This is a genomic window from Nodosilinea sp. LEGE 07088, assembly GCF_015207395.1.
In the GTDB taxonomy this organism is placed as follows: domain Bacteria; phylum Cyanobacteriota; class Cyanobacteriia; order Phormidesmidales; family Phormidesmidaceae; genus Nodosilinea.
The window spans coordinates 1-94,627 of the sequence record NZ_JADEWX010000004.1; the positions used below are offsets into that span (position 1 = coordinate 1).

The 94,627-nt window shown below is 57.7% G+C and carries 88 protein-coding genes, 1 tRNA gene and 7 pseudogenes; 45 read left to right on the forward strand and 51 right to left on the reverse strand.

Annotation, left to right across the window (positions count from 1 at the left end; all coding sequences use genetic code 11):
* The first annotated feature begins 68 nt into the window (after positions 1-68).
* Both IQ254_RS02025 and IQ254_RS02030 read left to right on the forward strand, forming a co-directional pair.
* Positions 69-1,133 carry a hypothetical protein gene (locus IQ254_RS02025; protein WP_193963843.1) on the forward strand — a complete coding sequence of 355 codons (1,065 nt, stop codon included), beginning with the start codon at positions 69-71 and terminating at the stop codon, positions 1,131-1,133.
* Positions 1,134-1,225: 92 nt separating this feature from the next.
* Positions 1,226-2,296, forward strand: a complete 1,071-nt coding sequence (locus IQ254_RS02030; protein ID WP_193963845.1) for a DUF389 domain-containing protein — start codon at positions 1,226-1,228, stop codon at positions 2,294-2,296.
* 89 nt (positions 2,297-2,385) lie between these two features.
* On the opposite strand, the gene IQ254_RS02035 is transcribed toward IQ254_RS02030, so the two are convergent.
* Positions 2,386-2,467: transfer RNA gene (locus IQ254_RS02035), tRNA-Leu, on the reverse strand.
* A 256-nt stretch (positions 2,468-2,723) separates the two neighbouring features.
* Here IQ254_RS02035 and accC point away from each other — a divergent pair.
* On the forward strand, positions 2,724-4,073 hold the full coding sequence (gene accC / locus IQ254_RS02040; protein WP_193963847.1) for an acetyl-CoA carboxylase biotin carboxylase subunit: 1,350 nt from the start codon (positions 2,724-2,726) through the stop codon (positions 4,071-4,073).
* 93 nt (positions 4,074-4,166) lie between these two features.
* Here accC and IQ254_RS02045 read toward each other — a convergent pair whose 3' ends face one another.
* Positions 4,167-4,451, reverse strand: coding sequence for a YggT family protein (locus tag IQ254_RS02045; protein ID WP_313887338.1), 285 nt, complete (start codon positions 4,449-4,451; stop codon positions 4,167-4,169).
* A 210-nt stretch (positions 4,452-4,661) separates the two neighbouring features.
* On the opposite strand from IQ254_RS02045, the gene IQ254_RS02050 reads away from it, so the two are divergent.
* Entirely contained in the window at positions 4,662-6,215 is a 1,554-nt protein-coding gene (locus IQ254_RS02050) for a metallophosphoesterase (RefSeq protein ID WP_193963848.1), read from the forward strand.
* A gap of 35 nt (positions 6,216-6,250) precedes the next feature.
* Here IQ254_RS02050 and cobU read toward each other — a convergent pair whose 3' ends face one another.
* Both cobU and IQ254_RS02060 read right to left on the reverse strand, forming a co-directional pair.
* Entirely contained in the window at positions 6,251-6,799 is a 549-nt protein-coding gene (gene cobU / locus IQ254_RS02055; protein WP_193963849.1) for a bifunctional adenosylcobinamide kinase/adenosylcobinamide-phosphate guanylyltransferase, read from the reverse strand.
* Between the two features lie 31 nt (positions 6,800-6,830).
* Positions 6,831-7,049, reverse strand: coding sequence for a hypothetical protein (locus IQ254_RS02060; protein ID WP_228039966.1), 219 nt, complete (start codon positions 7,047-7,049; stop codon positions 6,831-6,833).
* Between the two features lie 292 nt (positions 7,050-7,341).
* Here IQ254_RS02060 and IQ254_RS02065 point away from each other — a divergent pair, with 292 nt between their 5' ends.
* Positions 7,342-7,776 carry a bacterioferritin gene (locus IQ254_RS02065; protein WP_193963851.1) on the forward strand — a complete coding sequence of 145 codons (435 nt, stop codon included), beginning with the start codon at positions 7,342-7,344 and terminating at the stop codon, positions 7,774-7,776.
* 124 nt (positions 7,777-7,900) lie between these two features.
* Here IQ254_RS02065 and IQ254_RS02070 read toward each other — a convergent pair whose 3' ends face one another.
* Positions 7,901-9,565 carry a serine/threonine-protein kinase gene (locus tag IQ254_RS02070; RefSeq protein ID WP_193963856.1) on the reverse strand — a complete coding sequence of 555 codons (1,665 nt, stop codon included), beginning with the start codon at positions 9,563-9,565 and terminating at the stop codon, positions 7,901-7,903.
* Positions 9,566-9,670: 105 nt separating this feature from the next.
* Here IQ254_RS02070 and IQ254_RS31270 point away from each other — a divergent pair.
* The 3 genes and pseudogenes from IQ254_RS31270 to IQ254_RS02080 form a co-directional block, all read left to right on the forward strand.
* Positions 9,671-9,992, forward strand: a pseudogene (locus IQ254_RS31270) (IS630 family transposase); the annotation flags it as partial.
* 89 nt (positions 9,993-10,081) lie between these two features.
* Positions 10,082-10,912 (forward strand): alpha/beta fold hydrolase, encoded by an 831-nt coding sequence (locus tag IQ254_RS02075; protein ID WP_193963859.1) that lies wholly within the window; start codon positions 10,082-10,084, stop codon positions 10,910-10,912.
* A 347-nt stretch (positions 10,913-11,259) separates the two neighbouring features.
* Positions 11,260-12,186 carry a metallophosphoesterase gene (locus tag IQ254_RS02080; protein ID WP_228039968.1) on the forward strand — a complete coding sequence of 309 codons (927 nt, stop codon included), beginning with the start codon at positions 11,260-11,262 and terminating at the stop codon, positions 12,184-12,186.
* Between the two features lie 51 nt (positions 12,187-12,237).
* On the opposite strand, the gene IQ254_RS33395 is transcribed toward IQ254_RS02080, so the two are convergent.
* The 6 genes from IQ254_RS33395 to IQ254_RS02100 form a co-directional block, all read right to left on the reverse strand.
* The gene (locus IQ254_RS33395) at positions 12,238-12,480 is read right to left on the reverse strand and encodes an AI-2E family transporter (RefSeq protein ID WP_255526942.1); all 243 of its coding nucleotides are present in this window, start codon (positions 12,478-12,480) and stop codon (positions 12,238-12,240) included.
* Positions 12,456-13,118, reverse strand: a complete 663-nt coding sequence (locus IQ254_RS02085) for an AI-2E family transporter (protein ID WP_255526935.1) — start codon at positions 13,116-13,118, stop codon at positions 12,456-12,458. Before IQ254_RS02085 ends, IQ254_RS33395 begins: the two co-directional genes overlap by 25 nt.
* Before the next feature lie 14 nt (positions 13,119-13,132).
* Entirely contained in the window at positions 13,133-13,255 is a 123-nt protein-coding gene (locus IQ254_RS31965) for a hypothetical protein (protein ID WP_255526936.1), read from the reverse strand.
* Positions 13,256-13,354: 99 nt separating this feature from the next.
* Positions 13,355-14,443 (reverse strand): cell wall metabolism sensor histidine kinase WalK, encoded by a 1,089-nt coding sequence (locus IQ254_RS02090; protein WP_193963861.1) that lies wholly within the window; start codon positions 14,441-14,443, stop codon positions 13,355-13,357.
* A complete protein-coding gene (locus IQ254_RS02095; RefSeq protein WP_193963863.1) occupies positions 14,443-15,150 on the reverse strand; it encodes a response regulator in 708 nt (235 codons plus the stop codon). Before IQ254_RS02095 ends, IQ254_RS02090 begins: the two co-directional genes overlap by 1 nt.
* A gap of 275 nt (positions 15,151-15,425) precedes the next feature.
* Complete coding sequence (locus tag IQ254_RS02100; protein ID WP_193963865.1) at positions 15,426-15,950, reverse strand: hypothetical protein; 525 nt, start codon at positions 15,948-15,950, stop codon at positions 15,426-15,428.
* Positions 15,951-16,272: 322 nt separating this feature from the next.
* Between IQ254_RS02100 and IQ254_RS02105 the strand changes: the two genes are divergently transcribed.
* Positions 16,273-16,944: a PRC-barrel domain-containing protein gene (locus tag IQ254_RS02105; protein WP_193963872.1), complete on the forward strand. Its 672-nt coding sequence runs from the start codon at positions 16,273-16,275 to the stop codon at positions 16,942-16,944.
* 29 nt (positions 16,945-16,973) lie between these two features.
* On the opposite strand, the gene IQ254_RS02110 is transcribed toward IQ254_RS02105, so the two are convergent.
* On the reverse strand, positions 16,974-17,402 hold the full coding sequence (locus IQ254_RS02110) for an EamA family transporter (RefSeq protein WP_193963874.1): 429 nt from the start codon (positions 17,400-17,402) through the stop codon (positions 16,974-16,976).
* A gap of 92 nt (positions 17,403-17,494) precedes the next feature.
* On the opposite strand from IQ254_RS02110, the gene IQ254_RS02115 reads away from it, so the two are divergent.
* Positions 17,495-18,388, forward strand: coding sequence for a lysylphosphatidylglycerol synthase domain-containing protein (locus tag IQ254_RS02115; RefSeq protein ID WP_228039969.1), 894 nt, complete (start codon positions 17,495-17,497; stop codon positions 18,386-18,388).
* 151 nt (positions 18,389-18,539) lie between these two features.
* On the opposite strand, the gene IQ254_RS33400 is transcribed toward IQ254_RS02115, so the two are convergent.
* Positions 18,540-18,722 (reverse strand): isochorismate synthase, encoded by a 183-nt coding sequence (locus tag IQ254_RS33400; protein WP_278000287.1) that lies wholly within the window; start codon positions 18,720-18,722, stop codon positions 18,540-18,542.
* A gap of 474 nt (positions 18,723-19,196) precedes the next feature.
* On the opposite strand from IQ254_RS33400, the gene IQ254_RS02120 reads away from it, so the two are divergent.
* From IQ254_RS02120 to IQ254_RS33410, 5 genes and pseudogenes are all read left to right on the forward strand, one after another.
* Positions 19,197-19,496: a PepSY-associated TM helix domain-containing protein gene (locus IQ254_RS02120; protein WP_193963878.1), complete on the forward strand. Its 300-nt coding sequence runs from the start codon at positions 19,197-19,199 to the stop codon at positions 19,494-19,496.
* Positions 19,497-19,584: 88 nt separating this feature from the next.
* Positions 19,585-20,139 (forward strand): DUF1003 domain-containing protein, encoded by a 555-nt coding sequence (locus IQ254_RS02125; protein WP_193963880.1) that lies wholly within the window; start codon positions 19,585-19,587, stop codon positions 20,137-20,139.
* Between the two features lie 172 nt (positions 20,140-20,311).
* Positions 20,312-20,491: pseudogene (locus IQ254_RS02130) on the forward strand (esterase family protein); the annotation flags it as partial.
* Between the two features lie 132 nt (positions 20,492-20,623).
* Positions 20,624-22,272 (forward strand): annotated as a pseudogene (locus IQ254_RS33405) (phosphatidylglycerol lysyltransferase domain-containing protein); the annotation flags it as partial.
* Positions 22,273-22,323: 51 nt separating this feature from the next.
* The gene (locus IQ254_RS33410) at positions 22,324-23,250 is read left to right on the forward strand and encodes a lysylphosphatidylglycerol synthase domain-containing protein (RefSeq protein WP_278000289.1); all 927 of its coding nucleotides are present in this window, start codon (positions 22,324-22,326) and stop codon (positions 23,248-23,250) included.
* A 319-nt stretch (positions 23,251-23,569) separates the two neighbouring features.
* On the opposite strand, the gene IQ254_RS02145 is transcribed toward IQ254_RS33410, so the two are convergent.
* Positions 23,570-24,496, reverse strand: a complete 927-nt coding sequence (locus tag IQ254_RS02145; protein ID WP_193963886.1) for a sulfotransferase — start codon at positions 24,494-24,496, stop codon at positions 23,570-23,572.
* Positions 24,497-24,691: 195 nt separating this feature from the next.
* Here IQ254_RS02145 and IQ254_RS02150 point away from each other — a divergent pair, with 195 nt between their 5' ends.
* The 4 genes from IQ254_RS02150 to IQ254_RS02165 all read left to right on the forward strand — a co-directional run bounded on the left by IQ254_RS02150 (position 24,692) and on the right by IQ254_RS02165 (position 28,312).
* Entirely contained in the window at positions 24,692-25,321 is a 630-nt protein-coding gene (locus IQ254_RS02150; RefSeq protein ID WP_193963888.1) for a methylthioribulose 1-phosphate dehydratase, read from the forward strand.
* 44 nt (positions 25,322-25,365) lie between these two features.
* On the forward strand, positions 25,366-25,917 hold the full coding sequence (locus tag IQ254_RS02155) for an acireductone dioxygenase (protein WP_193963890.1): 552 nt from the start codon (positions 25,366-25,368) through the stop codon (positions 25,915-25,917).
* Positions 25,904-26,608 carry an acireductone synthase gene (gene mtnC, locus IQ254_RS02160; RefSeq protein WP_193963892.1) on the forward strand — a complete coding sequence of 235 codons (705 nt, stop codon included), beginning with the start codon at positions 25,904-25,906 and terminating at the stop codon, positions 26,606-26,608. Before IQ254_RS02155 ends, mtnC begins: the two co-directional genes overlap by 14 nt.
* 87 nt (positions 26,609-26,695) lie before the next feature.
* Complete coding sequence (locus tag IQ254_RS02165) at positions 26,696-28,312, forward strand: cation:proton antiporter (protein ID WP_193963894.1); 1,617 nt, start codon at positions 26,696-26,698, stop codon at positions 28,310-28,312.
* 555 nt (positions 28,313-28,867) lie between these two features.
* Here IQ254_RS02165 and sir read toward each other — a convergent pair.
* Complete coding sequence (sir, locus tag IQ254_RS02170) at positions 28,868-30,802, reverse strand: sulfite reductase, ferredoxin dependent (RefSeq protein WP_193963901.1); 1,935 nt, start codon at positions 30,800-30,802, stop codon at positions 28,868-28,870.
* Between the two features lie 313 nt (positions 30,803-31,115).
* On the opposite strand from sir, the gene IQ254_RS02175 reads away from it, so the two are divergent.
* Complete coding sequence (locus IQ254_RS02175) at positions 31,116-31,373, forward strand: chlororespiratory reduction protein 7 (RefSeq protein ID WP_193963906.1); 258 nt, start codon at positions 31,116-31,118, stop codon at positions 31,371-31,373.
* An 80-nt stretch (positions 31,374-31,453) separates the two neighbouring features.
* Here the strand turns inward: IQ254_RS02175 and IQ254_RS02180 are convergent, their stop codons facing one another.
* Positions 31,454-33,682 (reverse strand): PhoX family phosphatase, encoded by a 2,229-nt coding sequence (locus tag IQ254_RS02180; protein ID WP_193963907.1) that lies wholly within the window; start codon positions 33,680-33,682, stop codon positions 31,454-31,456.
* 475 nt (positions 33,683-34,157) lie between these two features.
* On the opposite strand from IQ254_RS02180, the gene IQ254_RS02185 reads away from it, so the two are divergent.
* Both IQ254_RS02185 and IQ254_RS02190 read left to right on the forward strand, forming a co-directional pair.
* The gene (locus IQ254_RS02185) at positions 34,158-34,955 is read left to right on the forward strand and encodes a glycosyltransferase (protein WP_193963908.1); all 798 of its coding nucleotides are present in this window, start codon (positions 34,158-34,160) and stop codon (positions 34,953-34,955) included.
* Positions 34,940-35,959 carry a glycosyltransferase family 2 protein gene (locus IQ254_RS02190; protein ID WP_193963909.1) on the forward strand — a complete coding sequence of 340 codons (1,020 nt, stop codon included), beginning with the start codon at positions 34,940-34,942 and terminating at the stop codon, positions 35,957-35,959. The genes IQ254_RS02185 and IQ254_RS02190 overlap by 16 nt, the downstream gene beginning before the upstream one ends.
* Before the next feature lie 99 nt (positions 35,960-36,058).
* On the opposite strand, the gene IQ254_RS02195 is transcribed toward IQ254_RS02190, so the two are convergent.
* The 4 genes from IQ254_RS02195 to IQ254_RS02210 all read right to left on the reverse strand — a co-directional run bounded on the left by IQ254_RS02195 (position 36,059) and on the right by IQ254_RS02210 (position 39,232).
* Positions 36,059-36,910 carry a metal ABC transporter permease gene (locus tag IQ254_RS02195; protein WP_193963910.1) on the reverse strand — a complete coding sequence of 284 codons (852 nt, stop codon included), beginning with the start codon at positions 36,908-36,910 and terminating at the stop codon, positions 36,059-36,061.
* On the reverse strand, positions 36,910-37,200 hold the full coding sequence (locus IQ254_RS02200; RefSeq protein WP_193963911.1) for a YkvA family protein: 291 nt from the start codon (positions 37,198-37,200) through the stop codon (positions 36,910-36,912). The genes IQ254_RS02195 and IQ254_RS02200 overlap by 1 nt, the downstream gene beginning before the upstream one ends.
* A gap of 283 nt (positions 37,201-37,483) precedes the next feature.
* Complete coding sequence (locus IQ254_RS02205; protein ID WP_228039973.1) at positions 37,484-38,260, reverse strand: DUF6544 family protein; 777 nt, start codon at positions 38,258-38,260, stop codon at positions 37,484-37,486.
* A gap of 6 nt (positions 38,261-38,266) precedes the next feature.
* The gene (locus tag IQ254_RS02210; RefSeq protein ID WP_193963913.1) at positions 38,267-39,232 is read right to left on the reverse strand and encodes an aldo/keto reductase; all 966 of its coding nucleotides are present in this window, start codon (positions 39,230-39,232) and stop codon (positions 38,267-38,269) included.
* A gap of 233 nt (positions 39,233-39,465) precedes the next feature.
* Between IQ254_RS02210 and IQ254_RS02215 the strand changes: the two genes are divergently transcribed.
* Entirely contained in the window at positions 39,466-40,704 is a 1,239-nt protein-coding gene (locus IQ254_RS02215; RefSeq protein ID WP_193963915.1) for an HhoA/HhoB/HtrA family serine endopeptidase, read from the forward strand.
* 35 nt (positions 40,705-40,739) lie between these two features.
* Here IQ254_RS02215 and IQ254_RS02220 read toward each other — a convergent pair whose 3' ends face one another.
* Complete coding sequence (locus IQ254_RS02220) at positions 40,740-41,048, reverse strand: hypothetical protein (RefSeq protein WP_193963922.1); 309 nt, start codon at positions 41,046-41,048, stop codon at positions 40,740-40,742.
* A gap of 55 nt (positions 41,049-41,103) precedes the next feature.
* Here IQ254_RS02220 and IQ254_RS02225 point away from each other — a divergent pair, with 55 nt between their 5' ends.
* The 3 genes from IQ254_RS02225 (at position 41,104) to IQ254_RS02235 (ending at position 45,256) form a co-directional block, all read left to right on the forward strand.
* On the forward strand, positions 41,104-41,550 hold the full coding sequence (locus tag IQ254_RS02225; RefSeq protein WP_193963924.1) for a MerR family transcriptional regulator: 447 nt from the start codon (positions 41,104-41,106) through the stop codon (positions 41,548-41,550).
* 2 nt (positions 41,551-41,552) lie between these two features.
* Positions 41,553-42,527 carry an aldo/keto reductase gene (locus tag IQ254_RS02230; RefSeq protein WP_193963926.1) on the forward strand — a complete coding sequence of 325 codons (975 nt, stop codon included), beginning with the start codon at positions 41,553-41,555 and terminating at the stop codon, positions 42,525-42,527.
* A 494-nt stretch (positions 42,528-43,021) separates the two neighbouring features.
* Complete coding sequence (locus IQ254_RS02235; RefSeq protein ID WP_193963928.1) at positions 43,022-45,256, forward strand: NADP-dependent isocitrate dehydrogenase; 2,235 nt, start codon at positions 43,022-43,024, stop codon at positions 45,254-45,256.
* Between the two features lie 76 nt (positions 45,257-45,332).
* Here the strand turns inward: IQ254_RS02235 and IQ254_RS02240 are convergent, their stop codons facing one another.
* Complete coding sequence (locus IQ254_RS02240; protein WP_193963930.1) at positions 45,333-45,470, reverse strand: hypothetical protein; 138 nt, start codon at positions 45,468-45,470, stop codon at positions 45,333-45,335.
* A 15-nt stretch (positions 45,471-45,485) separates the two neighbouring features.
* On the reverse strand, positions 45,486-45,998 hold the full coding sequence (locus tag IQ254_RS02245; protein ID WP_193963932.1) for a DUF1993 domain-containing protein: 513 nt from the start codon (positions 45,996-45,998) through the stop codon (positions 45,486-45,488).
* 476 nt (positions 45,999-46,474) lie between these two features.
* Here IQ254_RS02245 and IQ254_RS02250 point away from each other — a divergent pair, with 476 nt between their 5' ends.
* Positions 46,475-49,195 (forward strand): glucosidase, encoded by a 2,721-nt coding sequence (locus IQ254_RS02250; protein WP_193963934.1) that lies wholly within the window; start codon positions 46,475-46,477, stop codon positions 49,193-49,195.
* Positions 49,196-49,231: 36 nt separating this feature from the next.
* On the opposite strand, the gene IQ254_RS02255 is transcribed toward IQ254_RS02250, so the two are convergent.
* On the reverse strand, positions 49,232-50,659 hold the full coding sequence (locus IQ254_RS02255) for a 1-acyl-sn-glycerol-3-phosphate acyltransferase (protein ID WP_193963936.1): 1,428 nt from the start codon (positions 50,657-50,659) through the stop codon (positions 49,232-49,234).
* A 430-nt stretch (positions 50,660-51,089) separates the two neighbouring features.
* Positions 51,090-51,974, reverse strand: coding sequence for a CPBP family intramembrane glutamic endopeptidase (locus IQ254_RS02260; RefSeq protein WP_193963938.1), 885 nt, complete (start codon positions 51,972-51,974; stop codon positions 51,090-51,092).
* 287 nt (positions 51,975-52,261) lie between these two features.
* On the opposite strand from IQ254_RS02260, the gene IQ254_RS02265 reads away from it, so the two are divergent.
* The 3 genes from IQ254_RS02265 (at position 52,262) to murD (ending at position 57,069) form a co-directional block, all read left to right on the forward strand.
* On the forward strand, positions 52,262-53,479 hold the full coding sequence (locus IQ254_RS02265) for an adenylate/guanylate cyclase domain-containing protein (RefSeq protein ID WP_193963940.1): 1,218 nt from the start codon (positions 52,262-52,264) through the stop codon (positions 53,477-53,479).
* Positions 53,480-53,579: 100 nt separating this feature from the next.
* Complete coding sequence (glyS, locus tag IQ254_RS02270; RefSeq protein ID WP_193963942.1) at positions 53,580-55,715, forward strand: glycine--tRNA ligase subunit beta; 2,136 nt, start codon at positions 53,580-53,582, stop codon at positions 55,713-55,715.
* Positions 55,716-55,722: 7 nt separating this feature from the next.
* Entirely contained in the window at positions 55,723-57,069 is a 1,347-nt protein-coding gene (gene murD / locus IQ254_RS02275) for a UDP-N-acetylmuramoyl-L-alanine--D-glutamate ligase (RefSeq protein ID WP_193963943.1), read from the forward strand.
* 311 nt (positions 57,070-57,380) lie between these two features.
* Here the strand turns inward: murD and IQ254_RS02280 are convergent, their stop codons facing one another.
* Positions 57,381-57,752, reverse strand: a complete 372-nt coding sequence (locus tag IQ254_RS02280) for a hypothetical protein (protein ID WP_193963945.1) — start codon at positions 57,750-57,752, stop codon at positions 57,381-57,383.
* Positions 57,753-58,155: 403 nt separating this feature from the next.
* On the opposite strand from IQ254_RS02280, the pseudogene IQ254_RS31970 reads away from it, so the two are divergent.
* The 3 genes and pseudogenes from IQ254_RS31970 to IQ254_RS33415 form a co-directional block, all read left to right on the forward strand.
* A pseudogene (locus tag IQ254_RS31970) lies at positions 58,156-58,269 on the forward strand (SAM-dependent DNA methyltransferase); the annotation flags it as partial.
* A gap of 44 nt (positions 58,270-58,313) precedes the next feature.
* Complete coding sequence (locus tag IQ254_RS02290; RefSeq protein ID WP_193963947.1) at positions 58,314-58,556, forward strand: hypothetical protein; 243 nt, start codon at positions 58,314-58,316, stop codon at positions 58,554-58,556.
* Positions 58,557-58,729: 173 nt separating this feature from the next.
* Positions 58,730-59,108: pseudogene (locus IQ254_RS33415) on the forward strand (transposase).
* Positions 59,109-59,339: 231 nt separating this feature from the next.
* On the opposite strand, the gene ilvA reads toward IQ254_RS33415, so the two are convergent.
* A complete protein-coding gene (ilvA, locus tag IQ254_RS02300) occupies positions 59,340-60,851 on the reverse strand; it encodes a threonine ammonia-lyase, biosynthetic (RefSeq protein ID WP_193964002.1) in 1,512 nt (503 codons plus the stop codon).
* Positions 60,852-61,096: 245 nt separating this feature from the next.
* On the opposite strand from ilvA, the gene IQ254_RS02305 reads away from it, so the two are divergent.
* Both IQ254_RS02305 and IQ254_RS02310 read left to right on the forward strand, forming a co-directional pair.
* A complete protein-coding gene (locus tag IQ254_RS02305) occupies positions 61,097-63,370 on the forward strand; it encodes a hypothetical protein (RefSeq protein ID WP_193963949.1) in 2,274 nt (757 codons plus the stop codon).
* Between the two features lie 209 nt (positions 63,371-63,579).
* Positions 63,580-63,999: a hypothetical protein gene (locus IQ254_RS02310; RefSeq protein WP_193963951.1), complete on the forward strand. Its 420-nt coding sequence runs from the start codon at positions 63,580-63,582 to the stop codon at positions 63,997-63,999.
* Between the two features lie 27 nt (positions 64,000-64,026).
* On the opposite strand, the gene IQ254_RS02315 is transcribed toward IQ254_RS02310, so the two are convergent.
* The 7 genes from IQ254_RS02315 to IQ254_RS02345 all read right to left on the reverse strand — a co-directional run bounded on the left by IQ254_RS02315 (position 64,027) and on the right by IQ254_RS02345 (position 69,616).
* Positions 64,027-64,896 (reverse strand): DMT family transporter, encoded by an 870-nt coding sequence (locus IQ254_RS02315; RefSeq protein WP_228039979.1) that lies wholly within the window; start codon positions 64,894-64,896, stop codon positions 64,027-64,029.
* A 72-nt stretch (positions 64,897-64,968) separates the two neighbouring features.
* Positions 64,969-65,778: a cupin domain-containing protein gene (locus tag IQ254_RS02320; RefSeq protein WP_193963953.1), complete on the reverse strand. Its 810-nt coding sequence runs from the start codon at positions 65,776-65,778 to the stop codon at positions 64,969-64,971.
* 281 nt (positions 65,779-66,059) lie between these two features.
* A complete protein-coding gene (locus tag IQ254_RS02325) occupies positions 66,060-66,299 on the reverse strand; it encodes a hypothetical protein (protein ID WP_193963955.1) in 240 nt (79 codons plus the stop codon).
* A gap of 330 nt (positions 66,300-66,629) precedes the next feature.
* On the reverse strand, positions 66,630-67,013 hold the full coding sequence (locus tag IQ254_RS02330) for a DNA-binding transcriptional regulator (RefSeq protein WP_228039981.1): 384 nt from the start codon (positions 67,011-67,013) through the stop codon (positions 66,630-66,632).
* A gap of 200 nt (positions 67,014-67,213) precedes the next feature.
* A complete protein-coding gene (locus IQ254_RS02335; RefSeq protein WP_193963959.1) occupies positions 67,214-67,897 on the reverse strand; it encodes a ferritin-like domain-containing protein in 684 nt (227 codons plus the stop codon).
* A gap of 147 nt (positions 67,898-68,044) precedes the next feature.
* Positions 68,045-68,560: a hypothetical protein gene (locus IQ254_RS02340; RefSeq protein ID WP_193963960.1), complete on the reverse strand. Its 516-nt coding sequence runs from the start codon at positions 68,558-68,560 to the stop codon at positions 68,045-68,047.
* A gap of 117 nt (positions 68,561-68,677) precedes the next feature.
* Positions 68,678-69,616, reverse strand: a complete 939-nt coding sequence (locus IQ254_RS02345) for a glycosyltransferase family 9 protein (protein ID WP_193963962.1) — start codon at positions 69,614-69,616, stop codon at positions 68,678-68,680.
* 244 nt (positions 69,617-69,860) lie between these two features.
* Here IQ254_RS02345 and ispD point away from each other — a divergent pair, with 244 nt between their 5' ends.
* On the forward strand, positions 69,861-70,586 hold the full coding sequence (ispD, locus tag IQ254_RS02350; protein ID WP_193963964.1) for a 2-C-methyl-D-erythritol 4-phosphate cytidylyltransferase: 726 nt from the start codon (positions 69,861-69,863) through the stop codon (positions 70,584-70,586).
* 17 nt (positions 70,587-70,603) lie between these two features.
* On the opposite strand, the gene IQ254_RS02355 is transcribed toward ispD, so the two are convergent.
* Positions 70,604-70,735 carry a photosystem II reaction center protein Ycf12/Psb30 gene (locus tag IQ254_RS02355; protein ID WP_193963966.1) on the reverse strand — a complete coding sequence of 44 codons (132 nt, stop codon included), beginning with the start codon at positions 70,733-70,735 and terminating at the stop codon, positions 70,604-70,606.
* 157 nt (positions 70,736-70,892) lie between these two features.
* On the opposite strand from IQ254_RS02355, the gene IQ254_RS02360 reads away from it, so the two are divergent.
* The 3 genes from IQ254_RS02360 (at position 70,893) to IQ254_RS02370 (ending at position 72,067) form a co-directional block, all read left to right on the forward strand.
* Positions 70,893-71,249, forward strand: a complete 357-nt coding sequence (locus IQ254_RS02360; RefSeq protein WP_193963968.1) for a YkgJ family cysteine cluster protein — start codon at positions 70,893-70,895, stop codon at positions 71,247-71,249.
* A gap of 211 nt (positions 71,250-71,460) precedes the next feature.
* On the forward strand, positions 71,461-71,751 hold the full coding sequence (locus IQ254_RS02365; protein WP_369011285.1) for a TMEM165/GDT1 family protein: 291 nt from the start codon (positions 71,461-71,463) through the stop codon (positions 71,749-71,751).
* A 34-nt stretch (positions 71,752-71,785) separates the two neighbouring features.
* Positions 71,786-72,067 (forward strand): TMEM165/GDT1 family protein, encoded by a 282-nt coding sequence (locus tag IQ254_RS02370; RefSeq protein ID WP_193963970.1) that lies wholly within the window; start codon positions 71,786-71,788, stop codon positions 72,065-72,067.
* 114 nt (positions 72,068-72,181) lie between these two features.
* Here IQ254_RS02370 and IQ254_RS02375 read toward each other — a convergent pair whose 3' ends face one another.
* The 4 genes and pseudogenes from IQ254_RS02375 to IQ254_RS02390 form a co-directional block, all read right to left on the reverse strand.
* Entirely contained in the window at positions 72,182-73,105 is a 924-nt protein-coding gene (locus IQ254_RS02375; RefSeq protein WP_193964008.1) for an L-lactate dehydrogenase, read from the reverse strand.
* 197 nt (positions 73,106-73,302) lie between these two features.
* The gene (locus IQ254_RS02380) at positions 73,303-73,968 is read right to left on the reverse strand and encodes a lysophospholipid acyltransferase family protein (RefSeq protein ID WP_313887340.1); all 666 of its coding nucleotides are present in this window, start codon (positions 73,966-73,968) and stop codon (positions 73,303-73,305) included.
* 281 nt (positions 73,969-74,249) lie between these two features.
* A complete protein-coding gene (tadA, locus tag IQ254_RS02385) occupies positions 74,250-74,765 on the reverse strand; it encodes a tRNA adenosine(34) deaminase TadA (protein ID WP_193963974.1) in 516 nt (171 codons plus the stop codon).
* 35 nt (positions 74,766-74,800) lie between these two features.
* A pseudogene (locus IQ254_RS02390) lies at positions 74,801-74,959 on the reverse strand (Uma2 family endonuclease); the annotation flags it as partial.
* A gap of 148 nt (positions 74,960-75,107) precedes the next feature.
* On the opposite strand from IQ254_RS02390, the gene IQ254_RS02395 reads away from it, so the two are divergent.
* Positions 75,108-75,431, forward strand: coding sequence for a Uma2 family endonuclease (locus IQ254_RS02395; protein WP_228039987.1), 324 nt, complete (start codon positions 75,108-75,110; stop codon positions 75,429-75,431).
* A gap of 123 nt (positions 75,432-75,554) precedes the next feature.
* On the opposite strand, the pseudogene IQ254_RS31275 reads toward IQ254_RS02395, so the two are convergent.
* From IQ254_RS31275 to IQ254_RS02420, 7 genes and pseudogenes are all read right to left on the reverse strand, one after another.
* Positions 75,555-75,704 (reverse strand): annotated as a pseudogene (locus IQ254_RS31275) (ISNCY family transposase); the annotation flags it as partial.
* A 79-nt stretch (positions 75,705-75,783) separates the two neighbouring features.
* Positions 75,784-76,224, reverse strand: coding sequence for a hypothetical protein (locus tag IQ254_RS02400; RefSeq protein WP_193963977.1), 441 nt, complete (start codon positions 76,222-76,224; stop codon positions 75,784-75,786).
* A complete protein-coding gene (locus tag IQ254_RS02405) occupies positions 76,221-77,177 on the reverse strand; it encodes an acetamidase/formamidase family protein (protein WP_228039989.1) in 957 nt (318 codons plus the stop codon). The genes IQ254_RS02400 and IQ254_RS02405 overlap by 4 nt, the downstream gene beginning before the upstream one ends.
* The gene (locus IQ254_RS31280; RefSeq protein WP_313887341.1) at positions 77,086-77,682 is read right to left on the reverse strand and encodes an acetamidase/formamidase family protein; all 597 of its coding nucleotides are present in this window, start codon (positions 77,680-77,682) and stop codon (positions 77,086-77,088) included. Before IQ254_RS31280 ends, IQ254_RS02405 begins: the two co-directional genes overlap by 92 nt.
* A gap of 278 nt (positions 77,683-77,960) precedes the next feature.
* Positions 77,961-79,379, reverse strand: a complete 1,419-nt coding sequence (locus tag IQ254_RS02410; RefSeq protein WP_313887342.1) for an ABC transporter substrate-binding protein — start codon at positions 79,377-79,379, stop codon at positions 77,961-77,963.
* A 244-nt stretch (positions 79,380-79,623) separates the two neighbouring features.
* Positions 79,624-81,414 (reverse strand): alpha/beta hydrolase, encoded by a 1,791-nt coding sequence (locus IQ254_RS02415; RefSeq protein ID WP_193963978.1) that lies wholly within the window; start codon positions 81,412-81,414, stop codon positions 79,624-79,626.
* A 33-nt stretch (positions 81,415-81,447) separates the two neighbouring features.
* Positions 81,448-83,106, reverse strand: a complete 1,659-nt coding sequence (locus IQ254_RS02420; protein ID WP_193963979.1) for an iron ABC transporter permease — start codon at positions 83,104-83,106, stop codon at positions 81,448-81,450.
* 285 nt (positions 83,107-83,391) lie between these two features.
* Here IQ254_RS02420 and IQ254_RS02425 point away from each other — a divergent pair, with 285 nt between their 5' ends.
* From IQ254_RS02425 to IQ254_RS02435, 3 genes are all read left to right on the forward strand, one after another.
* Positions 83,392-84,516, forward strand: a complete 1,125-nt coding sequence (locus IQ254_RS02425; protein ID WP_193963981.1) for a YdcF family protein — start codon at positions 83,392-83,394, stop codon at positions 84,514-84,516.
* 81 nt (positions 84,517-84,597) lie between these two features.
* On the forward strand, positions 84,598-86,346 hold the full coding sequence (locus tag IQ254_RS02430) for an ABC transporter ATP-binding protein (protein ID WP_193963983.1): 1,749 nt from the start codon (positions 84,598-84,600) through the stop codon (positions 86,344-86,346).
* Positions 86,347-86,702: 356 nt separating this feature from the next.
* Positions 86,703-87,290 carry a YdcF family protein gene (locus IQ254_RS02435; protein WP_228039991.1) on the forward strand — a complete coding sequence of 196 codons (588 nt, stop codon included), beginning with the start codon at positions 86,703-86,705 and terminating at the stop codon, positions 87,288-87,290.
* Between the two features lie 57 nt (positions 87,291-87,347).
* Here IQ254_RS02435 and IQ254_RS02440 read toward each other — a convergent pair whose 3' ends face one another.
* The 5 genes from IQ254_RS02440 to IQ254_RS02460 all read right to left on the reverse strand — a co-directional run bounded on the left by IQ254_RS02440 (position 87,348) and on the right by IQ254_RS02460 (position 92,980).
* The gene (locus IQ254_RS02440; RefSeq protein ID WP_193963987.1) at positions 87,348-89,138 is read right to left on the reverse strand and encodes an NAD+ synthase; all 1,791 of its coding nucleotides are present in this window, start codon (positions 89,136-89,138) and stop codon (positions 87,348-87,350) included.
* 69 nt (positions 89,139-89,207) lie between these two features.
* Complete coding sequence (locus IQ254_RS02445; RefSeq protein ID WP_193963989.1) at positions 89,208-90,176, reverse strand: DNA methyltransferase; 969 nt, start codon at positions 90,174-90,176, stop codon at positions 89,208-89,210.
* Positions 90,177-90,239: 63 nt separating this feature from the next.
* Positions 90,240-90,986 carry an NUDIX domain-containing protein gene (locus IQ254_RS02450; RefSeq protein ID WP_193963991.1) on the reverse strand — a complete coding sequence of 249 codons (747 nt, stop codon included), beginning with the start codon at positions 90,984-90,986 and terminating at the stop codon, positions 90,240-90,242.
* The gene (locus IQ254_RS02455) at positions 90,947-91,612 is read right to left on the reverse strand and encodes a nicotinate-nucleotide adenylyltransferase (protein ID WP_228039993.1); all 666 of its coding nucleotides are present in this window, start codon (positions 91,610-91,612) and stop codon (positions 90,947-90,949) included. Before IQ254_RS02455 ends, IQ254_RS02450 begins: the two co-directional genes overlap by 40 nt.
* Before the next feature lie 6 nt (positions 91,613-91,618).
* Positions 91,619-92,980: a nicotinate phosphoribosyltransferase gene (locus IQ254_RS02460; protein ID WP_193963993.1), complete on the reverse strand. Its 1,362-nt coding sequence runs from the start codon at positions 92,978-92,980 to the stop codon at positions 91,619-91,621.
* Between the two features lie 386 nt (positions 92,981-93,366).
* On the opposite strand from IQ254_RS02460, the gene IQ254_RS02465 reads away from it, so the two are divergent.
* A complete protein-coding gene (locus IQ254_RS02465) occupies positions 93,367-93,606 on the forward strand; it encodes an NfeD family protein (protein WP_193963994.1) in 240 nt (79 codons plus the stop codon).
* Between the two features lie 111 nt (positions 93,607-93,717).
* A partial coding sequence (locus IQ254_RS02470) for a peptidoglycan-binding protein (RefSeq protein ID WP_193963995.1) occupies positions 93,718-94,627 on the forward strand: 910 nt, incomplete at its 3' end.

Genomic DNA, 94,627 nt, shown 5'->3' on the forward strand with positions numbered 1-94,627 from the left:
ATAGGGGGATGGGGGGATGCTGTGGCATGATTTAGGGCGTGCCACGTTACCCGGAGGGGTGTTTGGTGATGACGTTGCCTTTTGATGCGGCCCCCAGCCAGGCGCGGATTGAACAGTTTTGGCGGCTCCCGGCCAGCTTTGGCATGGAGCGCAACGCCTACCACAACTATTTGAATGAGCTGGTCAGCGATCGCTACGCGCTGATCAAAGGTCTGCAATTGCTGCGCGACGAGCTGCAATTTGCTGGGGCCAGCCCTACGGATATGGGAGCCTGCGGGGCCGATATGAGTTTGCCCAGCGCCGTGACCACCCTGGCCTATACCAACTGTGGCGATCGCATTCACCAAGGCGAGGCTACCAAGCGCTACCGCGATGTCGTCGCCTCCCGATTTGCCACTCTGTCAGAGATTGGTGAACTCAAGCTGGAGGCGTTTTTCCCCGCCGGGGGCGGCACCGACAATGGCGCTACTCTGGCCCACGTCACCGTCGCCCACGAGCTGGACGAAACGCTGAAGCAGCGGATCTACACCGGCAACCCCCAGTCGATTTCCCTGGTGGCGATCGACCTCAAGACCCATGTGGGCCGCATTCAAGAAGACGGCAAGCAGGTCTACGGCAAAACCCGCGAGTCGCCCTGGCGCGAACCTCGGGCGGCCTGCGGTGCGATCGTGGGGGCGCTGAGCCACTTTCAGTCCGAGAATCTGATCCACCGCCGCATTCGCAGTGACCTGGGCGAGCGCAACTTTCAGTTTTTGTCGAACCAGCGCATCTTGACCGACGAGGGCGTGGATATCACCATGGCGGTGGCGGCGGCGATCGTGGCAATTCGCGGCATTCGCAATACGGCCATGGCCCTGGCCCAGGAGATGGATGAGCGTGGTCTGGGCCACCTCACCGCCAGCACCACGGTAAATCGGCCCTCCCGAGATGACCTGGTGATCTATCTGGCCCGAGCCACGGTGTTTAACGGCACCATCCGCATTCAAGGCCTGGGCACCGAGGCCAAACACTACAGCGGTCAGCTGGTGGGATACGCCGGGGAGAAGCGCCTCCAGCTCCGCTACGCCGACTGGGATAGCGAGCAGCTCCCGATCGAAGAGATCCCCTACAAAGTCAGGCTGTCGGGGCTGTGACCCATGGGGGCCAAAGACCTATCTAAAGCTAGAGCGCTGGAGCGCAGTCGAATGCTAGGAATAGGCTGAACTCTCCAGGGTTGTAACTAGAGATGGCTCAGTGGCGTCAGTTTTTTCAGCAGCGACCCTTTCTAAAGGTTTTGGCCCGCCTGCGGCGGCAGAAGCGCAAGCTGTGGCTCAGCAACAGCGGCGATTGGCATTGGCTGCACCGCAAACCAGCCACGGTGGCCAGCCTCAATCGACTGCTGTGGCGTGAATCGGTGCCGTCGTTCAGCTTCTTTGTGATGCTGACGCTATCGGGGGTAATTTCGACCCTGGGACTCCTGGCGGGCAGCACTGCAACCGTGATCGGGGCGATGATTATTGCACCGCTGATGGGGCCAATTATTGGCATTGCCTATGCGATCGCCGTTTCAAATCGGCGCCTGATGAAGCGAGCGGGCCTGACCTTGCTCTGGGGTACCTTCGCCACTATCTTAAGCGCGGCGGTGATAACAAAGGTGATTGGCCTCCAGGTTTTGACCGACGAAATTTTGGCGCGGACTGAGCCCACCCTCCTCGATCTGATGGTGGCGATGGCGGCGGGGGCTGCCGGAGCCTATGCAAAATCGCGTAGGCACATTGCCGATGCCTTTCCGGGAGTGGCGATCGCAGTGGCATTGGTGCCGCCCCTGAGCGTCATCGGCATTGGCCTGGCCCAATTCAATTCATCGGTTTTTTGGGGTGCTAGCCTGCTGTTTATCACCAACCTGATCGGGATTGTCTTCAGCGGCATTTTAGTCTTTTTGGGACAGCGCTACGGCACCCTAGAGCGGGCTCAGGGCGGCATTGTGGTGTCGGCGCTGATGATGGTGGTAATTGGCATTCCCCTGGGACTTTCGCTCAATCAGCTGTTGGTGCAGTCTAACTCCCGCGAGCGGGTCAGCTATCTGGTGCGAAATGAGCTGCCCCTCCCTGAGGAGGCCAGACTACAAACGTTTAACCTTGTAGAGTCTGATGGTGTGCTTACTATTAACCTCGAATTGGTGGCTCCAGCCAACTCAATTACTCCGGCGGTGGTCAGACAGTCTCAAGCCCTTTTAGAGGAAGAACTCAAACAACCCGTTGAGCTCAATCTGCGAGTGATACCGATGGCAGAGTTTTCAGCCCCGGCCACTCCTTGACGGTCGAGCACCATGGGTGGGTGTGGCCAACCGCAGCAAGCTTTGTCAGGCCGCAAAACGCTTGAGCGGCATCGCCAAACAATAAACAATGCGGATGGCGAGACTCGAACTCGCACAGCATAAGCCACACGCCCCTCAAGCGTGCGTGTCTACCAATTCCACCACATCCGCTGGTGATAGTCTGAACCGTACAAATGGGCAAACCTGAGGAAACTGTCAGCCCGAGCACCGGCTCAGATATATAAGAGTAAACCATAACGGCCCGCTTGTAAGAACCACCCCGGCAATATTTCTCCCCCCATCCCCGTGATAGGATCAGCAACCGTCGTATGATGCTGGTTATGGCTGGTTGCGGCAGTGGGCTGGGGTTGTCTAGCTAAGCTGCGCCCCCAAACTCCAATGGTCTGTTGCTATTTGCCCTACGTACATGCGCTTTTCTAAGATTCTGATTGCTAACCGAGGAGAAATTGCGCTGCGCATCCTCCGCACCTGCGAAGAAATGGGCATAGCCACCGTTGCGGTGCATTCCACGGTCGATCGTCATGCGCTGCACGTACAGCTCGCCGACGAAGCCGTGTGCATTGGCGAAGCCCCCAGCCAAAAGAGCTACCTCAACATTCCCAACATCATCGCCGCCGCCCTCACCCGCAACGCCAGTGCCATTCACCCCGGCTACGGGTTCCTGGCCGAAAACGCCCGCTTTGCCGAAATCTGCGCCGATCACCAGATTGTCTTTGTGGGCCCTGCTCCCGACTCCATTCGCAAAATGGGCGATAAATCGACGGCTAAGGCCACCATGCAGCAGGTCGGGGTACCCACGGTACCGGGCAGCGGCGGCTTACTCACCGACGAGGCCGAAGCCTACGCCACCGCCACCGCCATTGGCTACCCGATTATGATCAAAGCCACGGCAGGGGGTGGCGGTCGCGGCATGCGCCTGGTCAACAACGAAACTGAGCTGATTAAGGCCTTTATGGCCGCCCAGAGCGAGGCCCAGGCGGCCTTTGGCAACGCTGGTGTCTACATGGAGAAGTTTATCGATCGCCCCCGCCACATTGAGTTTCAAATTTTGGCCGACAGCCACGGCAATGTCGTGCACCTGGGTGAACGCGATTGCTCTATTCAGCGTCGCCACCAAAAACTGCTGGAAGAAGCGCCCAGCCCCCGGCTGACCGCAGAGCAGCGCCAGAAAATGGGCGAGGCCGCTGTTCTGGCAGCCAAATCGATCAACTACGTCGGGGCTGGTACCGTCGAATTTTTGGTCGATAGCCAGGGCAATTTCTACTTTATGGAGATGAACACCCGCATTCAGGTCGAGCATCCGGTTACCGAAATGATCACGGGTATCGACTTGATTGCCGCTCAGCTTCACATTGCCCAGGGCGAAAAACTACCCTTTACCCAGGCCGATATTCAGATTCGCGGCCATGCGATCGAGTGTCGCATCAACGCCGAAGACCCCGACCACAACTTTCGCCCCAACCCCGGTCGCATCAGCGGCTATCTGGCTCCCGGCGGCATGGGCGTGCGGATGGATTCCCACGTCTATACCGACTACGAAATTCCACCCTACTACGACTCACTGGTGGGCAAGCTGATCGTTTGGGGGCCCGATCGCCCCACCGCCATCAGGCGCATGCGCCGTGCCCTGCGGGAGTGCGCCATTACCGGACTGCCTACTACCATCGGCTTTCACCAAAAAGTGCTGGAAAACGACAATTTTCTCAAGGGCGATGTCTACACCAATTTTGTCGCCGAAATGATGGCGACGCCCTGAAAACTTCTAGACTAAAAGCGAGCACCGCTGCATTGCCATGGGTTTTAGCCGCATTCTGACAAATATCGGCTCACCCTGGAGTGACGCAGAACGCTAGCCCAGCATCCGCAACAATCCCTGCTGCCCCACTAAAATCTCGCGCAGTAGGGTAACGATACCCACCCAAATTACCGGGGCAATATCGACGCCGCCAATGGGGGGTACCAGCTTGCGCATGGGCACCAGCAGCGGCTCGGTGGGCCAGGCCACCAGCGAAAACGGCAGCGTTGACAGATCGGCCTGGGGATACCAGGTCAGCACAATGCGGAAAATAAACAGCAGGGTCATCAGCCCCAGCAGCAGACCCACGCCCAGGTTCAGTACTTGTGTGGCAGCCACGGGTTACCCTCCCACGTCAACAATTGCTCTAGGTTGATTCTAAAGCTTTCCTGGGTTAATTCTCTAGGTACAGGCCGCGTTACTGTCGAGTCACAGCCGCGGACTAGACCATTAGACCATTGGCGCTGCCTAAAACCCTATGTTGGCTAGAACTCCCCAGGTTTTACAGGACGGCGTTATTCTACACACTGACCCCCAGCAAGCCGAGCCATGTCTTCTAAATTGGTCACTGAGCCCGCGATTGAGACCAAAATTCGCAAGATGCAGCAACGGGTGCGGTGGCAGCATCCCGAAGTGAGCGATCGCGGCATTGATCAAACCCGCCTGGTGCTTGACGATGGCGGCGCAGAGGATGAGGCCTTTTCGTTCTTGGTGCTGGGCGACAGCGGTACCGGGCGGCACCGCACCAGCAGCCCCCAGCGCCAGGTGGCGGAGCAGCTGTTGGCCCAGGGGGACGCACCTCGGTTTACCCTTCACACCGGGGATGTGGTGTACCTGGTGGGGTCAAGGCAGCAGTACCGCTCTAACTTTATTAAGCCTTACCGGGAGTGGCTGGTGGGGGGCGATCGCTACCGTGATATCCGCTACGATCGCATGGTTTTCAAGCGCCCCTTTTTGCCGGTGCTGGGCAACCACGACTACTACGATCTGCCCTTTTGGGTAGGCTTGGCGGCGGGCCTTACGACCCCTCTGCGCTACTTACTGCGCTCCATTCTCGACCTCGACGTCGGCTGGCATGGTTCTTACCAGGGCGATGCCTATGCCAGGGCCTTTTTAGACTATCTACGAGCCGTACCCGAAGCCCAGATGGGTGAGTATCTAGAGACCCACTATCCTCACTGCCCCGACGGTGGCCCTCGGGCTCTGGCCTACCGCCCTGGTCAGTTTACGCGGCTACCCAACCGCTACTACAGCTTTCGCTACGGCGGCATCGATTTTTTTGCCCTCGACTCAAATACCTTTAATCAGCCGTTGCCCATGGCTTTGACCCAGCTCGGTCGTCAAGCGCTCCGGCAGCAGCGGCAGCAGCTCGACCGGCAAAAGGCTGACCTGATGCGCCAGGCGGGTCTCAGCGCGTTTAACCCGGCTGCCGATGAGCAAGAAGATCTGACCGAGAAAATGGAGGCCATTGACGAGCAGCGCTACGACATCGAAAAACAGCTCAACAGCGATCGGTCGCCAACGGTAGATACCGAGCAGTTGGATTGGTTGCGCGATCGCCTGATTGCCTCCTGGCAAGACCCCACGGCGCGGGGGCGAATTCTCTTCTTTCATCACCCGCCCTACGTCACCGAAGCCACCAAATGGGCCCAGGGGCAAACCCTCGCCGTGCGCCATCACCTGCGCCAGGTGCTCGATGCGGTCTTTTCGGCGGTGCAGGCCCAGGCCCAGGGGAGACCCCTGATCGACCTCGTGCTCAACGGCCATGCCCACTGCCTCGACTACCTGCGCACTGGGGCCACCGGCCACGGCGATGCCCACATTCCCTGGGTGATCTGTGGCGGCAGCGGCTATAGCCTGCGGCGGCAGCGGCCCGAGGGCTCTGTGCTGACAGAAAACCACCTCGGCATTCCCCGAGCGATCGCCAAATCACACCTGTACCTGGGCCGCAGCGGCAGCGGTAGCCAGCTTAAACGCCCGTATTCTGGCCTGCGGGTGGAGGTGACTCCGGGCAAACCGCCTAAATTGACGGTGACGCCTTTGGTCGCAGAGAAGTTTAAGGGGGAATGGCAGCGGTATGAGATGGCGGGGTTTGAGCCGTGAGGGAGTGGATGGGGGGATGGGTGAGCTTTATTCATCTACCCATCTACCCTGTTCCCCAACACCTTTACATCCACGGCATAGCCCGCTACCACCAGATACACCGCGTCAGCCACGGTACCTACCTGGCGGGTGAGATAGCCGAGGCGATCGCGAAACAGTCGCCCGATCGGGTAGGCGGGCACAATGCCCCAGCCGGTTTCTTCGGAGACCAAAATTACGGTACTGGGGGTCTGCCGCAGGCTTTCGACTAGGGACTGCACGGTGGTCTGCCAGGTGGCGTCGTCTTGCTCTAGCAGGTTGGCCAGCCAGGTGCCAAGGGAGTCGATCAGCAGGCAGTCTTGCTCGGTGGCGGAGAGAATGGCTGCGGGGAGGGCGATGGGGATTTCTTGGAGCTGCCAGTGATCGGGGCGGCGATCGCGGTGCAGGGTCACCCGCTTTTGCCAGTCCACATCCTCAGGGTCAACCTGGGAGGTGGCAATGTAGGTAACCAATTGCCCAGAATGAGCTGCCAGGGCTTCGGCCCACTCGCTCTTGCCCGATCGCGCCGGGCCGGTGACTAGAGAAATGCGGTAATTCGCTGCCAAGATATAGCCATCGCCAGAAAGGTCAGATTATTCAGGAATGTCTAGAACGCTGCGTCAGCTCTAGGAGTTGCTGCAAGGCTTCTCGACCCAAGGTATAGAGCCGTTGACCGATAGTTTGCTCGTGCTCTTGAGCAAAGTCAAACCGTTCGGATGATTGCCCCGAGGCCGGTGTGGCTTGGAGTAGCGACTGCGCCACGCAACTCAGACAGAAGTGACGTTTAACCGCTTCCTCCTGGCGTAGCTGAGCCAACTCAAAACCGACGACTTGCTTGGCAAACTCATGAAAGGTCTCAATCGGCCAGCGATAACTCCAAGCTGAAAGCGCGATCGCCGGGCGGCTGCGATCGCCGCCTGGTCAATGGCAGCGTTGCCGCTGGAGGGTGCGGCGGCTACCCCTACGTCGTCGGGCGGGTGATGGCGGTGATGGATGAGCTGCGAGAGATTGAAGGGGCCACCCTGGGAATTGCAACCCAGCAGCCAGAATAAATGGCACAGGCATTGACCAAGGTTTAAGATCAGTCCGCTGTTGCTTTAACACATCTATGAAAGACCTTAACACCCAAGCTACCACTGAGCTGCTCAACCAAATTATGGAATTTGAGCTGGCCGGAGTCGTGCGCTATACCCACTATTCGCTGATGGTGACTGGGCCAAACCGAATTCCCATTGTGGATTTTTTCAAGGCCCAGGCCAGCGAGTCGCTGCTCCACGCCCAGGAAGCGGGGGAAATCATCACGGGTCTAGAGGGGCACCCCAGCCAGCGCATCGCCCCGATTGAGGAAAACAATCGCCACGGCGTTAGGGATCTGCTGCAAGAAAGCCTGAACCACGAGCAAAAGGCCCTGGATATGTACAAGCAGCTCCTGGGCGTGGTCGAAAACGCCAGCATTTACCTGGAGGAATATGCCCGCACCAAGATTGGCCAAGAAGAGCTGCACAACCTGGAGATCAAGAAAATGCTGCGGGATTTTAGCTAGCGTCGAGTTGCTCTTCGCCGCGATCGCAGCTCACCGCCTGGCAGCACAATATCCCTCCCTAGGACCAGCTCCAGCCCACCGGCCTCAAGCCCATCTTTGCGGTAGACGACTATGTCTTGATCTGCTAGCGAGCCTCCAGCACGCTGCTAAAGTTAGAAGCGACGATGCGCGGTTGGCCATCCTGCATCTGCACCGTGAAGGTGCGCTCCTCTCGCTGGGTAGAGCCATCGGGGTAGAAATACGTGTTCTCACCCACAAACTCAACCGAGTCGGCGGTTTGCCCGGTGACCCGCAGGTTCTCGACCGAAACGCGATCGAACTGAGCGAAAAAGCCGGAGTCAAACTGCTGCGCTAGGGGCCCACTAAACTGCGATCGCGCCGCCGCCCAGTTTTGGTTAGACACATTGCTATACAGAGCCGCTACCGTCGACTGTGCCGCCTCTGGAGTCAGCTCGCCGTCGGCTGCTGACGGATCAGGCGCTGAATTTGGGGTATTTTCTTCGACGGGCTCATCAGGCGGACTGGTCACCTCAGGTTCAGAATCAGCAGGTTCTGCAGAATTTTCAGGCGCTATGACAGCAGGTTCGTCGGTGTCGGGCAGGGGGGTTGCCTGAGCCTCAGGCTCAGTATCTGTGGCATCTAGGTCCGGGGGTGATGTCTCTACTACCGCCGTCTCAGGCTCTGAGGTAGACGGCGATCGCCAGACCCAAATACCGAGCAGGCCCGCGATCGCCGTCACCACCAAAGCCCCGGCCAGCAGCGGTAGCCAGGGTTTAGACGACGACGAGGGTGGTCTGCGCCGTTGGGCAGAAGTAGGGGCAGGAGCAGGGGCAGAAGTTGCTACCGTCGGCTCATAGCGACGCCCCACCGCCACGGTTGGGGCCGCCTGGGTAGCGGGCGGCGGCTGAGTTGGGGGAGCATTCGGGGCCGGAATGTACTGACTGAGCTGATGCGGCAGGTTGTTGAGCGCCGCCAGGGCCTCGGCGGCGTTGGCGTAGCGGGTGCGAAAGTCGTAGCGCACCATTGTATCCAGCACCTCTAATAGCTGAGGGTTGGTCTGGGGGGCGCAGTGCCGCCAGGCCAGCTCACCGCTGCGGGGGTCAACCTCCAGCTCGGTGGGGGCATACCCGGTCAGAGCCTGAATCCCCAGCACCCCAATGGCATAGACATCGCTGCTAAACTGGGGCCGCCCTGCCACCTGCTCACTCGGCATGTAGCCCTCAGTACCGATAGAAATCGTGTGGCTCAAGCCCGAGCGCTGTAGGGCCGCCCGGTTGCTCGCCTGCTTGACCGCGCCAAAATCAATCAGCACGATGCGGTTATCGCCCGCGCGACGAATTAGATTCGAGGGCTTGATGTCGCGATGGATGACGTCGCGGGAGTGCACAAAGGCCAAGGTCCCCAGCAGGTCGCCTACCAAGGCGGTGACCTGGGCCTCAGTCCAGGGGCTGCCCAGCTCATCAGCTAGAGAATGGCCCTCGATAAACTCCTGGGCCAGATAGAATTCCTGGTTTTCTTCAAAGTGGGCCAGCAGCCTGGGAATCTGCGGATATGCGCCCATCTTGTAGAGGGTCTGGGCTTCGGTATCAAACAGCCGCCGGGCCACCTGCATCTGGTCAGCGGTGGTAACCTGGGGCCGTAGCTGCTTGATGACGCACAGGGGCTGCCCCGGCAGGTGCAAATCTTGGGCCTTGAAGGTTTGGCCAAAGCCTCCTGACCCCAGGGGCTGAATCAGCCGGTAACGGCCCCCGAGCGGTTTAGACTCTGACTGAAAGTTGGGAGAAGTCACGGCAACAGGCGATAGGGGTTAGTGCCCCTGGGAATCGTTACCCCAGGACAGCACCCAGCATCATAACCGCAAACAAGCCAACTCGACCCGTACCACGACTCATGAGATGAGTCTGGTGTTAATCTAGCCTTGACTCGGTTGAATGCCCGCTCTGCGAGAGGTAGTCGGGCCCATGGAAAACGTCCTCAAAAGCGGGGTAAGAATGTTTCCATTATCGGAGCGATAGGCCTAAAGGGAGTTGTGGCTAGCGCAAATATTATGGGAGCCGTTGATGGTTTAACAAAGGTCAAGTCTATACTGCGTTCACTCGAAGCAAGAACCTATTCTGACTTGGGAAAAGCACTTCAAAGAAGCGTTTGAACAAGTTTCCTTAGAAGACATCGAAAACTGGTTTGCTAATTGCTGCTATTGTACCTCACCAGATTGAGAAAGGCTGTAAGACTAATCCTCGAACTGGCTTGATTTGAATACCAGCATCAATCCAACAATTGGACGATCGCTTTGATTGGTTAGAACGTGAACGATTCCGATTTACTGACGGGGCAACCGCTGCGGTTGCGGCCCGGTGTGCAGCTCCAGGTTTGTCACCAGGCCGGGTCTCAGCCTGCGATCGCATTTCTCCACGGCGGCCTCGGCAATCGGTATAACCTCCGGTCGCAGTACGAGTTTGCGGTGCAGCAGGGGTGGGAAGCGATCGCCTACGACCTGGCAGGCCACGGTCAGTCTAGCCCCTACCCGCGCTATTCCATCGGTCGTCACTGCCGCGACTTGACTCGACTCCTGAGACAGTTCCACATTCACTGCCCGATTATTTTTGCCCACAGCTACGGCGTACCTCTGGCCTTGGAATGGTGCCAGCGCCACCCTGTGGCCGGGCTAGTGCTGGTGGCTGGCGGTACCCACGACCTCGACCCCTGGTGGGAAGTGCCGCTAATGCAAAGCCTGACCTGGGGCGGACGCCATTTGTTTCGGCTGCCGTGGGTGCAGCAGTTTGCAGCGCAAGTCTCCAGCCGTCATGACCACCCCACTATCGACCAGTTTGTTGCTGAAAGTCCCGTGCCAGTGCATTCCGACCCTTACGAGGCCTTGCGAATTTTCTGGGGGTATAACTTTTTCACCCGACGTTCTGGCACCTGGCGTCTTAACCTCCCGGCGTTGGTGATCACGGGCGGCCAAGACCCGATGTTTACCGATGAAATGGGTGCGACGCTGGCCCAGCATTTTTCCCAAGGGCACCATTTGCACCTAGAAAATGCTGGGCATCTGGTAATGGCTGAGTATCCCGAAGAAATTAACCAGGCGCTGGCTCAATTTAGGCAAAATTCCATCAGCCTGACACTGAATTGACACAGCCATCTCCTATATTGCTAACTGTGAAGTCAATATTTAGAAGAGGAGGTCACGAAAGTAAAACCACAGTCTATTCAGGTTCCAAAAATATAGTCGTTTTAGATTTTTCTCTCGCACCAACGGCCAGGAGCATTTCTGGCCGTTTTCTTGCCTGAAATATAGCGCTGGCAAGCTAGTACTGAAAGGCAGAAGGCAGAAGGCAGAAGGCAGAAGGCAGAAGGCAGAAGGCAGAAGGCAGAAGGCAGAACAGGAATACCAGATCCTACAAGGGTTTCCAAGTTAGTAAACAGATAGGTTATTTCCGCCTCAGAGTACTAGCGTCCTCAAACCTATAGACAGATATAATGGAGGTAATTTCATTGAAACGGCGATCGCTCATTTCCCTAGGGCTAGGTGGCCTTGCGTTAGCAGTGGGTCGGGGTTGTTTACCCACCTGGAGCCAGCAGTCTACTCCTCTATCTCCTATCTCCACAGTAGGCCTGGTTGAAACTGAAGAGCCGCTTAGATTTATGGCGATCGGCGATGTGGGAACAGGTAGCCCAGAGCAGTATGCCGTTGCCCAGGCTATGATGCAGCGCCAGCAAATAGCCCCTTCTCCATTCGCCTTACTGGCGGGCGACAACATCTATGACCGTGGAGAAATTGGGAAAATTCACCAGGTTTTTGAACAACCCTATGCTGAACTACTGACGCAGGGGGTCAAGTTTTATGCTGCCTTAGGTAACCACGATGTCGGCACTAACAACGGTGAGGATGAGGTGGCCTATCCGGGCTACAACATGTCGGGGCGATATTACACTTTTACCCAGCAGTCGGTGCAGTTTTTTGCTCTAGATACCAATCAAGCGATTACCAGAGGGGCAGAATCCCTTTGGGCGGAGCAGCTTCAGTGGCTGCGGACAGAGCTTCAGCGATCGCGCCAGCTGTGGAAGGTGGTGTTTGCTCACCATCCAGTCTATTCATCGGGGCAACATGGTTCTACGGCTATATTGATTGAGGATTTGCCCCCTATTTTTGCGGACTATGACGTACGGCTGTACATCAATGGCCATGACCACAATTACGAAAGAACAGTCCCCATCGATGGCACTACCTATATCACCACGGGAAATGGAGCCCTGTTACGCCCGGTAGGAAGCTCCGACTGGACTGCCTATGCCAGTTCGCAGCTAGGGTATACGGCGTTTGAAGTATATTCGGATCGGTTTGTAATACAGGCTATTGACAGTAATAATCAAATTTATGATGAAGCGTCTATTGTCAGCGCTTGATAGTTAGCTCGTGGTTTTCCCACGAGTTGGCGCAACCACTTAAGCTCAACATCAAATATCTTCCAGAACCATTTCTCTGGTAGGTAGCCGATCTGTTAAAACGCGTTTCAAAGATCCAGCTAAAGGAACAGCCAAAATCAACCCTAAAACACCTCCAGATTGAGCTCCCAGGAGCAGAGAAATCAAAATCCAGGCTGGATTAAGTCCAATTAGATTGCCGAGAATTTTGGGAGCGATCGCATTATCAACGATCTGATCGGTTAGAAGGGCTATGGCAATGATTTCTCCACCCAGAAAAAACTCTTAAAGCTAACAATGACTCCCGCGATTAAGATGCCTAGGGTGTCACCAAATGGAAACAGCGCCAACAGGCCAATACCAACACCAAAGACCAGCCAATAGGGAATTTTGAAAAGAAAAAAGAGCGTGGTTAACGCCACTGCCATAATCAGGGCAATGGTCGCCTGGCCGACAAAATAATTGCGAAATTGTTCTTGAAACGCCGAGCGAATCGAGGCAGATAGGTCTCCTGGCAACCAACTCACTAGCCCATGCCAAAATTCGTCACCGTGGAGAATGAGGTAAAGGGTCAAAACACCTGTAATCAGCACCTCTGCCAAGCGATCGGCAAAACTCAGCAAAATTTCTAGCGCCTGATCGGGGATTTGCACCAGCTCATTGGGCAGGGCCTGCGCCACTTTCTCAGCTAAAGCCGTCACGTTGAGGGGAATCTGTTTAGTTGCTAGCCAGGCATCGACTACCTGAAATTGTTGACTGCCTGACTCCAACCAGTCAGGCAACCGTGTCGCTAAATCTCCCAGCTGTTGTAGCAAAATTGGGAGGAGCACAATACCGGCTCCGCCGATCAGGGCGATCGCCCCCAGCCCAATCAATACCAGCCAACGGGGTAGTTTGTTGAAGGGTTCAATCATGGACTTGGGCCACTCTATAGTTTCTTCTTAGGGATATGGGAGGTATTACTGGGAAACAGCCAGGCCAAAAACACCACGCTCGACAGCAATAACAAGGCCAACAGTAATGCCCCGACAGGAATGGAGAGAATAGCCATAATGCGACATCTCAGAGACAGTAATGCTTACTCTAGGGACTACAAATGCTTAAACTGTGGCTAACCTGTGTCAATCTGACTTGAGCTGGCTGGGCCGACTCAGGCTTTGGGCAGAGAAAATCGAAAGGTGCTGCCCTGGCCTATCACACTTTCAACCTCGATACGGCCTCCCTGTAGTTCGACCAGCCGCTTAGTGATGGCAAGACCAATGCCAGTACCCGCAGAGAACTGGTTTTGCGTCTGAGATGACCGCCAGAATCGCTCAAAGACGTGGGGCAGTTCATCGGACGTCATGCCACTTCCCGTATCCTGCACCGCCACCCAGACCTGATCTCCTGCTTCCCAAGCCGTCAGGGCGATCTGCCCCTGGCGGGTATGCTTGATGGCGTTGCCCAACAGGTTCACCAAGATCTGCTCCAGGCGATCGCGATCGGCCAGCACAGGCGCCAGCCCGTCATCGCACTGCCAGCCCAGCTGGGGGCCAGCTTCAGCGATCTGGCTTTCAAAGCGCAACAGGAGTTTGTCGAAGAGTGAGGGGAGCGCGATCGCCCCTAAACGCAAGGGCAATTGCCCTGCCTCAGCCTTAGAGAGTTCCTGCAAATCATTCACCAACCGCTCCAGGCGCCGAGTTTCGCGCACTAACAGATGAGTGGTATCTGGGGAGAGCGCTGTTGCATCGGCTAACGACTGCTCTAAATAACCCCGCACAATCGTCAACGGGGTTCTCAATTCGTGAGTCAGATCGCCAATTAGATCCCGCCGTCGCTCTTCGACATCTTGCAGACTCAGGGCCAGCCGATTAAAGCTGCTGCTCAGTCTGGCCAGTTCGGGAATGTTGCTGCGGGGAACTGGCTCAGCCCAGTTGCCCGCAGCAAACTTGTGGGTAATCCGATCCATTTCCATCAAGGGCTGAGTAATGCGACTCGCAACCCAGTAGCTCAGGATCACCGCCGTCAGCCCGCCGATGACAATTGCCCAGGCGGTACTCCCACTCCAGGCGGTGTCAAAGCCAAAGAGCAGCTCTTCTCGAATTTCGTGAACCGCATAGCCAACGCTAGCCATCTGGTTTAAGTGACTCGAAAACAGATGCACAGATGCGGCACGACTGATAACGATAAAGCTGATCAAGCCCACTAACATCACAACCACATGGGAGAAAAACAGTCGCCCATGGAGTCCAACCCGCATTAGCCTTCATCCGCAAACTTATAGCCCATGCCCACCACCGTTTTGATGAACTGAGGCTGACTGGGGTCGAGCTCAATTTTTTTCCGCAGCCGCGCCACATGGGTATCCACCACCCGCTCTTCGCCAAAGAAGTCATTGCCCCAAAGTTTTTCTACCAAATAGGCCCGGCTCCAGGCTCGTCCGGGATGGCTGAGAAAGGTGGCAAGCAGGTCAAACTCAGTGGTCGTGAGGTCCAGGTCTTCAGTGGTGTTATGGATCTGCTGGGTAGCCACATGACGATCTAGATCTACCGTGAAGTGCAGGGTGCGGTAGACCTGACTCTGAGCCTCCTGCCGCAAACTGCGTCGCAGTAAGGCCCGTACCCGCGCCACCAACTCCATGGGGCTAAAGGGCTTCACCAGGTAGTCGTCGGCTCCAGTCGAGAGGCCAATCACCCGGTCAAACTCTTCGCCTTTAGCCGTCAGCATCAAAATATAGGGGTCATGGGTGCCTGCTAGCTTGCGAATGCGGGTGCAAGCCTCTAGCCCATCGATTCCCGGCAGCATCCAGTCCAGAATAATCAGGCTCGGCTGATGAACCTGAGACTGCCGCACGGCATCTAGCCCGTCGCGACTGTGCAGGCAGGCAAAGCCTTCTTTTTCTAGAAGCTGTTGAGTAAAGCGAGCGATCTCCGCGTCGTCTTCCACGATGAGAATGGTTTGCGGCATGGCTAAAACCAAGAACGTGATCTAACTGTATTGCATCATATTCGGTCGTTCTTGAGTTGATTTGACCCACTCCTGGAGCAGTTTTGCCATAACTGACCAAATTTCAGCCTAGAGAAGAAGTCGTGAGAACAAGATTTGGCTCTGATGGCTTTTTAAGTAACCTATTTTTATCATAAGTCTAAGCCAGGAAACTCACCCTAGGCAAATTAAAAAATAGCGCCCGAAGCCTGACCTCGGGCGCTGGCACATTACTTCACCTAGCTACATAAATGACATCACTCTGGTTGTAGGGTCAGGGCAGAATAGGCCACTGGCTTTGATTGGCTAGGTGACGTGACCACTACCGTATATTCTCCGGGTTCTAGGGTCTCTATAAGGGTTTCTTCATGGCCTGGTTTGATGGGGTTATCACGGAGTTCTGAAAGTACTTCAACACCCGCTTGGGTTCTGTCAACCTTTCCTTCCCTAACCACAATCTCGGTGGGCTCAAGATTAGTCTTAACTACCGCCATGTGTAGCGGTTCGGTAGTATCGTTACGAACGTCGAATTCTAGATGCCCGGCATTGACTCGTGATTCAGACAGTTCAACCTTGCCATCGGATAATTTAACCTCAATGCTTGAGAGCAACTCAGGATCAATCGCTTCACCAGAGGGAGTTTTGTGCGCTTCTGATGTCATCTCGGTCGAAGTTGCTCCTGAATTTTCAGCAGGAGTAGATTTCTTGCCAACACCAGCACTACACCCGGCCAGCAGGGCTACTAAACCCGCGCCAATTAAACCTTTTTGAAGAGTGTTCATGGTATTCTCCTTTTTCTACCTTTTGGTTCACAACTTCTGAACTGCTTTAACTATAAAAACAACCTATTGCAAAGCTGTGTCAACTCAGTGTTATTTTGACTCCATAGTCTAGGGCTTTAAGTATTAATGTGGAGAGCTAAAGCTTGGCATCTAACGGACACAGCTCTGGCACGGTTATGACATGCCGGGCTGTCATTTTATGAGGTGTAGTGCGATCGCAACTGCTCTCTTTAAAGCCCGATAGCTCCCCCTACAGGCTGTTTTGAGATTTCAAGTGCCCATAGACCCACTCCCTTGAGCAAATCTATCTAGGAATAAGATTATGGATATCCCCATTGGAGCTAAGGTTAAATGTACCGACGGCTACTGCGGCGAGTCTAGCCATGTCCTGATTAATCCGATTACTCAAGACGTCACTCATATAGTGATTGGCGACAACTATTGGGAAACGAGCCGGATTGTAACGTTCGGGCAAATTCTAGAGACCACACCCGATACTATTCAGCTGCGTTGCTCTCGCACTGATATCTTTGCAATGAATAAGTTTGTCAAGACTCATTACATTGAGAACCCCCTCTATGACCCCAATTTCGTCGGTCTTGATCGGCCCATTTCATCTCGGGAGCTCTGGCTAGAAGATCCCGAGGCTTACATGCTCTGGCCCTATGTCACACCCGATGTTGAGTCTCCTTATATACCCGTTGAAGAGGAACAAATTCCCCCGGGCGAGATGGCGGTGTGTCGAGGCGCTGAGGTCCACACGACTGATGGAGTCGTCGGGCAGGTGGATGAATTTATGGTGGATCCCACCAGCGGGCACATTACCCATTTGGTGCTGAAAAAGGGACAGTTCTGGGGACGGCAGGATATCACGGTACCTGTTTCCGCCATCCACCACATGCATGAGTACATGGTCGAACTCAACCTCGACAAGCAGGCGATCGCGGCGCTTCCGAAGATTCCGGTCCGCCGCTTTCACCAAGTGGCTCACTGAAATAATCTCCAACTTAGTGGTGCCAATGTCTATCGTAGTAACACCAATGTCCCAGTTAGGATCAACCCTGTGCCCAGGCAGGCTTTGACAGTCAGCGGTTCCCCTAAAAACAAAACTGACAGCAGCAGAATCAAGCCAAGGCTCGACTTGTCAAGTGGGGCGACCAGCGATGCTGGCCCCAGCTGTAGTGCCCGAAAGTAACAGAGCCAAGAGAGTCCGGTGGCTAATCCAGATAGTCCTAAAAATAGGATGGTTTTTTGAGGAATTGCCGATAGGGGTTGAAACTCCCCTTTAGCCCAGACGATACCCCAAGCCATGACCAAAATGACCAGGGTACGAATGGCCGTTGCCAAATTGGAGTTAACCGACTCGACTCCAACCTTGGCAAAAATTGTAGTGAGGGCCGCAAAAAACGCGGACAAAAGTGCAAACAGCCACCAGCTTTGACCATTGTTCATTGTGTACCTATCTTGACCACTTCAATAAGACTGCCATTGGCCTCACCATGCCCCAACGCCAACGACTCCCAACCCGTTTTCTAGCGCCTCTGATGGGTCTAGTTTTACTGACGATCGCAGCGGTTGTGGTCAGCCATCAGCTCCGAGATTATCAGGTGCAGGATATTGTCGATGGCTTGCGATCGCTGCCCCCCGCCCAGGTCGGGCGAGCGGTCACTTTTGCGGGGCTGGGCTATGTGGCCATGACGGGGTACGATACCCTGGGCTTCCTCTATCTGCGGCAGCCGCTCGGTTATCCAAAAATTGCCCTGGCTACGTTTATTAGCTGTGCCTTTAGCAATACCATTGGTTTTGCCCTGCTGACGGGCAGCGCTATTCGCTATCGGTTCTACAGCGCTTGGGGGATATCGGCGATCGCGATCGCCCAGGTGATTACCTTCGCTAACCTCAGCTTTTGGCTGGGACTTTTGGCCGTGGGTGGCGGCGCGTTTCTGCTGGCTCCGTTTGAGATTCCGGCCCAGCTGCATCTGCCCTTTCGCTCCACTGCTGGTCTGGGGTTGGTCTTGCTCGCGTTAATCGCCGTCTATCTCATCGGCAGCACTGCGCTGCGAAAGGGGTTAACGATTCGCCAGCAGCGGCTACAGTTCCCCTGCCCGGGCATTGCCCTGGCCCAAATTTTGGTCTCTAGCCTCGACTGGAGTCTGGCTGCAGCGACCCTCTACAGTCTGCTGCCCCAGGTCACAGGGTTAACCTATCTGGGCTTTTTGAAGATCTACCTGCTGGCGATGGCGGCGGGGGTGTTGAGCAATGTGCCCGGTGGCTTAGGGGTGTTTGAGACGGTGGTAATTTTACTGCTGTCAAATCAGCTTTCTCCCGCTGCGGTGCTGGCGTCGCTGTTGGCCTATCGGGGAGTGTATTACTTTTTGCCGCTGGCGATTGCTATAGCGCTGTTTGGCGGCTATGAAATTCGGCAACATTGTCGTTAATTGAAAGGCCACCGTCAGCCAAACATATTCCCAAACAGGCGATCGCCAATCCAGAGAATTTAAGCATAAATGCCCGTTGACTCAACGATGTCAACAGGCATTTTTTAATTCTCAAGGAGTTCAGCAGATCAAAACAGTTAGTCAGAAAAAACTAGTGCTGAGGGGCTCTAGACACAAAATTTTGACGGTGAGATCGTTCCAATGGCCGATAAGCCTCACCGTCGAACGGCTGAATACCTATAGAGGGGTATGAATCATGGTTGGGGCTAAAAACTTCAAGAGCAGCTTCAGTGATATACCCAATTCCGTTTACCAGGCTAGCCAGAAAATTCATAACGCATGACCTTTTTTGAAACATGCGGTTACTGTAGAGAGCACATGTGTCAAACCTGTGCCAAACCTGTGGGAATTTGCTTGTCGCTGGCTGATTCACCGTTCTCTATTGGCACTGATGCTGCCATAGGGAAGATTGACGCCGATCTGACACGGGTTGGTGGCTCGCTTATCTCAACCACTGCTTGATTAGCACAGCCACTCCAATACCCAGCTGTGAGATTAGAAACGGTCTAATCCAACTTGTTGACCGTCACTTACCAGAGCTGGCGGCAAAAGAAACTGGATCGCAGAGCCCTGAGTGAGCTTCCAAGGTAAGCCAACATAGCCCGGCGTAGTGCTTTGCATCGGGTGGGATGTTGGATTGGCGTCATTCCGCCTGATTTTTTGACTGATGTTGTCTTGACACCAGTCTGACACAGACCTGTCATTGGCCTCTGTAACAGTAAACGTATTCTTTCGTAACATTCATCCCATGACCAATGCAACAACGGCTAAAACCCTCCGACAGACTCACCGCTTTCTAGCACCTATTATGCTGCTGCCGATTGTGTTGACGGTGATTACAGGCTCGCTTTATCAGCTGGTAGACATGGCCGGTAAAGAAGATGCCTTTGATTGGCTGTTAGATTTACACAAGGGCAACTTTGGCGTCATCGACTTGCAGGGTATCTATCCGTTTCTCAACTCGTTTGGGCTGCTGGTACTGGTCGTGACCGGCGTCATCATGTGGCTACAGCCCAAGCGTCGCTTTCAAAAAAAGATGAACTCATAGGCTGGCTACCGATTTTCAGGCTGAAGCCGCCCCATGGGCGGCTTCGTGCGTTTAATTGAGATCTTCCATGTCGTTGTGACTACCCGCTATGACTGTTACCACCCCAAAAACTCCCCTACGGGCGAATGTGAGTCGAGAAGAATATCAGCTGCTGCAAGACCTGAGGCAGCGGAGTCCGGCCCAGCAACCGCTCCGGCCAAAGCTTACAATGGGCGATCGCATTTCTGACAAAGTGGCTGCCGTTATGGGGTCGTGGCCCTTCATCATCATCCAGAGTATCTTGCTGGCCTTTTGGGTGAGTCTCAACGTGGTCGCGTTTATCAAACACTGGGACCCGTACCCCTTCATTCTGCTCAACCTGATGCTGTCGTTTCAGGCCGCCTACGCGGCCCCCATCATCATGATGAGTCAGAATCGGCAGGCGTCCATCGATCGCCAGGATGCTCAGCACGACTACGAAATCAACATGAAAGCCGAGCTCGAAATTGAGCTACTGCACGACAAGATGAACCTTTTACGTGAAGGAGAGGTTGCAACCCTGCTTGAAATGCTCAAAGAGCAGCAACAACAGCTACAGCACCTGGAAGCACTCCTTCAGGAACAGCGTTCAACCACTAATCCCGAAGTCGATGCCACATCGTAGCTCGTAGTAACAAAGATTACGTTTCTTTAGGCCCTCTGACATCGCCCTGACGCAGGATTGGCATACACCTTTCCTAAATTAAGGAATCGATGGGATCAGCCCAAACACCCTGGTCGGAAGTACGGCTGATTCCAGGTCTTTAGAGAGGGAAGACACCATGAAACTCAAGCCCTACGGCATTGCCCAGGTGTTGCAGCAGCTCTACGCCACCGATCAACTGCCCCCCTCGATTGTGGTGATGCCCGACGGCAACGATAACCGAGGCTCCAGCTATCTATGGGATCCGCAATATTTCAACGGCCCCAACGGTAACCTCGATACCCTAATTGGTTCAGAACTGGTGCAGCAGATTACTCAAGCCTCGGCAGGATAAGAGTTATGCGGCCAGGCTTTAGCGTCCTACGGTAGCTCGATAAACTTGGAATCATTTCTCTTTACTGAGGCAAACAATGTGTTGAGTCAGCGATCGCCCCAGGGATTGGCCATGCCTACACAAATTGGGGTATGGGCAACGGCCCTATTAACGGCGCTGTTAGGCCTGGTTAACCTCTGGTCAGCGGTTACCCCTGGTTGCCCCACCGGGTCGCCTGGTTAGGGGAATTCTTACCAGTCGAAGTTCGCATTGGGGCGCATTTATTTGCCGCCCTGAGCGGCTTTTTTCTGCTGCTGCTGGCGGCGAATCTACTGCGGCGCAAGCGGGTCGCCTGGTGGTTGACCCTGGGGCTGGTCGTGATCTCCATTGTCAGCCACCTGCTCAAGGGACTGGACTACGAAGAAGGCCTGCTGTCCCTGGTGCTGTTGCTCCAGCTGCTGTGGCTGCGGCCAGTATTCACCGCCCAGAGCGATCGCCCCTCGATCATTCAGGGACTGCGAGTTTTAGTGGGCGCTTTGCTGTTCACTCTGGCCTATGGCACCCTTGGCTTCTGGCTGCTCGATACCCACTACGCCACTCCGTTTAGCCTAACCGAGGCCTTGGGCCAAACCCTGGCCATGTTCTTCACCGCTGACAACGGCGGCTTCCAGCCCACAACTCGCTTTGGGAAACACTTTGCCGATTCGATCTATGTGGTCGGCACGGTGACGCTGCTCTATGCGGCGTGGATGCTGTTTCGCCCGGTAATTTTTCGCGGCGCAGCCAGTGAGGCAGAGCGGCAGCGGGCGCAGGCGATTGTGGAGCAGCATGGGCAGTCTTCCCTGGCCCGGTTTGCGCTGCTCGATGACAAGTCCTACTATTTCAGCCCGTCGGGGCAGACGGTGATTGCCTACGTGGCCAAGGGGCGGGAGGCGATCGCCCTGGGCGACCCTATCGGGCCAAGTACCGACAGGCGAGAAGCGATTGTTGGGTTTCGGACATTTTGCGATCGCAACGACTGGCACCCGGCTTTTTACCAAACCCTGCCGGACGACTTAGCGCTTTACGAGGCTCTCGGGTTTCAGACTCTCAACATTGGTGAAGAAGCGACGGTGGATTTGCACCAGTTCACCCTGGAGGGCAAGGCCGGACGCCACCTGCGCACGGCGACCAATAAATTCACCAAGCAGGGCTACCGAGTGCAGTACTATGCGCCCCCCGTTACCGACGACCTGCTGGCGGAGCTGCGGACGATCAGCGACGACTGGCTAGAGGCCATGGAAGGGGCCGAGAAGAAATTTTCCCTCGGCTGGTTTGACCCCGACTATTTGCGAGACTGTGAAATTGCTGTGGTGGAAGATGCCCAGGGCATCCCCATCGCCTTTGCCAACCTGGTGCCCGAATACCAGCTCAACGAGGCTACCCTCGACCTGATGCGCCATCGCCGCGAGGTGGAACACGGCGCGATGGACTTCTTGTTTGTCTCGCTGATGCAGCACAGCCAAGCCCAAGGCTACGACAGCTTTAACCTGGGGCTGGTGGCCCTTGCGGGGGTAGGCGATTTGCCCCAGGCTACCCCCATCGAAAAGGGGATGCACTATCTCTACGAGCACCTCAACTCGATCTACAACTTTCAAGGGCTGCGGGCCTACAAAGACAAGTTTCACCCCCGCTGGGAGCCGCGCTATTTTGTGTATCCTCGTCTGGCCGATTTGCCAGCGGTGGTGGTGGCTCTGGTGCGGGCCGATTCGGATGATCGCCTGCAAGACTACTTTGGTGCTCAGTTTTTTAGCACCGCCCTCACCTATAGCCTCAAGCGCCTCTTCCAGGTAATGCCGATTGTGCTTAGCCTGGGCCTCTTTGCCCTGTCGATCTGGGCGATCTCGAGTGAACTCCGCAACTATCAGCCCCAGGACATTTTTAATGGCATTGGGGCAATTCCGACTAAGGCCTTGCTGTTGTCAGTTGTCTTGATGGTGGTCAACTATGTCGTTCTCACTGGCTACGATACCCTAGCGACTCGATTTGTAAGGCAGCCTTTACCTTATAGTAGAACCGCCCTAGTGGCCGTTATTAGCTATGCCATCAGCGACAACGTCGGCTTTGCCTTACTCAGTGGTGGTGCCATTCGCTACCGACTTTACACCGCATGGGGGCTTAGCCCTGGCAAAATTGCCCAGATTATGGCTTTTTGCAATGTTAGCTTTTGGCTGGGTCTATTTGCGGTGGGCGGATTGGTGTTTACCCTAGAACCGCTCTCGGTTCCGGGCATCCTGCATTTGCCCTTTAAAACAGTGCATCCTCTAGGAATTCTTTTCCTGGTCATTCTTGCTGCCTACCTAGTATTTAGCAGCATCAGTCGCCGTTCTTTCAAAATCAAAGGCTGGGTGCTGCCCTACCTGCCTCTTAAGCTATCCTTGGCCCAGATTGTAGTGGCTGCCTGTGACTGGGCCTTGGCGGCAGCAGTGCTCTATATTTTACTGCCCGCCCACCCCGACCTTAACTTTTTCATCTTCTTTGGCAGCTACCTACTGGCCCAAATTGCGGGGATTATCAGCAACGTTCCTGGCGGGCTAGGCGTGTTTGAGACGGTGCTGATTTTGCTGATTTCACCGCCCATGGCCTCGGATCAACTATTGGGAGCACTGCTGGTGTATCGGGTGGTCTATTACTTTTTGCCGCTGGGGGTAGGGGTGGGGCTACTGGCATTTTATGAGTTGCAACAGCGCCGTCTCCAGAACGCAAAAGTGAATACTTAGTACTACACGGTAACTGAACTGGAACCTGGGCACTGGTCTCTCAACAGGAGATAAAACTCTACAATTCTTACCCCGAAAGGGTTGTAGTCAAGACGAGCATCCCGTTCGCTACGAATAACGCTCTTGAGCCGCTCAATTACCCCGGTTTTGGCCGGTGCAGTTGGGGGGTAGAATCCTCGAAAGCCCTCACCCTAGCTCTCTCCCGAGGGGAGAGGGAACCGGAAAAGTGGATTGGCTCCCCTTCTCCTTCGGAGACGCTCCACGAACGCCCTCTGGGAGAGGGGTTGGAGGTGAGGGGCGGATAACTTTTGTCAGTCAACTAGGGTGTCTGATCGGGCCGATACCAGTGGCTTAAGTCTCTGTCGATGAGCAGTTCAAGGCGCTGGAGCTCGGGAGTAAAGTCTTCTATCAGCTGAGCCTTAAGCGGGGCATCCAGCGGTGAGCGGGTCGCTTTTTGGGTATTGATCTGTTTAAGGTATGACTTGGTGTTTTCCAATATGGTGCGCCGCCAGGTTTGCGGTATTGGCAGCAGATATTTTCCCAGTTCAAGCATTCTGTTGGGAGGATATTTTATGAGGGACTGAAGACGAGTATTGCGGACTTTTTTATTGGAATTGATGGGCTGCAAATCGGTTTCAAAATCAGGAGCTACGCTGAGGAACTCAAGGGTCTCTCGAAACACCTTTTCGGTATGGCTCTTGAAATCGTCAAAGAGAACGATCTTGACCTGATGGCGGCCAAAGCGTTGGAGGTATCGTTCGACTTGATCTGAGAATTTGGCGAACTCTCTATAGAACAAAATCTGGGGCTCAGTGCACCGAGGGGGAATATGCTGACCGAGCTTGCGTTCTGGTTCTAGGGCTAGGGCCGTGGCAAAATCGGGCACGGTTTCGCTGGAGCCATTGTAGAGATGCTGGGAGTGAAAGGCATACATCATGGCTACAGGCTCACGCAGCATGATAATGATTTTGGCCTGGGGATTAAAGGCATATATTTCTTCCGCGGCGGTTTTGGAGTAGAGGTAGGTGGGGCTGCCTTCCCCGCAGACTTTTTCGGCTCCGGCCTCAAACAGCGCCAGGTAGTCGGGCAGGGAGTTGGCCTGCTTTTTAGTGTTGAGATCGGTGTCGAAGTAGTGGAGTTCTTTAAACTCAGGGATAAAAATATCGGGATGGCGGTTGAGGTATTTGCACAGGGCCGTAGTGCCGCACTTGGGGGCACCGACGATAAAAAAACTGGGCTGAATCATAGCTGAGACCATAGAAATTAAACAGCCTGGGTGATCCTGAATTTACCCCCAGAATTTACCCAGTGAGCGCAACTGACCCCACAAACGCCAATTGCGATCCAGCGGGTTATGCAGACTGTTCTACCCGATCTGGCGATGGCTGTAGGAATGCTATAGTGCTGACTTTGAAGCATTGGGCAGGGCCAATTTAACGGCATGGAGTTTCAGGCGATCGCGCAATCTCTAGTGGAGGCAGGGGGCTTTTTAGCCGCCCAGGGCTGGGCACCGGCCACCAGCGGCAACTACTCGGCTCGTCTGGCCGATGGCACCGTCGCCATTACGGCATCGGGACGCGACAAAGGCCAACTCACCCCCGACGACATTATGGTGGTCGATGCCGCAGGTAAACCGCTCCAGACTGGCCAGCGATCGTCGGCGGAGACCTTGCTACACACCAGCCTGTACCAGGCCTACCCAGCCCTGGGGGCAGTGCTGCACACCCACTCGATCGACGGCGTCAGTCTTTCGCGCTGGCTGCTGGCTCGGGGCCAAGCCAGTCTGGTGTTAACAAACTATGAATTGCTGAAGGCATTCCCCGGCATTACCACCCATGATAGAGAGGTTGAGATTCCCCTCGTGGCCAACAGCCAGGATATGGTGGCCCTGAGCCAGGGGGTGCTAGACCGGCTGGCAGCCCTCTCAATGCCCGTGGGCTATATCATCGCCGGGCACGGGCTCTACAGCTGGGGAACGACGGTGGCCGAGGCCCGCCGCACCACCGAAGCCCTGGAGGTGCTGGTGAGCTGTGCCCTCAAGGCGGCGTTGCTCGGCCCGACATCGGTTTAGTTGATCTCGAACCCCAGGATTTTTTGCTCAGAGGAAATAGCTCTATGACCCTACTGCGAATTTTTAGCGACCAGGATGGCACCACCTGGCTGGATGAGTACCGCGATGCCGATGCGATCGCAGCCGTCCTGGCCAGGGCCGGGATTCACTTCGAGCAGTGGCAAACCCCGGCTCCCCTGGCCCAGGATGCCGACCCCGACACCATTCTCACTACCTACGCCAAGGATATCGACCGCCTCAAACAGGAGGGGGGCTACGTCACCGCCGACGTCATTCGCATGCACCCCGAGCACCCCCAAAAGACCGAGCTACGGCAAAAATTTCTCGCTGAGCACATCCATAGAGAAGACGAGGTACGCTTTTTTGTCGAGGGGCAGGCGGTATTTTATCTACACCTGGGCGACAAGGTCTACGCCGCCCTTTGCACCGCAGGCGATCTGATCGACGTGCCCGCCAACACCCCCCACTGGTTTGACATGGGCGAGGCCCCGCAGTTTGCCGCCATTCGCCTGTTTTGCGAGCCGGAGGGCTGGGTGGCCCACTTCACCGGTAGCCCCATCGCCAAAGGATTTCCCGACTACCATGCTTTTGCTTGACGGACAGCCCCTGGAGGCGATCGTGCTGGATATTGAGGGCACCACCACTGACATTGCCTTCGTCAAAAATACGCTTTTCCCCTACGCCGAGGCGCGGCTGGAGGCGTTTATGGCCGAGTTTGCCGCCGCCGAGGGGCAGGCTGTTTTGGCCCAGGTACGCAACGAAGTCGGCAACCCAAACCTATCCCAGGATGGCTGCATTGCCCAACTGCTGGCCTGGGCCCAGGCCGACCAAAAGGTGACCCCGCTCAAAGCCGTGCAGGGAATGATCTGGGAGGAGGGCTACCGCGACAAAGCCTACTACAGCCATGTGTACGAAGACGCCGCCGCCTACATTCAAGAGTGGCATCGGCGCGGGGTGCCCCTCTATATCTATTCATCTGGTTCAATTGCGGCGCAGAAGCTGCTGTTTGCCCATACCATTGTGGGCGATCTGACCCCCTGCCTTGGCGGCTATTTCGACACCACCACCGGGCCGAAGGTCGAGGCGACCTCCTACGACAAGATTGCCGCCAGTCTGGGTATTGCCGCTGAGAGGCTGTTGTTTTTGTCCGATCATCTGGGGGAGCTAGCAGCGGCACAGCAGGCGGGTTGGCAAGTAGTCGCGGTGCAGCGCCCCGGCACCGCTAATTTTGGTTCAGAGTGTCGTGTCGTCAGCGACTTTAGCGAGTTACCCCTGACCTTTGATTAGCCTGGGTTACGCGATCGCCAACCAAAGCTATATCGGAGCACACCCGCGATCGCGCTATAGTTTGGGCGATTCAGCAGCGGCGGTGGCATGTTAGAAAGCATTATTTTAATCTTGCTGGGAGGCTTCGCCGCCGGACAGATCGCCGGGCGGCTCAAGGCTCCAGCCCTGGTCGGTATGGTGCTAGCGGGCATTGCCCTGGGGCCCCAGGGGCAGAATTTAATCAGCCCTGGGGTGATCGACTCTGCCAATGGCCTGCGCACCATCGCCGTGATGGTGATTTTGATGAAGGCGGGGCTCGGCCTCGATCGCGACAAGCTGGCGCAGCAGGGGAGTGTAGCGCTGCGGCTGGGGTTCTTGCCCGCTGCCTGTGAAGCGGTGGTGGTGGCTCTGGCGGCGATTGGGCTGCTGGGGTTTGACCCGGCCACCGGGCTGCTGCTGGGCTGCATTGTGGGGGCCGAGTCGCCTGCGGTGATTGTGCCCGCCATGCTGCGGCTCAAGAGTTTGGGCTGGGGGGTGGTCAAGGGCATCCCCGACGCGATCTTGACCGGCAGCGCCCTGTCGGATGTGCTGCTGCTGCTGGTGTTTAGCCTGTTGCTAGCGTTTTTGAGCCAGGGGGCAGCAGGGGGCCTTGTCCTCGGCTCTTGGACCCTCGCCCCCTGGCAGCTGTTGCCCTTTCAAATCGTGCTGCAAATTGGCTTAGGGATTGTCCTGGGCTGGCTGCTAGCCAGACTATTGGTAATGTTGCTGGCCCGCCAAAGCTGGACTCAAAATGCGGGGCAGGATACCTTGGTGGCAGCCAGTCTGGCCCTATTGCTGGTGGTACTGGCGGAGGCCGTGCCGGTGTTTTCGGGCTATTTGGCGGTGATGGCGACGGGCTTTTTTTTGATTGAGCTAAACGCCCCCCTGGCTCGACGGCTGCGGGGCGGCTTCGACAGCCTGTGGGTGGTAGCGCAGATTGTGCTGTTTGTGCTGCTGGGGGCCAGCATTCCCCTGGCGGTGCTGGGGAATACGATCGCCGTAGGGCTGCTGATTTTGGCCCTGGGTACTCTGCTCGGGCGCGGATTGGGCTGGTACCTCGCCACCCTCGGCAGCAACTGGACCTGGAAGGAGCGGCTGTTTTTGCTGCCGGGCAACTCGGCTAAAGCCACGGTGCAGGCGGCGATCGGGGCGATCCCGCTGGCCCAGGGGATTGCCGGGGGAGAGGAGATCCTGGCGATCGCCGCCCTCTCCATTCTGGTCACCGCGCCCCTGGGGGCCTGGGCGATACCCACCTTTGCGCCCCGCCTGCTGGAGCGGGGGGAAGTTGACCCCACTAAGGTGACGGTGGCCCAGCACATTGTGCTGCTGGCGGCGGTGGATACCTCGGCGGTGGCGGCACGGGTGCTCACTAAGGCGGCAGACCTAGCCCGCCGTAGCGATGGCGAGGTGATTGTGCTGCACGTGGTGCAGGTGGAAGATGCTGACGCGATCGAGAGCTTGCGAACCCTGGCGAAGACGCTGCTGGCCGATATTCGCCACCAGATTGTAGTGCAGCCGGGGGTGGTGCCAGAGGCGATCGTGGCGGTGGCCCAGGCCCACAAGGTGACCGAAATTGTAGTGGGTAAGCACAGCGGCACCCCGTTGGGGAACCTGCTGCTGGGCTCGGTGTCGCGATCGGTGCTAGAAACCAGCCCGCTGCCGGTGCTGGTAGTCGGCGATGTCTAAACACCATCTGACAGGGAGCAATCATTGTGGAGCAATATTGAAGTTGTTACTTATCAAAGAAATTAGTTAACCTGTAGTAGTAAATACAGAAAAATAATGGCGTTCATTAAATGTGCTCGTTGGGTCGTTAATGTAACCCCGTCGAAGAGCCCCCTCTCTCGAAGGAACGCGCTTTTCTTTTCTTTACCTTGGGAGGCGAATGGATGATGAACCCTGCTCTTGTGACCGGTCTCGAAGTGATTGCTGTTGTCAGCGTGATGACCGTGGTAATTTGCCCAATGCTGCTGTGGGTGCTGCCCAATCGCAGCCATCCTGTAGGTTAACTGACTTAGGGATCAGAAGCCTATCGGCGGGTGTCAGCTAGAACGCCGGTACAGAAACCCGGTTTCTCGGCCAGAATGCCAGTCATGCCGTTAGGGCAGTGACAAAGAAACCGGGTTTTTAGCCATACTGTACCGATGCTCTAGGCCCCCGACCCCTTTAGCGTTTAACCCTAAAAAAAGAAAAAAAGGGGGATGGAGCGTTTATGCTCCATCCCCCTTTTTGCATCAGACTCTAGCTACCCGGCTGTTGCAGGTATACCCCGAGGGCATCGGCCATGACTTGAGCCATGGGTCGCCCCTCTTTGTCGGCGGTAGCTTTGAGGGTCATAAACAGGTCGTGGGAAACACTCAGCCGGTGGCGGCCTTCCTTCGTATGGCGAGGGGTGTATTGGTCGGGATGGTAGGTGTCTGAAAACTGCCGCAGGGCCTCAAAGCCAACGCGATCGCAGAAGTCGCCGAAACTCTCGCCCTTCTTGCGCCCGTCGCGGAAGAATACAAACAACGGCTCCAGAGTCGTTTCGAGATCGTTGTCGTGCAGGCGCTCCATATAGGGGCGGGCCAGTCGGGTCTGGTGGGGTGAGCCCCCCAGCCACACCTGGTATGACTCCGGGGCACTGCCCACAAACCCCAGCTCGGCCATATAGGGGCGAGCGCAGCCGTTGGGGCAGCCGGTCATGCGCACCACAAAGTGCTCATTTTCTAAACCCAGCTTAGTCAATAGCGCGCGCAGGCGACCCAGCACCGTAGGCATAATCCGCTCGCTCTCGGTCACCGCCAGGCCGCACAGGGGCAGGGCCGGGCAGGCCATGGCGTAGCGCACCAGCGGGTCGAGGTCAGTTTCTTTGACCACGCCGCAGCGGGTGAGAATGGCCTGAATCTCGGCTTTGTCGGCGGGCTTGACCTCATAGAACAGCACGCTCTGGTTAGGGGTCACCAGCATGGGCAGATGGAACCGCTCGACGATTTCCTTCAGCGCGGTTTTGAGCTGTAGACCGTCGCGGTTGAGCACTCGGCCATTTTCGACGGGGACACCCACAAACAGGTTGCCGTCGCCCTGCTCATGCCAGCCCAGGTAGTCGTAAAAGGTCCACCTGGGCAGCTTTTTGAACGCCTTCAACGGCTTACCCAGGTAGGTCTCAACCTGCTGGCGAAAGCGCTCGACCCCCCAGTCGTTGATCAGATACTTCATGCGGGCGTGGCGGCGATTCTGGCGATCGCCGTAGTCGCGCTGGGTGGCCACGATCGCCTTCATCAGGTCGTAGACATCGGCCTTGTCGACATAGCCAATCTCGTCGGCCACGCGGGCAAAGGTCTCTTCTTTATTGTGGGTGCGGCCTAGGCCACCGCCAGCCAGCACGTTGAACCCCTTTAGCTGCCCCGATTTATCGGTAATGACGACCAGGGTGACATCGTGGGTGTAGGCATCGATGGAGTTGTCGCCGGGCACCGTCACCGCGCACTTAAACTTGCGCGGCATGTAGTGGGTGCCGTAGATCGGCTCCGGGCTGTTGGGCACAACGGTGCCATTGCCGTTGCGCTGGCGGGCCGCCACCACGTCGGGGTGCTCCTCAGCCGAGAGAAACTTTTCGCCATCCAGCCAGATCTCGTAGTAAGCCTCGGTTTGAGGCCGCAGCAGGTCGGCAATGTTGTTGGCGTATTCCTGGGCCAGCTGATACTCGGGCCGGTTTTTGTAGGGGGCCGGGGGAGACATCACGTTGCGGTTGAGGTCGCCGCAGGCCCCTAGGGTAGAGCCCAGGCTGCGCACGATCGCCCCGATGGTGGCCTTGAGGTTTTGCTTGAGGATGCCGTGCAGCTGAATGCCCTGGCGAGTGGTGGCGCGCAGGGTGCCGTTGCCGTACTCATCGGAGAGGCGATCGAGGGTGAGATAGAGCTCCGGAGCAATGTACCCGCCGGGGTTGCGGGTGCGCAGCATCATCTGATAGTCCTTCTCCTGGCCCTTGGCCCGGTTATCCCGGTTGTCTTGCTGATAAGACCCGTGAAATTTGAGAATTTGAATAGCCGGTTCAGAAAAGTGGGTCGTATCTTGCAGCAGCTCACTGGCCACTGGCTCGCGGAGAAAGTGACTATTTTCTTTAATGATCTCCACCTTTGAGGGCTTGAACCCAGGGGCGGCGGCAGGGGTTGATTTGATCGGAGTCTGAACCATAGCGGCAGGCAAGTAACCGTTTAAACAAAAAGCTCCAGGCGGCAGTAACGTGTGAGTGGTCTGCTTCCTGAAGGCGTAGACAGCGGCATTCTCCATAATCACCGGTAACTCGGTCGGGATTTAGGTGAATGCCCAACTTATCCTACCACCGGATCCAAAAAAACCGCTAGCATTAACCACGGAAGTTCACAGTTCTCAGCGTGGCTGCTCTTAGAGCATAGGATCGAGTGGGAGGACTCGATTAAATTACCAGAGACCGCCACAAAAGGGCCTGTCGCTTTAGGATCAAACTAGGTTTTCTAGGAGCGCTGCCATGGCCGACGCCATCATGTACCAAGAGGATATGTTTGTTGTGCTGATGCCCGGCATAGCAGAGGAGTTTCTCACCCCAGAGGAGCTGCTAGAGCGGCTGACGGGCCTACTGGGCGATCGCCAGCATGACCTCCCCCGCGACCTGCAGCGCTTTGCCACCGTCGCCGACCAGGCCCAGCACCTGCGCGACACCACCTGCGAACTGGAACTCAGCCCTGGTGAAACCATGCAGTGGTATGTGGTGCGGCTAGAGAAATAGTTCTGGGACTCCCCTAACGTCACAGGGAGTCCGACCAGCGCCGAGCTCTCTGTCATGGTTACATTCTCAGCAAGCGTTCCTTAAACCGCGATTTTACCGCCGTCATCGCGGGTAATCACCACCGTAGCGGAACGGGGACGAGCATCGCCGCCATCGGGCCAGTGGCTGGTGAACTGGGTTGGATCGCTAGCCGAGCCGCTATTTTCACCGGGGTGCTGAATATTCACAAAGATCACCGTGCCGTCGGGCGACTCGGTGATACCGGTGATTTCACAGTCAACTGGCCCCACCAAAAACCGACGTAATATCGTGGGGCTAGCCGATTTACCCAGATAGGTCTTCACCTGCTGGTCGGCGTCGGCGTTGGTGGGCACGGCCTTGTTCATCACCAGCTTGGCCTCGCCATCGCCGACGGTTCCCGGCAGGGCCGCCAGCATCATGCAGTTGGTGGTGTCAGTGTAGTAGCTGTCATCGGTCTGTAGCCATAGCAAACCGGGTACCGCGTCGCTAAACCAGAGGCCATCGGGGCTGGAGAAGTCATTCTCATCGGTGAGGCCCGACAGGTTGACATCGGCCTCGGCACTGGCTTTAGCGCCAAACAGGTAGACATCCCAGTTAAAGGTTGTGGCCCCGTGGCTGCCGTCGGCCTCGCGCCAGCGAATAATGTGGCCATTGACATTGCCCTGGCTGACTTTTTCACCCTTGGCGTCGGCGTAGTAGCGGGGGTTAGCGGCATTGAGAGAGGTCTTGACCCCGCGCCCACTGCTGCTCGAAACGCTATTGGTTAGCGTTACGTAGACATCGCCATTCACCGGGTTGACGCCGCCCCACTCGGGGCGATCCATTTTGGTGGCGCCTGCCGCATCGGCGGCAATGCGGGCGTTAATCAGCACGTCGGCTTCGTCGACAAAGGCATAGTCGGCGTAGTTGGCGATGTCGGGGTTGCTGAGGCTGAGGAGTAGCCAATCGCCAGTGCCATCGTCGTTAAATTTAGCGGCGTACAGCGTCCCCGCATTCAGGTATTTGTCTCCAGCGGCCATACCCCCGGTAGCATCCTCAGGGGCCCACTTGGCTGCTGAGACAAACTTATAAATGTACTCGTTGCGCGAATCATCGCCGGAGTAAAACACCAGGGGCTGCCCGGCCACCGCTGGGGCAGGCCAACAGCCCTCGTGGGCAAAGCGGCCAATGGCGGTGCGCTTTTGGGGCATGGCCTCGGGGTTGAAGGGGTCGATTTCAACCACCCAGCCAAAGGTATTGGCCACGTTGCGGTAGTCAGCGCTGGGGCTGCTACCTGTTTTGCTGGTATCCCAGCGTTGGTAGAAGTCGGCATCTTGGGCCGCCTCGGCCCGCGACCAGTTATAGCGACCTGAGGTTTCGCTACCAATGCCGTAGCGCTTAAAGGCGGTGGCTTCTTTCTCGGTTCGTACCGCGTCGTCTTCGCGGCGGTTGAAGTAGCCGGCCCAGTTTTCTTCGCAGGTGAGGTAGGTGCCCCAGGGGGTATGGCCGTTGGCACAGTTGTTGAGGGTGCCGCGAGTCTGTTCGCCACTGGGGGAATAGGTAGTAGCCAGCATGGCGCTGCCACGAACCGGGCCGCTGATCTGGCAGGGGGTGGCGGCGGTAATGCGGCGGTTGTAGGGCGAATTGAGGTTGAGGTCGTAGGTTGAACCCTGCTTGACCACCTCAACAATGGTCACCCCGTGGGCGGCGACTTCTTTGTCGATTTCGATCGCAGGCCGAGCATCGGTGCTCTCAGGGCCGTAGTTAGTAGGGCCGTTGGGGTGAACAAAGCCCAGGTCTTCGCAGACTTCGTTATTGATGCAGAGGAGGGCGCGATCGCGGCCACTGGGGTCCCAACCTGTGCCGGCTTGGTTGAGGCCAAAGTAGTGCATGGCGTCGTTGTGGTCGCCAGCCCGCAGGTCAAAGTCGTTGTCGGTGCCGTCATTCTTATAGGGGGTAGCGCTGCTGCTGATCGGGTCACCCGTAGCCAACAGCACTCGGGCAGTGTAGCCCTCGGGTACCACTAGGGCATCGGCAACGCTCTTGGCCACGGGGCTAAAGCTCAGGCCAAGACCAGCCGCTTGGGCGGTTTGCCCGGTTTGATTGGCAGAGTCAGCCAAAAACGCCAGCCCCATGCCCAGCATTGACGCTGCGGCCAAAGACGAACTGCCCTTCAGAAAACCTCGCCGTCCCATGCGGGCGCGGGCTAAAACGTGGTCAAAGGAGTCGTTGCTAGAGGTGTTGTAGCACCTATCCTCACCATTGATGACTCGCTTGATAGCCGTGCGGAAATCTTGCTTCTTTGCCATAGCGGGGCCAGTTTCACGAATTTTTAACTGTCGATAAAATAGTACGGGGCTGCCGCCCAAAAAGCTTTAACGATTGTTTAGCGCTGATTTAAGGATGCATGAAGGCGCGATCGCTCAGGCCGCACTCCCCCACGGCTTCAGACCGGCGTATACTCAGGGCAGTCACCGACTCAGGATGGGCCGCAAATTTTGGGGGGCCTTGAACCTAGCAATCTGAAGCGAAAATAACCAGCTGTTGACTAACGTGGCAACCCTTATGAGACCTGGAATTCCCGTTTTGCCTTCTGCCTTTCAGTACTAGTACTCGAAGGCTGAAATATGTCCACCGTTCCAGATCGCTTGGCTCCCTAGCTCCCCTGCTCCCTAGCCCTAAGGAATAGTATCTAAACTTGCGCCGTGGAGTACTAGGGCGTTACCCCATCTATAACCCTACTTTTCATGCGGCAACGCCCTCAATGGCATGGTCTGATTTGTAATGCATCTCTCAATTATCACCATCAGCAAAGATGATCCAAACGGCTTAAGTGATACGCTCACCTCTACTCAAGACATTGGTTCCATCGAGCAAATTGTGGTATTGGGTGGCGATCATTCTCGGATTTCTGTAGACATTGCCAAGCCCTTTAATTGCACCTCTATACAACAGCTAGATCAGGGAATATCCGCTGCCTTTAATCTGGGTTTGGCCCAGGCCACAGGGCTGGGGGTTATGTTTCTCAACGGGGGCGATATTTTACTTGAACCAGCGCTGATTTCCCATGCGCTCGATTGGTTAGATCAGCATCCAGACATCGATATTTTGCTGTACGATGCCATTTTTGACGATGCCTTAACGGGGCCCTATCGCTATCGGGCCCAGGGCTTTTATGGCCCTCGACTCAATCGCATTGGGTTGGGTATGCCTGGTTCCCACCAGGCGATGGTTGTGCGGCGCAGCAGTTTTGCCCAGGTCGGGGCGTTTAACCCAGAGTATCAGGTGGCTATGGACTATGACTGGCTTTGCCGCTGGCATAAAATCTCGGTTTCAACCCGTTGTGTTTACTCGGTAGACTTCCCGCCAGTGGTGCAGGTAGATGGAAAAGGTATTTCCATATCTCGTGAACCGCTTTGCCTATACGAGTGCTTTTGGGTACTCCGCAGAAATGGCCTATTTAAGGGCCGGTATGCTGTGGATTATTTAAACCGTTTGTTGCGGTTTTGTACCCGCTATACCATGATGAAACTTAGGCTCAATTCGCTGGTAGCTAAGATAAAACAATGGAAACACCAATAGAGTTATCTATTGTTGTGCCCGCCTACAATGCCGATGCCTTTTTAGATCGGTTATTCACGTCGTTTCTAACCATGGCGGGTGACGTTACCCGTTGCGAGCTGATCGTCGTCAACGATGGCTCAACCGATGCGACTCCCGCGCTTATCAACCAGTGGATGGCCCGTGGACAGATGCCTCTGAGGCTGGTGAATACCCCTGGGCTGGGGCCGGGGCAGGCCCGAGAAGCCGGGGCTCTCCACGCCCAGGCACCCTGGGTGGCCCTGGTGGATGCGGATGAATACTTTAGCCCGGGTTGGCTGCGGGCCGCCCTAGACTTTGTGGATGCCCCTGGCAATGCCGTGGGGTGTGAGGGCGTGGTCGAAATCTGCGATCGCAACACCATCTCCCTATTTACTCACCAGACCCAGTCCCTCACCCCAGGGCGCTATCTCACCGCCAATTTAATCCTCAAGCGAGATAGAGTCAGGTTTTACAAAGGCTATGGCCGACGGTTCTACTTTCGAGAAGACAGCGACTTGGCCTTTCAGCTCTTGGCCGATGGCGAAACTATTGCCCACAGCCCTAACCTCCTGCTCTACCACCCCCCCCTACCGGCAGTTTGGTGGCAGCCCATTCGTCTGGCTCTCCGCTACCAGTACGATGCGCTGCTCGCCTATCGTTTTCCGCGCCGCTACTGGGTCGATGTGGATGTACACCTGCGCATTCCCCACCTGAGGCTGCTGCTGCTGCTGCTGTGCAGCCTGCTCCAGATCACCGGCCTCGTGCTCCTGGTTAAACATATCGCGATGGGTACCCCCCCGTGGCTGCCCCTGGGTCTACTGGCCGTCAGTCCGCTATTGTCGCTGGTGCCCGTTTTGCTCTACGTGCCGCCTCAACAAATCAGGCTCGCTCAGCTGCCCCCGGCATGGCTGGTTCATCAGGTGGTTCCCCTCCTGACCCTGGGCTCGTGGGTCTATGGGTTTTGGCAACATCGCGGCGAACCCCGCTATTGTCCCCATCCATAGAGCCCCATCCATAGAGCCTCATCCATAGAGCCCCATCCATAGAGCCATCACTGGGCGGCTGGGTTTGCCACCCTGCGACCTAGCGGGGTAGGGCTGGCACTAGCGTGATCCCATAGGCCATCGCTGTAGGCGGCGGGTCACAATACCCTGGCGGGGGCTAAACAGTAGCGCCAGCAAAAACCCCGCAAACACAGTCAACCCGATCGCAGGCCCGGATGGAATATCTAAATAGTAGCTGCCGTACATGCCCACGACCCCAAACAGCACCCCGAGGGCCGCCCCGAGCAGCATCATCCAGTGGAGTTCGGTGACCAGCAGGTAGGCGGTCGCAGCCGGGCCAATCATCAGGGCCACCACCAGAATGACGCCAACGGTTTTGATCCCCGCGATGATGGCCAGGGTAATGGCGGCCATCAGACCGATATTGATGCGATGGACGGGTAACCCCAAGGCCTCGGCCCCCAAGGGGTCGAAGGTGACAAACAACAGCTCTTTGTAAAACAGGCCCACCCCAATCAGCACCAGCGCGGCAATGGCGGCAATTTGCCAGACATCGGCGGCGTTGATGCTGAGAATGTCGCCAAAGAGCAGCTGCTCTAGGGAAACCCGGCTACCCAATAGGGTCAGCAGGGTAATTCCCAATGAGAAAAACGTGGAGAAGGTAATGGCCATGGCGGTGTCGGCCTTAATCCGCGACTGGGTGCGAATCCAGGTGATGACGAAGGTGCTGAAGAGGCCGCAGGTGAAGGCTCCAATGAGGATGGGGAGGTTGAAAAAGCTGGCGATCGCCAGCCCCGGCAGCACCCCGTGGGCCACCACGTCCCCCAGCATGGCCATGCGCTGCACGATCAGGTAGGTACCGATAACCGGGCAGAGCATGCCCACCAACAGGCTGGCCACCAGCGCCTGGCGCATGAAGTCGTAGCTGAGGGGGTCTAAAAGCCAATCCATCACAATTGCTCAGCATCTGCGGGCAGGGCAGCAACATCGATATCCGCAGAGTCACCCAGCGCCCTTTGCTCTTTCATGGTCTGGCGGCGATCGAGCAGTACCTGGGTAATGCCGGTAGCCAGAAGGGTGGCCACGACACCGTCGTCAATCCAGCCGACGATGGGAATCAAGTCAGGAGAAAAGTCGATCGGGCTAACCAGGTAGAGCAGCGAGGCCCCCATCACCACCCAGCGGTAGCGGGGATGCTTTAGAAGAGCATTGTAGAAACGGCTAAAAAATGGAATTTTCATAGGCCAGGGGGGATGATTGGGAGGCAGAGGTATCTTACGACTATTTTAGATTTTGGATTGGCGATTTTGGCCCTGTCCCCTGCCCTAGGCGCTTTCTGGAACGCTGTCTGAATGTCTATAATGCTGCCCAGCCTGGCTCCAATCAATCTCGAAACAATCAGCCTTGGGGGCCATAGATTGCTCAGCGAGGGGTTGCCCAGCGTATTCCCTGAACGTAGGTAAACCATAGAATCTTGAGAAAATTTTCAGCCCCTATTCCCAGGATTCGGCTTACTGATTCGGCTTACTGATATTGAGCGCTGTCGAGGGTGGCTCGAAAGAATTCTCCTTCTGACTCGAAGCGATCGCGCCGCGTCTCGGGCAGAGAATCGCCGCCAAAATACCACCCCACTCGAAACTGGGTGGGAATGGTGTAGCCGCCAAAGGTCGATTCTTGCTCCATATAGCCGCCAAAGGCGACGTAGCGATGCTCGGTATCGTCAGGGTTGCCCCAGCGATTAAAGCTGATGCTCTGTAGCCGCCCGGCAACATCCACCGTCAATATCAGGTTGGTGGTCTCTGCGCCATAGCTCACTGAGGCCTGGGTCTGGGTCTCGCTCAGGTCGCTCCAGATAACCCCAGGCTTTAGCAAAGCGGACGGTAGCCAGATCTGCTCCCCCAGCAGGCGGCCAATGGCGGAGCGGGTCATGTCGGGGCCATCGGCTACCATGACGGGCATCAATCCCAGCAGCTTCCACCGCATGGCTCCATCTCCATCGACCAGGCGATCGCTTCCTAGAATTGGCAACCCCTGCACCCAGGCCGTGGCCTGCCAGATCAGGCCTCGCTGGGGGTAAATTACCTGCTCGGCGCGGAAGGGTGACCAGGCCTTGAGCTTGATCTGCCCATGCATGCGCAGCCGAACGGCGGTGGCGAGGGGTGTATTGGGGGCAATCGCATGCTCCAGATATCGCCGTGCCACCGGGGGTAAGGGGGCGATCGCCGCTGCCTCAAACACCTGGTTCTGGCCTTGAACCGAGCGCCACAGCGCCTTGAGGGAAGTAGATGTCGCCGCAGTCATCGCTCTCTACTCGCTAAAGTTCCACATCACCGGGTCATCGGGCAGATAGTCAGTCACGGTGCGGCTGATGGCGTCGATTTCGACCAGATCGGCAGCAGATAGCGAAATCGCCCCGGCCTGAGCATTTTCCTTTGCCTGCTCAACGTTACGCGCGCCGACAATCGCCGTGGTCTGGGGCTGGGCGATCAGCCAGGCCAGGGCCAGGTTGCCCAGGGTGGTGTGGTGGCGATCGGCGATCGGTCGGAGTTGAGCTAAAGCAGCCTGGGCTCTGCCGTACAGCGGCGGCTGAAATAGCTTGTTTTTGCTGCGCACATCCTCCTTGGGGAACTGGTGGTCGGGGCCAAACTTACCGGTCAGCAGCCCTTGCGCCAGCGACGAATAGGCCAGAAGGGTCACCTCATTCTCTATGCAGTAGGGCAAAAGCTCGGCCTCGACCCCGCGCCAAAATAGGGAGTAGGGCGGCTGGAGACTGTCGATGCGGCCATAGGCCATGGTCTCGACCAGCTGCGCTGTGGAGAAGTTCGACACCCCGATCGCCCGAATCTTGCCCTGCTCCTTAAGCTGGTTCATTGCCCCCATGGTCTCAACCATGGGCACAATCTCGCTCTTGAACGCCCCCGATGGCCAGTGGATCTGGTACAGGTCGATCACATCGGTCTGCAGCCGCCTCAGGGAGTTTTCACAGGCCTCGATCACCTGGTCGGGCTTGAGGTGGTTGGCAAAGACTTTGGTGGCCAGGACGGTGCGATCGCGCCGCTCCCCCAGGGCTTTGCCGACGAGTTCCTCCGAATAGCCATTGCCGTAGACCTCCGCTGTGTCAAAGGTCGTTATCCCCGCATCCAGCGCCGCCCGCATGGCGTCAATCACATCCTGGTCTTCGATACCGACCCAGCCGCTCTTGCCCGCCTGCCAGGTACCAAAAATCAGCGGGGTAATCTCGATATCAGTTTTGCCCAGCTTGCGAGTTTCCATACCTAAGCGCCCTGATAAGACTGCAATTTATCCATAAAAGCCTGGTGTTCTGGAGATTGTAGCCCCTGCTGTACCATTGGCAGACAAGAAATTGAGATTACCCTCGTCTGATCTGACCGCAAAGACAGCATTGTCAACCCCTTGCCATAGAATCGCCACACCGGTTGCCTAGATTAGTGATTTAGCCCCAGCGGGTATGACCTACACCGCTAATTTCTTCAGGAAGATGCACTATGGCAACCCATTCACTCACTAATGATTACGACAAGTCTACGCCCCGATCGCCCTTGGCGAAGCAGCTCGGTGGGGCAGCGGCCCTGGTACTACTGGGCGCAGGGCTGGCCACAGGGGTAGGCTACGGCCTGGGGGTTGGCCGCGATCGCCCCGTTGTCGATAATCCAGCAGCTGAGCTGGCCCCGACCCCCAGCCGATCCAGCGCTCTACTGGTCGCCAGCACGGATGCCAACTTCATTGAAAACATCGTCAACCAGGTGGGCCCAGCGGTGGTGCGCATTGACGCCAGCCGCACCGTTGCGACCCAACTACCCGAGGCCTTCAACAACCCTATGTTGCGCCAGTTTTTTGGCAACCAAATGCCCAGCATGCCCAATGAGCACACTGAAAGTGGCGTCGGGTCAGGGTTCATCACCAGCGGCAGTCGCATCATTACCAACGCCCACGTCGTCGATGGTGCTGACACCGTAACCGTGACGCTCAAAGATGGCCGCAGCCTTGAAGGTCGGGTGCTGGGCGCAGATGCGGTCACCGATGTGGCCGTCATTCAGGTCGAGGCCAACGATCTGCCCACGGTCAATGTGGGCAACTCAGACCAGATCAACCCCGGCGAATGGGCGATCGCGATCGGCAACCCCCTGGGCCTCGATAACACCGTCACCGCTGGCATCGTCAGCGCCACCGGGCGATCGAGTGACCAGGTGGGCGTGCCCGACAAACGGGTCGATTTCATTCAAACCGATGCCGCCATTAACCCCGGCAACTCCGGTGGCCCGCTGCTCAACGCCGAGGGCCAGGTGATCGGCATGAACACCGCCATCATCCAAGGTGCCCAGAGCATTGGCTTTGCCATTCCCATCAACCGGGTGCAGCAGATCGCCGACCAATTGGCCACCGAGGGCAAGGTCGATCATGCCTACCTGGGCATTCAAATGGTAACGCTCAGCCCCGAGGTGAAGCAGCAGATCAACGATGACCCCAACAGCAGCCTCACCGTTGAGGACGAGCAGGGCGTGCTGATTGCCCGCGTTGTGCCCGATTCGCCCGCCGCCAAAGCCGGATTGCGGGCCGGAGACGTGATTCAACAGATCGATGGCCAGGCCATTACCGAGGCGGAGGCGGTGCAAAAACTCGTCGAGGGCACCCAGCTCAACAGCCGTCTAACCCTTGAGCTCAAGCGCAATGGCCAGACCGAAACGATCGCCGTACAGCCCGGGGCGCTGCCGACCCAGAATTAAGGATGAGGGCGAATGCCATAACGTCTCTGACACGGCTACGCCAACGCCCCTAGAGGCTGGTTATTATGGCCTCGGGAGAAGGGGTGCGGCTTTGATCTCAGCCCTGTTTTACCAGGGCCAAAGCGTTGATGCTGCGATGCGGCAGGGGTGGTACGGGCCGCCAAGGACAACACCAGCTTGGCCGTGGCCAGTGCCACCAGCCCCAGTTGCCAGCGCCGGGGCGTTTTGGTGGCGGCGACCACGATCAACCAACTGGCGATCGCCAACCAGAGGACGGTTCCCTGCCACAGCAGCAGCAGCCTGGGGCGCGATAGCACTGCCACAAACCCGTGGAAAGTGCCCACGAGCTGGGAAATTTCTGCTTGACTTAGAGTGCGCTCTAACTCCTAAGGTGCAGTTATGGAACAGCAACTCACCATTCAGCAGGTCGCTGCGGCCACCGGTCTGAGCGTGCATACCCTGCGCTACTACGAACGCTGCGACCTAATTGCCCCGGTTGGGCGCAGTCGCAACGGCCATCGTCGTTACTCAGCTCACGACCTGCGCTGGATCGAGTTTTTGAACCGGCTGCGGCTAACGGGTATGCCAATTCGTCAGATGCAGCAGTACGCGGAGCTGGTGCGATCGCATCCCGACTCCGGGTTCCACACCCGACGGCAAATTTTGATGGGCCACCGCGAAGCGGTTTTGGCCCAAATTCAACAGCTTCAAGACAACCTGGCCGTCATCGACTGGAAGATTCAGCACTACTCAGAGCTAGAGGCTAACCTCAATGACTCACTCAACCCATCAAACCCCAATGGCATAACTGCCGTGAAAGCAATTTTTCCAGAACCAGGAGTTTAACCATGAAAACCCGTAAATTAGGTCAATTAGACCTCTCCGCTATTGGTCTCGGCTGCATGGGCATGTCAGAGTTCTACGGTGGCCGCGATCAGGCAGAGGCGATCGCCACCTTGCACCGGGCCCTGGAGCTAGGGGTCAACTTTCTCGATACCGCCGACATGTACGGCCCCTTTACCAATGAGGAGCTGGTGGGGCGAGCCATTCGCGATCGCCGCGACCGAGTGGTGCTGGCCACCAAATTTGGCAACGTGCGCACCGCCGAGGGCGGCTGGGCGGGCGTTAACGGCAAACCTGAGTACGTAAAACAATGCTGTGACGCCTCGCTGAAGCGGCTGGGGGTTGACGTCATCGACCTCTACTATCAGCATCGGGTTGACCCCACCGTGCCCATCGAAGACACCATTGGGGCGATGGCCGAGCTGGTGCAGGCCGGCAAAGTTCGCTACCTGGGCATGTCGGAGGCCGCCCCAGACACCCTGCGCCGCGCCCACGCCGTACACCCGATCACCGCCCTGCAAACGGAATACTCCCTCTGGAGCCGCGAACCTGAGGACAAAATTTTGCCCACGGTGCGCGAGCTGGGCATTGGCTTTGTGTCCTACAGCCCTTTAGGGCGAGGCTTTTTGACCGGGGCTTTCCAGAGCCCCGACGACTTTGCCGACGACGACTATCGCCGCCATTCACCCCGCTTTCAGGGTGAGAACTTTGCCAAAAACCTGGATGTGGTGGAAAAGGTGAAAGCAATTGCCGCCGCAAAGAGTGTCACGCCAGCCCAACTGGCCCTGGTCTGGTTGCTGGCCCAGGGCGACGATATCGTCCCCATCCCAGGCACCAAGCGCCGCCGGTATTTGGAAGAAAATGTGGCGGCGGTGGAGATTACCCTCTCCCAGGCAGAGCTAGATCGCCTCAATGCGGTAGCCCCTCAGGGGGTGGCGGTGGGCGATCGCTATGCTGACATGAGCACCGTTAACCGCTAGCTCAATCAGCTGTTTTTTGAGTTCAGCCACTATTTTCTCAGCTCTACCTCCTAAGGCTAGAGCTGTTTTTTCGTCTCGATTTAATTAACTCTATCGAGACCGATAGGTCGGTCTTTGAAACGATTCAGAAATGACGTTGATTGGCTGTAGCGATCGCCCCTCCAGTACTTCTCCAGCCAGTTGAGCCATCGAGCTAATCCAGAGTTTTGATATTTTAGCTACTTTTTGGCCATGGGCATAATGCGATCGCCTCGATACCACAGGCGTATTTCTCAGTTTGTTATTTTCTCGATAGATCAAAATGGCATTCTGCCGTAGGATGAACTAGCCTTTGCTGAGCCTTAGTCTGGGAAAGGCTTTGGTACCGTGGCAAGGCCTCTCTGCCGGGGACTATAGGGCCGTCTTTCCGCGGCTCGCTGACGTGCCAGAGACCAGTCCAGGGTGCCTAACCGAGCCTTGCCGGATGGACACGTGAACCTTGTAGGGTGGAATTTATGACCGAGTCATCAGCCAAAATCATCTACACCTTGACCGATGAAGCGCCAGCCCTTGCCACCTATTCATTTTTGCCCATTGTTCAGGCCTTTGCCGGGGCCGCCAATGTCACGGTTGAAACCCAGGATATTTCCCTAGCGGGCCGGATCATCGCCAATTTCCCCGACTACCTTACGCCTGAGCAGCAACAGCCCGATGCCCTAGCGCTCTTGGGCGAGCTAACTCAAACACCCGACGCCAATATTATTAAGCTGCCTAACATTAGCGCTTCGATTCCCCAGCTAGATGCCGCCATCAAAGAGTTGCAGGCCAAGGGCTACCATGTGCCCGACTACCCGGCTGAGCCCAAGACGGCGACCGAAGCTGACATCAAGCAGCGCTACGCCAAAGTACTTGGCAGTGCGGTTAACCCCGTGCTGCGGGAAGGCAACTCCGATCGCCGCGTGGCGGCAGCCGTGAAACAGGACGCCCAAAAGCATCCCCACTCGGTTGGGGCTTGGTCTCCTGACTCTAAAACCCACGTCGCCCACATGGATAGCGACGATTTCTACGGCAGTGAACAATCGGTGGTGATTGAGGCCGATGGCGCGGTCAAAATCGAGCTGGTCGGGGCCGATGGCAGCACCACGGTGCTAAAAGAGAAGACCCCAGTCCTGACTGGAGAAGTGATCGATGCCGCCGTCATGAGCGTGGCGGCGCTGCGATCGTTTTATCGACGGGAGATAGAAGCGGCCACGGCGGCGGATATTTTGCTGTCGCTGCACGTCAAGGCCACGATGATGAAGGTGTCTGACCCGATTTTGTTTGGCCATGCCGTGACGGTGTATTTCGAGGATGTCTTCACGAAATATGCCGACACCTTCGCAGCATTGGGGGTGAACCCCAACCATGGCCTGGGCGATCTCTACGCCAAGATTCAAGCCCTGCCAGAGGCGCAGCGCAGCGCGATTGAAGCCGACATTCAAGCGACCTATGCCAAGCGGCCTAAGTTAGCCATGGTGAATTCCGATCAGGGCATCACCAATCTCCACGTCCCCAGCGACGTCATCATCGACGCATCCATGGCCGCCGCGATTCGCTCTTCGGGCCAAATGTGGGGGCCCGATGGGCAACTCCACGACATGAAGGCGATGATCCCCGATCGCTCCTATGCCACCATGTACCAGGCTTGCATCCAGTTTTGCCAGCAACACGGTGCCTTTGATGTGACCACCATGGGGAATGTCGCCAACGTGGGGTTAATGGCCCAAAAAGCCGAAGAATACGGCTCCCACGACAAAACCTTTGAAATTCCCGCTGCCGGAACGGTGCGAGTGGTGGATGGCACGGGCACGGCACTGATGGAGCATGCCGTCGAGAAGGGCGATATCTGGCGCCTGTGCCAGACCAAAGATGTGCCAATTCAAGACTGGGTAAAGCTGACGGTGAACCGGGCCAGGGCAACGGGGGCTCCCGCCGTGTTTTGGCTCGACCCAAACCGCGCCCACGATGCCAACCTGATTGCCAAGGTCAATCAATACCTGCCCCAGCACGATACGACAGGCTTAGACATTAAAATTTTGCCCCCGGTGGCGGCGATGACCTTTACCTGTGAACAGATCAAAGCCGGTAACGACGTGATTTCTGTAACCGGCAACGTGCTGCGAGACTACCTCACCGATTTGTTCCCCATTCTGGAGCTGGGCACTAGCGCCAAGATGCTCTCCATTGTGCCGTTATTAGCGGGTGGCGGTCTGTTTGAAACCGGCGCAGGCGGCTCGGCCCCCAAACATGTGCAGCAGTTTTTGCGCGAAGGCCATCTCCGCTGGGATTCCCTCGGCGAATTTTTAGCCCTGGCGGTGGCCTTAGAGGAGATTGGCCACAAGACCAACAACGCCAAGGCGATCGCCCTGGCAGCGGCTCTGGACGTAGCCAACAGCAAATATTTGGAGTCAGGCAAGGCTCCCTCGCGCAAAGTCAATGAGATTGATAATCGGGGTAGCCATTTCTACCTGGCGCTGTATTGGGCCCAAGCCTTAGCAGAACAGGATACCAACCCCGAACTGAAGGCCGCCTTTGCGCCCCTGGCCCAGCAGCTAGCTGAAAAAGAAGCGGCGATCGCCGCTGAGCTGACTGCCGCCCAAGGAGACCCCGTCGATATCGGGGGCTACTATTTCCCCGATTTTGAAAAGGCGAGTAAGGCCATGCGACCCAGCGCCACCTTAAATGCGTCACTGACCGTCAATGAACCATAACGCGGCTACTGCCGGGAGCAACGTTGAGCCTGACCAATTTAGCCTCGGCGGATGCCTTTGCTCAGCGTATTCGGGACTACTGGGGAGTCAAAAACATATCACTCTGAGCGGTGACCACCCCAAACTCGAAAAATTTAGCGCTGTTGGTCAGTGTTTGCACCACCTGATTTCCTTGCCCTTCCCCTGAAGGGTTGGGGTAAAGCAGGCTGGGCACATAGGCAGGGCTTGATCACGTTTGCCTCAGGAAGGGCACCAAGTGCATCATGTAATCCTTCTTGCCAATGGGGACACCCGCCATCCGGAGAATGTCGTAGGCGGTGACCAGATGAAAATAAAAGTTTGGCATCAGAAAGTCGTCCACATAGCGGCTACCCGACAGCTCAGCATAGAGGTTTTGAGCTAAGTCGATACGGGTAACGTCAGCTAGCTTTGCGTCTTCGGCGTTGATTTCTGAAAGAAGTTCCTTAGTGTTCGAGATGTGCTCGTAGGCCTGCGCCAGAGATTTGACTTCCGGATCCAGGTTATCCATCGGTTTGCCGTCACACCACAGAGCAAAGTTGCGTGGCTGATTGCAGGTAAACGCAATCTGGGTGCCGCAGGGCAGCATATCAGCCGCAATGCGCTTTTGCAGGAACGCCTCGCTACCGCTGAAATGAGTTTGAGCTGCCTTCAAGAGCTGCTCAAGCGTGGTCAAACGGCTCTGGAAGAGGGTTTGGATGGAATCGATCGTTCGATTTTGCATGGTGCACTCCATCAAGACTTATCTCATGCAGCATAGCTCTGAATGCCAGGCCGATTAGATGCTAAACAGCAAAATGGCCATACCTACCACCGCCAGACTGGGCCCCACCATCGATCGGCTCCCCTGCCACTGGGGATTGAGTAACAGACATGCACTTACCGCCAGTAACGGCACTACGCCCAATATTTGTCGAGTGACTAGGCGGTGAGCAATAAAAGTAAGGACTCAGGAAGGAATACCGAAGAGCTATAGAGCCTATTCCTGACCCTTAGAATCGAGTTGAACTGCCGCCGAGGTCGATGGAGTTTAAACCGCTAATTTAGGTGCTAACCCTAGGAATTTCATAGGAATTTCATAGGAAGTTTAGAGAAGGTGATGCTTAGCCTACTCCCTGGGTTTAAATTTTTTTGAGGATTCTTAGGCCCCGCTGGGGATCAGGCAAAAATCTAGCTACTTTCGCCAGCAGGATAAGCACCGTGACCGCAGAAGCCAACCGCCTAGCCGAGATCCGCGCCCAGATTGCCCCCTGGCAAAAGTGGGGGCCCTACCTGAGCGAGCGCCAGTGGGGCACCGTGCGCGAAGACTACAGCACCGACGGCAATGCCTGGGCCTACTTTCCCCACGACCAGGCGCGATCGCGAGCCTACCGCTGGGGCGAAGACGGCCTCGGCGGCGTCACCGACGACCACAACCTGCTGTGCTTTGCCCTGGCCCTGTGGAACGGTCAAGACCCCATTCTTAAAGAGCGGTTGTTTGGCCTCACCAACAGCGAGGGTAACCACGGCGAAGACGTGAAGGAGTACTACTTCTACCTAGACAGTACCCCCACCCACTCCTACATGAAGTACCTGTACAAGTATCCCCAGGCCGAGTTCCCCTACGCCGACCTGGTCAGCACCAATGCCAGCCGCAGCCGCTACGAGCCGGAATACGAGCTGCTCGATACGGGAATTTTTGACCGCGATCGCTACTTTGACGTGTTTGTGGAATACGCCAAGGCCGACGCCGAAGATCTGCTGATTCAAATCAGCATCGCCAACCGAGGAACCGAGGCCGCACCCCTACACCTGCTGCCTACCCTGTGGTTTCGCAATACCTGGTCCTGGCTAGAGACCGGGGATAAGCCCGAGCTCAAGGCCCTGGGCAACGGCACGGTGCAAGCCCACATTGCCAACCCGGCGCTGACCCAGTTTATGACCGACTACTACTTCTACTGCGATGCCGGCGTGCCGCTGCTATTTACCGACAACGAAACCAACGAGGAGCGGGTTTTTGGTACCCCTAACGCCAGCCCCTACGTCAAAGACGGCATCAACAACTGTGTGGTCGATGGCAAGACCGAACTGGTTAACCCCGACGGGGTGGGGACCAAAGTTGCTCCCCACTACCAGCTCACCGTGGGGGCAGGCGAAACCACGGTCATTAAGCTGCGCTTGACAAAACGCTCTCCCGACCAGGTCGGCGCCCCTCTGGGTGACTATTTTGACCAGCAGTTTGCCGCCCGCAAGCAGGAGGCCGATGATTTCTACGCCACGGTGATACCCGCCTCGGTGCGGGCAGATGCCGATCGCGCCAATGTCATGCGCCAGGCCCTGGCCGGCATGATGTGGACTAAGCAGTACTTTTACTACGACCTCGACCTGTGGCTGCGGGAGCGCGGCGTCACCCCCTGGACACCGGTGGCAGATAAGCAGCACGTGCGCAACAGCGAGTGGTTCCACATGCTCAACGACGACATTGTATCGATGCCCGACAAGTGGGAATACCCCTGGTATGCCGCCTGGGATCTGGCGTTTCACGTCATTCCCATCAGTCTGATCGACCCCGACTTTGCCAAAGACCAGCTGCTATTGATGCTGCGGGAAGACTACCTGCACCCCAATGGCCAGATCCCGGCCTACGAGTGGAACTTTGGCGATGTCAACCCGCCGGTCCACGCCTTTGCCACCTGGGAAATCTACGTGCGCGATCGCGAGCGCAATAACGGCCAGGGCGACATCGAATTCCTCAAATATGCCTTCTCGAAGCTGCTGATCAACTTCACCTGGTGGGTCAACCGCAAAGACGAGGGCGGCAACAATCTGTTTGAGGGCGGGTTCCTCGGCCTCGACAACATCGGCGTGTTTGACCGCAGCTCGCCGCTGCCCACCGGGGGCCGTCTGGAGCAGGCCGATGGTACGGCGTGGATGGTGTTCTTTAGCCAGCGCATGTTTCAGATTGCCATTGAGCTGGCCCTGCACGACTCCCTCTACGAAGACCTGGCAATCAAGTTCTTCGAGCACACCATGTGGATCGCTGGGGCCATGGATCGCATCGGCATTCACCAGGACGAGCTGTGGGATGAAGCCGACGGCTTTTTCTACGATGTGCTGCGCCTGCCCGACGGTAACTCGACCCGGCTCAAGGTGCGATCGCTGGTGGGGCTACTGTCGCTAATGGCCGTTGCCGTCTTCCCCCAGGAAGCCTTTGAGCAGCTGCCCCGGTTTCGCGATCGAGCCACCAAGTTTATTGAGCGCCACCCCGAACTGCTCGGTAACGTGCATCTGCCCACCCAGCTTGGCGTACGCGATCGCCGCATGCTGTCTATTCTCAACGAAGACAAGCTGCGCAAAGTGCTCAGCCGCATGCTCGACGAAAACGAGTTCCTCAGCGACTACGGCATTCGCTCCCTCTCCCGCTTTCACCAAGACAACCCCTACATCTTCTACCATTCTGGGCAGGAGTATAAAGTGGGCTACGTGCCCGGCGACTCGACCTCCGGCATGTTTGGCGGCAACTCCAACTGGCGCGGGCCCATCTGGATGCCGGTGAACCTGCTGCTGGTGCGGGCATTACTACTGCTCTATAGCTACTACGGCGACGACTTTACAATGGAGTACCCCACCGGTTCAGGCGAGCAAAAGACCCTGTTTGAGATCAGCAAATGCATCAGCGAGCGCATCGTCAGCATCTTCACCAAAGATGAGAACGGTCGCCGCCCGGTCTACGGCGGGGCCGAGAAGTTTCAAACCGACCCCCACTGGCAGGATCTCATTCTGTTCTATGAATACTTCCACGGTGACGATGGCTCGGGCATTGGGGCCAGCCATCAAACCGGCTGGACGGGCTGTGTGGCCCGCATCATTCAGGCGCTGGGCTACTTCACCCCCGACACCGTGCTCGACACCATGTCTTCTGGGGCCCTGGCCAAGTATTAGGGGTGAGCAGGTGGCTGGCCTAGGGATAAACTGACGTCATCCCTTGAGCGGGCGATCGCCCTGAACAATCAAGGCTTCCAGCGCAGCTTGAATATCGCTGGTCAGGGTCTCCACCGCCGCCTTAGCCGATCGCCGCGACTCCGCGTAATCGGGCCAGCGATCGCTGATATTCATCGGCTCGCCCAGGGTAATCACCGCCTGGCGAATGCCCAACTGAGGACGTTTAGGTACCCGCGTACCCTTAATCCGCTCCACCAGGTCAAACAGAATCAGAGTGGTTTCGGCAAAGCGTTCAAACGTAGGCTTCTCCGCCACGTACTCCCCCGAAACAGCCACAAAGCTTTCGACTAGGCGCATGTGCCGGGTGTGCAGCGACGCGGCCGCCGCCATCCAGTCGGCCAACCCCCGATCCACCGCCGCGATCTGGCTGAGGTCGGCAATGTCTTCGCGGTAGACATAGCTCCACTCGGCTTCTTCAAGGCGACGGCAGCGAGTGACTAGAGAGCCTGTACTAGACAGGTTAAAGAACTGCTCTCCCACCGCCAAGGAGGCGTCTAGCAATCGGCTCAGCCGCTGGGTCAGGGTCCCAGGGTGGTTGAGATCCCCGTCCTCATCGGCGGCGGGGGCCAGGCCGTAAAACCGCTGGTAAAACTGCTCCAGGCAGATCAGTAGGTGCTGCCCCAGGGCCAGCAGCCGGGGATAGTAGGCCTGGGTATCCATCGGGGCAGGGTGGCCCACTGACGGCACTGGCAGACCGCAGTCCAATTCTAGGCGGGCTAGCAGGCGGTGGAGAGCCGTCCAGTCGGGGCGGGGGTACAGGTAGCGCAGGCCTATGGGCAGCAGCAGTACCTGCTCTGGGCGATCGGCCTTTTTCAGATCCTCAACCGCCCAAAAGGCGAGCTGGGCAGTCCCCGGCTCCAGGTCGCTAATCACTTCGCCGTAGCCGTTGGTCGCGCCCTCAGGGGCAATGGTCACCGGCAGCGGAGCGGTCATGATCTGTTCGCGCACCGACTTGAGCGCCTTGAGGTCAAGTCGACGCCCCCGGTGGACGGGAATACCGCCGATGGCGGCAAAAAACCAGCTCAGCCAGCGCCCCGCCCACAGGGGCATGCCCCGGTCGTACATAAAAAAACTGTGCAGCGGCCGTTTGAGTTTAAAGCCGCGCTGCCTAGCCGCCCGGGGCACCAGCCGCGAAAACAAGTACGACAGACACATGGGGTCATCGACCTGGCTATGGCGAAAGGCCATAATCAGCCGAATCTCGCCCGCCTGAAACTGCCGATAACACTCCGCCAACACCTCAGGGTTAGCACAGGTGACTGGCCAAATACCTGCCGGTAGCCAGGGCCGCAGCCGCAGCCGCAGCATTAGGGGCAAAAGCATGTAGCCTATTTGTACGACCCAGGGTTTGTAGCTAGGGGGAATAAAACCCAGGGGCGGCTGGGCACGGTTAAGCTTAGCCAATGGGTTGCTCCGAAGCGCTGGCGATGGTGACCATAGCTCACTGTAGAGTAAATTGCAGAGGGGCGATCGCACCCTGCCAAAGAGCTAGCGCCTCAACCCCAGGGCCGACCACGCTGCATCTGCGATCGGGTTCGCTACTGTCACTCGCGTGCCGCCTTGGTCGCACTCTAGCCCACTGACCATCGTACCCCAAAAATAAAAAGTGCCTGACCCCTGAAAGCCCCCTGGGATCAGGCACCCTTAGCTGAAGAACGCTTTTCAAACAGACCAGGCCTCAGGTTCAAATGCCCCCAAGTGAGCCGCCGGCCTCAGCCCGCTTGCGTCTTTCAGAATTAAATCTATTGTCTTTTGTTTAGTCGCTAGCAACGTCGAGAGAAATACGGAACCTGGGCAATTTTCGATGGGGATGAGCCAGCCTAGATCGGTGGTATCACTCAGGCTGAGAGCACCCCTGGTTGGCAAAGTACGGCAGCTGGGTTTGGCGGTCAGGCCAGTTGTAGACCACGTAGCGCAGTACCCAGGGAGCCGACAGCAACAGACAGATCACCCCCAACCACCAGCTGGCGCGAAACTCTGCCAGGGTATTGGCCGTAGGGGCCGTGGGTGGAGCCCAAAGAAGGTCTAGGGCAGAGGCAATGGCGTTATTGATCGCATGGGCGGCAATGGGCACCAGCAGCGATCGCGTCGTCAGATAGAGCAATGACATCACTACTCCAAAGGCAAATAGGCCAATTAAATTAGAGTGCAACAGTCCAAACAGCACTGAGGTCAGCACAATAGCCGGGCGAATCCCCCACTTTATTGCCCAGCGGTGCAGCAGCACCCCCCGAAAAATAAACTCCTCGGCAATGGGGGCCACCACCAGTACTGAAATCAGCACCAGAGCATTGTATAAACCTGGAGAAGCGGCACCGGCAGATAGAGAAAGCGACTGCTGTAGAGCCCCTTCGACCCACTCTGGCACCACCCAAGACAACCCCAGATAAGACACCTGAAAAGCGCCCAGCGAAAATAAAAAGACGCCCACCACGAGCCACAGTAGCTGTACCCAGGCCAACCGTCTCGGCCACGGGCCAAATAAAGCACCCAGATCTAAGGGCGATCGTCGGGCTGTAATCAAAATAGTGGCGCACAGTCCCAAAAAAACCAGACTGTAGAGAATAGGGGCCAGGATCGGATCATCCCCTTGGAGGGGGAGCACTTCTAAAGCACCCAGGGTGCCAAAAACCAGGGCCAGGCCGATGGAAATCGCGAAAAAAGCTATTAAGATTAGTCGGCCCTTGAGAGCCAAAAACGGATTGTTACACGACGCCATAATCCTCAAACCTGTGCCCGGCAACAATGCGGCTAACTCTTTAACCTAACCTGGCAGGCCAGGTTCAGCCGAGTTTTTCCCGATTCAATCATGAAATGCTCAGAGAACGCTATAACTGAGGCAAGCTGCCTAACTGAGGGGAAATCCATATTCTTACCTGGCAGCGGATACGAATGAGATCATGCCTATCGGTAGGCTGACGCTCTAGGGTGCTTTGACGGCGACTGTTCTATGCCTCCGGGGCAGCGCTACGGTAAGGAGGCTGTCATTGTTTGCTCCAGGGTTTCATGACCAAACCTTCGCCAGATCTGGGCCTAATTTTAGTGGCACCAGTGGCCGACAGCTCCCTCGGACCGTTGGCAGAGTTAATCGGCCTGTTGCAAGCAGCGGGTTATCAGGTGATTCAGGTCAATGGTGAAGACAACACCATCGCCGCCGCTGAGACCAACCCTCCTGACTTAATCTTGCTGGCCATTGATCAGTTTGACACGGCGGCGATGCGATTGTGCCATCGCCTCAAAAAGCGCTCCCAAACTCGCCAGGTGGCGGTGGCCGTCGTTGGCCAAGACCAGGCTCTATCTAGACGGCTCAGGGCGTTTGAATTTGGGGTGGTTGACTATCTTGACCAGACTCTCTGGGCCGAAGAAGCGGCGGCCCGCATTCGGGCTCAGGTAGCCACCCATCGGCTCCAGCGACGACTGCGCCAACAGGCTCAGCGGGCCGTATCGGGGGGGAGTGCCACCAATCTATTGGCCGATCTGCAAAAGGCGCTGCGCCGTCAGGCGCAACTACTCCAGGCCAAAAATCGCCAGCTTCAGCAGGAAATGCAGGAACGTGAACAGGCCCAGCAGGCGCTCCGGCTAGAACAACAAAAGTCTGAGCAATTGCTGCTCAACATTTTGCCTCGGGCCGTGGTTGACCGCCTCAAGCAGCTGGAGGGGTCGCTGGCAGAGCGCTTTGACGATGTCACCATTTTGTTTGCTGATATCGTCAACTTTACCCCCCTGGCCGCTCAAATTAGTCCGCTAGAGTTGGTCAACTGGCTCAATCAAATCTTTTCGGCCTTTGACCGCCTAGCCGAACAACACCAGCTCGAAAAGATCAAAACCATTGGCGATGCCTACATGGTGGTCGGTGGCATGCCCCTGCCCTGCCCCGATCACGCTGAGGCGGTGATGGAAATGGCCCTGGCTATGCAGGAGGCCGCCACTCGCATTACCCGCAACGATGGTCAAGAATTTCAGCTGCGGATTGGCATTAACACCGGGCCAGTGGTGGCGGGCGTGATTGGCATCAAGAAATTTAGCTACGACCTCTGGGGCGATGCCGTCAATATCGCCAGCCGGATGGAATCTCAGGGCATACCGGGCAAAATTCAGATCACTGAGGCCACCTATCAACGGTTGCGGCATCGCTATACCTTTGAGCAAGCCGATCAGGTGCTGGTGAAGGGCCATGGCTATTTGACCACGTACCAATACGTCGGCCTCGGGCAAAAAGATTGATAAACTGATGAAGCTAAAAACTCGGGAGCAGGGCCAGTACCGCTCTAGGGGTATTGCTCGGCTGCTAGGGATCATCTACGGTTAATTCATATCTTTATCTATGGCGACATTTTTGCTGGAAGTTGGCACCGAAGAACTGCCCGCCAGTTTTGTAGACGATGCTCTCGACCAATGGCAAGCCCGCGTTGAGGCTGAGCTGACTGAGCTGACCTTGACCCCTGAGGCAGTGCGCTTCTACGGTACGCCTCGTCGTCTAGCGATGCTGCTGGACGGATTACCCCTCCGTCAGCCTGACCGTCAGGAGGAGGTGAAGGGCCCCCCCGCCCAAGCGGCGTTTAAGGCAGGCCAACCCACCCAGGCGGCGGTGGGCTTTGCGCGATCGCGTGGAGTAGAGCTATCTGCCCTGGAGGTGCGTGACACCGACAAGGGCGCCTTTGTCTTTGTCAACCAGTCGATTTTGGGGCGGCCCACTAGCCAGATTTTGGCTGAGCTAATTCCCCAGTGGATTTTGGGCCTGGAGGGCAAGCGGTTTATGCGCTGGGGCGATGGTGACCTGCGGTTTCCGCGCCCCATTCGCTGGCTGGTGGCGCTGCTCGATGGCGACGTGCTGCCGGTGACCCTGGAAAATGGGTCAACCCTGTGCCAGAGCGATCGCATTTCCCACGGGCATCGGGTCTTGCACCCGGCACCAGTGCCCCTGGGCCGAGCCCAAGACTATATTGAGGCTCTCCGTAGCGCCTATGTCGAAATCGACCCTGCGGCTCGTCGGTTGCTGATTCAGCGCCAGGTGGAAGCCGCCGCCAAACCCCTCGGCGGGGTGCCGATGATGTCGCCCGCCCTGCTGGATGAGGTCACCAACCTGGTGGAGTGGCCCACCGCCGTCGTGGGCAAATTTGACCCCGAGTTTCTCGAACTGCCGCCGGAGGTGGTGGTGATTGAGATGGAGAGCCACCAACGCTATTTTTCCCTCTGCCAGAGTGCCGACGACCTGGCGCTAATGCCCTACTTCATTACGATTTCCAACGGTGATCCCAGCAAAGATGCCATTATTGCCGAGGGCAATGCCCGGGTGATTCGGGCGCGGCTTTCTGACGGTAAGTTTTTCTTTGATGCTGACCGGGCACAGCCCTTAGATGCCTTTGTCGCCAAGCTCGAAACCGTCACCTTTGAGGAACGGCTCGGGTCCATGGCCGCCAAGGTCAAGCGCATTGCCATGGTCGCCGATCACCTCTGCGACCAGCTCAATTTGGGAGCTCAGCCCCGGCAGCACATTCGCCGGGCCGTTTATCTTTGCAAAGCCGACTTGGTGACCCAGATGGTGGGCGAATTTCCAGAGCTCCAGGGAGTGATGGGGCAAAAGTATGCCCTCCATAGCGGCGAGCCCGAAGCCGTGGCGACCGCCATTGCCGAGCACTACTTGCCTCGGGGTGCTCAGGATGTTCTACCCCAGACGCTGGTGGGGCAGGTGGTGGGCATCGCCGACCGGCTCGATACTCTGGTGGGCATTTTTAGCACCGGGCAGCTGCCGACCGGATCGTCTGACCCCTTTGCCCTGCGGCGGGCGGCTAACGCGATCTTAAATATCATCTGGGTCGCAGGATTGCCCCTCAACCTGGCCCGGCTGCTCGATACCGTAGTACAGGACTTTGCCCAGGACCCTAGCCTGGAGGTAGCCGATGCCGAGGGCCTCAAACAACAGCTCCACGACTTTTTCTTACAGCGGGTGCAGACGCTGCTACAGGATGAGCTGGCGATCGACTACGACCTGGTCAACGCGGTGCTGGGCGATCGCGTGCTCAGGGACCCGCTAGATGGTAAGGATCGGGCCCTGTTTTTGCAGGAGATGCGCCGCAGCGGCCGCATGGATGCCGTTTATGAGACCGTCAACCGCGCGACTCGCCTGGCCTCCCAGGGCAGCCTCGATACCGAGGTGCTTGACCCCGAGGGGGTGATTGCCCCTGCTGCCCTAGAGGCGCAGTCTGAGCGCGGCCTGCTGGCGGCACTCAAAACCCTGGTGCCCCAAACCCAGGCAGCTCAGGCCAGCCGCAACTACGATCAGCTAGTGGCGGGTCTAGAGCAGGTGGCACCAGTGGTCAGCGGCTTTTTTGATGGCCCTGATAGCGTTTTGGTGATGGCCGATCAGCCCGCTGTGCGGCAAAATCGCCTCAACCTGCTGGGCCTGCTGCGCAACCACGCCCTGGTACTAGGGGACTTTGGGGCGATCGTCAAAGGGTAGCAATGCCATGAAAAATGCCCACGTGATTGGTTTAGGGAAGTCTGGAGTAGCGGCAGCGCGGCTGCTGCACCGCCAGGGCTGGACGGTGATGCTCAGCGATCGCGGCACAACTCCCGCCCTGGCCGCCCAACAGAACAGCCTGCGTCAGGAAGGCATCACGGTGCTGCTCGACTACAGCTTTGTGCCCGACAGCCGCACCAATCTACTGGTGGTAAGCCCCGGCGTACCCTGGGATAGCCCCGCCCTGGTAACGGCTCGGGAGAATGGGCTCGAGGTCATCGGTGAAACCGAGCTGGCCTGGCGGTTTCTACAGGATCGTCCCTGGGTCGGCATTACCGGCACCAATGGTAAAACTACTACTACCGCACTTACCGCTGCCATTTTTCAGGCGGCTGGGCTCAATGCTCCTGCCTGCGGCAACATTGGCTACGCGGCCTGCGAACTGGCCCTAGAGCCCACGGTGCCCGACTGGGTGATCGCGGAGTTGAGCAGCTATCAAATCGAGGCATCCCCGACCCTGGCCCCCCAGATCGGCCTGTGGACAACCCTCACCCCCGACCATCTCCAGCGCCATCACACCGTCGAAAACTACGCCCAGATCAAGGCCAGCCTGATGCATCGCTCGGAGCTAGCGGTGCTCAACGGTGACGACCCCTATCTGCGTCGGCACCTGGCAGAGGATTTTCCGTCGGCCTACTGGACCAGCAGTGCCGGGAAAGGTGCCGTTGCCCCGCTGCGCCCCAGCACCTATATCGAAGATGGCTGGGTTAAATTTGAAGGGTTGCCCATTGTGCGGGCCGATGCCCTGGGCATGGTGGGGGAGCACAATCGACAAAACCTGCTGCTGGCGGTGACGGCGGCCTGCCTGGCTGACCTCGATACGGAGGCGATCGCAGCAGGCGTGACCGGCTTTGCTGGGGTACCCCACCGGCTAGAGCATATCTGCACCTGGCGGGGCATTGACTTTATCAATGATTCCAAGGCGACGAACTACGATGCCGCCGAAGTGGGGCTGCGATCGGTGGCCGCCCCGACGGTGCTGATTGCGGGGGGTGAAGCCAAAGAAGGCGACGACACAGCCTGGGTGCAACGCATTCAGGCCCAGGTCGCCAAGGTGTTACTCATCGGCGATGCCGCCCCTCAGTTTGCCCAGCGGCTAGAGACGGCAGGGTATGGCAACTACGAGATTGTGGAAACCATGGATCGGGCCGTGGAGCGTAGCGCTGAAATCGCTCCGACCCTCAACGCCAGGGTGGTGTTGCTATCTCCAGCCTGCGCCAGCTTTGATCAGTATCCCAATTTTGAGCAGCGGGGCGAACACTTTCGCCAGCTCTGCCACCAGCGATTTTTGTAAGCTGACTTCACCACGAAAAAATGGCGTTGCTGTTCTGAGGCATGAATTTGGATAGGGCAAACGGCCGTTTGCTCCTACGAGGGGCGTTGAATGTTTGATTCATACCGAATTCCATGGGGCTACACCCGGGTTGTAGGGGCATTGCAGTGCAATGCCCCTACAAGATCCCTGTTTGGAAGCGGGGTTGCCCAAGTAGGGTTTCGGTTCATCGCTAGGTTCAGCAATCCCGAAAAAATGAAGCTTGACGAAACAATAGCAGCACAAAAAAGCCCGTGGGCGAGGCTCACGGGCTGCGGAGGCAGATTTAAGGCCTACATCGCGGCGACCTTAATCGAGCGCCGGGGCCGCTTACGCTCAGATTTTTTCTTGTAGCCAATGGCCTGGGCTTCGTCGCTGTCAGACCCATAGACCCCGCGCACCAGTTCTTTCATAGCCAGAATGTTGTCGTGAAACTGCCACTCCGCCAGGCGGGCCTTATCGGCGGCAGCTTTGGCGCGCACCATGGTTTTGGTCTCTTCATCCTGGGCGGCCATCATGGCGGCGTAGCTGTTTTGCAGCCCTTTCAGGGTGGTTTCGGGACGGCCGGAGGCGTAGTCGGCAATGGTGCCCACCCCCCGGAGCGAATCGACATCTTGATCGAGGTAGATGGACCGCAGGCGACGGCTGGTATCGGTAGTAGACATGGTTGGAATGCTCCTAAATGGATTTGTGAGTTGGCGTTAGCGACGAGGCTGTAGGGGCTTACCTGGCGCTGGGCGTAATGTGCCCGCTGCCCCAGCTAGTCCGGAAAATAGGGCGAAGCTTTGCAAAAGCAATATGAACAGACGGTGCTGAATGAAGTGGCGATGAGGGTGAAGCAAGTACAGGGCTGTACTTGCTTATCGTCGGGGTGCGATTGATTGTCTCCGGGGCGCGATTGCTTATCACTGGGGTGCGATTGCTTATCGTCGGGGTACGATTGCCTATCGCAGGGCTGTACTTGCCTATCGCCCAGGCGCGATTGCCTATCACCGGGGTGCGATTCTCGTGCCCAGGCAGAGCTTGGGCACGAGGGAGAAGGAAGCATCGCCTCAAATGCATCTGCACATGAACTACGTCAAGTCCAAAAAACGAGTCGCCGACCACGGGGAGGTTTTCACCCCAGCGTGGATAGTTGAGGCAATGCTCGACCTGGTGAAGCATGAGACGGAGCGCATTAACCTGAATTAAGCTATGCATGAGACTGATCGCTCTGAGGGGGACGTATGACAGTTCAAGAGGTACTCGCCGCCGCCAGTCAGTTATCCCAAGAGGAGCGCTTACAGGTGGCCATCCGGTTACTCGAATCGCTTAGGGAATCTCATCCTATTCCGCGCATGGAAACAGAGCTTGAACCGATGTTGGCTTGGGAAGGGGATGTGCTGGTTTATCAAGGCAAAATTTCTCCAACTTTCGATCTTGTGGCAGCGGTGCAGGCGGCGCGTGAGGAGCGATCGTTTGGGTTATGAGGTGCTTTTTTGACACTTCTATTTTGGTGGCAGCCGTTTTGCCGGACCATGAATCCCATGCCGTTGCAGCGAGCTGGTTACAGCCAGCCTTGTAGGGTGGGCACTGCCCACCTTAAACCTGCGCTCACCACCCAATCGGGAATACTACATATATTCCTCCCGCCACTCCACAAATGCCTGACTATCGGCGCGCCTATACCCCTGGGGCTACCCTTTTTATCACTCTGGTAACCTTCAACCGCAGGCCCATCTTTGCAGATCCTATTAACATTGCTCGTCTTCGCCAAGCCACAGCCACTGTTAAAGCAGAAATGCCCTTCGAGGTCACAGCAGCAGTGGTAATCCCCGACCACATTCATTTTCTAACGAGAAAGTGACGTTTGGCAGCGACGATTTTGGGAGCACACCATTCGTGATGAGGCAGATTGGATAGATCATGTAAATTATGTGCACTACAACCCGGTGAAGCACGGGTTGGTAGATTGCCCACACCAATGGAAATTTTCAAGTTTTCGATGGTTTGTGGCAGAGGGGTTTTATGAGGAGGGTTAGGGATGTTGCTGTGGAGGCAAGAGAGCAGATGTGTTTGATGGAGAGGGGTTAGCGGCGGGTGAATGAGTAGATTGGTGGGCATTGCCCACCCTACTGCTGGACTCAACATTCCTCACCAAAATCCAAAATCGTAAATCCAAAATTAGCACTGTTGGGGTTAGCGGTGGGTGAATGAGTGGATTGGTGGGCATTGCCCACTCTACTGCTGCTGGAGGTACAGGACGCTCGCAGTCAGCCCAAAAACAGCTTGTAGGCGGGGTTTTGGTTTTCGTCCCAGTATTGATAGCCGAGGCTGTCGAGAAAGCCCTGCCACTGGGCCATTTCGTTGGGCGGCACCTGAATGCCAGCGACAATGCGACCATAGTCGGAGCCGTTGTTGCGGTAGTGAAACAGGCTGATGTTCCAGTCGGGGCTCATGGCGCTGACAAACTTCATCAGCGCGCCGGGGCGTTCAGGAAACTCGAAGCGGTACAGCAGCTCATCGTGGGCCAGGGGCGATTTGCCGCCGACCATGTGGCGCAAATGCATTTTGGAAAGTTCATCGTCGGTTAAATCCAGGGTTTTTAAGCCTTTGGCCTCAAAGAGCTGGGCCATATCAGCCGCATCGGCGCGACCCTGCACCTCTAACCCAACGAAAATATGGGCCTCGTGGTTGTCGGCAATGCGGTAGTTAAACTCGGTCAGGTTGCGGGTGCCGATGCATTCGCAAAACGCCTTGAGGCTGCCAGGGGTTTCGGGAATGGTAACAGCAAAGATGGCTTCGCGATGTTCGCCGATTTCGGCCCGCTCGGCCACAAACCGCAGGCGATCGAAGTTCATGTTGGCCCCGCAGGCCACGGCCACCAGGGTTTGGTCGGCAATGCCCTCGCGCTCAACATAGGCCTTGGCTCCGGCGATCGCCAGCGCCCCAGCCGGTTCTAAGATCGACCGGGTATCTTCAAACACGTCTTTGATGGCCGCGCAGGTGTCATCGGTGCTAACCAAAATGATGTCATCTAGGTACTGCTGGCAGAGGCGAAAGGTTTCTTCGCCCACCTGGCGCACCGCCACGCCGTCGGCAAACAAACCCACCTGGTTCAGCCGCACCCGCTCCCCTGCTTTTAGAGATTGAGACATGGCATCGGCTTCAAAGGGCTCTACGCCGATGATTTTGATATCGGGCCGCAGTCGTTTGACGTAGGCAGCGATGCCCGCAATTAAACCGCCGCCGCCAATGGCGACAAAAATGGCGTGGATCGGCTGGGGCTGCTGGCGCAAAATCTCCATACCAATGGTGCCCTGGCCCGCAATCACATCGGGGTCATCGAAAGGGTGCACAAAGGCCAGCCCCTTTTCGTCAGCAAGCTGGCGGGCGTGGGCATAGGCATCGTCGTAGGTTTCACCGTGGAGCACGACTTCACCCCCCTGCGCTTTGACCGCGCTGACCTTGACCGCTGGGGTAGTCGTGGGCATGACAATAATGGCGCGGGTGCCCAATTGCTTGGCGCCCAGCGCCACCCCCTGGGCGTGGTTGCCCGCCGACGATGCCACCACCCCCTGGGCCAGTTGCTCCGCCGACAGGTGGACCATTTTGTTGTAGGCTCCCCGCAGCTTGAACGAAAATACCGGCTGCATGTCTTCTCGCTTCAGCAGCAGCCGGTTTTGCAGCCGCGCCGATAGGTTGGGGGCCAACTCCAGGGGGGTTTCCTGCGCGACATCGTAGACCCGGGCGGTGAGAATGCGTTCGAGATAGTCGGTGGGCATTGCGGAGGGAGATGGCAAAGGATTAAACCTTCATTCTAGAGCGGTGGTGGCGGTGGCGTACTCGATTTTGGCAGTCGGGCCTGAGGTCAGCGATTGTCTGGTGAAGTAGCTCTACTTGAGGGCCAGCCGCAAAATTTGTCACCGATGAGGCTCTCATCGTGGGCAATCGGTGAAGAACCGCGCAGACAGGGGATCGCAATGGGACATCCTGCGCTAGAGTTGCAGGGGAAATTGGCGTACTGTCCATGCCGCTTCGACTATTTCTTCGCCCTAGGGCCCCTAAGGTCAATAGCCCTGGCCCTGTCCAGGTGTGGGTGGGTGGCCGCCCTAGCCGTCTCTGGCGCTGGTTAGGGCCACCGCTGGTGCTATGTGGGTTAGGGGGTGGCCTGGCGCTACTGGTACTGAGCTTTCGGCTGGGCCTGCGGCTCATGCTCGATCCCCAGGCTGTACCCCAGGGATGGGCTCGGTTACAGTCGCAGTCTGTGAGTTTACCCCCGGCTACGACTCTAGATGAGCTGCGACGGCAGGCGGCGGCAGAGCAGCAGCAACTGGGCGTGCCGCTGCCCGTGCAGGGAAAATCTGGCTGGCAAGTGCTGCCCCTGCTAGAGGCCGATACTGGGGCGATCGCCGCCCTGACCCTCTATCAAACCCAGCCTGGCCCTGGCGGCAGCGACGATGAATGGCGGGCGATCGCAACCCTTACGGTAGATCCCCTACCCCGAGCAACGGTGCTGGCTCCCTGGCACAGCAGCCCCCAGGCCCCTACCGCCTTACCGACCACCCTGCCTCTGACAAAGATAGCGCCGCTACCACCAGCCGCCTCGGCCTCGGGCACCTGGTTCACCCTAGAAGGTATCTGGCAAGAGCAGGGACTGGCCCTCCGCTACGGACACCTGCTCTACATCGATCCGCAGACCCCGCAGCTAGACCTGCTGGCCTCCTGGAGCAGCCCCACCAACCGTCCACCCCAGTGGGTCGATCTCGATGGCCAAGCACCCAGCGATCTCGTCGTTGATGAAACCGTAGGCCTAGACCCGGCCCTGCGAGGCATACAGGTGCTGGCCGGGACGACTCCGCGCCTGCAGCCAGTGTCGTGGCTGCGCATGCCCGTCGATGCCGGTGCCCAGGCCGTTGCCTATCAGCGGGCGCTGCGATCGGCGCGAGGCGGTCTGTGGCACCCGGCCAAAACCCAGCTCGCTGGGCTAAAAGCATCCCTTGGTCAAAACTGGACCCCAGCGGCTGAGGCCCAGCTCAGGTTGATGGAGCGCCATGCCGCGATTACGTCCCAGCAGGCTGGGCAAGACTGGTCGACACCAACCCAGCAGATGCTGGCGCTGGTGATCGATGGCCGTTGGGATGGGGCGTTAGCAATCCTAGAGGCCAACCCCGATCTATTGCCAGCGGTGATTAAACGCCTAGAGGCCGATCAGGGTCGGCTGTGGAATCGTATTAGCGCTGCGGCGGCTCTCCCCAACCCAGACCCAGCCGTATACGTTTGGGGAGGGCTGGCACTCAGGGCTCGGCCAGCCCAGCCTGACCGTCGGGATGGGGCCGATCAAGACTGGCTAAACCGACAGTCGGTGCCGACAGCGGCCCGGCAACGGTTGACCGCTGTGCTGGCCGCTTTGTCGAGGGCTGAGCAACCAGCGGTTGCTAGGGTCAAGACCGCTACTGAAGCGTCGACAACCGAGGCGTCGGAGGGTGGCGCTGCGATCGCTCTACCCCCCCTGAAGGCGATCATCGGCCAGGCCCGTCCGATCGCAGCGCCCAGCAGTGGCTACGCGGCGCCAGGTCAAGCCCTCGATGCTTCGTTAGGGCAGTGGTACGCCATCGAGCTACGAGCTATAAACCAGGGCAGAACCTGGCAATCGGGCGGTCTGGTAATCCCTAGTGGAGCCGCCCCAGCGGCGGTTTGGCCAGCGATTCAGCCCGTGGCCCAGGCCTCACCGCAGCTGTTGCAGTGGGTTAGCCCGACCACTGGGGTGGCGGCTCCCATCACCCTGCGAGGGCTACAGTTAACCGATGGGATCGCGACCCTGCTGGCTACCGGGCCACCGGCCAACGAGGCGGCGCTACCGCCTCTCATATTTTCCCAGGGAGCCCTGATGTGGTTGGCTGCTGGCCAGCGTCAGCAGCCGGAGTCGGCGGTGGTGGCAGCGGCAGTGGAGCTTGCTATCTTTGATCGTCAGCCTGCCCCAGCGAGCCTGATGGATGTCTTGGATGAGCTGTCGCAGCACAGCCTGGACTTGACCGGGGATGGCCAACCAGAACGAGTCTTGACCTGGAATCAGGCCGCTCTGAATCAACTTAAAACCTGGGGTGTCTCGGTAGACCAGAACAGTTCTAAAACCATTATTCTCAGCTCCAATGGCACGGTGCTCTACAGCGATATATTGGCCTCCCAAACCCTAGTCGCGTTGACGAGCCCGGCCCCAGGGAGCCCCGTGGAGTTGCTGGTGTATGGGTCTGGAGGTTACCAGCTATTATCCTGGGCGGCGGCGGCTCAACGGTTTGAGTGATCGCCGACTTAACGGTTTGAGTGAGCGGCGACTCGGGCCTGCCCTTGGCAAAGTACCCTAGGTGAGTTAGATCTTGCAGTTACGGTAGTGCCGCCCCACAACGCGATCGCGCCCTGGAACAACAGCTCGACGAGGCCCAAATTCAGACCGAAATTCTCAGGCTGGAGCAACAGCGCCAGGGGGAATTACTGCAAGACCAACAGCGTCAGGTGCAGCGAGCCCAGGCGCGCCTGGTCGAATCGCAATCACTGCTAGACCAGGGATTTATTGCCGAGGATGAGTACGATCGCGATCGCGACGCCCTGGAAACCGCCCAGTCAGACCTGCGCGGGGCTGAGGTTGACCTCCAGCAGTCGGCACTAGCGATTCGTCAGAACCAGGCTACGCTGGCCAACCTACGGGCCCGGATTGCCGACAACGCCATTGTCGCCCCCTTCGATGCGGTCGTGCTCAATGACGACAATGGCAAAGCCCAGCAGCGCCCCGTGACCACAGGGCTAGACATCTTAGAAGCGATCGAAATTCTCTCCGGGTTAGACGCAACCGACAATGTCATTCTGAACGCCCCGCCCGATCAGCCTCTAGCGGAGGGGATGGCAGTGGAAGCTAACCCATCTGCATTCCCCTAGGGCCGCCGCCTACTCTGCGGAAGGTGCCTAGCGGTTGGTCATCACCACCCCTGCAATCACCAGACAGCCCCCCAGCAGTAGCGACGAGGTTGGCGTTTCTTGCAACATCAGGGCCGCCAGGGCGATCGCCCAGACTGGCACCAGGTTAATAAACACCCCAGCCCGCGCTGGCCCCAGCTGACGCAGACCGTCGTAGTACCAGCTAAAGCCCACCGCCGACCCGAAAATGCCCAGGTAGACAATGCCGCCCCAGGTGGTGAGCGATGCGGTGGCGATCGCCAGCCCCAGCCCATCGGCCAGGGCTGGCCCCAGCAGCAGCAGCGCTCCGGTTACGCAGGCATAGGTGGTGGCTGCAAAGGGCGATAGCTCGGCCATGACTGCTTTGCCCAGCAGGCTGTAGCTCATCCAACTCACCACACAGCCCAGCATCAACAGCTCCCCCAAGCCCACATCCCCCCGCAGCAGTTTCAGCGGGGCACCATCGCTAATCACCACTGCCGCTCCCACCAGCGAGAGGCCAATGCCCAGCAGCTTGGTGCGGCTGAGTGGGTCTTTAAACACCAGGGCCGCCCCCAGGGCGATCGCCACCGGGTTGAGGGCAATGATCAGCGCGGCTCGCCCGGCCTCCACCGTTTTCAGCCCCGAGAAAAAGAACACGTTGTAGGCAAAAATGCCCGTCAACCCCAACAGTGCGATCGAGAGCCACAGCTTTTTGGGAGGCCAGGGCAACCCGCCCTCGATCGCATAGGTGAGTATCACCAGCGCAACCGAAGCCACTGCAAAACGACAAAAGGCCGCAGCAAAGGCCCCCATATCCTGTACCACCAGCCGTCCGGCGATGAAGGTGCCGCCCCAAAGGGCCATCGTGACCAAAAGCTTAAGATAAGTCATCATCATGGCTAAGCCGGGCTTACCGCCCTAAAACCTTGACCCAAAATGGAGCCAAGGTAGGCTATTGAGCCAACCCACCTAAAATGACAGGCCCAGGGCTAAACAGTTGCCCCCTTCAACGGCACTGACCTGGTAAGCCTGGGTATCAATGGTGGTTGCAACCACGAGCTGGTCTTGGTCAAAGGTGGTGCCGTCGATAGTGCAGCTGCCCCTCAACACCAGCAGATAGTTACCGATGTATTCGTAGCTCTCTAAGGACGTGCTTTGAATAAATTGAGAACTCATGCCACCCGCTGGATCGAGCGGCACCGAGTAAACTGAGACGCCAGCTTGGGCCTCGGCAAAGGGATACATGGTCTCAAAGTCAGGATCAGCGGTGTTGATTTGAACGGGCGTGTAGTCTTGAATCAGATCGGTGTTGGCAAAATCTGGGGGCGAAGCATAGGCCAAAATAAAGAAGCCCGTGCTGTCTGAGATCGAGTGGCCGCTGCCGGGCGGGTTAAAGTAGAGCGAGCCAGTCGGGTATACCCCCTTGGCATCGGTCTGGGTGCCAGCGATTGCATAGACCGACTCGGTCATGGAATGGTAATGCAGCCCTACGCTACCGTCGGGGATGGTGTACCACAGAATGCTGATGTGCTCGGTGTCAGCAGCACCGGAAAGAATCAGCTTTTCGAGGTTTGGCCTGAAGGTAAAGAAGTCGTAGTTGCTCGGGTTTGCCGTGAGCTCAGCCAGGTCAACTACGTTGGAGTTAGCCAGCCCTGACTCCCTGGTTTCAGTTGTAGATTCTGACATTTCCTCAGCCATAGCAGGGGTAGAGATAAGGCCGTAGCCGACAGAGGTAACCAGCCCTAGAACCATCAAAGCTCTAGATTGAACAGATTTCATAGCTAACGGCTCCTAGGCCAAAGATGATGGAGGATAATGCTGAAAACAAGAGCTAAACCCTATCACAGCCAGAATTAGCCATCTGTTAGGGGCGGACAACTCCCAGGCAGCACCTGTGATACCAAATCCACCCGCCCGCGCTGCCATTAAGGCCAACCTGTAGGGCATTAGGGTAGCCAAGCCAGAGGCCCTATGGAATTTGCCCCGAGCAATAGGAGATAGCCAAGTCGGATTTGGCCTGAGATCGGATTTGGCCTGGGAATGGTTCAGCCTACCGACCCTCAATCCTCCGCAGGTGTAATACGGCGAGTCATTACGCTGATGTATTCGCCGCTGCGTCCGGTAGGGATAGGGTCGATCCAGGCGACTCTGGCGCAATACCGCAACACTTCCATGCGGTTAATGGCTTCTATGACAGCAGCATAGTCACCGAGGAGAATGTGGGTCAGGCGATCGGGTTGGTAAGTTGGCAGCGTAAACGTGCTGGGAAGGTCATTCTCCCCAAGAGGCTCATTCAACATAGTTTTTAGTCGTTAGAGGTCCGTTTCTAGCGTTGTGGGCTCGGGCTTATGTAAGCCCGAGCAAGTGAGTGGGAATAGGACTTGCCTGAGAAATCTGGCGACACTAGACCAGAACAGATCAGTGCCAGAACAAATCAGTGCCAGAACAAATCGGTTCTAGAACAGGTGATTCAGCCTGGACAGATTTTGTTGCCTAGCGCGAGGAAAAGAGCCCTGGGAGGTGCATTGGCATATTGCATGGGTGATCGGAAAAGAACATTTCGCGTCAGAAGTACACCTGATCGCATATCAATATTATGTGGGTCAGACGAACAAAAAGTCAATAGAATTTTATGAATCTGATTCTAGATCTCCGAAGTTAGCTTGTTTAGCAATGATGTTTAAAAGCTTCCGCTTAGAGCGATCGGGCTCATACTTGCTGTTTTCCCATTCGCTCACGGTTTCTCGGCGCACGCCGAGTTCACTGGCAAACTGCTCCTGGTTGAGCCCTTTGTACACCCGCAGCGCCTTAATAGCACGGCCCTGCCAATCGATCGCACCATCCTTGTGCTGAACCTGGTAAGTAGCCTGGAAGGTTTGAAAGGTGACGGTCTGCTGAGCTAAATCGACCGCCTCTACCTGGTAACCGGCGCTCACCCAGGCCCTGGCCTGGAGGGCACTGGCGCTATCGCGATTGCTCCACCAGTTTTTCTTCTTCAGCGCTGAAGTCGGCAATGAGCGGCCTATTAGGGTCTCAATCTCAGCAAATGTCAGGCTTATGGCCCCCTGCTCACAGTGTTGCAAATGTTCGAAGAGGGGATAGTATTTGCTTCCAGGTTTGACGCTCATGGCCCAGGGCTACCTTGGCAGTAGAACTCATTATGTCGCTAAAAGCCAGAAATTCAGCTCAAGCAACCCTATGGTATCAAGGCTGTTCAGACAAGAGATAATCCGGGCTTTTGGCCTGGCTGTACTAAGCTGGGGCGTTCAGCGGCAGGTTTGGTGATAAATTCGACGACCTTGCCCAAGTCTTTGAACATCTTCGCCTCAATATCGCGACGGTAGGCCTCGGCTACAGCAGTAGCGTGGAAGTAGCGCAGAGCATCACTCAGATAGCGCACATGGCGTTCTTCGTCTTGCAGCACTGACTCGATCGCAGCCCGGGTAACCGTCAACTGTGCAGGCAAGGCCTTCAGCATACAGCGGAAGCCGCGTACGCCCATCTCTTCGGCCAAAAAGACACTGGCTAACAGGTGAGGCAACGGCGCTGCGGCCAGGTCTTCGACCTGGTGGTAGCGCCGCATGGAGGCTTCGCCTACGCTCAATCGCGACTGCTGGGCGGCTTGGCTATCGAGATCAATAAAGTAGCCTTCGCGCTCTACAGCCCTGGTGAAAATTTGAGCATGGCGCACCTCGTCATTGACGTGGCGCTGCATTTGTTCGTCGAGCCAGCTGGGAATATCAGTGGCCTTGGCCTGCCGAATATAATCAACCGTGCGGCTGCCTTCGGCTTCCTGCAGAGCCAGGGATGCTAACAGGTGAGGCCGCCGTTGGGCGTTTGCAGCGCTCTGACTATAGTAGATGGCGCTAAAGCTAATCAATAGGTAGTGCTGAAGCATCGCTCAGGGCTAAAAAATTGGATCCTGTGGTTATTGTAGAAAGTCCTAGCCGATGCTACCGCCTCGGTCAAAACGCAGCCAAAAATAAAGCCGGAGAACGTTGGTGTCTGCGGCTGGGCTGCGAGCTTGCTTGGGGCCAGGAATCAGCTAGGCTAAATCGGCATCGGCATCGGCATCGGCAGTAGGCGGAACCGCAGAGGCAGTGGCCTCTGGAGCCGAAACAGGTGGCTCAGGGGCTGGAGGAGGTGCCACCGGCGCGACAACGGGAGCGGGCTGGGCTGGGGGTTCTGCTGCCACCGAAGGCTTGGGCTCGGACTCTGGAATGCCCAATTGCTGACGGGCTTGGGAAAGGAGATAGGCGGTACTCGACTGCACGGTATTGAGCAGGGCTTGACCGGTAGAGGCCATCGAGGCAGGCGCAGCGCTAGGGTCTTTTTCGCTGAGGCCAATGTACCAAGTGCGGGTGCTGCGGCCCAGGCCGACAGCGGTGCGATAGAACCACTCCCCCCCGACAAAGGTGAGGCAAATAACTAACCACAGCAGGATAGCGACTTCCCGGAGAATATCCCAGGTGCGGGCTAGGGTCTTTTTGTAGATGTCGCCAGTGTCGGCAGAAAACAAGAGCTGACTGACGATGCTGGCTTGTTCTTTAATCTTATCCATAGATCAAAACACTCCAATGGCTAACAATAGCTGGGCAGTCACGACAATTTTATGCCCACATAGTAAGCTCAGAGGCGATCGGATAGTGATGCCTGGATGAATCTAAAGTAAAGGCCTTTAAGCCCCTTCACTCCAAATCTTCTTCAAGACTTGGTCTGGATTAATGTCGGCTAAGGTGCCATTAGCAGAAGTAAGGGTGACTAGGCGATTGGCATCATGACTGGGCAGCAGGGGGCGATCGCCAGACAGCAGCCCTAGGGCGTAGACATTGAGAGCCATAGCCAAGCCCAACGGGTAGCCTTCTACTGCCACCACGAGGTTAGCCGCCGCAATCATCGCGGCGGCCTGACCTGGCGTTTCTGGCCGCAGAATCTTCAGGTCGGGTACTAAGGTGGCAATGGCGGCGGCTTGGGGTGCCCCCTCGTCGGTCTGGAGGATTACCACCGGCAAATCAGGCTGGCGCTGCTGAAAATCTTTGAGGATAGCGACCCAGCTGTCGGTGGGGTAGATCGCCCCCGTTGCCGTAGGGCCGGGATATACCAACACGTAGCCATCGGCTAGCCCCGCCCCTTTGTGCATTGCTTCAACGGCGGCGAGGTCGCTGCGAGGCACATTAATCGAGAGTGCCGGCGGGGTGCCAGAAATATTGATGAGCCCGAGCAAATCGCCATAGTCAGGGGTCTCAGCCTGGCGCGGCACCGTATTGGTTAGCAGCAGATCGTTGGCCCCACCGCTGTAGCCCAGCCGCGCAGGCACCCCGCTCAGCCACAACAACAGGCCAATAGACCAGGAATCGGTGAGGGTGAGCGCCACATCGAACTCGCGATCGCGCACAATGCCCAACAGGTTGGCCCAGTCTGCCGGGCTATTACTGGCCTCAAAGTTGTAGGGCACCACTTCGGCGACCGCTGTCGAGAGCTTATAGATGGCCGCAGTGCCAGGGGCCGCGACCACTGATACTTCGGCGTTTTCAAAGCTGTCTTTGATCTGATTAATGATCGGAAAGAAGCTCAGCTGAGTCTCCGTTTCCCCTGGGACAAGAGCCAGTACCCGCATAGTTAACGTCCATGCCTATTCGCAAGCTATTGTAGTGGAACCTGGTTAAGGTTAAAGGGATATCTGGCTGACAAAATGCATTAAATTTCACCAAAGGTGATAAATCCTGCCCTCCGGAGGTCAAAATTCACCCGGATGATGCCGCCAAACGTCAGTCTCCAGGCCCATCTCCCCCCAGCCCGGCCCGATCGTGAGTGGCCAGCTCAGCCCGCCCCAGCCAGGTATTGTCCGTTTTGCGCCCGCTATGCCCCCCGCTTATTTACTGATCCCCGCCGCTGGCAGCGGTCGCCGCATGGGAGCCGATCGCAACAAGGTTCTGATCGACCTGTTGGGGCAGCCCATTATTGCCTGGACGCTCCAGGCCGCCGCCCTGGCCGAAGCGATAGTGTGGATTGGCCTGATCTGCCAAGAGCGCGATCGCCCCGATCTGGAGACCATTGTGCGATCGCTCGCTCTCACCAAGCCCGTAGACTTAATTACTGGCGGCAACAGTCGGCAACAATCGGTCTATAACGGCCTCCAGGCTCTGCCAGCGGCAGCCAGCCACGTCCTCATTCATGATGGCGCTCGCTGTTTGGCCACCCCCGATCTATTCAACCGCTGTGCAGCAGCCCTGGAAACTACTCCAGGGCTGGTAGCCGCCGTGCCCGTCAAAGATACGATCAAGGTCGTCGATGACGACCAAACCATTCAAGCCACCCCCGATCGGCAGTACCTGTGGGCAGCCCAAACCCCCCAGGGATTTGACGTAGCGCCGCTAAAACAGTGTCACCAGCAAGGGCTCACCCAGGGCTGGAACGTCACTGACGACGCCGCCCTGTTTGAAAAATGCGATCTCCCGGTGCAGGTGGTAGCGGGCGAAGAAAGCAATCTCAAGGTGACCACGCCCATGGATCTGGCGATCGCAGAATTCATACTAAAACAGCGCCTGGAATCGCCCAAAGACTACCCAAACGCCGTAGCTGTCTGAAATTCAAGATTTTGCGTTTACAGGTCACCGCCCCGAAGAAACAGCAAAAATACAATGACCGGCCCGGCAACGACAATCATGCCGAGCATAGTCAACTGGGCAATTAGCTCGAAGTTAATATTACTCAAAAAACTGCTCAGAAAGCTCATGAAACCTCCCAACACAAGGCGACTGGACTAGAATAAAGCTTGCTTTCGGTGCTCATTCTACCTGCTAACGCAGCACCTATTTTAGATAACTTAACAAAATTCTAAGGCAGCAGGCACTGCCCGCGATCGTGGGGCCAGGAAGGCCCGAGGAGACTCAATGGCCACCTGGCAATGTGTAAAATCCTGTGGCGCCTGCTGTTTTTTAGCGCCCGCCGAGCGCCCCGACCTTGAGTCTTACCTGTCTCCCGAGCAGCTGACACTGTATCTCAGCCTGGTCGGTGACGATGGCTGGTGTATCCACTACGACTCTGGCCAACGCCTCTGCAATATTTATCCAGACCGGCCGAGCTTCTGCCGAGTGGCCGCCGATACCTTTGAAACCATGTTTGGCGTTGACGCCAACGAGCTGGATGAGTTTGCCATTGACTGCTGCCAAGAGCACATTGCTGATATCTACGGTGACTCTAGCCCTGAGATGACTCGGTTTGAGCAGGCTGTGGGCCTAGAGCCCTAGGCCCTAGAACGCGCTCCAGTTGCAGTTTTGCAGACCCTTGCAGATAATGAAAGCATTATGAAATATCAGCGGTGGTCGATAGGGCTGACCCAGCCCAGAGCTTAGCCCGCCAACCGCCCAGTGCACCCATCTCCAGGCTTTAGCCATCGTGCCCATCTCCAGCCCTGCCCCTGAGTCCCCTGCTAGCGACCCCGCCCAGCCTGCCACAACCGTGAGCCGATCGGCGTTTTGGCGCGTCTTTGGCTCTACCTTTGTGACCATTTTTTTGGCTGAGTTGGGCGACAAGACCCAGGTGACCACGCTACTCATGAGTGCCCAGTCTCAGGCCCCGTGGATCGTCTTCTTAGGCGCTGGCAGCGCCTTGATTACCACCAGTTTGTTAGGAGTGCTGCTGGGGCAATGGCTGGCCCGCCGCGTCTCTCCTGATACCCTCGACACGGCAGCCGGAGCCACCCTGCTGGGCATTACGGTGTGGCTGTTGTGGGATATTGCCCACCCTTAGTCTCTAGACTTGACCAACCCCCTACACCCACCCTATGGATTGGAACCTCCTCGCCCTCAGCTTTGCCGCCGTGTTCATCTCAGAACTGGGGGATAAGAGTCAAATCGCTGCGATCGCCCTAGGCGGTAGCTCCAAATCGCCCCGTGCTGTTTTCCTCGGCACCGCCGCTGCGCTGCTTCTGGCCAGCTTTCTGGGGGTCATTATTGGCGAGGGCACCGCCCAAGTTTTGCCCGAACGTCTCGTTAAGGCGGTGGCAGCGGTGGGGTTTGCCCTGCTCGCCGTCAGACTGCTTTGGCCCGGCGAAAGCTCCGATTAAACCGCCACCTACTGTTGTAATCCTAAATCCTGTTGGGTTACCCCCGATTCCTCAAATAGGCCTATTCAAACAGGCTTCAAGCTTAGATACACATGGGTTCTAGCTTCAAATAGGCTAAAACCGGATGCAATCGATCACCTCGCGCAGGGTTTGGGCCGACTGCCGCAGCAGCTCTTCTTCCCCAGGGCTGAGGGTGAGATGCAGGCGACGGCTAATGCCTGAGCGCCCGACCACCGCCGGCACGCTCAGACACACATCCTGCACTCCTAAAATCTCATCCATAATGCAACTCACAGTCAGCACCCGATTTTGGTCGCGAATGATCGACTGCACGATGCGCGTAACCGCCAGGCCTACCGCGTAATTGGTATAGCCTTTCCGCTGAATGATTTCGTAGGCCGCATGCTTGGTCTGCTGAAAAATATCATCCATCGTCTGACGCTCTTCAGTCGGCATGCCATCGTGGTAAAGGGGGGTGCCACAGACGTTAGCCTGGCTCCAGAAAGGCACTTCGCTGTCGCCGTGTTCGCCAATAATATAAGCGTGCAAACTACGGGCATCAATACCCAGATGCCGAGCCAGCAGGTACCGAAATCGCCCGGTATCCAAAACCGTGCCCGAGCCAAACACCCGATTTTTAGGCAATCCCGATAGCCGCCAAGCCGCATAGGTGAGCACGTCTACGGGGTTAGACACCACGAGCAAAATGGCTTGGGGGCAGTGGGCCACAATGTCAGGGATCAGTCGCTTGAAAATCTCAACGTTCTTTTGCACTAGGTCTAGGCGGGTCTCGCCTTCTTTTTGGGCCGCCCCAGCCGTGATCATCACCACATCGGCCCCGGTAGCCTCAGCCATGGTGCCCGCTTTAATCACCGTGGGATGCACAAACGACATGCCCTGCTCCAGGTCCATCACCTCGCCGAGCAATTTCTCCTGGTTAATATCCACCAGCACCATTTCATCCAGCACATTCTGAATCATCATGGCGTAGGCACAGGCCAACCCGACCTGCCCCGCCCCAACAATGACCCCTTTCAGTGGACGCAACGGATCGGGCTGGAAATCATCTGGTGGATTGGCGACAAAGAGGCTATCAACCATAGGACTTCTCGGGCTGAGGGGCAACGCTTTAATAAACCATAGCGCTGGCAAATCGTCCTGTAGTGGGCGCTTCAATTGTTGTCTGAGGGTGTTGCCTGAGGGTGTTGCCTGAGAGTCTTTTCTGAGAGCGTTACCTAAGTTCTAACCTCGGTTGCCTGGCGATCGGCCACCATAGTTTCTAGGCGAGTCTGCAAATCTTCGGTCAGGTGCTTGGCGCTGGCCTTGAGCGCCTCAGGCGAGTCTTGGCTGCTCAAATAGCGGCCCACAGTGAGTGGCTCTCCAATCGTGATTTGGGCTGGGCAGCGCCAGCGGGGATAGTCTTCGCCGTAGTGAATATCGATGGGTAGTATCTGCACCCCCAGCCCCGGTTGAGCCGCCTCGGCCTGGGCCGCTAAACGAGCTAGCCCTGGCTTGAGGTTGTGCACACGGTCATCTCGGCGGATGCCACCCTCGGGGTAAATCACTAGCATCGCTCCCCCTAGCAGCAGGTCAATGCCGTGGCGCAAGCTAGCCACCGTGGGCCGACGGACATCAACCGCAAAGCCGCCTAAACGCCGAATAAACCATCCCTGCAACCCTTTAACTTCATCTGCGGTGACCATAAATCGCAGATCGCGCCCGGTAACCGAGCGTCCAGCGACAAAGGGTAGCAAAATCGAGTCCCAACGGGCCCGATGGGTGGGTGCCAAGATCACCGGGCCCGTGGCAGGCAGATGGGATTGCCCTGTCACTGAAATCGGGCCAAAGTAGGCCGGCACCACCACCCGTTCACCCAAAAAGTAAGCCAGAGGGGTGAGCACAGGTGAACAGCGAGATGCGGTTGGGATCATTGCCCCCGTGGAGGGTGCAGGAGACGATTCAGACAACTCAGAAGATTTCATAAGAAAGCGTACGCAGGAACCATGGGTACTAAAACATGTGGTGCTTACACTAGGTTTGCCCAGTATGCCCCCCTGCGGGTTCAGTCGCCCGTAGCCGGAAACATATCGAGTGCTGTCCTAGTCTGTGTATAAGCACTACCCTATAGCGACTATCCCAGGGCACCAACCCATCTCAGGACAGTTCAGTCGGTGTCATGACGCTAGAACTGGCGACGCTGCGCTTGCCGCCGCTGCTGAAACCATTGCTGGAGTTGCTGGCGACAGGGCTCAGCCAAAATACCGGGAACTACTGTTAGCCGATGGTTGGAACAGGGGCCATCGGGCAGGTTGAGCACCGATCGCACCGCCCCAGCCTTAGGATCAGCCGTACCGTATACCAGTAATCCTAACCGGCTCAAAATAATCGCTCCGGCGCACATGGGGCAGGGCTCAAGGGTGACGTAGAGGGTGCATTCGTTGAGATGCCAGTTGCCCAACCGGCGGGCGGCTTCTCGCAGCGCCAAAATTTCGGCGTGGGCGGTGGGGTCTTGGTCTTGCTCACGCCGATTGCCCGTCTCCGCTAGCACCACACCTCCAGGGCCCACCACCACAGCACCCACGGGCACATCGCCAGCTGCCCCGGCGATCTCGGCTAGTTCTAGCGATCGCAGCATCCAGCGGCGGTGGGTGACTTCCGCCTCATTTTCCAAATCCAGGGGAGGAACATCGTAGGGCATAGCAGGGGCTAAAACAGATGGCCAAATTATTCATAATTGATAGCCGTGGTCAGTGCTGCCTTTAGGCGGCTGTGTTTCCCCTTGGGCATCGGTTTTTGTACAACATTCCCATCGATAAATTCACAGGCTGGTTTTGTCTCTGGCAACGCCAAAAACGCTTCCAGGGTCATTTTGGGTGCCTGGGCCTGAACCATGATCAGTCTCCCTTCCCCAACGCCGACTCTCTTATTATCACTGGTCTATATTCCCACTACACCCCTGGCCAAGATCAGGCGGGCGCTATCTCTGGCACAATAGGGGCATTGAGAGCTGTCGATCTACATCGGCGACCACGTGGCCCAGATGCCCCAGGGATTGTCTGTGGTCAATTTAGACCATTTTGCCCCGCCCAATCTGGCGATCGAGATTGCCAAAGCCTCTCTGCTAGATGACCTGGGGGCAAAGCGGCAGCTGTACAAAAATCTCGACATTGCCGAGTACTGGATTGTCGATGTCGGTGGGGCCGAGGTGCTGGGATTTGCGATCGCTAACCAGGGCAGCCAGCAAATTCGTCAGTCCAGCGTACTTCCCGACTTTTCGTTAGATGTTCTCAAGTCGGCTCTACAGCGCCGCCGCCAGAGCGACCAAATAGCGGTGGGGCAGTGGCTAATGACCCAGTTTCAATAACCTGAGTCTGCTGAAGCGCCAAACAATTCCCCCAGCCGCGCGCAGGTCCGCTCAATGGCATCTAGACTGCCGGGGTTGACTGGCCAAAGTTGTCAAAGCGATGCACCTGTTCCTGCTGCGTCGCCTTTGACTGGGGCCGACATTGTGTTCTAGGTTGTGACCCTTGATTTTGAGAGTGTTGTTATGCTCGTTTTCCACCTTCCAGCTTGTGCGCCCGGCTAGAACAATTTCTGCTACGTTGTCATCGCTCAGGGTGTGGTTGGTGGCAGTAGATTTTCTACCTCATACTTCCGAATGCCTGCGATCGCAAGGTTAGAATAATCCCCCATACCAATCTGGATTGAAGGCTAGCCTACAGATACGACTGCAACGTCTGGTTGACCAGGGCCGCGTGATCGCTCAAAAAGTCATCGCGGCTGATCAACACATAGTCTCCCACGCTAAAGATCGCCTGCAAAACAGTGGGTTCCAGCTGGTCGTAGGGGGGCTCGTTTTGCTGCCAGGCGGTGAACTGCGATCGCGGCACCAGGGCCACATCGAGTTGCTTGGTACTGAGCAAGCTCGCCACCCTAAAGCCATCGCGGGCGCGGGTGACCATCGCCCGCGACTCGGGTAGTTCTGTGGCCAGGGTATGGGCGATCGCGCGACCCAGATCGCAGGCCAGTTCGTCTTCCCGGTCTACCACGATAAACAAGTGGAGCTGGCGGTACACCTTCCATTGGGGAAACGGGGTGTGGCCCAGCACCGGCCAGAGGGCCATCGCCCCCATGTGCAAAAAGCCCCGGCGGTTCATGGGCCCAACCTCTCCGCCATCTCGACCCGGCCTTGGGTGTTGACTGAGTCCTCAAAAATGGTCAGCGGCAGCACCGCCGACACCAGATAGTTGGGCACATCCACCAGCTGCCCAATGCGCAGATCGGCGGCCACGCTGGCCACCACGTAGGCCTGCTCACGGGTCAGCCCGTGGTTTTCCACCAGGTAATCGACCAGGTCGATCAGGGCATTGCGGGCCGCCAGGGTGAGGTCTTCAGACAGATTGCTGAGGGGTTCTAGCACCTCGCTATTTAAGTAGGTGTAGTAGGGGGGAATCTCTCCGGCCTGTTTGATTGGAATGCCGGTGGTGGCATAGAACTTCTCTGGGGCCAGGGCCTTGAGCTGGTCGCCCCCTTCAAACTGAGGCGCTTTCACCTGCGCCCCCAGACCCTCGCGAATGGCGGTGGTGACGGTGACGGTGGCCCCCATCTCGATGGCGGTGCCCGAGACTTCCCCATCCCCCTGGGCGTAGTGGACATCACCGATAAACAGGCCGCAACCATCGATAAAGCAGGGAAACAAAATCGTCGTGCCCACCTGCATTTGCTTGACATCCATATTGCCGCCATTTTCCCGGGGTGGAATGGTGCGGATGCAGCGGTCGTTGTCGGTGCCGTCGGGGCCGCAGATGGCCGCTGGTAGGGCGCCGGTGGGCTCGGGGGCCAGGGCGATGCCCCCCACTTCGCCCAGATGGGTTTCTCGGGCTAAGAAGGTTTCCAGTTCGGGTTCACCGGGCAGCACACCCATTGACCCGGCGAAGGGGGCAAAGGGAATTTTTACCTGGGGAATTTCTGCCGATACGGCGGCGGTGCGATCGAGGCTCCAGTTGGCAATGTAGGGGTCAGGAAACAGATCGCGCAGAAAGCCAAAGCCGGGGGCAATCACCGTGTAGCCGTAGGGATCGGGCTCGACATCCTGCAGCGTTACGGCCAAAACATCGCCGCGTTTGGCTCCCTCGATGTAATACGGCGGCGGTGCGATCGAGGCTCCAGTTGGCAATGTAGGGGTCAGGAAACAGATCGCGCAGAAAGCCAAAGCCGGGGGCAATCACCGTGTAGCCGTAGGGATCGGGCTCGACATCCTGCAGCGTTACGGCCAAAACATCGCCGCGTTTGGCTCCCTCGATGTAAACCGGGCCGGTCATCGGGTGCACCAGGGCCAGGTCAGCGGCCACCACATCTTCGGGGGTAGAGCCGGGGCCAAAGGCGCTGTCAAAGGCATCGCGGGTGCCAAAGACGATCTCCTGGCCGGGCACAGCCGTCGCCACCGGGGGAATATCGGGATGATAGCGATTAAAACAGGCCGCATCGTCGGCACAAAACTCGCCCATCCGCTCTAGCACAATCGGCGCTGGCATCTGGCTATGCCCGGCGGTGGCACCGACCAGCACTAGGATTACGGTTAGAGCTAGCCCTAGGCCCAGCTTCCAATTCCTCACACACCCTCCAATCCCCCCACTGGGGATAATGTTAACTTCTGTTTAAGTACCAGGGAAAGGAGTGAGCATGTGGCTATCTTCGCTACCGTTTGGCGCTCCTATAGCGATACCACCGCGTTTAGGACGTTAGCCACGGCCACTGGCAAAAACTGAGGAGGCGCACTGGCTACACAGAATCCGATGCGGGAACCCCCGATTCAAGCCAGAAACTCGTAGGGGCATAGCTTTGTGTCGCACTCAGGGGGATACCCTTATGTCGCATAACACATGCTATGCCCCTACGGGGGGTCTAATAGCTGAAAATCAAACCCGGCGTCGTAGCTGGTGGATGGCACAATTTTGACCAGCACACCGGCCTGGCTGCGATCGCCCGATCCCATAAACTGCACGCTGCCCGAGGCCCCCTCCGCCAGGGTAAACCCGGGTACATTGACCGCCTCCAGCACCGCCGAGCGGGTCAGGTCGCGGCTCTGGGTCAGGGCCTGCAAGATCACCTCGGTGGCGTCGTAGCTGAGGGCGGTGCGCCAGCTCACCCGGCCACCCCAAAGCTGCTCTGCCGCCTGGGCATAGGCGCGACTGGCCGGTAGGTTGGGATGCCAGGGCACCACCAGCACCATATTGGCCACCGCGCTGCGCCCCGTTGCCAGGGTCTCGTAGGTGTAGAGGGAGTCGCTGCCCAGCAGGGCCATGCGCTGGGCCTCGGGCAGGGCGGCATTGGCAGTGGCCAGAGCTATAGCCGCCTCGCGTTTATCGACATTGGGGCTGAGCATCAGCACCTGGGCCTGGCTCTGGGTTGTCCGCTGCAGGGCCGCTGCTGGCTGAGGGTCGGTGGCCAGATCAATCTGATCGACGACGGTGCCGCCCTCGCTCAGCACCGTGGCGGTAAAGGCATCTTTAAAGCTGGTGCTGTAGCCGCTCTCGGAGTTGTAGGCGACTGCAAAGGTTGAGTTCCCGGCGGTCAGGCTATAGCGAGCCAGCTGGGTGGCGGCCAGCTGGTCAGAGGGCACCGTGCGAAAGATGGCGTTGCCCAGCTGACTGATCTGGGTGCTGCTGCTGGTAGGAGACACCATCAACAGCTGGGCGGCCTGATAGGTCTCGGCGGCAGCGATGGTGGCACTGCTGGAGTTGTGGCCCACCACGGCCAGGATTTCGGAGCGATCGGCCAGGGTTTTGGCAACGGCGGCCGCCCGCTCGGGGTCGTTGCCGTCGTTGACCACCGTTACCGCCAGTAAACGGTTGACCACCCCGCCGCGATCGTTCCAGTCTTGCTGAGCCTGGGCCACCCCGCGCATCATTTCTTGGGCGGTGTCGGGGCTGCTCGACAGAGGCACCACTACAGCAATGGCCAATGGATTCCCCTGGTCGTAGGCGCGGGCGTTGTTGAAGTAGATCAGCGCTTCAGGGTCGTTGCGGTCTTCGGCAACAGCCTGTTGCAGCACAATTTTGGCGGCGGCCCAGTCGGCTTTAGCGATTAGGGAGGCGGCAATGTCTTTGGTGGCCGTATTTTTTGAGGTGGTTAAAAATACGGTATCGCCCTGGCTCAGGTCGGTTGAACTGGAGGAGGGGAGGGTGTTGGCAACACCGCCAAATATCGAGGGTAGCTTGAAGGAGGGCGGCGATCGCCATAGCCACCACATTGCCCCCCCAGCCAGCACAACGGCGGCGATATAGACGATAGGGGGCGGAGACTTAGCCACAGCGGAGGACGTTTAACGGTAGCTATAGTTTAGCCTAACGATGCTGGGAACCGTTGCAATCAAGCTGTTGTGAGCCTTCTGTACAGCTTTTGGGAAGGCTGCTGGTGTCCCTTGGGATTGGCCTAAGTGAGATTGCAAAGATGAGAGAATGAGCTGCCCATTCTCCAGGCGATCCGCCTGGAGCCCTTGGCGAAAGGCTTTGGCAGCGGCTAGAGGATTATGAGGTTGCCGCCGACCTGACCACCTAGGGCTTCGGCCTAATCGGCAACGGGGAGGGCGCGCCGTAGGCCGCCTCCAGCTGTTCGGCGGTGAGCGACTGCACCAGATTGAGAGCAATCGGGTCGGCATTCAAATAGGCGGCATAGGCGGCGCTGAGAAAGGGCTGATAGCCCAGATCTTGAGCCACGTACCGCTGCATAAAGGCGGTCGCCAGGGCCCGGCTATACTCGCTGCCGAGGGCAGTGTTGGGGGCCAGCCCACCATGGACGGTGTGGTCGGCCACGCTCGACTGCACGCTCGACCCATGCCCGGCGGGGGCCATAGTCACCAGGTATTTATGGTCGGTGGTGAGCCAGGTAAAGGGATGAATCTGCTCCTGTATTGGCGTGGCCAGCAGGTCGACATTGGCTGACACCAGCAGGGTGGGAATGGCGATCTGCGCAATTTCAGCCGGGCCCTGCACTACGCTATCGATCGGGTTGAGAGCCATGACCGCATCGATGCGCGGATCATCTAGGGACAGATCAACCGGGGTCAGCGGCGCAGCGCGGCACTGGAGATAAACCGACAGATTGAACGTCAACGGTCGATTGGCGACACAGGCCCGCTGCAACAGGGGATAGTTGATGGTAGCCCCCGCGATCGCCAGGGCCGTGTACCCCCCCAGCGAATGCCCAATGACGCCCACTCGCTCCAGGTCAAACCGCCCCTGGTCAGGGCCGGGGGCGGCTGAGCGCCGGGCCAGTTCATCCAGGGTGTAGGTGATGTCGAGGGGGCGATCGATATACTCGCGCGGCGGAATATCTTCGTTGATCAGACCCGACAAAAATCGCTGCTGAAAGATGCGATCGCTGCCGATATGCTGGGGTACCACCACCGCAAAGCCGTAGGACGCCAGGTGCTGGGCCAAAAACGCAAAGCTTTCTTTAGACGAGCCCCAGCCATGGGAAATCACCACCACTGGAGCGGCAGACTGGGTCTGGGGCAGATAGACATCGACATCAAAGGTGCGCCCGGCCTCACTGAACGGCGAAGGACGATCGGCATCGACCAGCGTGATGGTTTGAGCGGCAAAGGGAACCGGCCCTGGCTGGCGCAAATCAGGGAGCCGCGAGAAATCGACCACAGCGGCATTGTCGACTTCTCGCTGGGCCTGCTGCTGAATCGCGGCAAAGGCGGCCAGTTTATAGGTGGTCAAGCCATCCCACTGGCGGTTGAGATAGCGCAAATCGGGCACACTAATGCGAATATCGGTGGGGAAGTGGCGAATCACCCCCATAGCCGTGACCCCTTCAGGGTCTTGGGCCGCCGCTACATGGGCCGCCCGCAGGCCTAACGCCCCGTTGTCATTCACCTCGGTACGCACTAGGTTGCCCATGCGGGCGAGGTAATCGTCGCCCAGGGCGGAGTTGGCCAACTGGCTCATGGCCACGACATCGATATCTAGCCCAGCGTTTAGCTTCTGGCGCACCAGGGCCTGAGCCTGCTCGTCTAGACGCCCCACGGTGTGTCGCAACTCAGGGGGCACAACGCCGGTAGCGGCAAACTGCTCTAGGGCCTCTACCGAAATCGAGATCGCGAACAAGCCTTGGTGAATGCTAATGCGCTCGGCGGCGGCGGCCTCCCCAGCCGCCAGGGCGATCAGCAGGCCTCCTACCAGGCTGGTCACCCGTCGCCCTGGCCACCGACTGCATAACCCAACTGAGGCTTCAACTACAGCCAAGGCGTTTCTCCAGATTTGTTGCGTTTGGTCGTGGGCAATGCTGCTGGGGATACCAGCCACCAATAGTTCGCCAGGGCGATCGCGACTCGGCACCGACGTTAACCACTCTGCCAGCCATTAAACCAGTTATTTGTCAGCAGCGATCTGCCGACTCAGCCACAGCACTGGCAACAGCCCCACTAGAATGATTGCCAGCGCCGGGGCCGAAGCCTCGATCAGCCGCTCGTCGGCGGCGTACTGGTAGACCCGTACCGCTAGGGTATCGAAGTTAAACGGGCGAATAATCAGCGTGGCAGGTAGTTCTTTCATCACATCCACAAACACCAGCATGATCGCCGTCAGCAGGCTGCTGCCCAGCAGCGGACGGTGAATTTTGAGCAGGGTTTGGCTCGGGCTTTGGCCCAGGCTGCGGGCGGCATCATCCAGGGAAGGCTTAATTTTGCTCAGGCCCGCCTCTACCGCCCCAAAGCTGACCGCCAAAAACCGCACCAGGTAGGCAAACAGCAGCGCAATCATCGTGCCGCTGAGCAGCAGTCCGGTAGAAACGCCAAAGGTCTGCCGCATCCAGGCATCGATCGCATTGTCGAAGCGGGCCAATGGAATCAGGGTACCGACAGCAATTACCGCTCCCGGCACGGCATAGCCCAGGTTGGCCCCCCGCACCGCCAGTTTGAGAAAGGGGGTGTGGTTGAGCCGCAGGCCGTAGGCCATCACCAGCGCCAGCACTACCGCCAGCAGGGCAGCCAACACCGCCAGCACCAGGCTATTGAGGCCGAGCACGATAAAGTCGCGATCGAGGGTATCTGCGGCGTTGCGAATGGTCATGGCCAGCAGCAGCCCGGTGGGAATAATTAGCCCCAGCAGCACTGGGCCAGCGCAGGCCAGCCAGGCCCCCCCGGCCCGCAGCCCTTGCAACTGATGGCGGGCCTGCGACAGCGATCGCCCCATGCCCTGGTAGTAGCGCGCCTGCCGCCGCGATCGCTGCTCTAGCAGCACCAGGGCAAAGATAAACAGCAGCAGCACCGCCGAGAGCTGCACCGCCGCCGGGCGATCGCCCAGGCCAAACCAGGTGCGATAGATGCCCGTGGTAAAGGTGGCCACACTAAAGTAGGCGACGGTGCCAAAGTCGTTGAGGGTTTCCATTAGGGCCAGGGCGGTACCAGCGGCGATCGCCGGTCGCGCCAGGGGCAGCGCCACAGTCCAAAAACTGCGCCAGGGGCCGCGCCCCAACGAACGACTGGCCTCCAGGGTGGCGGTCGATTGCTCTAAAAACGCCACCCGCGCCAGCAGATAGACGTAGGGGTAAAGGGTGAGGCTAAAGAGTAAAATCGCCCCGCCCAGCGAGCGAATGTTGGGAAACCAGTAGTCGGTCGCCCGCTGCCAGCCAAACAGCGATCGCAGCGTGGTTTGCACCGGGCCAAAGTATTCCAGCGTGTCGGTATAGACGTAGGCGAGAATGTAGGTCGGGGCCGCCAGGGGTAACAGCAAGAGCCATTCAAACCACCGCCTGCCCCAAAACTGGCAGCCACTCACCAGCCAGGCCGTGCTGACGCCAATGCTCAGTACCCCCATGCCTACCCCCACCATCAGCACCAGGGAGTTGCGTAGGTACTCGGGCAGCACCGTAGTGGCCAGGTGGCCCCAGGCTTCACTAGAGTTGGTGGTCAAACTAGCGAGAATAATTGCCACCGGCATTAGCATGACCAAGGCAATCAGCGTGACGGCGATCGCCCAGCTGTTAGGCCGAAACACCAAGGTTTTCCAGTGGGCACCCAGAGCTTTCATAGGGGGGTAGTTATTGCTATCCATTCCTTTTAGCATAGAATGTCCCTTTGATTGAGCTTGCCTCCAGCCGCTCAATCAGCGGCAGCTAGCACTCTGGAACCCCAATGCTAGAGGCCAAAAAATCGGGCTGAATCGGGCCGCAGATAGCCCGAGTTTTCGTTCCTGAAGTATGCTTTGCAGAGAGTTCCTGCGGGAAGGGTTCGTTGTCTCGCTCAGCCATTGATTCTGGACAGAGTGCGGGCCTCACACCGGCTTCAGTGCCTACCGTTCCATTGCAGACTGCCCATGGATATTCTTAACCTACTCACCCGCCTGCTGCTGTGGCTTGGCATTGGCTACTTTCTGTGGTGGATACTGAAGAAATTTATCCCGGCCAACTTTCTGACCTGGTTTGGCGGGGCGATGATTTTGGCCCTGATCGCAGGAGCGTTTCTGTTCCCCGAAGATAATACTATCGGGGTGTTCTGGGAGTTCTTGGCCTTCCCATTGACGCCCCTAGGCGGGGCGATTACGTTGCTGATTCTGGCCCTCAGCAACGGCATGAAAAAGGTCAACGGGCGCATGGTGATGGTGGCCCTGCTGATCTTATTTTTTTGCAGCATGCCCCTGGTGGCGCGGGCGCTAGTCAACCAGTCAGAAGGTGCTGTGCAGCGAGCCTATGCGAGTCAGCAGCGGTTGTGTAGCGATATTTGCCCCGCGATTGATCAGGTGCCGGTAGACCGGGCCGTGTCGATCGTTGTCATCGGCGAAAATGCCGACGCCTACCGACTCACCAACGCCCTCAACAGTCGGATCGATGCCGATAATCCCCTTGACCCGGTGCTGGTAGCGCGGCTCAACAGCGCGGCTAATGTCTACAGCCGCATCAGTCAGGCCAGACCCTTTGTCACGGTTACGGCCGGACCACGGTATAGCAGCGGCGACGAGCAAGAAGTGCTCAGGCAGGCTATTCGCAACCAGCTCACCAGCCGAGGGGTACCCGCAGAAAGCATTCGCGTTGAGAATACGGGCACTGATATTCACGGCACTGTGACCGATCAAAAAGACTTTTTGACTGAGCAAGGGTTGTTTACTGAACCACCCCGTAGCGAGCCCCTTGATACCAGCCGCGCTAACCGTGAGGCCAACCGGGTGGTGCTGGTCGCTCCCGCGCTGATGATGCGCCGAGCTGCCCTGGCTTTTGAAAACGATGGCATTCAAGTCGTGGCCGCACCAACCGAACTCTACAGCACCCCTGGCCCAGATAGCCGCGAGACTCTGGCCCGTTTGGCCGATCTAGCTCCTAACGTCAATGCTCTAGTGCTCACGACCCGCTACTGGAGCGAGCTGCTGAACTCGATCTATTACTTTTTGCGCGGCTGGCTGCCTCCCTTCAGCATGCAGTGGGAACAGGTGGTCGAGACCATCTAGCGCCGCCGTCTGCCAGCTCAGTTCCTCCTAATGGCCGCTCTCAAATTCGTCTAGGATAAGGGGGCAATTAGGGCAGATGATATGGCGCGATCGCAGCTACAAAAATTGGGCACCTACCTCTGGCCCCACTGGCAAAAGGCTGCCCTGGGGGTAGTGGCGCTGTTTATCGTCAACCTGGTGGGCGTGTGGATTCCGCTGCTGATTCGCAACGGCATCGACGAGTTACAGGTCACCTTTAGCTTCAACCGGGTGATGTACTATTCGCTGCTGGTGCTGCTGCTGGCCTCAGTGATGTGGGTGATTCGCATGGTGTCGCGCATTACCCTGTTTGGGGTCGGTCGCCAGGTGGAGTTTGACCTCAAGCAGCGCATCTTTCAGCACCTGCTGAGCCTGGAGCCCGCCTACTTTGGCCGCAACACCGCCGGAGAATTGATCAGCCGCGCCACCAGCGATGTTGACAACATTCGTCGCCTGCTGGGGTTTGCCATTCTCAGTTTGGCCAATACGCTGTTTGCCTACGCCCTGACGGTGCCGGTGATGCTGTCGATCAGCGTGCGGCTGACGCTGATCTCGCTGATTGTCTACCCGGTCATGCTGGTGCTGGTGCAGAGCTTTAGCCATCGGTTGCGATCGCAGCAGCTAGAGGTACAGGAGCGCATCTCCGATCTCAGCGATCTGATTCAAGAAGACATGAGCGGCATCGCGCTGATCAAGATCTACGCCCAAGAAGACAACGAGCGTCGTGCCTTTGGCCGCCTCAACACCAATCTGCTCACCGCCAACCTCACCCTGGCCCGCACCCGCAACACCCTGTTTCCGCTGTTGGGAGGGCTGGCCAGCATTAGCCTGCTGGTAATTTTGGCCACCGGGGCCGGGGCGATCGCCGATGGCGCCCTCACCGTCGGCGACTTTGTGGCGCTGTTGCTCTACGTCGAGCGGCTGGTCTTCCCCACGGCACTGCTGGGCTTTACCATCACCGCCTACCAGCGCGGCGAAGTCAGCATCAACCGGGTCGAAGAAATTCTCGATGCCGAGCCCGAGGTACAGACTTCCCCCAGTGCCATTCCCCTACCCATTGAACAGGTGCAGGGCACCCTGGAAGCCCGCCATCTCAGCTACAACTACACCGACAGCAAAGTGCCGGCCCTGGATGCGGTGAGCTTTAAAATATCGCCCGGGGAGCAGATTGCGATCGTGGGGCCGATTGGCTCGGGGAAGTCAACCCTGGCCAATGCCCTGCCCCGCCTGCTCGACATCGGCCCCGGCCAGCTCTATCTAGATGGCTACGATGTCACCGAGCTGCCCTTAGCAGATCTCAGACGGGCGATCGCCTACGTGCCCCAAGACAGCTTTCTGTTTAGCACGAGTATCAACAACAACATTCGCTACGGCTCACCGCTGCTGGAGTTTTTAGAGGTGCAGCACGCCGCTAAACAGGCCCAAATGGACGAAGAAATCCAGAATTTTCCCCAGCACTACGACACCATCGTCGGCGAGCGCGGCATTACCCTCTCCGGTGGGCAGCGACAGCGCACCGCCCTGGCCCGTGCCCTGGTGGTCGATGCTCCTATTCTGGTGCTCGACGACGCCCTCTCCAGCGTTGATAACCGCACCGCTACGGCCATTCTCAACGCTCTGTCGGAGGGCACTCAGCAAAAAACGGTGCTGTTTATCTCCCATCAGATGTCTGCCGCCGCCACCGCCGATCGCATCTTTGTCATGGATGAGGGCCGCATTGTGCAGCAGGGGCATCACCGCGATCTGGTACAGCAACCCGGCCTCTACCGCAATCTGTGGGAACAGCACCAGCTGGAGTCGATCCTGCAATAGGGTTAATAGAGCCGTTATGGTCAGATTTTCAATCCTGGCACATACGATGATTAATTTTATATTAAGTTGACGAGATCCATCTAGGTGGCGGGCACCTGTTCGCATATTCTGGGCATACGCTTTTTGTCACAGGGGCAGCAAACGTTATTTAGACTGGTAGGCACCCTATGAAATGCCCGACCTGCAACAGCAGAAAAACTGTTGTACACCCCGATCTAAGCCATGGCAGATCTGCCTATCGATGTCTTTCCTGTGATCATATTTTCAGCACTTTTTCCAGGCATAGGTCTGGCAGGGCCTGGCTCAGCACTGTAGGTGCCATACTCCTCTTATCGCCTGTGCTACTCTACCTACCCATGAAGGGCATGCTCAGCCTGTTTGTAGAGGCTGACGATGCGCCGGTAGATACTATTGTGGTGCTAGGGCGAGGCCCCAATGACCTGGCTGACAGGGCACTCGCTGCTGCTCAATATTGGCAAGACAACCAGAGTGCGAATATTTTTGTGAGCGGCATGATGGATGCACCTGTCATTATTGATGTCCTTCAAGAAATGGGGATACCCGCAACCCAAATTAGTGGTGAACGGTGTTCTGAATCTACCTGGGAGAATGCTCTTTTTTCCGATGCACTGCTTCAACCAAGCGCGAATGATCGCATTCTCTTGATTACAGATGAACCCCACATGTTGCGCTCTGTCTGGGTCTTTAAAGGGTTCGGATTTAAGCAGGTAGAACCCTATGTGGTAGAACAGCATCCGGTTATTTCCCTATCTCCTAAGCGGGCTTATAGAATGCTCCGCGAATATGCCGCCTTGGCCAAATATGGAGTACTGGGGAGGTATTTTCCCACGACTCCAGAGCAGCATCTAAAGGCTGAGGCCGCGGCAAACTTTAGAGTAGAGGATTGGAACTGCTACCTGCCAGCGACCCAGAGCACAGACTAAAAGTCGTTGGCCGGGGAGATCCCTCCCTCTCAAACCCAGGCAAGAGATGGAGTTATGTTACGCCTCTAGCAGTTGCTCAGCGGTGAGGGGGTGAACAGCCGCCTCACTCCTCCAGCGATTGGCAATGGGCATACGCCAGCCCATGCCAAAGGCGCGATCGGTCACCTTGAGCACTGGCGGTGCCTGCCGTCGCTTAAACTCAGCCCGAGATACCAGCCGCAGCACCTTTTCGACCACGGCAGCATCGTGGCCAGCGGCGACCATGTCGGCAATCGATTCGTGGCGCTGCACCAGGCGATCGAGGATGTCGTCGAGCACGTCGTAGGGCGGCAGCGAGTCTTGATCGACCTGGCCGGGCTTGAGTTCGGCGCTGGGGGGTTTGTCAAGAATATTTTGAGGGATCAGACCTTGGGCGCTGACTCGGGTCGCCAGGGTTCCTAGCGTTACCGGGGCGATCGCGCCATTGCTGCCTTGCCCTACCTGTTGGTTCAGCCATTGGCAGAGGGCATAGACCCGGGTTTTAGGCACATCGGCAATCACGGCTAGCCCCCCATTCATGTCGCCATAGAGGGTGCAGTAGCCCACAGCCATCTCTGACTTGTTGCCGGTCGAGAGCAGCAGGTGGCCAAATTTGTTGGAGATCGCCATCAGCAGGTTGCCGCGAATGCGCGACTGAATGTTCTCTTCGGCAATGCCGGGGCTGGTGTCGGCAAATAGCGGGTCGAGCACTTGGTCGTAGTCGGCCATCAGCGGACCGATCGCCAGGGTTTGGTGAGCGATGCCCAGGGCCTGGGCCAGAGCCAGGGCATCGCTGACGGAATGCGCTGAGCTATAGGGGGAGGGCATGAGCACACCCAGCACGTTGTCGGGGCCGAGGGCCGCTGCCGCGATCGCCGCCACCAGGGCCGAGTCGATGCCGCCGCTGAGGCCAATCACGGCCTGGGCAAAACCACACTTGTGGGTATAGTCGCGCACCCCCAGCACCAGGGCCGACCAGAGGGCTTCGTTGTCGTCAGTGGGGAGCGGTGCCACCTCCCCAGGGGTGAGGTCGCCCTTCACCGGGTCATAGTCGACCACAGCCAGCCCGGCTTGAAACGCAGGCAGGCGGGCCACCAGTTCACCCTGGCGGTCAAAGGCCAGACTGGCGCCGTCAAAAATCAGATCGTCGTTGGCCCCCACCTGGTTGGCGTAGAGAATGGGGCAGCGAAATCGAGCGGCGCTGTGGGCCAGCATGGCCGATCGCAGCTGTGCTTTGTGGAGGGAGTAGGGCGAGGCTGAGAGATTGATCACCAGGTCGACGCCGTCGCCTGCCAGGTCGGCAATGGGGTTGCGGGCATAGCTGCGACCGCCCCAAAACTCCTCGTCGTTCCAGAGGTCTTCGCAGATGGTGACGCCCACGCGAATGCCCCAGTCACCACAGGGCAGAGTAAAGCTGCTGGGGCCCTGGCCGGGGGCAAAGTAGCGGTCTTCGTCGAAGACATCGTAGGTGGGCAGCAACTGCTTGTGAAAGACTTGCTGCACCTGGCCGCCTTGCAGCAGGGCGGTGCTGTTGAAAAGGGGCTTTTCGCCCGAGTAGCGAGCCTTGGGGTTGGCGGCGGCATAGCCCACCAGCACGGCCAGGTGGGGCGGCAGCGCCAGGGCTAAATCCTCCAGGGTTTGGGCCATGGCCTGAATGAAGCTGGGCCGCAGCAGCAGGTCGCGGGGCGGGTAGCCGCACAGCACTAGCTCGGTCGTGACCAATATCTGGGCGCCCAACTGGTCGGCCTGGCGGGCGGCATTGAGCACCTGCTGGGCGTTGTGGGCCAGGTCGCCAATGGTGGGGTTAAGCTGGGCGATCGCAAATTTCATAGGCTGACTGGGCTGGCTAACTGGGCTGGCTAACTGGGCTAAACGATAGTTCTCAGGCAAAACCGTGGCTTATCGCTCGGCAATGCCCGACTGTGGGCGGCAACTGCGCTGGGCAGATAGGGTGTTGCGCTCCCAAAACACACCGTCGGAGTATCCCTGAATGCTAGGGTCTGAGTCTGCTAAATCTAAGCGTTTTTGGGCCAGGCAGCAGTAGTCGAGATCCTGCTCAATGCCGATGTACTGCCGTCCCAGTTTTTTAGCTACCACCGAGGTAGTGCCGCTGCCCAAAAACGGGTCGAGCACGACGTCACCTGCGTTAGAGCTAGCCAGCATCAGCTTGGCGATTAGTTTCTCGGGCTTTTGGGTGGGGTGGTCGGTGTTTTCGGGCATTGACCAAAACGGGATCGTGATGTCGGTCCATAGGTTAGAGGGGTGGGTGAGGCGATACTGCTTTGCCCCGGTATCATCCCAATCCTTTGGTTGACCAGCTGAATTGCGGTAGGGAGCGAGCACCCGGCGCTTGAGCTTGACGGCATCAACGTTAAAGGTGTAGCGGTCGGAGACGGTGCAAAACCAGATATCTTCGCTGGCATTCTTCCAATTGGTTTGGGCCCCGCGCCCCTTTTCGCGCTCCCAGGTGATCCGATTTCTCACGGTAAAGTGCTGCTCCAAGATGGGATACAGGGCGGTTGAGGTGGCCCAGTCGGCGCAGAAATAGGCCGAAGCGTTGGGCTTGAGTACCGGTCTGAGCTGGCTCATCCAGCGGTCGAGCCAGGCAGCGTAGACGGTGCGATCGCGCTGTTTAAACTGACTGCCGTTGAAATCTTTAGTCAGGTTATAGGGGGGGTCCACAATCAGCAGATCCACCGACCCTGGGGGGAGATGGGGTAGGGCCGTCAGCACATCCTGGCAAATCGTTTGGTTGAGAATGTCTGGGGGCGACACCGCTTGGGTCAGGCTGATTAACCGCCGCGACAGACTATCCCGCTCTCGATCGGCCAGCTCTAGGGTTCGATTTCTAGGTGCCCTGACTTTCATGATCTACCTTGCCCACCTCGAAAATATATGCAACCGCTGTTTGTCTTCCCCGTCCCCCTGCCCTCAAATAAACACCATGGGTTTCTCTTTCAGGGGCTCAAAGGCGGCGGCATCAAACCGATAGAGACTGGCGGGGCGTCCGGCTCCCCGGGAGGTTTTTTGGCCCGTATCCTGCAAAAAACCCAGTTTTAGCAGCCGGGCGCGAAAGTTGGAATAGTCTGAAAATCCATCGCCCAGCACGGTGATATAGAGCTGATAGAGATCGCCAAGGGTAAACACCTCAGGCAGCACGTCGAAAGCGATCGGGCTGTATTCCAGCTTGTTGCGCAGACGATGGTAGCCATAGCTGAGAATTTCGGTGTGGTCAAAGGCCAGCTGTGGCACCTCAGCCAGGGGATACCAGGCAATGCTGCCGCTGCTGTCGCCAATCAGCTCGGCGTCTTCGAAGCGCACCAGGGCAAAGTGACTGACCGATAGGTAGCGCACATCAAACGCCTGGGGCGACTCACGGGGGTCGCGATCGGGGCCCCCGAAGGTATAGAGCTGCTCCAGGTAGAGCGTATTGACCCGAACTTTTTCGGCCAGCACCCGGTAGGCGGCGGCTTCCAGGGTTTCTCCCTGGCGTACCAGCGTGCCAGGTAAGCTCCAGTGGCCCGCAAAGGGGTCTGTCTGGCGCATCACCACCAGCACCAGCAGCCGGTTGCGGTGGGTATCGACCGAGAAAATCACGTTGTCTACCCCGACCTTAAAATCGGCCAGGTCAACGGTGCTCAGAGGGTAGTTAGGGGTGCGGTGGAGATTTGCGGACATGGGTAGAGATGGTGTTGGGCAATGTAAGACTGTACGGCTGGGGTCAGGCCCGGCGCATCTAGCTGGGTCGAGGTGGCCTCGTCGCACTGGCGGTACCGCGACGAGGAAACATCAATGGCGGGCATAGCGGCTACGGTTACCGTGGTGTACTGCCGTAGCCGCTCCAGGCTGGCCTCGCTGAGGTCATAGCCCGGGCGGGGTATGACCCATATGTTGACCGCCGCGAAGATTTCTTTAGCCCGCTGCCAGGAGGGCAGTTGCTCGACCAGGTCGGCCCCCACCACCAGGGAGAATTGAGCCTGGGGCCAGATCTGTCGAGCCCGCTCTAGGGTCACGATAGTGCGCATATGGCTAAGTTCAGGGTGTACCTGCACACATCGGGGGGAGATATCGAGCTCGTCGATTAGCAGCTCCAGCATGCGAAAGCGATCGCCTAGAGAGGTCTGGTGATCCTTGAAGGGATTGTTGGCGGCCCAGACAGCCACGTGGTCAAACTGAGTAGCCAGCCAGGCGAGAATGGCCGCGTGGCCCTGGTGGGGTGGGTCGGCGCTGGTGCCAAATAGAGCAATGGAAAGCACTGAAGAACGATTCATCGAGCCATTGGGTAGAGTCATCGGCAGAGGCATGGGATCTTAGGGCTGCGATACTGCACTGCGGCGGGTGTGCGCCGCCAGCTCGACCAGAGACTCCGACAGGGTAACGGCATACTCATCGGGGTGATCGAGCTGGCGTACCGGGATGGACAGACTGGCCACGGCGGCGGCGGTACGGGCGGCGATCGCATCCAGCGATTCCGGTACCTGCACCGCCTGCCCCTGTTTGACCACCCATTGTAGAAGCGGCTGCTCGTCAGCGGCGACGGTATCGGTCATCAGGCCCAGACGATCGCCCATGGCTTGCCCCCCCTGGTAACGGCGAAATACCTGTTTGCGGCCTGGCAAGGTGGTTTTGCAGGAGGCTTCCTTCATGACGGCTGCGCCATCAATCTCCACCAGTTTATAGACCCCGTTTACCGGGTCGCCCGTGACTAGCTTGGTGCCGAGTCCGTAGCCGTCAATCATCGCGCCCGCCCGCCGCAGGCGGTCAATCTCGTACTCGTCGAGGTCACCGCTGGCGATGATTTTGGCGGCGGGCAAATGCGATCGCACCGCCTGCGACAGCTCTGCCAGATTCCCCGAGTCCAGTCGCACCGCTGCCACCTGAGTTTCACCCGCCGCCACCTGAGTCGCGAGCCGCTTTGCCGCCGCCACCGTATCGTAGGTGTCAATCAACAAAGCCGCCTGGGGGAAATAGCGCTGAAAGGCCTCAAACGCGTCATCTTCGCTGCCCTCCAAAGCCGTAAACGCCATTACCAGGGCATGGGCCATAGTCCCTGCGGGCCGACGGCCTAGCTGCACCGCCGCCAGTACGTTAGAGGTGGCATCGAGCCCCCCGGCCAGCGCGGCCCGTGCGGCCCATAGCGCTCCCTGGGGGCTAAAGGCCCGGCGAGTGCCAAACTCTAAGAGCTGCGCTTCTGGCCCGGCTACATCGCGAAGGCGCGCTGCTCGGGTGGCTATCAGCGTTTGATAGTTCAGGGCATTGAGTAAATAGGTTTCAGCAATTTGCGCCTGCCACAGAGGCGCTTCTACCCGCAGCAGAGGCTCATTGGCAAACACGGCTGTTCCCTCCGGTACCGCCCACACATCCCCGGTAAAGCCCCCCGCCGCCAGCTGCTGCCAAAACCCATCGGGGGCATGGCTAAACAGCCCTGTCTGTCGCAGCGCCTCCAAATGCTGATCTGAAAAATGCAGATTGGTCAAATAGTCGATGGCCTGGTGTAGACCCATCGCAATCATGTAGCCGTAGCCCTGGGGTAGCCGACGGGCAAATAGCTCAAAACTGGCCCGGCGATCGGCAATGCCTTCGCCGACATAACAACTTGCCATCGTCAGCTGATACAGGTCTGTAAACAGGCCGTAATCCTTAGGGGTGGCCAGCAAATCGGGGTAGGTCATGCCAGAGTAGGGTAGTTTTAGTTATTTATACCATAATTCTTTTATTTCGCCCCTCGCCACCCCTGATCCTGGATCAGAAGGGCAATCAACCAACCCCAACTGGGCCTATAGGGTAACAGTAACGACCTCAGTCTCAGATCGTTTAGCACACGCTTCAATATCTGTCACAGAACTGCGGTCAGCTCCTTGGCCTGGCCTCTATCGTCCATTCATATAGGGCTAGAGCAATCCTGGGTCTGCCGAGAGAACTAGGACAACCCCAAGAACGAAGGCCAGAGCACCGCTACGTTACATCGCCTGTCACAGGCAGCGCTCAAATAGCACTAACGAGTAAGTACAAGACAACTAAAAGTACAAGACAACTAAAAACTACTGGGAGGATAGCGATGAATCTGACCCACACGCTGGAACTCTTTGACACCCCTAAAGCCGCCCGGGTTGATTGTCCTATTAGCGCTCACATTAGGGGCCGAGTCTTCTATGAGGGCACCTATTGGCCCGCCCGATTCTATGACGGTTTAGTCGACGCTAACTATGCACTAGCGGTGTCAAGTCGGGTATTAGTAGTCGGTCGCCAGGGGTTGACTCTGCTGGTTTCCCCGCTGCTGGCGGCGGCCTGTGCCTAGTTTTGCTGGGCTGGGATAAAGCTCATTTTCTGTAGAAATCCCGAAGGATCTAGCAAAAACCTCTATGATTAAAGTAGTTTTGCCAAAATCCTTCCTGCCCACTGTTGACCTATGGATAGCCTGGTTCAATGTCATCTCTGGCTGGCTTGGGAAACTGACTTAGGCACCCATCTATCATCAGTGCCGCCCATAGGTGCAGTACCCCTTGCTACGTCTGGGATTGCCCCCATAACGACTGCCCGCTGGGGACGGATTTTGGCGATCGCGGCGGGGGCAGTCGTTGTGGGCAGTGGCCTCGGATTGCCAGCCTTGGCCAACTCCTCTCGCTGGGGTAGCACGGTCTATGCCAATACCCCAGCGGGCTATGCCCTCAACGTGCGGTGGGGCCCCAGCACCAACAACGGCGTGTATCGGCGGGTAGGGCGAGGCACTGCCCTGCAATTGTCTGGGGCGCGCCGCAATGGCTGGGTGCAGCTGGTGGATACAACTTGGGTAGCGGGCAACCTGGTCAGTTCAGCGCCGATTGGAACAGCGCCCAGCTGGCCTCTTCCCGGTGACCCTCGCAATCTAGCCACCGTAGTTACTCCACAAAATTTTGCCCTCAATATCCGCTCTGGCGCTGGCTTTGAGTACCCAGTGGTAGGGCAGTTTGTCAACGGCAGCCGCATCGCTCTTACCGGGCGATTTAGCGTCGGCTGGGCTCAATTGACCAACGGCAACTGGGTCGATAGCGGTCACCTCCAGTACAGTGGCCCGGTCTATGAGGTGAGCCCGCCAACCACGCTTCCCGGTCAGCCCACCAACCCTTCCCCCAATGCCGATGTCATGGAGGTGCAGCGACGACTGCGCCAGCTGGGCTATTTGCCCGCCAGCTTTGTGATTACGGGTATCTACGACCAAACCACTCAAAATGCTGTGCGGGAGTTTCAGCGGGTCAACGGCCTGCCCGTTACCGGCACCGTCGATGCGGCCACCTGGCAGGCCCTGTACCGGGCGACTGCGTCACCCCCCAGCCCCACCC

Coding starts and splice junctions, on each gene's coding strand:
- ispD (WP_193963964.1), top strand. CDS start 69,861: ATGCCCCCCGCTTATTTACTGATCCCCGCCGCTGGCAGCGGTCGCCGC.
- IQ254_RS02340 (WP_193963960.1), bottom strand. CDS start 68,560: ATGGATAAGATTAAAGAACAAGCCAGCATCGTCAGTCAGCTCTTGTTT.
- IQ254_RS02105 (WP_193963872.1), top strand. CDS start 16,273: ATGGATATCCCCATTGGAGCTAAGGTTAAATGTACCGACGGCTACTGC.
- IQ254_RS02185 (WP_193963908.1), top strand. CDS start 34,158: ATGCATCTCTCAATTATCACCATCAGCAAAGATGATCCAAACGGCTTA.
- IQ254_RS02065 (WP_193963851.1), top strand. CDS start 7,342: ATGAAAGACCTTAACACCCAAGCTACCACTGAGCTGCTCAACCAAATT.
- IQ254_RS33410 (WP_278000289.1), top strand. CDS start 22,324: ATGCCGATTGTGCTTAGCCTGGGCCTCTTTGCCCTGTCGATCTGGGCG.
- IQ254_RS02265 (WP_193963940.1), top strand. CDS start 52,262: ATGACCAAACCTTCGCCAGATCTGGGCCTAATTTTAGTGGCACCAGTG.
- IQ254_RS02455 (WP_228039993.1), bottom strand. CDS start 91,612: ATGCCTCTGCCGATGACTCTACCCAATGGCTCGATGAATCGTTCTTCA.
- IQ254_RS02345 (WP_193963962.1), bottom strand. CDS start 69,616: ATGCGGGTACTGGCTCTTGTCCCAGGGGAAACGGAGACTCAGCTGAGC.
- IQ254_RS02245 (WP_193963932.1), bottom strand. CDS start 45,998: ATGCAAAATCGAACGATCGATTCCATCCAAACCCTCTTCCAGAGCCGT.
- murD (WP_193963943.1), top strand. CDS start 55,723: ATGAAAAATGCCCACGTGATTGGTTTAGGGAAGTCTGGAGTAGCGGCA.
- IQ254_RS02230 (WP_193963926.1), top strand. CDS start 41,553: ATGAAAACCCGTAAATTAGGTCAATTAGACCTCTCCGCTATTGGTCTC.
- IQ254_RS02460 (WP_193963993.1), bottom strand. CDS start 92,980: ATGACCTACCCCGATTTGCTGGCCACCCCTAAGGATTACGGCCTGTTT.
- IQ254_RS02195 (WP_193963910.1), bottom strand. CDS start 36,910: ATGGATTGGCTTTTAGACCCCCTCAGCTACGACTTCATGCGCCAGGCG.
- IQ254_RS02090 (WP_193963861.1), bottom strand. CDS start 14,443: ATGCGGGTTGGACTCCATGGGCGACTGTTTTTCTCCCATGTGGTTGTG.
- IQ254_RS02280 (WP_193963945.1), bottom strand. CDS start 57,752: ATGTCTACTACCGATACCAGCCGTCGCCTGCGGTCCATCTACCTCGAT.
- IQ254_RS02440 (WP_193963987.1), bottom strand. CDS start 89,138: ATGAAATTTGCGATCGCCCAGCTTAACCCCACCATTGGCGACCTGGCC.
- ilvA (WP_193964002.1), bottom strand. CDS start 60,851: ATGCCCACCGACTATCTCGAACGCATTCTCACCGCCCGGGTCTACGAT.
- IQ254_RS02200 (WP_193963911.1), bottom strand. CDS start 37,200: ATGAAAATTCCATTTTTTAGCCGTTTCTACAATGCTCTTCTAAAGCAT.
- IQ254_RS02290 (WP_193963947.1), top strand. CDS start 58,314: ATGACAGTTCAAGAGGTACTCGCCGCCGCCAGTCAGTTATCCCAAGAG.
- IQ254_RS02325 (WP_193963955.1), bottom strand. CDS start 66,299: ATGTTGAATGAGCCTCTTGGGGAGAATGACCTTCCCAGCACGTTTACG.
- IQ254_RS02125 (WP_193963880.1), top strand. CDS start 19,585: ATGACTGTTACCACCCCAAAAACTCCCCTACGGGCGAATGTGAGTCGA.
- IQ254_RS02145 (WP_193963886.1), bottom strand. CDS start 24,496: ATGATTCAGCCCAGTTTTTTTATCGTCGGTGCCCCCAAGTGCGGCACT.
- IQ254_RS31965 (WP_255526936.1), bottom strand. CDS start 13,255: ATGGCTATTCTCTCCATTCCTGTCGGGGCATTACTGTTGGCCTTGTTA.
- IQ254_RS02215 (WP_193963915.1), top strand. CDS start 39,466: ATGGCAACCCATTCACTCACTAATGATTACGACAAGTCTACGCCCCGA.
- mtnC (WP_193963892.1), top strand. CDS start 25,904: ATGCTTTTGCTTGACGGACAGCCCCTGGAGGCGATCGTGCTGGATATT.
- IQ254_RS02435 (WP_228039991.1), top strand. CDS start 86,703: ATGAAGGGCATGCTCAGCCTGTTTGTAGAGGCTGACGATGCGCCGGTA.
- glyS (WP_193963942.1), top strand. CDS start 53,580: ATGGCGACATTTTTGCTGGAAGTTGGCACCGAAGAACTGCCCGCCAGT.
- IQ254_RS02315 (WP_228039979.1), bottom strand. CDS start 64,896: ATGATGATGACTTATCTTAAGCTTTTGGTCACGATGGCCCTTTGGGGC.
- IQ254_RS02150 (WP_193963888.1), top strand. CDS start 24,692: ATGGAGTTTCAGGCGATCGCGCAATCTCTAGTGGAGGCAGGGGGCTTT.
- IQ254_RS02425 (WP_193963981.1), top strand. CDS start 83,392: ATGGATATTCTTAACCTACTCACCCGCCTGCTGCTGTGGCTTGGCATT.
- IQ254_RS02305 (WP_193963949.1), top strand. CDS start 61,097: ATGCCGCTTCGACTATTTCTTCGCCCTAGGGCCCCTAAGGTCAATAGC.
- IQ254_RS02180 (WP_193963907.1), bottom strand. CDS start 33,682: ATGGCAAAGAAGCAAGATTTCCGCACGGCTATCAAGCGAGTCATCAAT.
- IQ254_RS02085 (WP_255526935.1), bottom strand. CDS start 13,118: ATGATTGAACCCTTCAACAAACTACCCCGTTGGCTGGTATTGATTGGG.
- IQ254_RS02110 (WP_193963874.1), bottom strand. CDS start 17,402: ATGAACAATGGTCAAAGCTGGTGGCTGTTTGCACTTTTGTCCGCGTTT.
- IQ254_RS02050 (WP_193963848.1), top strand. CDS start 4,662: ATGTCTTCTAAATTGGTCACTGAGCCCGCGATTGAGACCAAAATTCGC.
- IQ254_RS02320 (WP_193963953.1), bottom strand. CDS start 65,778: ATGAAATCTGTTCAATCTAGAGCTTTGATGGTTCTAGGGCTGGTTACC.
- IQ254_RS02225 (WP_193963924.1), top strand. CDS start 41,104: ATGGAACAGCAACTCACCATTCAGCAGGTCGCTGCGGCCACCGGTCTG.
- IQ254_RS02030 (WP_193963845.1), top strand. CDS start 1,226: ATGGCTCAGTGGCGTCAGTTTTTTCAGCAGCGACCCTTTCTAAAGGTT.
- IQ254_RS02080 (WP_228039968.1), top strand. CDS start 11,260: ATGGAGGTAATTTCATTGAAACGGCGATCGCTCATTTCCCTAGGGCTA.
- IQ254_RS02355 (WP_193963966.1), bottom strand. CDS start 70,735: ATGAGCTTTCTGAGCAGTTTTTTGAGTAATATTAACTTCGAGCTAATT.
- sir (WP_193963901.1), bottom strand. CDS start 30,802: ATGGTTCAGACTCCGATCAAATCAACCCCTGCCGCCGCCCCTGGGTTC.
- IQ254_RS02465 (WP_193963994.1), top strand. CDS start 93,367: ATGAATCTGACCCACACGCTGGAACTCTTTGACACCCCTAAAGCCGCC.
- IQ254_RS02115 (WP_228039969.1), top strand. CDS start 17,495: ATGGGTCTAGTTTTACTGACGATCGCAGCGGTTGTGGTCAGCCATCAG.
- accC (WP_193963847.1), top strand. CDS start 2,724: ATGCGCTTTTCTAAGATTCTGATTGCTAACCGAGGAGAAATTGCGCTG.
- IQ254_RS02155 (WP_193963890.1), top strand. CDS start 25,366: ATGACCCTACTGCGAATTTTTAGCGACCAGGATGGCACCACCTGGCTG.
- IQ254_RS02175 (WP_193963906.1), top strand. CDS start 31,116: ATGGCCGACGCCATCATGTACCAAGAGGATATGTTTGTTGTGCTGATG.
- IQ254_RS02335 (WP_193963959.1), bottom strand. CDS start 67,897: ATGCTTCAGCACTACCTATTGATTAGCTTTAGCGCCATCTACTATAGT.
- IQ254_RS02400 (WP_193963977.1), bottom strand. CDS start 76,224: ATGAACCGCCGGGGCTTTTTGCACATGGGGGCGATGGCCCTCTGGCCG.
- IQ254_RS33400 (WP_278000287.1), bottom strand. CDS start 18,722: ATGAATTTTCTGGCTAGCCTGGTAAACGGAATTGGGTATATCACTGAA.
- IQ254_RS02260 (WP_193963938.1), bottom strand. CDS start 51,974: ATGGCGTCGTGTAACAATCCGTTTTTGGCTCTCAAGGGCCGACTAATC.
- IQ254_RS02420 (WP_193963979.1), bottom strand. CDS start 83,106: ATGAAAGCTCTGGGTGCCCACTGGAAAACCTTGGTGTTTCGGCCTAAC.
- IQ254_RS02450 (WP_193963991.1), bottom strand. CDS start 90,986: ATGTCCGCAAATCTCCACCGCACCCCTAACTACCCTCTGAGCACCGTT.
- IQ254_RS02395 (WP_228039987.1), top strand. CDS start 75,108: ATGCCCCAGGGATTGTCTGTGGTCAATTTAGACCATTTTGCCCCGCCC.
- IQ254_RS02360 (WP_193963968.1), top strand. CDS start 70,893: ATGGCCACCTGGCAATGTGTAAAATCCTGTGGCGCCTGCTGTTTTTTA.
- IQ254_RS02095 (WP_193963863.1), bottom strand. CDS start 15,150: ATGCCGCAAACCATTCTCATCGTGGAAGACGACGCGGAGATCGCTCGC.
- IQ254_RS02100 (WP_193963865.1), bottom strand. CDS start 15,950: ATGAACACTCTTCAAAAAGGTTTAATTGGCGCGGGTTTAGTAGCCCTG.
- tadA (WP_193963974.1), bottom strand. CDS start 74,765: ATGCCCTACGATGTTCCTCCCCTGGATTTGGAAAATGAGGCGGAAGTC.
- IQ254_RS02370 (WP_193963970.1), top strand. CDS start 71,786: ATGGATTGGAACCTCCTCGCCCTCAGCTTTGCCGCCGTGTTCATCTCA.
- IQ254_RS02165 (WP_193963894.1), top strand. CDS start 26,696: ATGTTAGAAAGCATTATTTTAATCTTGCTGGGAGGCTTCGCCGCCGGA.
- IQ254_RS02210 (WP_193963913.1), bottom strand. CDS start 39,232: ATGGAAACTCGCAAGCTGGGCAAAACTGATATCGAGATTACCCCGCTG.
- IQ254_RS02235 (WP_193963928.1), top strand. CDS start 43,022: ATGACCGAGTCATCAGCCAAAATCATCTACACCTTGACCGATGAAGCG.
- IQ254_RS02205 (WP_228039973.1), bottom strand. CDS start 38,260: ATGACTGCGGCGACATCTACTTCCCTCAAGGCGCTGTGGCGCTCGGTT.
- IQ254_RS02120 (WP_193963878.1), top strand. CDS start 19,197: ATGACCAATGCAACAACGGCTAAAACCCTCCGACAGACTCACCGCTTT.
- IQ254_RS02430 (WP_193963983.1), top strand. CDS start 84,598: ATGGCGCGATCGCAGCTACAAAAATTGGGCACCTACCTCTGGCCCCAC.
- IQ254_RS02190 (WP_193963909.1), top strand. CDS start 34,940: ATGGAAACACCAATAGAGTTATCTATTGTTGTGCCCGCCTACAATGCC.
- IQ254_RS02025 (WP_193963843.1), top strand. CDS start 69: ATGACGTTGCCTTTTGATGCGGCCCCCAGCCAGGCGCGGATTGAACAG.
- IQ254_RS02445 (WP_193963989.1), bottom strand. CDS start 90,176: ATGAAAGTCAGGGCACCTAGAAATCGAACCCTAGAGCTGGCCGATCGA.